This window comes from Microtetraspora niveoalba, assembly GCF_001570405.1.
In the GTDB taxonomy this organism is placed as follows: Bacteria; Actinomycetota; Actinomycetes; order Streptosporangiales; family Streptosporangiaceae; genus Microtetraspora; species Microtetraspora niveoalba.
Window position 1 is genome coordinate 64,323 of the sequence record NZ_BBYM01000019.1, and the last position, 113,317, is coordinate 177,639.

The 113,317-nt window shown below is 72.4% G+C and carries 100 protein-coding genes and 1 tRNA gene (1 of these 101 running past the window's edge); 48 read left to right on the top strand and 53 right to left on the bottom strand.

Annotated elements, in window-relative coordinates; genetic code table 11:
• Both AWQ70_RS19695 and AWQ70_RS19700 read left to right on the top strand, forming a co-directional pair.
• The coding region (locus AWQ70_RS19695) for a hypothetical protein (RefSeq protein WP_169808707.1) at positions 1 to 1,011 on the top strand (1,011 nt) is incomplete at its 5' end.
• The gene (locus AWQ70_RS19700) at positions 1,008 to 3,512 is read left to right on the top strand and encodes a sensor histidine kinase (RefSeq protein WP_067178150.1); all 2,505 of its coding nucleotides are present in this window, start codon (positions 1,008 to 1,010) and stop codon (positions 3,510 to 3,512) included. The genes AWQ70_RS19695 and AWQ70_RS19700, both read left to right, overlap by 4 nt.
• Before the next feature lie 40 nt (positions 3,513 to 3,552).
• On the opposite strand, the gene AWQ70_RS19705 is transcribed toward AWQ70_RS19700, so the two are convergent.
• Positions 3,553 to 4,746, bottom strand: a complete 1,194-nt coding sequence (locus tag AWQ70_RS19705; protein ID WP_067178151.1) for a response regulator — start codon at positions 4,744 to 4,746, stop codon at positions 3,553 to 3,555.
• A 178-nt stretch (positions 4,747 to 4,924) separates the two neighbouring features.
• Between AWQ70_RS19705 and AWQ70_RS19710 the strand changes: the two genes are divergently transcribed.
• Positions 4,925 to 6,214: a S1 RNA-binding domain-containing protein gene (locus AWQ70_RS19710; RefSeq protein WP_067178152.1), complete on the top strand. Its 1,290-nt coding sequence runs from the start codon at positions 4,925 to 4,927 to the stop codon at positions 6,212 to 6,214.
• 16 nt (positions 6,215 to 6,230) lie between these two features.
• On the opposite strand, the gene AWQ70_RS19715 is transcribed toward AWQ70_RS19710, so the two are convergent.
• The 7 genes from AWQ70_RS19715 to AWQ70_RS19740 all read right to left on the bottom strand — a co-directional run bounded on the left by AWQ70_RS19715 (position 6,231) and on the right by AWQ70_RS19740 (position 13,279).
• Positions 6,231 to 7,232 (bottom strand): ABC transporter ATP-binding protein, encoded by a 1,002-nt coding sequence (locus AWQ70_RS19715; protein WP_067178153.1) that lies wholly within the window; start codon positions 7,230 to 7,232, stop codon positions 6,231 to 6,233.
• Positions 7,232 to 8,383 carry an ABC transporter ATP-binding protein gene (locus AWQ70_RS19720; protein ID WP_084517439.1) on the bottom strand — a complete coding sequence of 384 codons (1,152 nt, stop codon included), beginning with the start codon at positions 8,381 to 8,383 and terminating at the stop codon, positions 7,232 to 7,234. The genes AWQ70_RS19715 and AWQ70_RS19720 overlap by 1 nt, the downstream gene beginning before the upstream one ends.
• 7 nt (positions 8,384 to 8,390) lie before the next feature.
• On the bottom strand, positions 8,391 to 9,467 hold the full coding sequence (locus AWQ70_RS19725; RefSeq protein WP_067178154.1) for an ABC transporter permease: 1,077 nt from the start codon (positions 9,465 to 9,467) through the stop codon (positions 8,391 to 8,393).
• Positions 9,460 to 10,413, bottom strand: a complete 954-nt coding sequence (locus AWQ70_RS19730; protein WP_067178157.1) for an ABC transporter permease — start codon at positions 10,411 to 10,413, stop codon at positions 9,460 to 9,462. Before AWQ70_RS19730 ends, AWQ70_RS19725 begins: the two co-directional genes overlap by 8 nt.
• Positions 10,414 to 10,623: 210 nt before the next feature.
• Positions 10,624 to 12,252: an ABC transporter substrate-binding protein gene (locus tag AWQ70_RS19735; protein ID WP_067178158.1), complete on the bottom strand. Its 1,629-nt coding sequence runs from the start codon at positions 12,250 to 12,252 to the stop codon at positions 10,624 to 10,626.
• Positions 12,253 to 12,595: 343 nt separating this feature from the next.
• Positions 12,596 to 12,727, bottom strand: a complete 132-nt coding sequence (locus tag AWQ70_RS42035) for an SPASM domain-containing protein (protein WP_281197065.1) — start codon at positions 12,725 to 12,727, stop codon at positions 12,596 to 12,598.
• Positions 12,728 to 12,784: 57 nt separating this feature from the next.
• Complete coding sequence (locus AWQ70_RS19740) at positions 12,785 to 13,279, bottom strand: hypothetical protein (protein WP_067178159.1); 495 nt, start codon at positions 13,277 to 13,279, stop codon at positions 12,785 to 12,787.
• A gap of 321 nt (positions 13,280 to 13,600) precedes the next feature.
• Here AWQ70_RS19740 and AWQ70_RS19745 point away from each other — a divergent pair, with 321 nt between their 5' ends.
• The 4 genes from AWQ70_RS19745 (at position 13,601) to AWQ70_RS19760 (ending at position 17,724) form a co-directional block, all read left to right on the top strand.
• Entirely contained in the window at positions 13,601 to 15,244 is a 1,644-nt protein-coding gene (locus AWQ70_RS19745; protein WP_245647049.1) for an AMP-binding protein, read from the top strand.
• Between the two features lie 256 nt (positions 15,245 to 15,500).
• Complete coding sequence (locus tag AWQ70_RS19750; RefSeq protein ID WP_067178649.1) at positions 15,501 to 16,388, top strand: LLM class F420-dependent oxidoreductase; 888 nt, start codon at positions 15,501 to 15,503, stop codon at positions 16,386 to 16,388.
• The gene (locus AWQ70_RS19755; RefSeq protein WP_067178160.1) at positions 16,385 to 16,873 is read left to right on the top strand and encodes a nuclear transport factor 2 family protein; all 489 of its coding nucleotides are present in this window, start codon (positions 16,385 to 16,387) and stop codon (positions 16,871 to 16,873) included. Before AWQ70_RS19750 ends, AWQ70_RS19755 begins: the two co-directional genes overlap by 4 nt.
• Positions 16,870 to 17,724, top strand: a complete 855-nt coding sequence (locus AWQ70_RS19760; RefSeq protein ID WP_067178162.1) for an SDR family NAD(P)-dependent oxidoreductase — start codon at positions 16,870 to 16,872, stop codon at positions 17,722 to 17,724. Before AWQ70_RS19755 ends, AWQ70_RS19760 begins: the two co-directional genes overlap by 4 nt.
• 195 nt (positions 17,725 to 17,919) lie before the next feature.
• On the opposite strand, the gene AWQ70_RS19765 is transcribed toward AWQ70_RS19760, so the two are convergent.
• Positions 17,920 to 18,402, bottom strand: a complete 483-nt coding sequence (locus AWQ70_RS19765; RefSeq protein ID WP_067178650.1) for a metallophosphoesterase family protein — start codon at positions 18,400 to 18,402, stop codon at positions 17,920 to 17,922.
• Between the two features lie 827 nt (positions 18,403 to 19,229).
• Here AWQ70_RS19765 and AWQ70_RS19770 point away from each other — a divergent pair.
• The 6 genes from AWQ70_RS19770 (at position 19,230) to AWQ70_RS19795 (ending at position 25,142) form a co-directional block, all read left to right on the top strand.
• Positions 19,230 to 19,703 carry a hypothetical protein gene (locus AWQ70_RS19770; protein ID WP_067178164.1) on the top strand — a complete coding sequence of 158 codons (474 nt, stop codon included), beginning with the start codon at positions 19,230 to 19,232 and terminating at the stop codon, positions 19,701 to 19,703.
• A 260-nt stretch (positions 19,704 to 19,963) separates the two neighbouring features.
• Positions 19,964 to 22,234 (top strand): protein translocase subunit SecD, encoded by a 2,271-nt coding sequence (gene secD / locus AWQ70_RS19775; RefSeq protein WP_067178165.1) that lies wholly within the window; start codon positions 19,964 to 19,966, stop codon positions 22,232 to 22,234.
• Between the two features lie 163 nt (positions 22,235 to 22,397).
• Positions 22,398 to 23,360 (top strand): helix-turn-helix domain-containing protein, encoded by a 963-nt coding sequence (locus tag AWQ70_RS19780; protein WP_067178651.1) that lies wholly within the window; start codon positions 22,398 to 22,400, stop codon positions 23,358 to 23,360.
• A gap of 95 nt (positions 23,361 to 23,455) precedes the next feature.
• Entirely contained in the window at positions 23,456 to 23,797 is a 342-nt protein-coding gene (locus AWQ70_RS19785; RefSeq protein WP_067178169.1) for a hypothetical protein, read from the top strand.
• A gap of 136 nt (positions 23,798 to 23,933) precedes the next feature.
• Entirely contained in the window at positions 23,934 to 24,344 is a 411-nt protein-coding gene (locus tag AWQ70_RS19790) for a VOC family protein (protein ID WP_067178170.1), read from the top strand.
• 291 nt (positions 24,345 to 24,635) lie between these two features.
• Positions 24,636 to 25,142 (top strand): HAD domain-containing protein, encoded by a 507-nt coding sequence (locus tag AWQ70_RS19795; protein ID WP_067178173.1) that lies wholly within the window; start codon positions 24,636 to 24,638, stop codon positions 25,140 to 25,142.
• Between the two features lie 82 nt (positions 25,143 to 25,224).
• Here the strand turns inward: AWQ70_RS19795 and AWQ70_RS19800 are convergent, their stop codons facing one another.
• Both AWQ70_RS19800 and AWQ70_RS19805 read right to left on the bottom strand, forming a co-directional pair.
• Positions 25,225 to 26,001, bottom strand: coding sequence for a maleylpyruvate isomerase family mycothiol-dependent enzyme (locus AWQ70_RS19800; RefSeq protein ID WP_067178175.1), 777 nt, complete (start codon positions 25,999 to 26,001; stop codon positions 25,225 to 25,227).
• A gap of 51 nt (positions 26,002 to 26,052) precedes the next feature.
• Positions 26,053 to 26,934 (bottom strand): 1-aminocyclopropane-1-carboxylate deaminase/D-cysteine desulfhydrase, encoded by an 882-nt coding sequence (locus AWQ70_RS19805; RefSeq protein ID WP_067178176.1) that lies wholly within the window; start codon positions 26,932 to 26,934, stop codon positions 26,053 to 26,055.
• Positions 26,935 to 27,006: 72 nt separating this feature from the next.
• Here AWQ70_RS19805 and galK point away from each other — a divergent pair, with 72 nt between their 5' ends.
• Positions 27,007 to 28,128 carry a galactokinase gene (galK, locus tag AWQ70_RS19810; protein ID WP_067178178.1) on the top strand — a complete coding sequence of 374 codons (1,122 nt, stop codon included), beginning with the start codon at positions 27,007 to 27,009 and terminating at the stop codon, positions 28,126 to 28,128.
• Between the two features lie 70 nt (positions 28,129 to 28,198).
• Here galK and AWQ70_RS19815 read toward each other — a convergent pair whose 3' ends face one another.
• Both AWQ70_RS19815 and AWQ70_RS19820 read right to left on the bottom strand, forming a co-directional pair.
• Positions 28,199 to 29,104, bottom strand: coding sequence for an enoyl-CoA hydratase-related protein (locus AWQ70_RS19815; RefSeq protein ID WP_067178179.1), 906 nt, complete (start codon positions 29,102 to 29,104; stop codon positions 28,199 to 28,201).
• Positions 29,105 to 29,233: 129 nt separating this feature from the next.
• A tRNA-Asn gene (locus tag AWQ70_RS19820) sits at positions 29,234 to 29,309 on the bottom strand.
• 152 nt (positions 29,310 to 29,461) lie between these two features.
• Here AWQ70_RS19820 and AWQ70_RS40195 point away from each other — a divergent pair.
• Positions 29,462 to 29,776, top strand: coding sequence for a hypothetical protein (locus tag AWQ70_RS40195; RefSeq protein ID WP_067178180.1), 315 nt, complete (start codon positions 29,462 to 29,464; stop codon positions 29,774 to 29,776).
• A 52-nt stretch (positions 29,777 to 29,828) separates the two neighbouring features.
• On the opposite strand, the gene AWQ70_RS19830 is transcribed toward AWQ70_RS40195, so the two are convergent.
• The 4 genes from AWQ70_RS19830 to dnaG all read right to left on the bottom strand — a co-directional run bounded on the left by AWQ70_RS19830 (position 29,829) and on the right by dnaG (position 35,364).
• Entirely contained in the window at positions 29,829 to 30,368 is a 540-nt protein-coding gene (locus AWQ70_RS19830; protein WP_245647050.1) for a hypothetical protein, read from the bottom strand.
• A 41-nt stretch (positions 30,369 to 30,409) separates the two neighbouring features.
• A complete protein-coding gene (locus tag AWQ70_RS19835) occupies positions 30,410 to 31,654 on the bottom strand; it encodes an MGH1-like glycoside hydrolase domain-containing protein (RefSeq protein WP_067178181.1) in 1,245 nt (414 codons plus the stop codon).
• A 334-nt stretch (positions 31,655 to 31,988) separates the two neighbouring features.
• The gene (gene rpoD / locus AWQ70_RS19840) at positions 31,989 to 33,092 is read right to left on the bottom strand and encodes an RNA polymerase sigma factor RpoD (RefSeq protein ID WP_245647051.1); all 1,104 of its coding nucleotides are present in this window, start codon (positions 33,090 to 33,092) and stop codon (positions 31,989 to 31,991) included.
• A gap of 178 nt (positions 33,093 to 33,270) precedes the next feature.
• On the bottom strand, positions 33,271 to 35,364 hold the full coding sequence (gene dnaG, locus AWQ70_RS41320; RefSeq protein ID WP_067178184.1) for a DNA primase: 2,094 nt from the start codon (positions 35,362 to 35,364) through the stop codon (positions 33,271 to 33,273).
• A gap of 139 nt (positions 35,365 to 35,503) precedes the next feature.
• Here dnaG and AWQ70_RS19850 point away from each other — a divergent pair, with 139 nt between their 5' ends.
• Positions 35,504 to 36,409, top strand: coding sequence for a M23 family metallopeptidase (locus AWQ70_RS19850; RefSeq protein ID WP_067178653.1), 906 nt, complete (start codon positions 35,504 to 35,506; stop codon positions 36,407 to 36,409).
• Here AWQ70_RS19850 and AWQ70_RS19855 read toward each other — a convergent pair.
• From AWQ70_RS19855 to AWQ70_RS19905, 11 genes are all read right to left on the bottom strand, one after another.
• Positions 36,406 to 37,638, bottom strand: a complete 1,233-nt coding sequence (locus AWQ70_RS19855) for an NAD(P)/FAD-dependent oxidoreductase (protein WP_067178186.1) — start codon at positions 37,636 to 37,638, stop codon at positions 36,406 to 36,408. The two genes, AWQ70_RS19850 and AWQ70_RS19855, sit on opposite strands and share 4 nt — an antisense overlap.
• Positions 37,639 to 37,767: 129 nt before the next feature.
• Entirely contained in the window at positions 37,768 to 39,042 is a 1,275-nt protein-coding gene (locus AWQ70_RS19860; protein WP_067178188.1) for a deoxyguanosinetriphosphate triphosphohydrolase, read from the bottom strand.
• A gap of 81 nt (positions 39,043 to 39,123) precedes the next feature.
• Positions 39,124 to 40,293, bottom strand: a complete 1,170-nt coding sequence (gene hutI, locus AWQ70_RS19865; RefSeq protein WP_067178190.1) for an imidazolonepropionase — start codon at positions 40,291 to 40,293, stop codon at positions 39,124 to 39,126.
• On the bottom strand, positions 40,290 to 41,624 hold the full coding sequence (locus AWQ70_RS19870) for a formimidoylglutamate deiminase (RefSeq protein WP_067178191.1): 1,335 nt from the start codon (positions 41,622 to 41,624) through the stop codon (positions 40,290 to 40,292). Before AWQ70_RS19870 ends, hutI begins: the two co-directional genes overlap by 4 nt.
• A complete protein-coding gene (locus AWQ70_RS19875) occupies positions 41,621 to 42,856 on the bottom strand; it encodes an allantoate amidohydrolase (RefSeq protein WP_067178193.1) in 1,236 nt (411 codons plus the stop codon). Before AWQ70_RS19875 ends, AWQ70_RS19870 begins: the two co-directional genes overlap by 4 nt.
• 4 nt (positions 42,857 to 42,860) lie before the next feature.
• Positions 42,861 to 44,516 carry a urocanate hydratase gene (hutU, locus tag AWQ70_RS19880; RefSeq protein ID WP_067178195.1) on the bottom strand — a complete coding sequence of 552 codons (1,656 nt, stop codon included), beginning with the start codon at positions 44,514 to 44,516 and terminating at the stop codon, positions 42,861 to 42,863.
• Positions 44,517 to 44,563: 47 nt separating this feature from the next.
• Positions 44,564 to 46,012 (bottom strand): UbiD family decarboxylase, encoded by a 1,449-nt coding sequence (locus AWQ70_RS19885; protein ID WP_067178196.1) that lies wholly within the window; start codon positions 46,010 to 46,012, stop codon positions 44,564 to 44,566.
• Positions 46,009 to 47,550, bottom strand: coding sequence for a histidine ammonia-lyase (gene hutH, locus AWQ70_RS19890; RefSeq protein WP_067178198.1), 1,542 nt, complete (start codon positions 47,548 to 47,550; stop codon positions 46,009 to 46,011). The genes AWQ70_RS19885 and hutH overlap by 4 nt, the downstream gene beginning before the upstream one ends.
• A gap of 27 nt (positions 47,551 to 47,577) precedes the next feature.
• Positions 47,578 to 48,234, bottom strand: coding sequence for a UbiX family flavin prenyltransferase (locus AWQ70_RS19895; protein ID WP_067178199.1), 657 nt, complete (start codon positions 48,232 to 48,234; stop codon positions 47,578 to 47,580).
• The gene (locus AWQ70_RS19900; protein WP_067178201.1) at positions 48,231 to 49,739 is read right to left on the bottom strand and encodes an aldehyde dehydrogenase family protein; all 1,509 of its coding nucleotides are present in this window, start codon (positions 49,737 to 49,739) and stop codon (positions 48,231 to 48,233) included. Before AWQ70_RS19900 ends, AWQ70_RS19895 begins: the two co-directional genes overlap by 4 nt.
• 25 nt (positions 49,740 to 49,764) lie before the next feature.
• Positions 49,765 to 51,099, bottom strand: coding sequence for an NAD(P)/FAD-dependent oxidoreductase (locus AWQ70_RS19905; protein ID WP_067178203.1), 1,335 nt, complete (start codon positions 51,097 to 51,099; stop codon positions 49,765 to 49,767).
• Positions 51,100 to 51,408: 309 nt separating this feature from the next.
• Between AWQ70_RS19905 and AWQ70_RS19910 the strand changes: the two genes are divergently transcribed.
• The 3 genes from AWQ70_RS19910 to AWQ70_RS19920 are packed head-to-tail and all read left to right on the top strand — an operon-like array spanning position 51,409 to position 54,149.
• Complete coding sequence (locus tag AWQ70_RS19910; RefSeq protein ID WP_067178205.1) at positions 51,409 to 52,374, top strand: ABC transporter substrate-binding protein; 966 nt, start codon at positions 51,409 to 51,411, stop codon at positions 52,372 to 52,374.
• Positions 52,375 to 52,408: 34 nt separating this feature from the next.
• Positions 52,409 to 53,332 carry an amino acid ABC transporter permease gene (locus AWQ70_RS19915; protein WP_084517445.1) on the top strand — a complete coding sequence of 308 codons (924 nt, stop codon included), beginning with the start codon at positions 52,409 to 52,411 and terminating at the stop codon, positions 53,330 to 53,332.
• Between the two features lie 52 nt (positions 53,333 to 53,384).
• On the top strand, positions 53,385 to 54,149 hold the full coding sequence (locus tag AWQ70_RS19920) for an amino acid ABC transporter ATP-binding protein (protein WP_305071776.1): 765 nt from the start codon (positions 53,385 to 53,387) through the stop codon (positions 54,147 to 54,149).
• 132 nt (positions 54,150 to 54,281) lie between these two features.
• Here AWQ70_RS19920 and AWQ70_RS19925 read toward each other — a convergent pair whose 3' ends face one another.
• Positions 54,282 to 54,965: an IclR family transcriptional regulator gene (locus AWQ70_RS19925; RefSeq protein WP_067178209.1), complete on the bottom strand. Its 684-nt coding sequence runs from the start codon at positions 54,963 to 54,965 to the stop codon at positions 54,282 to 54,284.
• A 665-nt stretch (positions 54,966 to 55,630) separates the two neighbouring features.
• Here AWQ70_RS19925 and AWQ70_RS19930 point away from each other — a divergent pair.
• Entirely contained in the window at positions 55,631 to 57,466 is a 1,836-nt protein-coding gene (locus tag AWQ70_RS19930) for a S8 family peptidase (RefSeq protein WP_067178211.1), read from the top strand.
• A 134-nt stretch (positions 57,467 to 57,600) separates the two neighbouring features.
• Here the strand turns inward: AWQ70_RS19930 and ppdK are convergent, their stop codons facing one another.
• Positions 57,601 to 60,237, bottom strand: coding sequence for a pyruvate, phosphate dikinase (ppdK, locus tag AWQ70_RS19935; protein ID WP_067178213.1), 2,637 nt, complete (start codon positions 60,235 to 60,237; stop codon positions 57,601 to 57,603).
• Positions 60,238 to 60,619: 382 nt separating this feature from the next.
• On the opposite strand from ppdK, the gene AWQ70_RS19940 reads away from it, so the two are divergent.
• Positions 60,620 to 62,119 carry an alpha/beta hydrolase gene (locus tag AWQ70_RS19940; RefSeq protein ID WP_067178215.1) on the top strand — a complete coding sequence of 500 codons (1,500 nt, stop codon included), beginning with the start codon at positions 60,620 to 60,622 and terminating at the stop codon, positions 62,117 to 62,119.
• A 99-nt stretch (positions 62,120 to 62,218) separates the two neighbouring features.
• On the opposite strand, the gene AWQ70_RS19945 is transcribed toward AWQ70_RS19940, so the two are convergent.
• On the bottom strand, positions 62,219 to 63,604 hold the full coding sequence (locus AWQ70_RS19945; RefSeq protein WP_174552403.1) for a glycine--tRNA ligase: 1,386 nt from the start codon (positions 63,602 to 63,604) through the stop codon (positions 62,219 to 62,221).
• Between the two features lie 148 nt (positions 63,605 to 63,752).
• Positions 63,753 to 64,055: an antibiotic biosynthesis monooxygenase family protein gene (locus tag AWQ70_RS19950; RefSeq protein WP_067178656.1), complete on the bottom strand. Its 303-nt coding sequence runs from the start codon at positions 64,053 to 64,055 to the stop codon at positions 63,753 to 63,755.
• A gap of 71 nt (positions 64,056 to 64,126) precedes the next feature.
• On the opposite strand from AWQ70_RS19950, the gene AWQ70_RS19955 reads away from it, so the two are divergent.
• The 6 genes from AWQ70_RS19955 to AWQ70_RS19980 all read left to right on the top strand — a co-directional run bounded on the left by AWQ70_RS19955 (position 64,127) and on the right by AWQ70_RS19980 (position 68,324).
• Positions 64,127 to 64,600: a DUF6703 family protein gene (locus AWQ70_RS19955; RefSeq protein ID WP_245647052.1), complete on the top strand. Its 474-nt coding sequence runs from the start codon at positions 64,127 to 64,129 to the stop codon at positions 64,598 to 64,600.
• Positions 64,601 to 64,706: 106 nt separating this feature from the next.
• Positions 64,707 to 65,651, top strand: coding sequence for a metal ABC transporter substrate-binding protein (locus AWQ70_RS19960; RefSeq protein ID WP_067178219.1), 945 nt, complete (start codon positions 64,707 to 64,709; stop codon positions 65,649 to 65,651).
• 25 nt (positions 65,652 to 65,676) lie between these two features.
• On the top strand, positions 65,677 to 66,477 hold the full coding sequence (locus AWQ70_RS19965) for a metal ABC transporter ATP-binding protein (RefSeq protein ID WP_067178657.1): 801 nt from the start codon (positions 65,677 to 65,679) through the stop codon (positions 66,475 to 66,477).
• Positions 66,474 to 67,307 (top strand): metal ABC transporter permease, encoded by an 834-nt coding sequence (locus AWQ70_RS19970; protein ID WP_067178221.1) that lies wholly within the window; start codon positions 66,474 to 66,476, stop codon positions 67,305 to 67,307. The genes AWQ70_RS19965 and AWQ70_RS19970 overlap by 4 nt, the downstream gene beginning before the upstream one ends.
• Entirely contained in the window at positions 67,304 to 67,693 is a 390-nt protein-coding gene (locus AWQ70_RS19975; protein ID WP_067178223.1) for a Fur family transcriptional regulator, read from the top strand. Before AWQ70_RS19970 ends, AWQ70_RS19975 begins: the two co-directional genes overlap by 4 nt.
• 82 nt (positions 67,694 to 67,775) lie before the next feature.
• Positions 67,776 to 68,324: a CGNR zinc finger domain-containing protein gene (locus tag AWQ70_RS19980; protein ID WP_218004602.1), complete on the top strand. Its 549-nt coding sequence runs from the start codon at positions 67,776 to 67,778 to the stop codon at positions 68,322 to 68,324.
• Positions 68,325 to 68,370: 46 nt separating this feature from the next.
• Here the strand turns inward: AWQ70_RS19980 and AWQ70_RS19985 are convergent, their stop codons facing one another.
• The 3 genes from AWQ70_RS19985 to recO form a co-directional block, all read right to left on the bottom strand.
• A complete protein-coding gene (locus AWQ70_RS19985; protein WP_084517450.1) occupies positions 68,371 to 69,444 on the bottom strand; it encodes a glycoside hydrolase family 18 protein in 1,074 nt (357 codons plus the stop codon).
• A 335-nt stretch (positions 69,445 to 69,779) separates the two neighbouring features.
• A complete protein-coding gene (locus AWQ70_RS19990) occupies positions 69,780 to 70,556 on the bottom strand; it encodes an isoprenyl transferase (RefSeq protein ID WP_067178660.1) in 777 nt (258 codons plus the stop codon).
• Positions 70,557 to 70,587: 31 nt separating this feature from the next.
• A complete protein-coding gene (recO, locus tag AWQ70_RS19995) occupies positions 70,588 to 71,436 on the bottom strand; it encodes a DNA repair protein RecO (protein ID WP_084517452.1) in 849 nt (282 codons plus the stop codon).
• A 232-nt stretch (positions 71,437 to 71,668) separates the two neighbouring features.
• Between recO and AWQ70_RS42040 the strand changes: the two genes are divergently transcribed.
• Both AWQ70_RS42040 and AWQ70_RS42045 read left to right on the top strand, forming a co-directional pair.
• The gene (locus AWQ70_RS42040) at positions 71,669 to 73,258 is read left to right on the top strand and encodes a CDP-alcohol phosphatidyltransferase family protein (protein WP_067178226.1); all 1,590 of its coding nucleotides are present in this window, start codon (positions 71,669 to 71,671) and stop codon (positions 73,256 to 73,258) included.
• Positions 73,255 to 73,968 (top strand): DUF5941 domain-containing protein, encoded by a 714-nt coding sequence (locus AWQ70_RS42045; protein WP_067178228.1) that lies wholly within the window; start codon positions 73,255 to 73,257, stop codon positions 73,966 to 73,968. Before AWQ70_RS42040 ends, AWQ70_RS42045 begins: the two co-directional genes overlap by 4 nt.
• An 84-nt stretch (positions 73,969 to 74,052) precedes the next feature.
• On the opposite strand, the gene AWQ70_RS20010 is transcribed toward AWQ70_RS42045, so the two are convergent.
• Entirely contained in the window at positions 74,053 to 74,538 is a 486-nt protein-coding gene (locus AWQ70_RS20010; protein WP_067178230.1) for an ATP-binding protein, read from the bottom strand.
• A 282-nt stretch (positions 74,539 to 74,820) separates the two neighbouring features.
• Between AWQ70_RS20010 and AWQ70_RS20015 the strand changes: the two genes are divergently transcribed.
• The gene (locus AWQ70_RS20015; RefSeq protein ID WP_373282353.1) at positions 74,821 to 75,714 is read left to right on the top strand and encodes a Sco1979 family transcriptional regulator; all 894 of its coding nucleotides are present in this window, start codon (positions 74,821 to 74,823) and stop codon (positions 75,712 to 75,714) included.
• A 14-nt stretch (positions 75,715 to 75,728) separates the two neighbouring features.
• Here the strand turns inward: AWQ70_RS20015 and AWQ70_RS20020 are convergent, their stop codons facing one another.
• Positions 75,729 to 76,640: a LysR substrate-binding domain-containing protein gene (locus tag AWQ70_RS20020; protein ID WP_067178234.1), complete on the bottom strand. Its 912-nt coding sequence runs from the start codon at positions 76,638 to 76,640 to the stop codon at positions 75,729 to 75,731.
• A 346-nt stretch (positions 76,641 to 76,986) separates the two neighbouring features.
• Between AWQ70_RS20020 and AWQ70_RS20025 the strand changes: the two genes are divergently transcribed.
• The 3 genes from AWQ70_RS20025 (at position 76,987) to rocD (ending at position 79,647) form a co-directional block, all read left to right on the top strand.
• Complete coding sequence (locus AWQ70_RS20025) at positions 76,987 to 77,427, top strand: Lrp/AsnC family transcriptional regulator (RefSeq protein WP_067178236.1); 441 nt, start codon at positions 76,987 to 76,989, stop codon at positions 77,425 to 77,427.
• Between the two features lie 160 nt (positions 77,428 to 77,587).
• Positions 77,588 to 78,439 (top strand): dimethylargininase, encoded by an 852-nt coding sequence (ddaH, locus tag AWQ70_RS20030; RefSeq protein WP_067178238.1) that lies wholly within the window; start codon positions 77,588 to 77,590, stop codon positions 78,437 to 78,439.
• Positions 78,436 to 79,647, top strand: coding sequence for an ornithine--oxo-acid transaminase (rocD, locus tag AWQ70_RS20035; protein ID WP_067178240.1), 1,212 nt, complete (start codon positions 78,436 to 78,438; stop codon positions 79,645 to 79,647). Before ddaH ends, rocD begins: the two co-directional genes overlap by 4 nt.
• Before the next feature lie 56 nt (positions 79,648 to 79,703).
• Here the strand turns inward: rocD and AWQ70_RS39920 are convergent, their stop codons facing one another.
• On the bottom strand, positions 79,704 to 81,401 hold the full coding sequence (locus AWQ70_RS39920; protein WP_084517456.1) for an alkaline phosphatase D family protein: 1,698 nt from the start codon (positions 81,399 to 81,401) through the stop codon (positions 79,704 to 79,706).
• Positions 81,402 to 81,522: 121 nt separating this feature from the next.
• Positions 81,523 to 82,023 (bottom strand): MarR family winged helix-turn-helix transcriptional regulator, encoded by a 501-nt coding sequence (locus AWQ70_RS41330; protein WP_245647053.1) that lies wholly within the window; start codon positions 82,021 to 82,023, stop codon positions 81,523 to 81,525.
• Between the two features lie 286 nt (positions 82,024 to 82,309).
• Between AWQ70_RS41330 and AWQ70_RS20050 the strand changes: the two genes are divergently transcribed.
• From AWQ70_RS20050 to AWQ70_RS20060, 3 genes are all read left to right on the top strand, one after another.
• Entirely contained in the window at positions 82,310 to 83,413 is a 1,104-nt protein-coding gene (locus tag AWQ70_RS20050) for a substrate-binding domain-containing protein (protein ID WP_245647054.1), read from the top strand.
• Between the two features lie 176 nt (positions 83,414 to 83,589).
• Positions 83,590 to 85,017, top strand: a complete 1,428-nt coding sequence (locus AWQ70_RS20055; protein WP_067178242.1) for an APC family permease — start codon at positions 83,590 to 83,592, stop codon at positions 85,015 to 85,017.
• Positions 85,014 to 86,024 carry an acetamidase/formamidase family protein gene (locus tag AWQ70_RS20060; protein WP_067178244.1) on the top strand — a complete coding sequence of 337 codons (1,011 nt, stop codon included), beginning with the start codon at positions 85,014 to 85,016 and terminating at the stop codon, positions 86,022 to 86,024. The genes AWQ70_RS20055 and AWQ70_RS20060 overlap by 4 nt, the downstream gene beginning before the upstream one ends.
• 81 nt (positions 86,025 to 86,105) lie before the next feature.
• Here the strand turns inward: AWQ70_RS20060 and AWQ70_RS20065 are convergent, their stop codons facing one another.
• Together AWQ70_RS20065 and AWQ70_RS20070 are read right to left on the bottom strand one after the other, a co-directional pair.
• Positions 86,106 to 87,026, bottom strand: coding sequence for a Gfo/Idh/MocA family protein (locus tag AWQ70_RS20065; RefSeq protein ID WP_067178245.1), 921 nt, complete (start codon positions 87,024 to 87,026; stop codon positions 86,106 to 86,108).
• Between the two features lie 45 nt (positions 87,027 to 87,071).
• Positions 87,072 to 87,419, bottom strand: coding sequence for a YrdB family protein (locus tag AWQ70_RS20070; protein WP_067178664.1), 348 nt, complete (start codon positions 87,417 to 87,419; stop codon positions 87,072 to 87,074).
• Positions 87,420 to 87,531: 112 nt separating this feature from the next.
• On the opposite strand from AWQ70_RS20070, the gene AWQ70_RS20075 reads away from it, so the two are divergent.
• A complete protein-coding gene (locus AWQ70_RS20075) occupies positions 87,532 to 88,230 on the top strand; it encodes a TetR/AcrR family transcriptional regulator (protein ID WP_067178247.1) in 699 nt (232 codons plus the stop codon).
• A gap of 247 nt (positions 88,231 to 88,477) precedes the next feature.
• Here the strand turns inward: AWQ70_RS20075 and leuA are convergent, their stop codons facing one another.
• Positions 88,478 to 90,202 carry a 2-isopropylmalate synthase gene (leuA, locus tag AWQ70_RS20080; protein WP_067178665.1) on the bottom strand — a complete coding sequence of 575 codons (1,725 nt, stop codon included), beginning with the start codon at positions 90,200 to 90,202 and terminating at the stop codon, positions 88,478 to 88,480.
• Positions 90,203 to 90,471: 269 nt separating this feature from the next.
• Here leuA and AWQ70_RS20085 point away from each other — a divergent pair, with 269 nt between their 5' ends.
• The 6 genes from AWQ70_RS20085 (at position 90,472) to AWQ70_RS20110 (ending at position 98,642) form a co-directional block, all read left to right on the top strand.
• A complete protein-coding gene (locus AWQ70_RS20085; RefSeq protein WP_067178249.1) occupies positions 90,472 to 90,717 on the top strand; it encodes a DUF2630 family protein in 246 nt (81 codons plus the stop codon).
• A gap of 143 nt (positions 90,718 to 90,860) precedes the next feature.
• On the top strand, positions 90,861 to 91,844 hold the full coding sequence (locus AWQ70_RS20090; protein ID WP_084517462.1) for a GNAT family N-acetyltransferase: 984 nt from the start codon (positions 90,861 to 90,863) through the stop codon (positions 91,842 to 91,844).
• Positions 91,845 to 91,887: 43 nt separating this feature from the next.
• On the top strand, positions 91,888 to 94,122 hold the full coding sequence (locus tag AWQ70_RS20095) for a glycoside hydrolase family 6 protein (RefSeq protein WP_157530198.1): 2,235 nt from the start codon (positions 91,888 to 91,890) through the stop codon (positions 94,120 to 94,122).
• A gap of 31 nt (positions 94,123 to 94,153) precedes the next feature.
• On the top strand, positions 94,154 to 96,325 hold the full coding sequence (locus tag AWQ70_RS20100; RefSeq protein WP_218004603.1) for a glycoside hydrolase family 6 protein: 2,172 nt from the start codon (positions 94,154 to 94,156) through the stop codon (positions 96,323 to 96,325).
• A gap of 224 nt (positions 96,326 to 96,549) precedes the next feature.
• Positions 96,550 to 98,106, top strand: coding sequence for a DUF4132 domain-containing protein (locus AWQ70_RS20105; protein WP_157530199.1), 1,557 nt, complete (start codon positions 96,550 to 96,552; stop codon positions 98,104 to 98,106).
• A 38-nt stretch (positions 98,107 to 98,144) separates the two neighbouring features.
• On the top strand, positions 98,145 to 98,642 hold the full coding sequence (locus AWQ70_RS20110; RefSeq protein WP_157530200.1) for a hypothetical protein: 498 nt from the start codon (positions 98,145 to 98,147) through the stop codon (positions 98,640 to 98,642).
• Positions 98,643 to 98,686: 44 nt separating this feature from the next.
• Here AWQ70_RS20110 and era read toward each other — a convergent pair whose 3' ends face one another.
• Genes era through AWQ70_RS20125 form a run of 3 tightly spaced genes read right to left on the bottom strand, consistent with a single transcriptional unit; the run spans position 98,687 to position 100,582 of the window.
• On the bottom strand, positions 98,687 to 99,592 hold the full coding sequence (gene era, locus AWQ70_RS20115) for a GTPase Era (protein ID WP_067178260.1): 906 nt from the start codon (positions 99,590 to 99,592) through the stop codon (positions 98,687 to 98,689).
• A gap of 1 nt (position 99,593) precedes the next feature.
• A complete protein-coding gene (locus AWQ70_RS20120; protein WP_067178262.1) occupies positions 99,594 to 99,929 on the bottom strand; it encodes a cytidine deaminase-like protein in 336 nt (111 codons plus the stop codon).
• Positions 99,926 to 100,582 (bottom strand): hypothetical protein, encoded by a 657-nt coding sequence (locus AWQ70_RS20125; RefSeq protein WP_067178264.1) that lies wholly within the window; start codon positions 100,580 to 100,582, stop codon positions 99,926 to 99,928. The genes AWQ70_RS20120 and AWQ70_RS20125 overlap by 4 nt, the downstream gene beginning before the upstream one ends.
• Before the next feature lie 350 nt (positions 100,583 to 100,932).
• Between AWQ70_RS20125 and AWQ70_RS20130 the strand changes: the two genes are divergently transcribed.
• Entirely contained in the window at positions 100,933 to 101,352 is a 420-nt protein-coding gene (locus AWQ70_RS20130; protein ID WP_067178266.1) for a pyridoxamine 5'-phosphate oxidase family protein, read from the top strand.
• Here the strand turns inward: AWQ70_RS20130 and AWQ70_RS20135 are convergent.
• The 5 genes from AWQ70_RS20135 to AWQ70_RS20155 all read right to left on the bottom strand — a co-directional run bounded on the left by AWQ70_RS20135 (position 101,319) and on the right by AWQ70_RS20155 (position 107,933).
• Positions 101,319 to 104,615, bottom strand: coding sequence for an ATP-binding protein (locus tag AWQ70_RS20135; protein ID WP_067178268.1), 3,297 nt, complete (start codon positions 104,613 to 104,615; stop codon positions 101,319 to 101,321). The genes AWQ70_RS20130 and AWQ70_RS20135 overlap by 34 nt on opposite strands.
• A 65-nt stretch (positions 104,616 to 104,680) precedes the next feature.
• The gene (locus AWQ70_RS20140; protein ID WP_067178270.1) at positions 104,681 to 105,970 is read right to left on the bottom strand and encodes a hemolysin family protein; all 1,290 of its coding nucleotides are present in this window, start codon (positions 105,968 to 105,970) and stop codon (positions 104,681 to 104,683) included.
• A 7-nt stretch (positions 105,971 to 105,977) separates the two neighbouring features.
• A complete protein-coding gene (gene ybeY / locus AWQ70_RS20145) occupies positions 105,978 to 106,454 on the bottom strand; it encodes an rRNA maturation RNase YbeY (RefSeq protein WP_067178272.1) in 477 nt (158 codons plus the stop codon).
• 61 nt (positions 106,455 to 106,515) lie between these two features.
• A complete protein-coding gene (locus AWQ70_RS20150; protein WP_067178275.1) occupies positions 106,516 to 107,535 on the bottom strand; it encodes a PhoH family protein in 1,020 nt (339 codons plus the stop codon).
• A 53-nt stretch (positions 107,536 to 107,588) separates the two neighbouring features.
• Positions 107,589 to 107,933 carry a histidine triad nucleotide-binding protein gene (locus AWQ70_RS20155; protein ID WP_245647055.1) on the bottom strand — a complete coding sequence of 115 codons (345 nt, stop codon included), beginning with the start codon at positions 107,931 to 107,933 and terminating at the stop codon, positions 107,589 to 107,591.
• A 247-nt stretch (positions 107,934 to 108,180) separates the two neighbouring features.
• Between AWQ70_RS20155 and AWQ70_RS20160 the strand changes: the two genes are divergently transcribed.
• On the top strand, positions 108,181 to 108,660 hold the full coding sequence (locus AWQ70_RS20160) for a SigE family RNA polymerase sigma factor (protein ID WP_061257740.1): 480 nt from the start codon (positions 108,181 to 108,183) through the stop codon (positions 108,658 to 108,660).
• Positions 108,657 to 109,352: a hypothetical protein gene (locus tag AWQ70_RS20165; protein ID WP_067178277.1), complete on the top strand. Its 696-nt coding sequence runs from the start codon at positions 108,657 to 108,659 to the stop codon at positions 109,350 to 109,352. Before AWQ70_RS20160 ends, AWQ70_RS20165 begins: the two co-directional genes overlap by 4 nt.
• Before the next feature lie 18 nt (positions 109,353 to 109,370).
• On the opposite strand, the gene AWQ70_RS20170 is transcribed toward AWQ70_RS20165, so the two are convergent.
• From AWQ70_RS20170 to hrcA, 3 genes are read right to left on the bottom strand one after another with little or no spacing between them, the layout of a single operon-like run.
• On the bottom strand, positions 109,371 to 110,114 hold the full coding sequence (locus AWQ70_RS20170) for a 16S rRNA (uracil(1498)-N(3))-methyltransferase (RefSeq protein WP_067178280.1): 744 nt from the start codon (positions 110,112 to 110,114) through the stop codon (positions 109,371 to 109,373).
• 27 nt (positions 110,115 to 110,141) lie between these two features.
• Positions 110,142 to 111,275, bottom strand: a complete 1,134-nt coding sequence (gene dnaJ / locus AWQ70_RS20175; RefSeq protein ID WP_067178283.1) for a molecular chaperone DnaJ — start codon at positions 111,273 to 111,275, stop codon at positions 110,142 to 110,144.
• Complete coding sequence (gene hrcA / locus AWQ70_RS20180; RefSeq protein WP_067178285.1) at positions 111,276 to 112,289, bottom strand: heat-inducible transcriptional repressor HrcA; 1,014 nt, start codon at positions 112,287 to 112,289, stop codon at positions 111,276 to 111,278.
• A 161-nt stretch (positions 112,290 to 112,450) separates the two neighbouring features.
• Between hrcA and AWQ70_RS20185 the strand changes: the two genes are divergently transcribed.
• Positions 112,451 to 113,140: a hypothetical protein gene (locus AWQ70_RS20185; protein ID WP_067178286.1), complete on the top strand. Its 690-nt coding sequence runs from the start codon at positions 112,451 to 112,453 to the stop codon at positions 113,138 to 113,140.
• A gap of 72 nt (positions 113,141 to 113,212) precedes the next feature.
• A protein-coding gene (locus tag AWQ70_RS20190) for a DUF3097 domain-containing protein (protein WP_067178289.1) crosses the window boundary here: on the top strand, positions 113,213 to 113,317 show its beginning. Its footprint extends 711 nt past the window's final position; the window shows 105 of its 816 coding nt (coding positions 1-105); it begins with the start codon at positions 113,213 to 113,215; its stop codon lies beyond the right edge, outside the window.

Consider the following 113,317-nt stretch of genomic DNA (forward strand, 5'->3'; position numbering starts at 1 on the left):
GCCGTCGCCGCCTGCCTGAGCCGGCACACCGAAGGCGCGCCTCCCGAGACGCCGCGGCGGTGGCGCCGCCGCCTGGTCACGGATCTGTGGCGCTCCGGGGCGTTCGTGGAGGCGGCCGTACTGCGCTGCGCCGACGGGGACGAGACGTGGCGGCCGCGCCCGCCCCTCGCGGTGGCGGTCGCCGCCAGGGACACCGGACACAGCGCGGAGGCGCTGGTCAACGCGGTCCTGGACCCCGGGCTCGGCCACGACGAGCCGGCCGCCCTGCTCGCGGTCGCGGTCGCGGAGACCCTGGTCCGCGGTTCCTCCGACGGGCGCGACGCCGTGGAGCTGCTGGCCCCGTCGGTGTCGGGTCCGTGGGCGAAGCTCGGCGACCTGGCGGCGGACTATCACGCGCGGACGTTCGGCACCGAGGCCGCCGACCTGCTGAACGCCATCGCGGGCGAGCGCCGCCGGCGGCACGGGCTCGTCGCGGCGTGGGAGGCCGTGGACCTGGCGCTGGAGCAGTCCCGTCCGGTGCCGGTGGACATCGACGGCGCGAAGCGCACGCACGCCGCGCTGTTCAAGGACAGCGGGATCTTCGGCATGCTGGGCGACGCGGCGGCCCGGCGGGACGTGGCCGGGCTGCGGAACCTCGTCGCGACCTCCTTCCCCGGCGGGCACGACCCCGAGGAGCTGGTGGGCGGGCTGGTCGACGAGAAGTGGCGCGAGGTCTCACAACGTTCCGATCTGCTCATGGGCATGTACCGGGGCAAGTACCTGGGCCGGCTGGCGAAGGTCGTGTCGTCCGTCCGGCGTCTGACCGGCCTCGCCGCCGAGGAGCACCGGCTGCGCCACCGGCCCGCGCTGCTCGACGCCGCCCGCGCGCTCGCCGACGGCTTCCACGCGATGCGGGCGGACCTGGCCGCTGAGGCTGATCGGCTCGACCCCACGGCCGGGCCGGTCGTGGCCGCGGTCCTCGTGGACCTGGACCGGCTGTTCGCGGGCACCGAGCAGGAGGAGCATCAGTGATCGACGACGTGGTGCGGGACTGGCCGGGCCTGTGGCGCCATCCCGACCTGGCCGCGGCCCTGACGCGGGACGAGGACCGGCCCGACCTGGCCGGGTTGCTCCTTCGCGGCCTGGCCGACCCGCTCACCGTCGAGGAGAGCGCCGGACGCCTGATCGCGGGCGGCGAGTTCGCGACCGCGGAGGAGCTGCACCAGAGGGCGCGGCTCGCCGCGTCGGCCGCCAAGGAGATCGCCGACCGGCTGGACCGGGCCCGCGCCTCGGCGGCGGTCCGGATCGACCATGACGTCGCGGCGCTGAGGCGCAGGGCGGCGGGCGCGGGCGTCCCGCTGGAGGCGGACGTGCGCGGCCTGACCGAGGCGGCGTGGCGGCGGCTCGGGGACGCCGAGGCCATGCTCGGCGAGCTGGACGCGACCGTGCGCGCGCTGGAGGAGGAGGCGACGCGGGAGCTGCGCCGGTCCCTCGCGGCGCGAGCCGCCGGCCTCGACCAGCGGGACCGCGCGGTCCGGGCGTGGATGGAGTCGTCCGAGGCGTGCGTCCAGGCCAGGGAGTTCGAGACGGCGCGGGCGCTCATCGGCGACGGCCCCCTCCACCGTCACGCGGACACGGAGCCGCGGCTGGTGCCCCGGCTCAGGGAGGCCTGGCCGTACGACGAGGACGACCTCGAAACGATCATGTCGTGGTACTTCGACCCGGCCGCGCCGTGCCCTCCGGGGTTCGCCGTCTGGCGTCCGGCGGAGGACGACGCGGCGGCGTGGGCGCTGCTCGGCGCCCTGCGCGACGCGGCGCGGGACGTGAACCGGGACAGCGCGGGCGCGCTGCTCGGCGCCCTGCACGAGCTCCTCGGCACCGACCACCCCTGGCTGGAGCTGGACGACGCCGGACACGGGGTCATGACCAGGATCAGCCTTCCGGACAACCCGCGCCTGCCGTGCCTGTCCTTCCTCGGCAGGCGCGGGCTGGCCACCTGGGTCTCGAACCCGCGCCGCCCCCACGGCCCGCCGCCGTGCGACGACGGCCCGCTGCTGTGGATCTCCCCGTCCGTACGCGGGCACCACGTGATCGCTGACCGGGCGTCGACGCGCGGCGTCGCCATGCTCGACGCCGCCTTCCTCCTGCGGCTCGCCGCACCGCTCGACGGGCGGCGGGTGGAGCCGCCGGTGCGGCTGGTCAACCTGCTGCGCGCGGTCTGCGCCCGCCTGTCCCCCGACCAGGTCATGAACTGGCGCGAGGCGGCCCGGCACTCGCGGCGGCACCACCTCTCCTGGCTGCTCCACCTGCTCGGCGTCTCGGCGGACGGCGTGACGGTGGACGCGGTGCGCTACGAGACGGGCGGCAGCCCCGCCGTCCTGCGCGGGTTGCTGAACGAGGCGCTGCCGGAGCCCCGGCACGATCGGCCGCGCGCGATGACGCTGGACCTGGCCCTGCTCAACGAGCTGCGCGAACGCGACGCGTGGCGGACCGCCGCGGCCGCGGAACTGCTCGCCCCGCACGCCGGCGACCGCGTCGCGATGGCCCTGCTGTGGACCGCGGCCGACTTCGACGACGACGAGTTCACGCTCGGCGACCTGTGCCAGGGCCTCAGGTCGATCACCGAGGCCGAGGTGGCGGAGGTCGTCGCCGAGTCGGAGCTGCCCGGCGCCGCCGAGTCCCTCGTACGGGCGGGGCTGTTCGAGAGGGCGCCGGGCGGGCGCCTCCGGCTCCCGCAGAACGGGATCCGCAGGCTGCTCGCCGAGAGGCGGCCCGGCCACGTGCCGCGCGATCAGGCGGTGCTCGCCGCGAGGGACGTCTACGAGGACTACCGTGACACCGCCGCGCGCCGCATCGCCGGTGTCGGGGACCGGATCGTCCGCATGATCGGGCACAAGATGAACGGCAGGCGCGCGGTGCTCAGGAGCGCGCTGGAAGACGGCCGCGCCGAGCAGGCGCTGAGCGTGGTCGACTCGCTGCCGTCCATCCACGAGCTGTACGCCAGGGCGACGGCCCCGGAGCGGCCGTGCCGGCTGACCGAGATCCTGAGGAACCCGCTGAGCGTGGCACAGGGCGACAGCGAGGGCATGCTCCGGTGCGAGCTCACCGGCGGTGACGGGATGTTCGTCCACGCGAACCCCTGGCTGCTCGGCGAGTGCTTCTTCAACCTGTTCGACAACGCCCGGCTGGCCGTACGGGAGACGGGGCGCGAGTTCGGCACGATCAGGGTGACGGTCGCCGTCCGGGCGGACGCCCCGGACCTGTGCGTGATCGATGTCGAGGACTCCGGCGTCGGGCTCTCAGCGGAGGACCAGGAGCGGCTGGCGCGCGGGGACCGGTTCAGCACCCACGGCGGCAGCGGAGTCGGGTTCCGCACCGCCCGGTCGTGGTTCCGCGCCTTCCGCGGGCGGCTGGAGATCGCGGGCAGGTCCGCCGCCCTGGGCGGCGCCCACCTGCGGGTGACGCTTCCGCTGACCGCTCCCCCGTCCGCTCCCCCGTCCGCCGCCTCGGCCGCTCCCCCGTCCGGGACGTGACCCGCCCGGCGTCCCGGGCGCGGCGGCGCGGCGGCCGGGCTCAGGGGTGCATCCGCCACTCGTGCCGGAACCGTCTCACGAGGCGCTCGGCGACGTCGAAGGCGCCGTAGCGGACCTCGTGGTCGGCCTCCTGGTACTTCGCCCCCGCCCCGGCCAGCCGCCCGGCCCCGACACTGCCGTCCGGCAGGCTCTCCCGGCGCCTGCGGACCTCCCGCCACGCCGACGCCAGGAAGACCTCCAGGCGCTTGCGCCGTGCGGTCTCGTCCTCGTCCGTCAGCAGCCTGGCGGCCTCGCGAACGCCCTCGTGCCAGGCCGGGTTGGTCTTGGGCACGATGTCGACCAGGCGGTACTCCTCCATCGTGGCCTGCTGGCGACGGTGGCTGACGTCGGTCGCGTTCGCGGTGACCAGCGCGGCCGGGACGTCGGTGAAGTCGCGCAGGTGCGCGGCGATGACGTACCCCCTCCGGTCGTTCAGGGTGCCGGTCAGGTGGAGGTCGATCAGCGCGCCGTCGAACGTGTGCAGCCGGGGGTCGTCGATCATCCGCTCCCACTGCTCCAGCACGTCCTCCCCGGTGAGCAGGGTGCAGTCGTAGTACGGCCTGAGCAACCTGTGGATGTCCCGGCCGACCTCCACGTCGTCGTCCACGATCAACAGGCGCTTGCGGCCTCCCGGCCTGATCCGGTCGACGATCGGGTCGTGCGGGAAGCAGGCCGTGAAGGCGCCCAGCCGGTCGAGGGCCGCGCGCGCGGCCGGGTCCATCGCGAGGACGTGCCGGACGAGGGTGTCCCGCGCCTCGATGAGGGGGCGCCACCAGTGCGCGGCGACGCCGGGGTGGATCTCGCGCGGATCCGCCCGCCACAGGCCCATCAGTTCGTCGATCCGCCCGGGCCCCGTGTCCCGGAGCCCTTGCACGCCCTCCACGAACCGGATCGCGTCCACCCGGCAGCGGGCGGGATCGAGCCGGTAGCAGAGCCGGCCGCCGCTTCTCAGCGACTCGACCGGCACCCCGAACTTCGTCTTGAGATCGCTGGCGTGCTTCTCGACCGTCTGCTCCTTGATGCCCTTGCCCTGTTTGAGGCTCTCCCAGAGGTCGCGGCGGGGAACGGGGCGGCCCGCGAGGGCGAGGAGGAGCAGGACGGCGGCGGGCCGGCCGGCGAGCGCGACCACCTCTCCGCCGACGCGAACGTTGATCTCACCGAGTACGGCGATTTCGACCGATGGGACCTGATCCACATTCCCACAGTAAAACAGGCCGGGAATATCCGCTGAAATGGCGGTGAAATCGACCGGGAGCCCCGAGCTGCGATTCATCCCGCTTTCAGGACACGTCCGCTGCTATTTCAGCCCGCCGGAGCCACCATCTGCGTATGGGCCTGTCAGGAGGCCGCAACCAGGAAAGAGGGCAAAGCACATGAACGAGAAGGGGCTCACGAGGGACCGGGAAATGGTCCAGGGGAACGTCTTCGTCGCCATGCCGTACGGCGTGAAGGCGTGCCACGGGGATCCGGCCTTCAACTTCGACGACTTCTACCGCGACGTCTACAGCGAGATCATCACCGAGATCGGCCTGACGCCGGTCCGGGCGGACTCGATCTACGGCGCGGGCACGGTCGACGAGAGCATCTGGCGCGGCATGCAGGAGGCCGAGATCGTCCTCGTCGACTTCTCCACCCGGTGCGCGAACGTGATGCTGGAGTACGGCCAGTGCCGGATGCTCAACAAGAAGATGGTCTACCTCACGCAGGACGAGGCCGACATCCCCAGCAACGTCCGCGGCCTGCGGTACATCCGCTACGACGACGACTGGCGCAGCATCACGAAGATGCGCACGGAGCTGCGGAACCAGCTCCTCGCGCTGCGCAGGGAGCCGAACGTCGAGATGAAGCTGGTCCCGATGCCGACCGGCGGCACCGTGCCGGCCCCGGCCACCGTGCTCAACGTGACCGAGGACCTGGTCGTCGTGACCACCGAGGGCGGGCGGCTCGGCGTGCTCGCCGCCACGGACGTGGACTACGCGCGGATCCTCCCCGACATGCGGCGCAGGTTCTCGGTCGGCGAGCGCCTCAGCGGCGCCTTCGCCACCGACGCCGAGGGCGGCCAGCGCTACACCCTGCTGGCCGGCAGGCAGAACCCGTGGCCCGCGCTGACCAGGGACTACGCCCCCGGGCGGGTCTTCACCGGCCAGGTGTGCAACGTCGTCCCCGGGGTGGGCGCCTTCGTGCGGGTCGCGCACGGCGTGAACGGGAGGGTCCCCGCGTACTTCCTCGCCGACCTGCCGGCCGTCGGGGTCGGCACGGAGATGGAGGTCATGGTCGACCGGATCGACGCCGAGAGGCGCAACATCCTGCTCGCGCCGGTCGGGGCGGGGCGGCACCGCCCCGCGGGCAGGCCGTCCGCCTCCCCGGAGCGCCGGGACACGGTGAGCGGGCCGCGGGTCGGCGAGCGCCTGGACGGCGAGGTCACCAAGGCCGAGCCGGAGAACGGCCGCTCCGGCGGCTACGTCCTCCTGAAGGTGCCCGGCCGCGAGCGCCCGGTGATGCTCCACTGCAGCCGGATGTCCGCCGAGCTCCGCGCCGACCTCAACCGGAACGAGATCGAGATCGGCGAGCTGATCTACGTCGAGGTGGTCGGGGTCGACCCGGTCCGCGACCGCGTGACCGTCCGCGACATCCCCGAGGAGGCCGCGGCCGACGCCGCCTGATCAACCTCCGCCGTCGTCAGATTCCCGCGTTGTGGCAGGCGAGGTGGTGGCCGTCGCCGACCTCGCGCAGCAGCGGCTCCTCCTCGGCGCAGCGCGCGGTGGCCAGCGGACAGCGGGTGCGGAACCGGCACCCGCTGGGCGGGTTCAGCGGCGACGGCAGCTCGACGGTCCCGTCCCCGGCGACGCCGGGCGCGGGCCGGTCGGCGGTCCCCGCGCCGAGGTCGGCCTCGGGCACCGAGGCGAGCAGCAGCCGCGTGTACGGATGCAGGGCCGAGGCGGCGAGCCCGGCCGACGGCGTGACCTCGCACACCTTGCCGAGGTACATCACCATGATCCGGTCGCTGATGTTCTTCACCACGGCGAGGTCGTGCGCGATGAAGACCATGCTCAGGCCGTAGCGCGTCTTGGTCTCCTCCAGCAGGTTGAGGATCTGGGCCTGCACGGAGACGTCGAGGCTGGAGACGGGCTCGTCGCAGATCAGCACCCGGGGGTCGAGCATGAGCGCGCGGGCGATGCAGATCCGCTGGCACTGCCCGCCGGACAACTCGTGCGGCCGCCGGTCCCACACGACGGCCGGGTCGAGCCCGACCGACGCGATCATCGACTCGACCTGGTCCCGGCTCGGCCGGGTGCCCCAGATCGACAGGCCCTCGGCGACGAGGTCCTTGACCCTGCGGCGCGGGTTCAGCGAGGAGACCGGGTCCTGCAGGATCATCTGCATCTTCCTGCGCCGGGTGCGCAACGCCCTCGGCGGCAGTCCGGTCAGCTCGGTCCCGTCCAGCAGCACGGAGCCCGACGTGGGCGGCGGGAGCTGCATCACGGCGCGTCCGGCGCTGGACTTGCCGCACCCGGACTCGCCCAGGATGCCCAGGGTCTCGCCGTCGAGCAGGTCGAAGCTCACCCCGGAGACCGCGTGCACCGTCTGCCCGCGCCCGGCCGGGAACCGTACGACGAGGTCGTCGACGACCAGGACGCGGTCCTGGCCGGAGCGCATGTGGGCGGTGCCGGTGCCGGCCATCAGGAGCCTCCTGCGGTGACGGGACGGACGGGATGGTGGCAGGCGAAAACGCGGGCCCCCTCGCCGCCGGGCTCGGAGCCGGACACGCGCGCGGCCTCCCGGCCGTTCCCTGGGCCGTTCTCCGGTCCGCCCCCCGGGCCGGGCTCTGGGCCGAGCACCGGTGACGCCTGCCGGCAGTCCTCCCGCGCGTACCGGCAGCGCGGCGCGAAGCGGCACCCGGGCGGGGGCGCGACCATGTCCGGCGGCGCGCCGCCGATCGCCTCCAGCCGCGAGTGCGGCGGGTGGTGCAGGCGCGGGACCGACGCCAGCAGCGCCTCCGTGTACGGATGACGCGGGGCGGCGAACAGGGCGTCCGCCGCGGCGAGCTCCACGATCCGTCCGGCGTACATCACGGCGACCCGGTCGGCGCGCCCGGCGACGACCTGGAGGTTGTGGCTGACCAGGATGATCGCCATGCCGAGCTCGTCCTGGAGCCGCCCGAGCAGGTCGAGGATCTGCTTCTGCACGGTCACGTCGAGCGCGGTGGTCGGCTCGTCGGCGATGAGCAGCTTGGGGGAGTTGGCGAGCGCCATGGCGATGACCACGCGCTGCCGCATCCCGCCGGACAGCTCGTGCGGGTACTGGTCGAGCCGGCGCGCGGGCTCGGGGATGCCCACCAGGCGCAGCAGTTCCTCGGCGCGGGCGCGGGCGGCGGCCCGGGAGAGCCCGCCGTGCCCGCGCAGGCTCTCGGTCAGGTGGAGGCCGATCTTCTTGACCGGGTTGAGCGCGGTCATCGGGTCCTGGAAGACCATGCCGACGCCGGTCCCCCACAACTCGCGCCGCGCGGCGGCGGTGAGGGCGTGGACGTCGGCGCCGTCCACGAGCACCCGGCCGGAGACCGTCATGGTGGAGCCGGTGGTGTAGAGGCCCATGATCGTACGGCCGAGCACGGACTTGCCCGATCCGGACTCGCCGACGATGCCGAGGGTCTCCCCCGCGTCGAGCGTGAGGGAGACGCCGTCCACCGCCTTCATGTCCCCGCGCGGGGTGTGGATCTCGGTGCGCAGGTCGTCGACGACCAGCAGCGGGGCCCGTCCGGCGTCCGGAGCGCGGTGGCCCGAGGTGTGGTGGCCCGAGGTGTGGTGGCCCGAGGTGTGGTGGCGCTGACTCATGGCACTCCTAGAGCTTCGCCTGACGGGGATCCCACCGCTTCCTCGCCTTCTCCCCGATCAGGTTGAACGCGAAGACGGTCAGGAAGAGCGTGACGCCGGGAACGAGCACGATGTGCGGATAGTCCTGGAAGGCGTTGCCCTCGCCTTCGGCGATCATGTTCCCCCAGGACGGGTCCGGCGGCTGGATGCCGAGGCCGAGGAAGCTCAGCGACGCCTCGGCCACGATCAGCACCGACACGATGACCATGCCGTACGACGCGAGGGGCAGCAGCACGTTGGGCAGCAACTCCCGGCCCATGACCCGCCACCGCGAGGCGCCCATCGCCTTGGCCGCGAGCACGAACTCCCGCTGGGCGAAGGTCAGCGTGCTCGCCCGGGCCATCCGGATCATGCTGGGCAGGGCGAGCAGCGACAGGGCGATCGCGATGTTGCGCAGGTTCGGCTCCAGCACGGTGCCGAGCGCGATCAGCAGGATCAGCGGCGGGACGGCGAGCAGCGAGTTGGTGAACACGCCGGTGACGGTGTCGGTGAGCCGCCGGAAATATCCGGCCAGGATGCCGATCCCGCCGCCGACCACCATGCCGATGGCGACCGCGCCGATCGAGACCAGCAGCGAGGCGCGGGCGCCGTGGATGATGCGCGCCAGCAGGTCGAGCCCGAAGTTGTTGGTCCCGAGGGGGTGCTCGGAGAACAGCGAGGGCGGCGCCATCGCGGGCGCGTCGATCGTCTTCGCGATGTCGCGGTACTCGCCGAGGGGCAGGACCGGCGCCAGGATCGCGGCCAGCACCACGACGACCAGCCACGCCAGGCAGAGCCAGAACATGAGGTCGAAGGAGCCGCCGAAGACGCCCCGGCCGAGCCGCGCGAGTCCCGCGTACGCGAGGGCGAGGCCGGCGGCGAACGCCAGGAAGACCACCCAGCCGGGGGCGGGGAGCACGGCCGGCGCGAGGGCGGCCAGGGCGATGCCCGGGACGGCGAGGCCGAGCCCCGGCAGTGAGAGGTGCCGGGTCGCGGGCCGGCGCGCGTCCCCGGCGGGGCGCGGGCCGCTCCCCGCCGGGTCTGGAAGCTCAACGATGTCAGACATGCGCCCGCCTGATTCGTGGGTCGAGATAGCCGTACGACAGGTCGATCAACGCGTTGGCCAGGACGTAGATGAGCGCGACGACCAGCACGGCGCCCTGCACCATGGGGAAGTCGCCCTTGTCCGCCGACCCGATGATCAGCGTGCCCATGCCGGGAAGGGCGAACAGGTACTCCACGATGACCGTGCTGCCGATCAGCCGTCCGAGGCTGATGCCCAGCAGCGTGATCAGGGAGAAGGACGAGGGCCGCAGCGCGTCGCTGAACAGCACGCGCACCGGGGACATCCCCTTGGCCCTGGCGGCGAGGATGAAGTCCTCCTGCAGCGTGGTGATCAGGTCGCCGCGCAGGATCCGGGTGAACATCGCGGTCTCGGCCAGCGCGATCGTCAGCGCGGGCAGGAACGCGTGGTGGAGGTTGTCGCCCAGGCTCTCGCCGAGCCGCACCCACTCGGCCCTGGGGAACCAGCCGAGCTGGTTCGAGAAGACCATGATGATCAGCAGGCCGGCGAGGAAGCTCGGCACCGAGAGGATGCCGAAGGTGCCCGCGCCGACGATCCGGTCCACCCGGCCGTCGGCGTGGTAGGCCGACCACATCGCCAGCGGGATCGAGACGACGAGGGCCATGGCGAGCCCGAGGACGGCCACCTCCGCGCTGACCGGGAGGGCCGCGGCGATGCGTTCGGTCACGTCGCTGTTGGGCGGGATGAGCGAGGTGCCCAGGTCGCCGTGGAGCGCCGACCCGAGCCAGCTTCCATACCTGACCAGGAACGGGTCGTTCAGCCCCATCTCGTCGCGCAGCGCCGCGTATTCCTCGGCCGTGTGCCCCTCGCCGAGCACGGTGATCGCGGGGTCGCCGGGGGTCAGGTCCACCAGCGCGAAGGTGCCCACGCTGACGACGAACAGGACCGCCGCGATCTCGGCCAGCCGTTTCAGCACGCTCCATGCCATGCCGGCCGCACTCCTTTCCTCGTCTTTCCTCGCCGCACGCACGTCACGCACACGCGCCGCAGGCCGGGCGCGGACATGGCGCACGCGCGGGGTTCATGCCGGGAGCCGCGCCCGGCGGGACGGCCCGCGTGTCACGGGGCGGGCCTGGTCGCCGGGCGCGTCGCCTCCCTGTCAGCCGACCCGGCCGGCCGGCCGGGTGAGCCGGCCGGGTCAGCCGGCCGAGGCGATCCAGGCGTCATCGAGAAGGATCATGCTGTTCACGGTGCCCTCGACTCCGTGGACGCTCTTCTGCCAGGTGAGGAACTCGGGGGTCGGCCCGTAGACGAGGGCGGGGACGTCCTTGTTCCACTGCTCCTGGATCCGGCCCATGACCGCCCGCTGCTCGTCCTCGGTCTCGGCGACCTGGAACTCGTCGATCAGCGCGTCCATCTCGGGGCCGGTGTGCATGCCGACGCTGAGGTTGCCCTTGCTGTGCAGGGTCGCGAACATCCGCCCGTACGGTCCGGCCTCGCGCCAGCTGATGCCCCACCCGGCGACGTCGTAGTCCTTGTTCACCGACACCTTGGTGATCTGGTCGGCGACGGAGCGGACCAGGTCCAGCTCGACCTGGAAGCCGACGCTCTCCAGCATCGACTTGATCGCGAGCGCGGTGGCGCGGGCGGAGGGGTCCTGGCGGCCGAGGTAGGTGACCTTCCCGTCGAAGCCGTCGGCCTTCGCCTGCTTGAGCAGCTCCCTGGCCTTGTCCGGGTCGTACGGCAGGGACGTGGCGGCGGTGTGCCAGCGCGAGAAGCCCGGGAAGACCTCGGTGCCGGCCACGCCCGCACCGTTGTAGGCACGCTGGTAGATCACCTCGGGCTTGATCGCCTGGAACATGGCCTGGCGTACGCGGGGGTCGGCTCCCGGGCGGCCCTCGGAGGCGTTGATGACGCCGACGTTGCCCAGCGCGACCATGTTCATGTACCCGGGGAACCCGGCGGCCAGTGCCTTGTCGATGAGCTGCGGGTCGCGGAAGAAGGCGGCCTGGGCGCCCCCCGACGTGAAGCTGTCCAGCAGCGCGTTCGGGTCGGTCATGTAGATGACCCGGATCTTGTCCAGGTTCGGCCGGCCGTCCCAGTAGTCCTCGCGGGCGTTGAGCACGGTCTCCTCGTGCGCGGCGTAGCTGCCGAAGGTGAACGCCCCGGCCCCGACGGGCTTGAACGCGCCGCCCTCGTCCGACGACCTGGCGACGATCATGCCCGGCCCCGTGGTCAGCATGTACGGGAACGTGGGCCACTTCTTGGCCAGCTTGAAGACCACGGTCGAGTCGTCCGGGGTCGTGATGGAGGTGACGTTGTCCTTCCAGAGCCGCGCCTCGTCGGCGCCCTTCTCGACGTACCGGTCGAGGCTCCACTTGACGGCCTCGGCGTCGAGGGCCGTGCCGTCGCTGAACTTGACGCCGTCGCGCAGCGTGAGGGTCCAGGTCTTGTAGCCGTCGCTCGGTTCGAGCCCCTTGGCGAGCTGCGGCCGCACCTCTCCGCTCGTGGTGTCCCAGCGCATGAGCACGTCGTAGATCGCGGCCATCTCCAGGCCGCCGGTGGAGCCGGCCACGATGGTCTGCGCGGGGTCGAGCACGGCGGCCTCGGCGTAGGCGCCGAACGTCAGCGTGCCGCCCTTGACCGGCTCGCCGCCGGAGTCGTCACCGATCATTCCGACCTGGTACGTGGACGGGGTCGGCGCGGCGCTCCTGCCGGCGGCGGAGTCCTTGCCTCCTCCCGGGGACGACGCGCACGCCGCGGCCAGGGCCGCGACGACGAGGAGTCCGACGGCCGGACGCAACCGCGTCTTGGTGCGAGGCTTCATACGCTTCCTCCAATAAGCCACCCGAAAACGCACATACGGGCGGACAGGAAGCGAGAGAATCAGGACAGATCATTATTAGTTCCCTCATGTCCCACTGAGCGGGACACGGCACCCACAAGATCACATACCGGCTGGTAATCGACTTAACAGCCATCGATTCGGCCCGCAGGAAAACGACGGATTCCCCATCGCCCGAAGACGATGACCCTCGCCGAGGCTCGGCTGAACCGGGAGTTCCGGGCTGCGATTCATCCCGGTTTCAGATCGCGTCCGCCGGCATTTCACCATGGACGACGCGCGGATCCTCCCCGGCGTACGGCGCGGGTGCTCCGCCGGCGTGCTCCTACAGCAGGTTCGCGAGCTCCTCCTGGAAGGGGAAGCCGCCCGGCCGGTAGGAACACCACGGCTCCTCCGCCAGCGCGTCGCCGGTCACGGCGTAGGCGCGGGAGCGCGAGCCGCCGCAGACGGCGCACATGGCGCAGGGGACGGGCCCGCCGCGGGCTCGCCGTCCGCCCGTCGAAGGTCCGCTCGCTCATGGCCGGGGCGGGGCCAGCAGCGCGCCGGCGGTGACGAAGGCGGCTCCGGCGCCCATGAGCGCCACCCCCAGGCCGACGGCCATCGAGGTGACCTGCCAGGCCTGGTACGCGCTCATGAGCGAGGCGCGCAGCGTCTCCCCCATGAACGCGGTCTCGCGCAGGGAGGCGAGCATCTCGTCCTCGCCTCCGGCGGCGTGCAGTTGCGCGCTGACCTCCGAGTAGGTGCGCCCTCCGGTGGCGCGGAGCACGTTGCCACCGATCATGTCGGCGAACGCGCGCGCCTGCGTGCCGTTCTCCACCCGCCGGCCGGCGTGCGAGCCGAGCTCCTCGGGCAGGCCCTCGTCCGGAAATGTGATCTTCTGCCGCGTGAGCTCGTCCCGGATCTGGCCCCTGCCCCGCAGACCCCGCGCCGTCATGAGCGCCCCGCCGGTCACGGTGGCGACACCGACGGCGCCGACCAGCGTCGCCGCCGTTCCACGCAGATCTCTCACCAGTACCCTCGCTTTCAGCCAGGAGAAACGGGGCCGTCGTACGGTCCCCTTCGAGCCTTCGCCGTCCGGCGGGCGCGGACGAAGGGCCGGTCGTCCCTGATCTCACGGCTGAAAGACCCGAAAGCGAGATCTCGGGGCGCCGCCGGGCGCCCGCCCCGTCTCGCCTCGCCTCGCCTCGCCCACTGAGCGCACATCCCACTGAGCGGGACGCCGGCCACCCGAGATCACATATGGACTGGTAATCGACTAGTTCGGCTTATTCGGCCTGTTTCGGCCGTCGATTCGGCCGCACGCGCCACGACGATCCGCGAGGAGAGACCAGTGCCAGAGGACGTCAGCCGCCCCCTGCTCGCCGACGACCGCCCCGGCCGTCCGGTCACCTTCGCCGAGCTGGTCGCGGCACGCGCGGAGGACGACCGGCCCGGCCTGCGATTCGAGGACCGGAGCTGGACCTGGCGGGAGGTCGTCGCGGAGGCCCGGCTGCGCGCCGGGCTCGCCCGCGACCTGCGGCGGCCCGGCCCCTTCCACGTCGGCCTGTTCCTGGAGAACACTCCCGAGCACCTGTTCTGGCTGCTCGGCGCCGCCCTGGCCGGGGCGACCGTGATCGGGGTCAACCCGACCCGCCGCGGCCCGGAGCTGGCCGGCGACATCGACTTCACCGACTGCCAGATCCTCGTCACCGAGACCGGACGGCACGGCCTGCTCGACGGGCTCACGCTGAACTGCGGCGATCGTGTGCTGATCACCGACTCCGGCGGGTACGCGAAGACCCTCGCCGGCGTCACGCCCGCGGCCCTCGACGAGGGCGAGGTCACGCCGGAGACGTACTTCTCGCTGATCTTCACCTCGGGGACCACGTCGGCGCCCAAGGCGGTGATCTGCAGCCAGGGCAGACTCGGCCGGATCGCCCTCCAGCAGCGGCAGCGCCGGGGCCTCGGCCCGGACGACGTGTTCTACGTCGTGATGCCGATGTTCCACTCGAACGCCATCATGGCGGGCATCGCGCCCGCCGTCGCCTCGGGCGGCTGCGTGGCGCTGCGGCGCAGGTTCTCCGCGTCCGCGTTCCTGCCCGACGTCCGCAAGTACGGCGTGACCTTCTTCAACTACGTCGGCAAGCCGCTCAACTACGTCCTCGCCGTCCCCGAGAAGCCCGACGACGCGGACAACCCGCTGCGCATCGCGTTCGGCAACGAGGCCGCCGACCGCGACATCGAGGAGTTCGCCCGCCGGTTCGGCTGCACCGTCATCGACTCGTACGGGTCGAGTGAGGGCGAGGTGCGGCTGAACCGTGTTCCCGGGACCCCGGCCGGCTCGCTGGGAGTGTCGGAGGCGGGCACGATCGTCGTCGATCCGGAGACGCTGCGGGAGTGCCCGCGCGCGGAGTTCGACGAGTCCGGCGCCCTCCTCAACGCCGACCGGGCCATCGGCGAGATCGTCAACACCGTCGGCGCCGCCGCGTTCGAGGGCTACTACAAGAACCCCGAGGCCACGGCGGCGCGGATCCGGAACGGCTGGGTGTGGTCGGGCGACCTCGCCTACCGCGACGCCGAGGGTTTCTGGTACTTCGCGGGCCGCAACAGCGACTGGCTCCGCGTGGACGGGGAGAACTTCGCCGCCGCCCCCGTGGAGCGGCTGCTCGCCCGCTTCGAGGCGTTCGCCGACGTCGCCGTCTACGCCGTGCCCGACCCCGTCGTGGGCGACCAGGTGATGGCGGCGGTCGTGCTCGCGGACGGCCACGACTTCGACCCGGAACGCTTCGCCGGCTTCCTCGGCCGCCAGCCGGACCTCGGCACCAAGTGGGTGCCCCGGTACGTCCGGATCACCGGCGAGCTGCCCCGCACCGCCACCAGCAAGGTCGTCAAGCGGCCGCTGCGCGACGAGGCGTGGCACACCGCCGACCCCGTGTTCGTACGGCGGGGCGCCGCCCTGGACTACCGGCCGCTCACCTCGGAGACGGCTCCCTGATCACGCCGCGACCGACCTCCCGCCCCGGCGCGGCCGTCCTCGTGCGACGCGGCCGTCCTGGCTCGGCACGGTCAGCTCGGCACGGTCAGCTCGGCACGGTCAGCTCGGCACGGCCGTCTCAGCTGGGCATGGTCGTCCTCACGCGGCCCGGTGATCAGCCCCGGCGATCAGCCCCGGCGGCCGGCCCCTCGGGCACTGTCCCGATAGGCGGGAAAGATCCCTTCTTGTGATGATCGGAGGTTTTATGGTGAGCGACATGAAGTACGCCGTCATCGCCCCCGTGGCCGCGAACACCACCGCCGACCCCGAGTGGATCAGCGGATACGCCCAGCACGCCGAAGCCTGCGGATTCGAGTCCATCGTGGCCGTCGAGCACGCGGTAGTGATGACCGGGTACTCCAGCGTCTACCCGTACGACAGGTCCGGGAAGATGGAGCTTGCCGACGACTGCGACATCCCGGACCCGCTGGACCTGCTGGCCTTCCTGGCCGCCCGCACCAGCAGGATCGGGCTCGCCACCGGCGTCCTGGTGCTCCCCAACCACCACCCCGTCGTGCTGGCCAAGCGCCTCGCCACCATCGACGCCCTCTCCGGCGGCCGGCTGCGCCTGTGCGTGGGCATGGGCTGGATGCGCGAGGAGATCGAGGCGTGCGGCGCCCCCTTCGAGGCCCGCGGCCGGCGCGCCGACGAGCAGATCGACGTGATGCGCAAGCTCTGGGCCGGCGCCTCGCCCGAGGGCGTCGAGCACCACGGGGAGTTCTTCGACTTCCGCGGCGCGATGAGCTACCCGAAGCCGGTCCGCCCGGACGGCGTGCCGATCCACATCGGCGGGCACAGCGTGGCCGCCGCCCGGAGGGCGGGCAGGCGCGGCGACGGCCTCCAGCCCCTCGGCGTGGCCGGCGACGACCTGCGCCGCCTCGTGGGCGTCATGCGCGAGGAGGCCGAGAAGAACGGCCGTGACCCGGACGCCCTGGAACTCAGCCTCGGGCACCTGGTCGGCCGGATCACGCCGGAGCGGGCCGAGTCCCTCGCCGCGCTCGGCGCCGACCGCGTCGTGCTCGCCGCCACTCCGACCCAGGACCTCTCCCAGGCCAAGGACGAGCTGTCGGCCTGCGCCGACCGGCTCGGGCTGGTGCCCGCGTGACCCTCGGCACCGGCGACCGCGTCGAGCTCGCCGACCTGGTGTCCCGATACGCGCTGTACACCGACCGCCGCGACCTGGACGGCCTGGCACGCCTGTTCACCGAGGACGGCGTGCTCGTCCTCCCGGACGCGCCGCGCGAGCTCGGCCCGGTGCGCGCCCACACCGGGCGTGCCGAGATCCGGGGCACCATGGCGAAGCTGGCCGCCTTTCCCGTCACCTTCCACGCCCTGACCGGGCACGTCTTCGACGCCGGCCCCGATCCGCGTACGGCCACGGGAAGCGTCGCCTGCGTCGCCCACCACCTGTCGGAGCGGCCCTCCGGCGAGGTGTCCGACCTGGTGTGGCACCTGCGCTACACGGACTCCTACCTGCGGGACGACGAGGCCGGCTGGCGTTTCCGCCGCCGCGAGCTCGGGATCGAATGGATCGAGACACGGCCCGTACGCCGGTGGCGCGGCGACGCGGAGCGAGGAGGAGAACGATGACCGACGCGTCGGCACCCGCCGCCGGAGCCGGGTCCGGGGCGCACGCCCGCGTATGCGTGGTGACCGGCGGCGCGCTCGGGATCGGAGGCGCGATCAGCCGCCGCCTCGCCGCGGCCGGCGACCTCGTGGTGCTCAACGACGTCGACGCGGCGGCCGCCGAACGTACCGGGGCCGAGATCGAGGCAGCCGGCGGCCGCTGCGTCACCGTGATCGGCGACGCGGCGCACGACGAGACCGTGGAGCGGGTCGCCGTGACCGCCCTCGACGTCGGCGGAGGCCGCGTCGACGTACTGGTGAACAACGTCGGGGACTTCCGCCCGGCGTCCAAGACCTTCCTGCACAGCAAGCCCGAGCAGTGGCAGCGCCTGTACGAGCTGAACCTCCTGCACGTGTTCAAGATGACCTACGCCCTGCTTCCGGCGATGATCGAGCGGCGTTCCGGCGTGGTGGTCAACAACTCCACCGTCGAGGCGTTCCGCGGCATCCCCGGGCACGCCGTCTACTCGGCGTACAACGCGGGCGTGTCGGCGTTCACGAAGAGCCTGGCCGTCGAGGTCGGCCAGTACGGCATCCGAGTGAACGCGATCGCGCCCGACCTGGCCGACACGGAGCAGACACCGGCGGCCGCCATGCTGCGCGGGCGCGATCCGGAACTGCTGCGCACGTGGATCCCGCTCGGCCGGTTCGGCGAGCCCGACGACTACGCGGCCGTCGTGGCGTTCCTCGCCTCGGACGACGCGCGCTTCGTCACCGGCCACACCGTCCCGGTGGACGGCGGCACCCTCGCCGCCTCCGGCTGGTACGGCAGAGCCGACCGGAAAGGCTGGACGAACATGCCCAACGAACCCTGACACGGCGGCCCGTCCCCCACGAAGGCCGAACGGGACGGGGGCCTGTCCAACACGAGGACCGGCCGTGCGGGACGGACTTGGCCTGAGCGGGGGACGGGTTCGGCCGGCGCACACCCTGCCGGTCACCTGGCCTGTCACCTGGCCGATCCCCGGCGCTCACCCCCGACCGCCGCCCCACCGGCGGGGTCCTCAGGCTCACGTGACGGGCACGATCCTCGCCTCGACGAGGGAGCCGCCGTCGATCCGGAGAACGCCCAGAGTTCCGTGCGGCTGGCGGCGGCGGTCCGTCGGCGACCCCGGATTGAAGATGCGCACCCCTTGATCCGTCTCGTCGAGCGGGATGTGGGAGTGGCCGAAGACCACCAGGTGCGCCGCCGGGAACCGGCGGCGCATCCTCCCGATCCGCCCGCGCGCCGGACCGCTGTCATGGATCATCCCGGTCCGCACGCCGCCCAGATCCAGCTCCAGGGTCTCCGGAGCGACCAACTCGGGGACGTCGTTGTTGCCCTTGACGACGTGGACGGGGGCGTACGCCTCCAGTTCGCCGATCACCGAAGGCACGCACACGTCCCCGGCGTGCAGGATCACGTCGGCGTCGCGAAGCTCCTCCGCCACCCGAGGAGGGCACGCCTTCCACCGGCGCGGCGCGTGGGTGTCCGCCAGGACGACGACCTTCATCACCACCTCCGACACGACCCGGCTCGCGGCCCTTCGGCGCGACCGCCGCCGGAAGGATGCCCGCTCTCCCCCTCGACGTCCATTCCACCGCCTTTCCTCGGACACCCGCACGCCGCCGGCGCCCGTGAGGGTCCCATGATGCCCCGCTGAGCTGACCGACCCCCACCAGGTCCGCCGGCCGGTCCAGGTCGCGATCATCCCCACCCGCGTCCGGCACGCCCTCCGCGCCGGCCCGGGCGCGCGGGCGGCGCCGGCCTCACCGAGGCCGCGCACGGCGCCAGCTTCGCCGACAGCTCCCACCTGACCCGCGTCACCCGGGAGATGTTCGGCCTGCCCCCCTCCCACCTGCTCGCCGCCCTGCCCTCCACCACGCCCTGAGCGCGGCCAGGCGGCCCCCACGGCGAGGTCAGCGGGCCTGTTCACCCTCGTCTGGGACCACCTGCTCGGCACCTTCTCCTACGACCCCACCCGCCGCTTCACCTCTGAACAACTCGGCATGGCCGCCAAACCGGACTACCCCACCGCCTACCGGCCCAGCTCGCCGACCCCTTCCGGGCCTCCGGCGCCTGCCAGGCCCCGCCCCAGGCCCACCCTTCTCACGCCCTGCGGGCAGCGCAGGAGGCCGGCTCCCCCTAATTCGTGCTCGACGGCACCCTCGTGCGGGCGCGAAGCCGCGAACCCACCAGAAGATCCGAACTCCGTACAGGCCTGGGCGAGAGCACGTAGATCCACAGCCCCGGAGGGCCGCGCGGCGGCGTTGCGAATCTCGGCCGCTCCCAGACCTGGCTAGGCTGACCGGAACATCTACGCGGGGAGGAGGGGGAGCCGTGCGCCGTCGCTCGTCGCTCCTCGCCGTGCCCGCGAGATGGCTGATCTGCCTGATCTTCCCGCTCCTGGTCAGCGGCGTCCCGGCCGCGGGCGTGCTGGGCGCGCTGCCCCAGACCGCCGTCCTGGCGTCGTCCGCGCCCTCCGTTCTCGCGGCCGCGGCACCGGACGCCGCCGCCTCCGCTGTCACGGCCCCCTCCGAATGGGAGGCCGCGAGCGGCGACCACGTCCTGCCCTCCCCTCGACCGGGCGATCACGATCCGGTCTCGCACGACCTCTCCGGGCGTCCGCAGAAGGCGGTCATCGGAGCGAACCGCGCCGTCACAGGCGCGGGCCAGACGGTGGTGCTCGCCGACCGGCGCCGCCCCACGACGCCGCCCGAGCGCGGCGCGGCCGCGGCGCCGCAGGACGGCGGAGCCGATCCGCTCGCCGCGCCGGGCGTCTCGCCCGGCCGCGCGCCACCCTTCACAGACTGAGAGCGACGTCCACCCGCTCTCGATCCCGGTATGCCCTCGCGCGCCGTTGCCGCGCGAAGCTCTTCGATCGGTGAACGCCGACGCGCCGGCTCCCGCGCTCTCCGAAGCGCCGGTCTCCGTCACGCCGGCTCGTCATGCGCCGTTCACGGCCCGCCGCACGCGGCCGGCCGTACGCGGAACCCGGCAGGGCGTCTCCCGATCCCGGTATGCCTTCCCGCGCCTTCGCGGCGCGTCATCCCACTCCGTCTGTGGAGGCTCTCATGTCGCGTGCCCCTGTGGTACGCGCGCTGGCGGCGCTCGCCGTCATCGCGACATCACTCGTCCTCGCCCTCACCATGTCGCCGCGTCTCGGTCTGGACCTGCGCGGCGGCACCCAGCTCGTCTTCGAAACCAGGGACTCCCCCACGACCAAGGCCGACGCCGAGGCCACCGACCGCACGCTCGAGGTGCTCCGCCGCCGTACGGACGCGCTCGGCGTCGCCGAACCCACGCTCGCCCGTTCCGGCGAGCGCCGCATCATCGTCGAGCTGCCCGGCGTGCTCGACCCGCGCAAGGCCGCCGAGACCATCGGCACGACCGCGCAGCTCACCTTCCACCAGGTGCTCGACTATCCCGAGGAGTCGACCAAGCCGAAGAAGGACGAGCTGATCCTGCCCGACGAGGACGGCAACAAGCTGCTCCTCGGCCCGGCCGGGCTGACCGGCGAGGCGGTCAGTGACGCCAAGGCCGGGATCGATCCCGAACGCGCCAGCGGATGGTTCGTCTCGCTCGACTTCCGGGACAACCGCCCCTGGGAGAAGCTGACCGGCGACGCCGCCTGCGCGCCGTCGGGCGACCCCAAACGGCGGATCGCCATCGTCCTCGACAACGAGGTCATCTCCTCGCCCCAGGTGAACGACACCGTACGCTGCAACGTCGGCATCACCGGCGGCAAGACCGAGATCAGCGGATCCTTCACCACCGAGGAGGCGCAGAACCTCGCCATGCTGGTCAAGGGCGGAGCCCTGCCGGTGCCGGTGGAGATCGTCGAACAGCGGACGGTCGGCCCGACCCTCGGTGCCGCCGCCATCGAGGCGAGCGCCAAGGCCGCGGTCATCGGTGTGCTGCTCACGGCGATCTTCCTCACCCTCGCGTACCGGCTGGTCGGGTTCCTCGCCACGATCGCGCTGGGCTGCTACGCGCTGATCTCGTACGCGGCCCTGGTCGCCGTCGGCGCGACGCTCACCCTGCCCGGCCTCGCCGGGTTCGTGCTCGCCATCGGCATGGCCGTGGACGCCAACGTGCTGGTCTTCGAACGTGCCCGGGAGGAGTACACGGCGGCGTCGGCCAAGGGGCTGCGCCCGGCGCTGCTGAAGGGATTCCACCACGCGTGGAGTGCGATCGCCGACTCCAACATCACCACCCTGCTGGCGGCCGGGCTGCTGTTCTTCCTCGCCTCCGGCCCCGTACGCGGGTTCGGCGTGACGCTCTCCCTCGGTGTACTGGCGTCGCTCGTGTCCGCGATGCTGATCACTCGGGTGCTCGCCCAGTGGGCGGTCGGGCGGCGTGCGGTCAACTCGCGGCCCCGGCTTTCCGGGCTCGGCTCGGTGGGCGCGCTCCGGACCTGGCTGACCAGGAAGAACCCCGACCTGATGCGGCGCAGCCGGCTGTGGCTCGGCATCGGCGCCACGGTGACCGTCCTCGCGCTGACCGGGCTGTTCGTCCGCGGGCTCGACTTCGGGGTGGAGTTCACCGGCGGCCGGATCGCCGACTACTCCACGTCGGCTCCGGTGAACGTGGACACCGCCCGGCAGGCCGTGTCCGACGCCGGCTTCCCGAACGCGGTCGTCCAGCGGTCGGACGACGGCATCACCGTCAGGACCGGCCAGATCACCGGGGACGAGGCGGCGAAGATCGAGTCGGCGCTGGCGAGCGTGACCGGCGAGGTCACCAAGCTGCGTGACGAGCTGGTCGGGCCCAGCCTCGGCGACGAGCTGCGGCGCAACGCCCTCATCGCGCTCGGCGTGGCCCTCGCCGCGCAGCTCGCGTACCTGGCGTTCCGTTTCCGCTGGTCGTTCGGCACCGCCGCGGTGCTCGCGCTGGCGGTGGACGTGTCGATCGTGGTCGGCGCGTTCGCCTGGATGGGCAAGCCGATCGACGGCGTGTTCCTGGCCTCGGTGCTCACGATCATCGGATACTCCGTGAACGACAAGGTCGTGGTCTTCGACCGGGTGCGGGAGATGTGGGGTGCGTCCCCCAAGACCCCCTTCTCGCGGATCGCCGGGACCGCCGTCGTCCAGACCGTGCCGCGTACGGTGAACACCGGCCTCGGCGCGCTGTTCATCCTGGCCGCGCTCGCGCTGCTCGGCGGGGACTCGCTCACCGACTTCGCGGTGGCGTTGCTGCTCGGCGTCGTGGTGGGCACGCTCTCGTCGGCGTTCGTCGCCGCCCCGCTCGCCGTCGAGTTCGAGCGGCGCAGCTCCGCGCCTCCGCCGCAGCCGGTGAAGAAGCGCACCTCGGCCTCGCGCCAGGGGTCGGGGGCGGTGGTCTGAGCCACGAGGCCGGACGCCTCGTACGCCCGGGGATCCCGTACGGGCGTTCCCCGGGCGTACGGGAGGAACGGCCCCCGATCGGGTGATCCACCCGCGCCCGCGCCCGCTTCCGCTGGAGCGGGCGCGGCCCGATCGGCGAGACTGGGGCGGGGAGGAGGACACGATGGCTGATCCGGACACCGGCGGCGTGACGGCCGAGTTCGTGACGAAGCGTCCCGCGCCGCCGTTGCGGCGGTTCGTCACCGCGTACATCGGCTACCGCGAGGCGGGCGGCCCACCGGGCCGGCACCGGGGGCTCCCCTCGCCGTACCTCACGATGATCCTCACGCTTGACGATCCGCTGGTCGTGGCCGTGCACCCCGACCCGCACACCCCGCCGGGCACGTACGACACCCTGGTGGGCGGCCTGCACACCGCGCCGGCGGTCATCACTCACGACGGCCGCCAGTCCGGCGTCCAGCTCGCCCTCACGCCGCTGGGCGCGAGGGCGCTGCTGGGCCTGCCCGCCGGGGAGCTGGCGGACGCCGATCTCGACGGTGCGGAGGTCCTCGGCTCCGCGGCGGACGAGCTGCGCGAGCGGCTCCTGGAGGCGGCCGGATGGCCCGCGCGCTTCGGGGCGCTCGACACGGCGCTCACGTCGCTGCTCGGCTCGGCCTCCGGCACGGGACCGGCCTCGGCCGGGAGTCCGGGCGGCCGCCGCCCGCTCGGCGGAGGGCCGGGAACGCGGCGCGGCGCGGAGGCGGCCATGCCCGCGGAGGTCGCGTGGGCGTGGCGGCGGCTGCTGGACACCCGGGGCGGGGTCGGCGTGTCCGATCTGGCCCGCGAGATCGGCTGGAGCACCCGATACCTGGGACGGCGCTTCCGCGAGGAGATCGGCCTGGGCCCGAAGGAGGCGGCCCGGGTGGTGCGCTTCGACCGGGCTCGCCGCACACTGCGGCGCCTGGCCGACGAGGGCGCCGCGCCCACCCTCGCCGCCCTCGCGGCCGATTGCGGCTACTACGACCAGGCCCATCTCGCCCGCGAGTTCGGGGCGCTCGCCGGATGTCCCCCGAGCCGCTGGCTCGCCGAGGAGTCCGGGAACCTCACGGCCGGCTCCCCGCCCCCGGCCTCCGATCGACCCGCCTGACGATTGATCGACCGGGGCGGGCGCTCTAGGTTCTGAGCGTGATTTCCGTGGAGCGGGCTTCGTCGCGATCGCGCCGTTTGGCGCCGGGGATACATATGGGCTGGGCGTTCGCCGTCGCCCTCGCGTCGTGGATCCTGGGATTCTTCGCGTTGTTCCTGGTCACCGGATTGATCGAGCTCAGGGAGTGCGGGCTCGACCCATATACGGAGTACGAGAGTGGGAAATGCGCTTCGGTGAGCGCGTGGGCATCCGTGACCGCATACGGCTGGCTGGCCACGCCGCTCGTCTGGGTGGTCGTGATGGTGTTCCTGGGGCTGGCCCGGGATCGGTGGGCTCGCGCCCGACGGGTCGCCGGTTGGTGCGTTCCCGCCCTTCCGGTCTGCGTCCTGCTGGCGCAGGTCCTCGTCTACCTGCTCTACGGCCCGCTGCCCGCGTGACCGCGGCACCAGGCCCGCCGAGGCCGTGCCCGACGCCCGCTTCCCCGAACTCTCCCGACGCGGAGCCCGGCGGCGACCGGCGGAGGAGTTCCGAAACGTACAAGCCCGGGGCCGGGGGTGGCAGCAGACTGGCGGTATGACGGACAACACACCACCACCCCAGGTCTGGCCCACGCTGCGCGCCCGTGACGCGCGCGGCCTGATCCGCTTCCTCGTCGACGCGTTCGGCTTCGAGGAGACCGCCGTGTACGGCGAGGGCGAGCGGGTCGATCACGCCCAGTTGTCGTGGCCGCTCGGCGGCGGCCTCATGCTGGGCTCGGTCCGGGACACGCCGGACGACAAGTGGGCGCTGGAGCCCGGCACCTTCGGCGCGTACGTCGTCACCGACGAGCCGGACACGCTCTGCGCCCGGGCGACGGCGGCGGGCGCGCAGGTGATCCAGGAGCCGCACGACACGGACTACGGCTCGCGCGACTTCGCGGTCCGCGACCCGGAGGGCAACCTCTGGTCGTTCGGCACGTATCGCGGAGAGCCGCGCAAGGGCTGAGCCTGGAGGAACGCGGCCGTGGCGGGCCTCACCGGCCGAGGCCCGCCGCGAATCCCGGGGCCACGAATCCCGGGGCGCGAATCCCGGGGCCACGAATCCCAAGGTCCGGGGACCTCTCAGGAAACGTCCCGCGGTGTTCCGGCCCGACCGCGGGCCTGTGGCGGCTCTCGGCGCGTCTCGCGGACGCGCGTCACTTGGCCTCAATTCTCCCAGCGGTGACATATGTCCCCAGAGTGAGTCGTTTGAGTAGCGTGTACTGATCAGGCAGTACCGCCCGCTCTGGAGGAGCTCGTGACGACATCGGCCCGTCCCCTGGTGCTGCTCGACGTGGACGGGGTGCTCAACCCGTTCCACCGCCCCTCCTCCCGGTTCGCCAGGCACGAGTGCGTCGTCGACGGTCACACGTACCAGGTGCTGCTCAACGGACGGCACGGCACGGAACTGCGCGGCCTGACCGAGGACACCGGCGCGGAGCTGGTCTGGGCCACCACGTGGGAGGAGAACGCGAACGAGGAGATCGGCCCGCGTCTCGGCCTGCCCCGGCTCCCCGTGATCAAGGTGACCGCCGGGGCGCCCGCGGCGGACGGCACGCTCTTCAAGACGGGCCCGGTGGCCGAGTACGTCCGGGGCCGGCCCTTCGTGTGGTTCGACGACGAGCTCACGTCCGCCGACTGGGAGTACCTGACCGGCCACCCGGACGTCGGCGACTTCCTCCTGATCGAGGTCGATCCCCGGAGCGGGCTGTCCGGATGCGACATCGACCGCGCCCGCGACTGGCTGGCCGCTCCCCGCGCCTGAGCCACCCCACCGATCCCGAACGACGGACACGGGCGCCGGCCGCGCACCGGACGTCCGGCTCGCCCGGCGGGACGTGCGCCGCTCAGATCGCCGAGTTCTCCAGCCAGCGGGCGAGCAGCCTCTCGTCGCCGAAGACCTCGAACCGGCCGCCGTCCGGCCGCAGCCGCCCGTACACGAGGAGCAGCAGGTCGCCCGCGGTTCCCCGCACCGCGACCGTGCCCTTGCCGTGCCCGCGCGCCCATGTGAACCCGTCGGGCCCGAGCATGATCATCCACTCGCCGTCGGCGTCCGTGGCGTGCAGGTGCAGCGTCTCGCCGTCGCCGCACAGCTTCGCGGTGCGCTCCGCCGCCCAGTCGGCGTACGGGAGGTTGCCGAGGAACTCGTCCACGCCGTCGATCGCGGTCGCGGCGTCGATCGCCGGCGCACGGCCCAGCGCCAGCTCGACGTCGGCGAGGTGGACCAGCAGCTCGTGCAGCATCCGCCGGGACCAGAAGCGGGCGTGGTGGTCGCCGCCCCAGGACCAGACCGGCGTCTCGGGCGCGGTCGCACGCAGCGTGGCGAGGAGCCGTCCGGTCCCGGCCGCGAGCCACGCCGCCGGGTCGTCCCCCTCGCCCAGCCGGTCCATCGGCACGTCGCGCGACCCGACCCGCTCCGGGGCACGGGTGCGCACCAGGTGCTCCGCCCAGCGCTGGGTGATCCCGACGTGTTTCACCAGCTTGGCGATCGACCATCCCGGACAGGTGGGCACCGGCGCCGCCGGATCGGCCTCCGCCACCAAGGCGCGCAGCCGTGCCGCGCCGTCCTCGACCGCCGCGCAGTATTCCTCGTGGGTCCGGTCGCCGTGGATCAGCTCAGTCATGTCGCCGACCGTACCTCTCCCACTCCGCGAGCGGTACGGCCCTCCACCGGCTCAGCCGGTGATCACGGCGACGACGACCGTGCCGGGCGCGAGCTCCCGCGCCAGGGTGAAGATCCCGTACATCATCTTGGCGACGTAGACCAGGTCGAGCCGGAGTCCGTGCCGCGCGGCGAAACCGTCCGCGAACTCGCGGAGCTCGGGCGTGGAACGCGCGTAGCCGCCGAAATGGAAACCGCACTCGACCCGCCAGTCGCCGGTGACCCGCCCGAGCGCCTCGCGCTGGAGCCGCGCGACCTCGTCGTCCAGGAACTCGCCGCCCTTCAGCGCGGAGAAGCCGATCGCCCGCCGCCCGGGCGGGAGCCCCGCGGCGAGACCGGCGAGGGTCCCTCCGGTGCCGACCGGGCAGCAGACCAGGTCGTAGCGCCCGCCGAGCTGGGCGTCCAGCTCCGGCGCGATCTCGGCGCATCCGCGCACGGCGGCCGCGTTGCTGCCGCCCTCGGGCAGGAGCCGGAAGTCGCCGAACTCGGCGCGCAGGGCGTCGATCACCTCGGGGGTGTGCTTGCGCCGGTACGCCGACCGGTCCAGATAGGCCAGGCGCATCCCCCGCTCCACCGCGTACGCCAGGGAGGGGTTGAGGGGCAGGTGCTCCTCGCCGCGGATCACGCCGATGGTCTCGAACCCGCAGGCCGCGCCCGCCGCCGCCACGGCCCTGATGTGGTTCGAGTACGCCCCGCCGAATGTGAGCACACGACCGGGCGCGAGGTTGTACTTGAGCTTGCGCCACTTGTTGCCGGGGATCTCGGGGTGGATGAGGTCGTCGCGTTTGAGCAGCAGCCGGACCCCTCCGAGGCGCTCGTCGCGCACTTCCTCGACCGGCGAGGGGATCCGCGCCGCGATGCCCGCCGGCGTCCGCGGAACTGCCGCTGCTTCCATATGGTCAAGGCTGGCACAGGGACGGGAAGTCGCTAACCTACGTGAAGGCCGCTTGTTGAGGAGTGTTGGATTATGAGGGTTGTTGAGGCTTTCCGTGCGGCGTACGGCGACGATCCCGCGGGCGTCTGGCACGCGCCGGGCCGGGTCAACCTGATCGGCGAGCACACGGACTACAACGACGGCCTCGTTCTGCCCTTCGCCGTCCCGTGGGGTGTGACCGCCGCCGTCAGCCCCCGCCCGGACGGCGTCGTACGGCTCGCGTCGCTCCAGGCCCCCGGAGAGGAGCAGACGGTCGAGGACATCGACCGGGCGCACGGGTGGGCGCGCTACCCGGCGGGCGTGGTGTGGGCGTTGCGCGACGCGGGCCACCGGGTCGGCGGCGCGGACATCCTGGTCGACGGAGACGTTCCCAGAGGCGCCGGGCTCTCCTCCAGCGCCGCGCTCGAGGTCGCCGTCGCGATCGCCCTCGACGAGCTGCACGGCCTGTCCCTGCCGAGGATCGAGCTGGCGAAGATCGCGCAGCGGGCCGAGAACGCGTTCGTCGGCATGCCGTGCGGGATCATGGACCAGGCGGCCTCGGCGCTCGGCGAGGAAGGCCGCGCGCTGTTCCTCGACTGCCGCTCCCTGGGCAGCCGGGCCGTGCCGCTCGACCTGGCGGCGCACGGCCTGCGGCTCCTGATCATCAACACGCGGGTCCACCACGAGCTGGCCGACGGGCAGTACGCGAAGCGCCGCCAGGACTGCGAGAACGCCGCCAAGCGGCTCGGCGTGCCCGCGCTCAGGGACGTCACCGACCTCGCCGGCGCGCTCGCCCGGCTGAGCGGCGACGAGCGGCGGCGCACCCAGCACGTGGTCACCGAGAACCACCGGGTCGAGGCGCTCGTCGGCCTGCTGCGCGCGGGCGCCGTACGCGAGATCGGCGCGCTCCTGAACGCCTCGCACCTGTCCCTGCGCGACCAGTTCGAGGTGTCGTGCCCCGAGCTGGACACGGCCGTCGAGGCGGCGGTCAGGGGTCGCGCGCGGGGGGCCAGGATGACCGGAGGCGGCTTCGGCGGCTCCGCCATCGCCCTCGTCCCCGAGGAGCACCTCCCGTCCGTCCGGGACGAGGTGCTGCGGGCCTACGAGGCGCGCGGCTGGGCCGCTCCCGACCTCCTGGAGGCGACTCCCGCCGCGGGCGCCCGCCGCCTCCGCTGACGGGAGCCGCCGGATCGGCCGACCGGGCGGCTTCGCCGCCCGGTGCCCGCGAACCGCGGCCGCGAGGTGCTCACAGGGGCCGGAAGGCCGGCGGGCGGCGCTCCAGGAAGCTCGCCACGCCCTCGGCGAAGTCGGGCCGGCCGAACGACTCCCTCATCAGCCGGACCGCCCGGTCCCTCGACTCGTCGAGGGACCGCTCCCAGTCGTCCCACACCTGCCGCTTGATGGTCGCCATCGACGCGGGCGAGCTGTGCGTCGCCAGCTCCTCCGCGTACGCGAGGGCCTCGTCGAGCAGCCGCTCGCCCGGTACGGCACGGCACGCCAGACGCAGCGCGTACGCCTCGGAGCCGGTGAACGTGCGCCCGGACAGGAGCAGGTCCATGGCCGCCGCCTGCCCGGCGATCCTGGGCAGGATCCAGGCCAGTCCGTACTCGGCGATGAGGCCGCGCCGGGAGAACGCGGTGGTCCACTTGGCGTCCTCGGCGGTGAACACGAGATCGCAGACGAGGGCGTAGACCATGCCGAGCCCGGCGCAGGCGCCGTTCACCGCGGCGATGACCGGTTTGCGAAGGGTGATGGGAAAGGTGGTGGGCCGGGGGTCGAGTACGACGTCGATCCCGCCGGTCCGGTCTCCCGGGGCGCCGCCTTCGCCGGCGTGATCCTCGTCACCGTCTCGCGTACGCCGGCCCGGGGATCCAGCGGAGTGATCTTCGTCACGGCCCCCCGGCGATCCGGCCCCCTGGACCGCGGCGAGCGCCTGGAAGTCGGCCCCGGAGCAGAATCCCTTTCCCGCGCCGGTGACCACGACGACCCGGACGGACGGGTCGCGGTCGGCCTCTTCGAGGAGGTCGAAATATCGCCGTCCCAGCTCGGGGGTCCACGCGTTCAACCGCTCCGGCCGGTTGAACGTCAGGATCCGCACGGCGCCTCGGCTCTCGGACAACACCAGGTCGTGGTTCTCGGACGGCACCCGCATGTCGGCCTCCCTGTGCGCAGAACTATGTTCTACACCAGTCCGGGCGTGTCGATCGACCCCCGGAAACCCGGAAACCCCGGAAACGCGACGAGGCCGGGTGACCTCTCGGTCACCCGGCCTCGGAGCCGGTGGCTCCCGCGATAGGACTCGAACCTATAACCTGCCGGTTAACAGCCGGCTGCTCTGCCGATTGAGCTACACGGGATCGTGCTTGCCCCGCCTTCCGGCCTTTCGGCTTTCCTTGCGGCGCGGAACTAGATTAGCGCACTCCGAGGGGTTCGTGTCACATCGCTTGCGCTTGGATAGAGCGTGGCCCCCAGGGTAGGAGGCCGGAGACATTGAGTGGGGAGGTGGAAGATGCGCTACAAGGTGATGTTCGCCGCCGGACTGGCCATCGGTTACGTCCTTGGCACTCGGGCCGGGCGGGAGCGGTACGAGGAGATCAAGCGCCTGGCACAGCGGGTGTCCGACAGCCCGACGATCCAGGAGGCGGCGGGCCTGGTGGGCGCCCAGGCGGCCCGTGTCGCCGGCAAGGCCAAGGGCGTGATGGGCGACAAGTTCGGCGGGAAGGTCCCGTTCATGCGCAAGCCCGAGCAGGGGCACGAGGCCAAGCCGTGGACGGCTGAGCGGGTGCCGAGCGGAGCCGGCTGGCCCGACCCCGGGACGACCTGACCCCCGCTACCGGCCACGTGTCGCGCCGCCGGACTCCCCGGCCGTCGGCGCCTCAGACACCGAGGCTGCGGCGCACCTCTTCGAGCGCCTGCTCGGCGAGTGCGCGCAGTCCCGGGTCGCCGGGATCGAGACCGGGATCGAAGACGAACTCCCACCGCGGCTGTTCGGTCCCGGGAACGCGCCGCGCGACCAGCCGTACGCCTCCGCGCGCGTCGAGCGCGACGTGCCTGCTGGCCACGATCGTCGAGGTGACCCGCTCACGGATCGTCTCCGGCAGCAGGCCGGGCTCGGGAAGCGCCGCCTTGTGGGTCTCGCCGTCCGTCATCACGACGGTGAGGCCGTCCTCGTCCCACGTCGCCTTGTCCACCAGATGCCAGGGCAGCCTGCGCCCGCCGGGCAGGTGCAGGGCCAGCGTGGTCGCCACCGCGTACCCCCCGGCCTCCCCCGCGTCCGCGTCGGCCGTACGCGCGTGGCTCAGCAGTCGCTCGCCCGGTTCGAGCGCCAGGGCCGTACGGACCTCGGAGGGCAGACGACCGCCGAAGAGGGCCCCGGTGAGACCGGAGAACGCGCGGGAGAACGAGGATCCAGCCAAGGGGCACCGCCAGGGAACACGACGATCGGTACAGCCGCAGGCTATCTCCCGAGCAGATCGAGGGTGAGCGCGGCCGACCAGGAGAAGTCGCGGCACCCGTGCCCGGTCCCGTCGAAGGGGTCGAAGCACTCCCGGAACCCGCCCTGCCGGACCAGCCGCAACGTGCTCGCGACGAGCAGCTCGCTCAGCCGGTCCAGCCCGTGTACGGCCGCCGCCCGGGCGAGCAGCCAGTTCGTGCTGATCCACGAGGGGCCGCGCCAGTACTGGCCGCGTTCGAACTCCGGGGCCCTGATGTCGCAGCTCGGGACGGGATATCCGGCCGCCCCCATGAACCTGGTCGACTCCAGGAGCGCGGTGAGCGTCTCGACGACGTGCCGGGGCAGCCCCGGGTCGAGCAGGGGACCGAAACCCCCGATGGTGCAGACCGGGACGAGCCGCCCGGCGCGGACGTCCCGGGCGTAGAAGGCGCCGTCCCACAGCCGGTCGAGCAGCGCCGCCCTGATCCGCGCGGCGGCCTCCTGGAAGGGCGCGGGGTCGGCGCCGACGGCCTCGGACGCGAGGCGCGCCATGGCGTCGCATGAGAGCAGCCAGACGCCGTTGAAGAGCGGGTCCTCGACCGCGAACGGGTGCTCGTCCCGGTAGTAGGACGCCGCGTACCCGTGCTCGCGGCAACGCACCGCGAGCCGGAAGTACCGGTCGTGGTAGCCGTCCCCGCGCCTGTCCGCCTCCGGGTCCGCGAGCGGCGCGTCCCAGGCGGGGCTGTCGTCCATGCCGGACTCCCAGGGGTGGACGATCGCGGCCAGCCCGGCGCCTCCGGCGTCCCTGGTCTCCAGATAGGCGTGCTGGGCGACGAGGGACGGCCAGGCCCGCCGTACGAACCGGGTGGCGAGATCGCGGTCGGCGGCGTGCCTCCAGACCCACCAGGCGGCGTACGCGTGCAGGGGCGGCTGGGTGAGGCCGGAGGTGGGCGTGCCGCGCGGGGCCTCCGGCACGTCCTCCGAGCGCCACATGGACGGCCCGGGGAAGTACCCGTTCGGGTGGTGGAACACGATGTGCGGGACCATCCCGGTACGCCACTGGCCGGAGAGCAGCGACAGCAGTTCCTGCCCGGCCCGCGCCGTGTCGTGCCGGGCGAGCCCGATCGCCACGAACGCCGAGTCCAGGCTCCACTGGTGGGGATAGATGCCGGGGGCGGGCACGGTGGAGACGCCGGTCCAGTTCGCGTCGAGGACCGCGAGGGCGGCCCGCCCGAGCGCGGCGTCGTCGACAGCGGGACGCCCGTCCATCGGTCCAGATTAATCCCACAAAGGCCAGAAATCACCGAATATGCCGGCCCAGATCTGCCCAACCGACCCGGCTGTCACCTGAGCCGTGAGCAAAGCGTACGCATCGGAACCGGTCACCGCCGTCGACCGCGCGAACCCGGCGCACCGCGCGGCGAGATCACCGGCGTGGACCAGGGCGTGCGCGGCCGCGGCGAGGGAAACGCTCGCCGCCCCGGGACACCGGGCCGTCGGCCCCGCCTTCCCACTGGAAGCGCGCAGGGCCCCGGCGAGCCGGGACCCTGCGCGGAGTGTGTACGGACACCTGCCGGAGGCCGGGACGGCCCGTATGGCGGAGCTACTCGAGGTAGTCGCGGAGCATCTGGGCCCGGGTCGGGTGGCGCAGCTTGGCCAGCGTCTTGGACTCGATCTGCCGGATGCGCTCGCGGGTCACTCCGAACTCGCGGCCGACCTCCTCCAGCGTGCGGGGGTGGCCGTCCGACAGCCCGAACCTGAGCTGGATGATCCGCTGCTCGCGCTCGGACAGGGTGGCGAGAATGTCGTCGAGCTGGTCCTGCAACATGATGAACGCGGCGGCCTCGATCGGCACCACCGCGTCCGCGTCCTCGATGAAGTCTCCGAGGTCGGAGTCCTCCTCGCCGATGGGCGACTGGAGCGACACCGGCTCCTGCGCGATCCGCTGGATCTCCACCACGCGGTCGATGGGCAGGTCCAACTCGGCGGCGATCTCCTCGGGGGCCGGCTCGCGGCCGAGGTCCTGGTGGAGCTGGCGCTGCACCCGGACGAGTTTGTTGATCGTCTCGACCATGTGGACGGGAATTCTGATCGTCCGGGCCTGGTCCGCGATCGCTCTGGTGATCGCCTGACGAATCCACCACGTGGCATAGGTCGAGAACTTGTATCCCTTGGTGTAATCGAATTTCTCGACCGCGCGGATCAGTCCGAGATTTCCCTCCTGGATAAGATCGAGAAAGAGCATTCCCCGGCCGACATAACGCTTGGCGATCGAGACCACGAGCCGCAGATTCGCCTCGATCAGCCGCTGCTTGGCGCGCACGCCCTCCCACACCAGGTCCTCGAGCTCACGGCGGCCCAGCGGGACGGCCTGGCCGCACAGCTTGTCCTCCGCGAACAGGCCGGCCTCGATCGCCTTGGCGAGCTCCACCTCCTCCTCGGCGGTCAGCAATGGAACACGGCCGATCTCCCGCAGGTAGATGCGGACGAGATCGCTGGTCGGAGCCCGCCGGCCGGCGTCGTCGTCGTCCGGTCTGCTCGGCTCGTCGTCACCCTGGGGCTCGAGGACCTCGACCCCGTTCTCCGCGAGCATCCGCACGACACGCTCAAGCGCGTCGGACGGAAGCTCGGACCTGTCGAGCGCGGCGGCCACGTCGTCCACCGTGACGCTGCCGCGTTCCCTTCCCTTCGCGACGAGGTCCGCCACCTGGTCTACCGATGGCGGCCCACTTGGTAGCACCGATGCACCCACGCATCACAGTCTGCGGCATGAACACAACAAAGCGGCAGGCCTATTTTTGTCACCCAAGGTAAGGCAGAAGTCAATACCCGATCGCAATCAAAATAGGCGTTTGCCGGTTGTCAGGAACGGAAAGGAAAGTAATTCATGCCCCGGCGGCGCGCTCGCGCAACACCCGCCGCTGCTGTTCCAGCGCCACCAGCTCGCCGAAGAGGCGGTTGTACTCCTGCTGCTCCTCCACGGGGTTGAGCCGCTGGAGCCGTGCCTTGATCTGCGTGACCGACCGGCCCACCGCCGTCTCCAGCAGCCGGGCGAGCACCGCCGCGGCGTACCGCTCCTCGCCGCCCGCCTCGACGCGCGGCTCCTCGACGGCGAACCGGGTGAGCGCCGGGCGCAGCTCGTCGCCCGCCGCCCCGAGCAGGCGTTCGACCCACTCCTGGCCGCCCGGGCCGCCCGAGGCGGTGCCGCCCACCGCCACGATCACCCCGTACAGCGCGGCGTGCTCGGGCCGGATGAACGCCTCACCGCCGAGGGCGTCGAACTCGGGGCCGAGCAGGGCGGGCCGCTGGACGGCGAGCTTCAGGGCCTCCGCCTCCAGCATGGCGACCGGATCGGCCTGCTCGCGCCCCTGGCCGGGCCCGCCGTGCTGCCGCTCGGGACCGGGTGCGCCGTACTGCCGGCCCTGGTCCGGCCCGCCGTACCCACGGCCCTGCTGCCTGCCGTACGGGCCGCCCCGGCCTGGAGGGAACCCCTGCCGGTCGTGCCCGGACTGCCCGCGCTGACCGGACTGACCGTACTGACCGGACTGCCCGCGCTGCCCGGGGTGGCCGGGGTGGCCGTGTTGTCCGGACTGCCCGTGCTGCCCCGGCTGGCCGCCCTGACCGCCCTGTCCGCCCTGGCCGATGGCCTGCTGGACACGCTGGATCACGAACCCCTCGTCCATGAAGCCCAGCCACCGGTCCAGGTCCACGACGTACGTCTTGCGCAGCCCGGGGTCCTTGATCGAGGCCACCACGGGGGCGACCGCGTCGAGGGCGCCGAGCCGTCCCTCGTTGGTGGTCAGGTCGAAGCGGGAGATCACGCTCCGGATGGCGAAGGCGAACAGCGGCTCCCGGCTCGCGATGAGGTCGCGGACGGCGGCGTCCCCCTGCTTCACCCGCAGGTCGCACGGGTCGAGCCCGTCGGGCTGGACGGCGACGAACGTCTGGGTGACGAACTTCTGCTCGTCCTGGAACGCCCGGAGGGCGGCCTTCTGCCCGGCGGAGTCGCCGTCGAACGTGAAGATCACCTCGCCGCGGAACTCGGCCTGGTCGAGCAGCAGCCGCCGCAGGACCTTGATGTGCTCCTCGCCGAAGGACGTGCCGCAGGTCGCCACCGCCGTGGGCACCCCGGCCAGGTGGCAGGCCATGACATCCGTGTAGCCCTCGACGATGACCGCCTGGGAGCGGCGCGCGATCTCCCGCTTGGCCAGGTCCACGCCGTACAGCACGGAGCTCTTGTGGTAGATCGGGCTCTCGGGGGTGTTGAGGTACTTCGGGCCGTCGTCGGAGTCGAGCAGCTTGCGGGCGCCGAAGCCGATGACGTCGCCCGTGATGTCCCTGATCGGCCAGACCAGCCGGCCCCTGAACCGGTCGATCGGCCCCCGGCGGCCCTCCCTGGACAGCCCGCCCTTGATCAGCTCCTGGGAGGTGAACCCCCGGGCCATCAGGTGCCGGGACAGCGCCTCCCACCCGGCCGGGGCGTACCCGACGCCGAACCGCTCGGCGTCCACCCGCTCGAAGCCGCGCTCGGACAGGAACCGCCGGCCGGGCGCCGCGTCGGGCGTGGCGAGCTGCTCCGCGTAGAACTCGGCGGCGGCGCGGTGCGCCTCGATCAGCCTGACCCGCTCGCCCTGCTCGCGCCCGGGGACGTAGCCGCCCTGCTCGTACCGGAGCTGGATCCCGGCGCGCTGCGCGAGACGCTCGACGGCCTCGGAGAACGAGAGGTTCTCGATCTTCCGGACGAACGTGATGACGTCGCCGCCCTCGGCGCAGCCGAAGCAGTAGTAGTAGCCCCGGGCCGGCGTCACGTTGAACGACGGGGACTTCTCGTCATGGAAGGGGCACAACCCCTTCAGGTTGCCGCCGCCGGCGTTCCGGAGCTGGATGTGCTCCCCCACCACGTCGGCGATCGGCGAGCGCTCCCGCACGAGCGCGATGTCCTCGTCGCTGATCCGCCCTGCACCGCTACGCCCTGCCACGCTCGCGAGTTTAGGCCCTGGAACCGACGCCTTGGGCGGGGCCTGCCCGGGACCGAATCCAGGTAACGGGTCGTGACCGAAATCCGCGTCGGTTACAAAGGAACGGTCGGATCTCGCTAACGTCGAGCGGGTGGAGATCATGCGATCGGGCAGACTGGCCGCCGCGGCGGCCGCGGCCGTGGCCGTCGCCGGGCTGACCGCCGCGTGCGGGGCGCCGGCCGGGGTGGCCGGGGTGAGCACGCTTCCGCCGGTGCCCCGCACCGAGGAACCGCCCACCACCTCGCCGGACGGCGCCGTCGCCGCCACCTCCGGAGGGTCCGTCGTCGGTGACGGCGACCACATGCGCTCCGTCGCCCCGCCCCCCGCCCCCGATCCCGTACGGCTCCCGCCGCCCAAGGTGTCGGAGTACACCTACGCGTTCCCGGTGAAGGGGTGCCGCGTGTCGTACGCGCGGCAGCTCCTCGTGCTGCCCAAGAGCACGATCTGGGCCGGAAAGGGCTGCGCGTTCGTCTCGCCGGTGGACGGCGTGGTCCGCGAGGTCAACGTGCAGAACAGGTGGGTCCCGTCCACCGACCGGGGCCAGGACCGCGAGGGCAGGTTCGTCACGGTCCTCGGCGAGGACGGCGTGCTCTACCTGGGCGGCCATCTCGACTCGGTCGAGCCGCAGGTGCGGCCGGGCGCCAAGGTGAAGGCGGGCCAGCGGCTCGGCAGCCTCGGCAACTCCGGCAACGCCCGCGACACGGCCAGCAACCTCTACTTCGCGATCTCCTGGCCGGTCCCACAGGAGTACTGGTGGATCCGGCGCGGCATGATCGAGCCCTGGGACTACCTCGACGCCTGGTACGACGGCAACCGGACCCTCTCCCCGAAGAAGGCCGTGTTCGCGATGCGGAAGCGGGTCGGCAGGCTCCCCTCCTGCGACCGGCTGTGCACCTCGAAGCAACCGCCCGCGGCGAAGGGCGGCGGCGCCGACAAGGGCGGCAAGACGCGCACCAGTGTCAGGCAGGAGCCCGACGAGGAGGCCACCGTCGTCACGCCCGGCTAGGCGGGACCGGGCAGGAGGTCGCCGAGCGGGACACCGGGGTCGGTGAGCCGGGCCGGGTCGACGGCGGTCCCGGCCCGCCCCGCCCGTACGAGCGCCTGGATGTCGTCGGTCACGTCCCAGACGTTGACGTTCATCCCGGCGAGCACCCGGTTCTCGCGCAGCCAGAAGGCGACGAACTCCAGGCTCTCCACCGGCCCCCGGTAGACCACCCGGTCGTGGCCGGTGATGTCGCCGGAGAACTCCATCCCCAGCTCGTACTGGTCGGTGAAGAAGTACGGCACCCGGTCGTAGACGACGTCCCGGCCGAGCATGGCGCGGGCGGCCGCCGGGCCGCCGTTCAGCGCGTTGGCCCAGTGCTCGACCCGGATGGGCCGGCCGAGCAGGGGGTTCATCGCCTCGGCCACGTCGCCCGCCGCGTAGATGTCGGGGTGCGAGGTGCGCAGCGATGCGTCCACGACGATGCCGTCGGCCACCTCGAGCCCGGCGCCGCGGGCCAGCTCGACGTTCGGGGCGGCGCCGATGCCGACGACCACGTCGTCGGCGGGCAGCGAGCGGCCGTCCGAGGTGATCACGTGACGGACGTGTCCCGCGCCCTCCAGCCGGGCGACGGAGACGCCGAGCAGCACCTCCACGCCGTGCCGCCGGTGGAGCTCGGCGAAGATCTCCCCGACGGCCGGGCCGAAGGTCCGGTGCAGCGGCGTCGGCTCGGGCTCGACGATCGTCACCGCGCATCCCGCCTGGCGGGCCGCCGCCGCGGTCTCCAGCCCGATCCAGCCGCCGCCGATCACGACGACGTTCCCCTGATGGGCGAAGGCGGCGCGCAGCGCCTGGCTGTCGGCGAGCGTGCGCAGGTAGTGGACGCCCTCCAGGTCCGCGCCGTCCACCGGCAGCGGGCGCGGCGTCGCCCCGGTCGCGATCAGCAGCTTGTCGTACGGCTGCCGCTCGCCGGAGTCGAGGTGGACCGTGTGCGCCTCGGGGTCGACCGCGGTGGCGGCGACGCCCAGCAGCAGCCGCACGTCGTGCTCGGCGTACCAACCGGGCTCGTGCACGTAGACCTTCGCCACCTCGGTGCTTCCCTGGAGGTAGCCCTTGGAGAGCGGCGGCCGCTCGTAGGGGCGCTCCTGTTCGGCCCCGATCAGCACGATCTCGCCGGTGAAGCCCTCCTCACGGAGCGTCTGCGCCGCCTTCGCCCCCGCCAGGCCCGCCCCCACTATCGCGTACGTCGACATCTGCACCTCTCACTCCCGGCTTTCGCGCAGTATCCGCCCGTGTTGCGCCCGCGTCGACCGGAACGCGCCGGACGGGTACCAGGTGCCCGGGAAAGGCGGCGGGATTCCTCGCCCGGCCGCCGGGCGCCGTCAGGCGAGGCGGCGGCGCCAGGCGACCGCGGAGACGTCGGTCAGCGACGCGATCTGGTCGACGACGGCCCGCAGCCGCCCGGCGTCGTCGGCGGCGTTCTCGAAGGCGGGGCGCAGCGCGGGTTCGAGGGTCGCGGGCGCGCCCGCCCAGATCAGCGCGGCCAGCTCGGCGATCAGCTCCCGCTGCCGCGCCTGGGCGGCGTGGTGCGCCTCGCGCGACATCACGTAGTGCGCGGTGACGCCCTTGAGCAGTGCGCACTCCAGGCGGGTGGTCCGGGGGACGACGAGGTCCGCCGAGTGCCGCCCGGCCGGGGGTTCCGCCCGGTACGCGTACGCCTCGCGGGTGGCGTCCTGGGCGGACCGGCAGAAGCGGCCGATGAGCGAGCTGGTGAGGCGCTTGAGCGCGGCGAGGTCGTCGAGCCCGCCGACGAACGGCCCGGCGAAGCCGACGGGCCAGACCGGGTCGGCGACCAGCCGCGCGAACGTCTCGGCCAGCTCGGCGAGGTCGGCGTCGGGGGCGTACCACCGCCGGGTCAGGCGGCAGACCTCCAGGCGCTCCTCGGGGTCGCGCAGCGCCTCGGGGGTGACGTGGCCGCAGTGCAGCGCGTCCTCCAGGTCGTGCACGGAGTAGGCGACGTCGTCGGCCCAGTCCATGATCTGCGCCTCGAAACTGACCCGGTAGTCGGGGCTCCCCTCCCTCACCCAGGCGAAGATCGCCGCGTCCTCGGGATAGACGCAGTACGGCCCGCCGTCGCGGGCGTGGGGGACGCCGGGGACGCGGCAGGCGCCGCTCGTCCAGGGGTACTTGCAGACCGCGTCGAGGGCGGCCCTGGTGAGGTTGAGCCCGGCGCTGCGGCCGTCCTCGGTGAGGACCTTGGCCTCCAGGCGGGTGAGCAGCCGCAGGTTCTGCGCGTTGCCCTGGAAGCCGCCGCACGGGGCCGCCACCTCGTCCAGCGCGGCCTCGCCGTTGTGGCCGAACGGCGGGTGCCCGAGGTCGTGGGCGAGGCAGGCGGTCTCGACGAGGTCGGGGTCCCGGCCGAGGAGCTTGCCCATCTCCCTGCCGATCTGCGCGCATTCGAGAGAGTGGGTGAGCCGGGTCCGGTTGCTGTGCATGCTGTGGTCGGCGGGCGTGACCACCTGGGTCTTGGCGGCGAGCCGCCGGAGGGACGCGCTGTGCATGACCCGGGCGCGGTCGCGCTCGAAGGCGCCGCGTTCGGGATCGCCCGGAGGTTCGGGCACCCATCTCGCCTGATCATGCTCGTCGTAGCGGATCATCGGTCCTCCTTCCCCGACGTGTCGGGGAAGGAGGACAGTACCCTTTCGGACCTCATCTCACGACAAACACCCGCGAAACTCTCAATGACCGGCGGTCCAGTCGAGGGCCCGGGCGATCGGGACCCCGGGCCGGTAGGCGAGGTGCACGTGGCCGGGTGCGTCCAGGACCGTGAGGTCGGCCCGCCGGCCGGGGGCGAGGACGCCGACGTCGTCGCGGCGCAACGCCCGCGCGCCGCCCGCGGTCGCCGCCCACAGGGCCTCGGCCGGGGTCATCCGCATCTCGCGCACCGCGAGGGCGACGACCAGGGGCATCGACGAGGTGAAGCACGAGCCGGGATTGCAGTCGGTCGCGAGCGCGACCGTCACCCCGGCGTCGAGCAGCCGCCGCGCGTCGGGGTAGGGCGAGCGCGTCGAGAACTCCACGCCGGGCAGCAGCGTCGCCACCGTGCCGCCCCCGGCCAGGGCGTCCACGTCACCGCCGGTGAGATGCGTGCAGTGGTCGACGCTCGCCGCGCCCATCTCGACGGCGAGCGCCACGCCCGGCCCGGCGGAGAGCTGGTTGCCGTGCACGCGCAGCCCGAGACCCGCCGCCCGCCCGGCCGCCAGCACCTCGCGGGCCTCGTCCCCGTCGAAGGCGTGCCCGCCGGCGGGCTCGCAGAAGACGTCGATCCAGCGGGCGTGCGGGGCGCAGGCGGCGAGCATCTCCCCCGTCACGAGCCGTACGTACGCGTCGCGGTCGGCCCCCGGGGGCACGACGTGCGCGCCGAGGAAGGTCGTCTCACAGGTGACCTCGCGCGCCAGCCGCAGCGCGCGCTCCTCGTCCGCGACGGTCAGGCCGTAACCGCTCTTGATCTCGACGGTGGTGGTCCCCTGGGCGCGCATCTCGGCGATCCGGGCGCGCAGCAGCGTGCGCAGGTCGTCCTCGTCCGCCGCGCGGGTGGCGGCGACCGTGGTGGCGATCCCGCCCCCGTCGTACGGCACGCCCTCCATGCGGGCGGCGAACTCGGCGGCGCGGTCCCCGGCGAAGACGAGGTGGGCGTGGGAGTCGACGAAGCCGGGGATCACCGCCCGGCCCCCGAGGTCCCGCCGGCGGTCGGCCGGGGGCGCCTCGGCGGCGGGGCCGATCCAGGCGACGTGTGCTCCGTCCACGACCACCGCGGCGTCGTGGAGCACGCCAAGGGGCGAGCCGTCCCCGGTGGACGGGTCGTTGGTGACGAGCTCGGCGATTCCGGTGAGCAGCGTCGTGGTCACGCGTCCTCCCACAGCGGGTCGATCGCCGCGGCCAGCAGGGCGGCCACGTCGCCGAGGACGTGCCGTCCGCCGGTGACGACCGTGCGGCCGTCCACGACGACGGTGTCGATGTCGGCGGCGGTGGCGGCGAGGAGCACCTGCTCCGGCGCGACGCCCGCCGTGCGCGGGGTGTCGAGGCGGACCGCGACGAGGTCGGCGCGGGCGCCCGGCTCCAGCCGCCCGGCGTCCGGCCAGCCGAGGCTGCCGTGCGCGGTGGCCGCGGCCAGCAGCTCCCGTGGCTGGAAGCGTCCCCGCCGCAGGCTGCGCAGCCGCTCGTGCGTCTCCAGGGCGCGCGCCTCTTCGAGCAGGTCGATGACCGCGTGCTGGTCGGAGCCAAGGGAAAGCGGCGCTCCCGCGTCCCACAGGGCGCGGGCCGGGCCGATCCCGTCCGCGAGGTCCCGCTCGGTCGTCGGGCAGAAGCACGCCGTCGTCCGCGTGCGGCCGAGGACGGCGACGTCCTGTTCGGTCAGGTGCGTGGCGTGTACGACGCTGGTCGCCGGTCCCAGCACGCCCTCCTCCTCCAGCAGGCGGGTTGGGGTGACGCCGTAGAAGGCCGCGCACGCCTCGTTCTCCGCCGGCTGCTCCGACAGGTGGACGTGCAGCGGCCGTCCCGCCGCCGCGGCCGCCACCGTCGCGAGCGCCGCGCGCGGCACCGCGCGCACCGAGTGCGCCGCCACCCCGGCGCGCATGCCCTCGGAGGGCCGGAGCTCCGCCACCCGCGCGGCCCAGCGCTCCGCGTCGCCGTCGCCGTACCGGAGCTGGGCGCCGTCGAGGGGCGCGTGGCCCGAGCCGGTGAGGCCGCCCGCGAGATAGCAGGTGTCCAGGAGGGTCAGCCGGATCCCCGCGTCGTCGGCCGCCTGCCGCAGCGCCTCGGCCATCGCGTTCGGATCGTCGTACGGCGTGCCGTCCGGCGTGTGGTGCAGGTAGTGGAACTCCCCGACGCAGGTCACCCCGGCGAGCGCCATCTCGGCGTACGTCGCCCGGGCGAGGGCGAGGTAGCGGTCGGGGTCGAGCCTCCGGGCCACGGCGTACATGCGCTCGCGCCACGTCCAGAAGGTGCCGCCGCCGTCGTGGGTGCGGCCGCGCAGAGCGCGGTGGAACGCGTGGCTGTGCGCGTCGGCGAGGCCGGGGAGCACGACGCCGGGCAGCCGGACGGCCGCGCCGGGCTCGGTGCCGGGCGTGACGGAGGTGAGGCGGCCGTCCTCGGCGGTGAAGGTCACGTCCCTGGCCGGACCGCCGGGCAGCAGGGCGTGGGCGGCGTGCCACCGCGCCGGACCGGCGGCGCGGCTCATCGGGTCTCTCCCGAGAGCGCGGCCTGCCGGACCACCCCGGCGTGGCCGGCGAGGTCCGCGATCGCCAGGGCGAGCGCGTCCACGCCGGCGTGGCAGTCGGCCCGCTCGGCGTGCTCGGCCGGGGAGTGCGAGACGCCGGTGGGGTTGCGCACGAACAGCATCGCCGCGGGGATCCCGGCGGCGGCGAGGATCCCGGCGTCGTGGCCCGCGCCGGTGCCGAGCACGGGCGCGTCCCCCAGCAGGGCCGCGAGGCGGTCGCGCAGCGGCGCGGAGAAGGCCGTCTCCGCGGTGAAGGACTCCTCGACCGCGACCGTCCCTCCCCGGACGGCGACCGCCTCGGCCACGGCCCGCACGTCCGGCTCGTGCGGCCCGCGCGCGTCCAGCCAGGCCCGTACGGCCGACGGGACGGCGTTGACGCCGTTCGGCTCGACCAGCACCTTGCCGACGGTGGCCACGCAGCCGCGGGCCGCCGCCGCCTCCCTGGCGGCGGTGATGACGGCCGCGAGCGCGAGCATCGGGTCGCGCCGGTCCTCCAACCGGGTGGTGCCCGCGTGGTTCGCCTCTCCCATCAGGTCCAGGCGCCACCGGCCGTGCGGCCAGATGGACGAGCCGACGGCGACCGGGCGGCCGACGTCGGCGAGGGCGCGCCCCTGCTCGACGTGCAGTTCCACGAACGCGCCGATCCGCCGCAGCGCCTCGGGGTCGGGGCCGAGGTGCGCCGGGTCGTGGCCCGCCCGCGCCATGGCCTCGGCGAGGCTCGTCCCGCCGGCGTCGCGCAGGCCACGGGCGCGGTCCGCGCCCAGTGCGCCCGTGATGATCCGCGAGCCGCCGCAGGCCACCCCGAACCGGGCGCCCTCCTCGTCCGCGAAGTTCACCACGCCGACCGGCCGGGACGGGACGAACCCCCGGGCACGCAGCGCGTCGAGCGCGGCGAAGGCAGAGACGACGCCCAGCGGCCCGTCGTACGCGCCGCCGTCCGGCACCGAGTCGAGGTGCGAGCCCATGACGACGCCGGGCCGTCCGGCCGACGCGGCGGCGTCGGGGTCGCCCCACCAGGCCCACTGGTTGCCGGCGCGGTCGAGGGTGAGGGAGAGGCCGCGCGCCGCCGCCTCTCCGGCGAACCACTCGCGCAGCGTCGCGTCCTCACGGGTCCAGGCGAAGCGCCGGTAGCCGCCGGAGCGGGGGTCCCGCCCGACCGGCTCGATCGCCGCCCACAGCGCGTCGAAGGTCATCGGGTCAGCTCTCCCGCATCGGGATCCGCACGCCGCGCTCGGCGGCGACCCGGTCGGCGAGGTCGTAGCCCGCGTCGACGTGCCGGACGACGCCCATGCCCGGGTCGTTGGTCAGCACACGCTCGATCTTGGCGCGGGCCAGGTCGGTGCCGTCGGCGACGGTGACCTGCCCGGCGTGGATCGAGCGGCCGATGCCGACGCCGCCGCCGTGGTGGATCGACACCCAGCTCGCGCCGGACGCGGTGTTGACCAGGGCGTTGAGCAGCGGCCAGTCCGCGATCGCGTCGGAGCCGTCCGCCATCGCCTCGGTCTCCCGGTACGGCGAGGCCACGCTGCCGCAGTCGAGGTGGTCGCGGCCGATGACGACGGGGGCCGACAGCTCGCCGGAGGCGACCATCTCGTTGAACCGCTCGCCCGCCCGGTCGCGCTCGCCGTACCCGAGCCAGCAGATGCGGGCCGGCAGGCCCTGGAAGGCGACCCGCTCGCCGGCCGCGTCGATCCACCGGTGGAGGTGCTCGTTCTCGGGGAAGAGCTCCTTCACCGCCCGGTCGGTGGCGTGGATGTCGCGGGGGTCGCCGGAGAGCGCGGCCCACCGGAACGGGCCCTTGCCCTCGCAGAACAGCGGCCGGATGTAGGCGGGCACGAACCCCGGGAAGTCGAAGGCGCGGGCGTACCCGCCGAGGCGGGCCTCGTCGCGGATGGAGTTGCCGTAGTCGAAGACCTCGGCGCCCGCGTCCATGAATCCGACCATCGCCTCGACGTGCCGGGCCATGGACGCCCGAGCCTGCTCGGTGAACTCCTCCGGCGCGGCCGCGGCGCGCTCGCGCCACTCCGCCACGTCCACTCCCTCCGGCAGGTACGAGAGGGGGTCGTGCGCGCTCGTCTGGTCGGTGACCACGTCCACCTCGACGCCGCGGCGGAGCAGTTCGGGCAGCACGGTCGCGCAGTTACCGGCGAGGCCGACCGACAGCGCGCGCCGCTCCTTGCGCGCCGCGAGGCAGCGGGCGACGGCGTCGTCGAGGGAGTCGGCGACCTCGTCGAGGTAGCGGTGCTCGACCCGGCGGTGCAGCCGTCCGGCGTCCACGTCCACGACGAGGCAGACGCCTCCGTTGAGGGTCACCGCCAGCGGCTGGGCGCCGCCCATCCCGCCGCACCCGCCGGTGACGGTGAGCGTGCCCGCCAGGGTGCCGCCGAACCTCTTGGCGGCGACCGCGGCGAACGTCTCGTACGTCCCCTGGAGGATGCCCTGGGTGCCGATGTAGATCCACGATCCGGCGGTCATCTGGCCGTACATGGTCAGCCCGAGCTGCTCCAGCCTGCGGAACTCCGGCCAGGTGGCCCAGTCGCCGACGAGGTTGGAGTTCGCGATCAGGACGCGGGGCGCCCACTCGTGGGTGCGCATCACGGCGACCGGCCTGCCGGACTGCACCAGCATCGTCTCGTCGTCCTTGAGCGTGGTCAGCGTGCGGACCATCGCGTCGTAGGACCGCCAGTCGCGGGCGGCGCGGCCGGTGCCTCCGTAGACGACCAGGTCGTCGGGACGCTCGGCCACCTCCGGGTCGAGGTTGTTCATCAGCATCCGCAGCGGGGCCTCGGTCTGCCAGGACCCTGCGGTGAGCGTGGTGCCGCGCGGAGCGCGGACGGGACGGGCGCCTTCCATGGCGGTGTTCCTTTCCTAGCTGGGGAGCTCGGTCGCGGCTCCCGCCGTCACTCCGCGGCGGCGGTCGTCACCCGGGCGAAGGAGCGGATCCCGGCCAGCGTCGCGGGGTCCACGTACTCGGCCAGGTCGACGGCGTCGAAGCCGGGCGGCGGGAGGTCGGCGCGCTCGGGGAAGGCCGCGCGCACCGGCCGGGTGGCGTCGAAGCCGAGCTTCGCGGTGACGACGTCGGGCCGGTCGGCGGAGCCGATCCGGGTGGCGCTGGGGTCCATCTTGATCCCCTTCGCGTGGTCGAGCCGGATGAGATCCCGGTCGGCCTGGAAGCGCACGTTGAGCGCCCACAGGACCTCGCGGTCGTCGAAGACGTCCACGTCGGGGTCGACGGCGATGACGTGCTTGAGGAAGTGGTCGCGGGCGAAGGCGGCGAGGATCGCCTGCCGTCCGTCGGCCTCGTGCCGCTTCTCCAGCGCGATGTACGCGCTGAGCGACCCGCCGTGGAAGGGGATGCGCACCGCGCTCACGGTCGGGACCGAGGCCCGGACCGCCTCCAGCAGCCGCGCCTCCCTGCCGGGGAACAGCCACAGGCAGCGGTGTTCGGCGTGGGTGGGGTGCAGGTCGTTGAAGATCGCGTCCGCGCGCCGGGTGACCGCCGTGATGGTGCAGCGGGGTGCCCGGGCCGCTCCGTAGTAGTAGGTGAACTCGCCGAACGGGCCCTCGCCCACGAGGTCGCGCGTGTGGATGACGCCTTCGAGGACGATCTCCGCGTACGCGGGCACCTCCAGGTCCACGCCGACGCCGGGGACGACGTCGAGCGGGCGGCCGAGCAGCGCTCCGGTCACCTCGTGGGAGTCCACGTCGGTGCCGTGCTTGAGCTGGGAGGCGATGGCGTACGCCGGGTGGTGGCCGATGACGATCGCGATGGGCAGGTCACGGCCCGCCTCGGCCGCGGCGTGGATCGCCCGGCCCAGGTCGTGGTCGGGCGCGGCGTTGACGGTGATGTGGTTCCGGTCGAGCACCATCATCCGGTACATGCCGGTGTTGAGCTTCCCCGTCGCCGCGTCGCGCACGAGGGTGACGCCGGAGGTGATGTAGCGGCCCGCGTCGTCCCGCGAGTGGACGCCGAAGGGCAGCGCGGACAGGTCCACCTCCTCCCCCCGCTCCACCACCTCGTGGACCGGCGCCCGGTCGGCGCGCCGTACCGGGAGGGGGTGGCGCACGCGGTCGAGGACGTGGGCGACGGCCGCGCCGGCGTCCACGCCGAGGGCGAGCGCGATGCGCCGCCGCGTGCCGTAGAGGCCGGCGACCACCGGCATCGGGCTGCCCTTCACGCGTTCGAAGCGGACGGCGGGGGCGCCGTGCGGCTCCAGCGCCTTGACGACGGCGGACAGCTCGTACGCCGGATCGACCTCGCCGGAGACGGTGACGAGCGCGTCCGGGTCGGCGGCGGCCAGGTCGCGCAGGAAGCTCCGCAGGTCCGCCGGGGCGGTCGCGGCGCTCACCGGCCCTCCTCCGTCTCGGCGTACCGGACGTCGCCGTGCGGGAGGAAGGCCCCGCCGAGGACCAGGCTCTGCACCGCCTCCATCTCGGGGGCCAGCACGCGGTCCGCGTCGAGATAGGGCGCCTCGGCGCGCACGAGGTCGTAGACGGGCCGGGTCCCGGGCGCGGTCCGGCCCTCGGCCCGCAGGTCCACCCCCTGGGCGGCGCACAGGAGCTCGACGGCGACCACGTACGCCGCGTTGACCGCCATCCGGTGGACGCGGCGGGAGGCGTGCGTCGCCATGCTGACGTGGTCCTCCTGCCCGGCGGAGGTCGGGATGCTGTCCACGCTGTTCGGCGCGGCCAGCGCCCGGTTCTCGGCGACGAGCGCCGCGGAGGTCACCTGGGCGAGCTGGTACCCGCAGTTGAGCCCGGCGTCCTTGACGAGGAACGGCGGCAGCCCGCTCATGCCCGTGTCGTTGAGCATCGCGGTACGGCGCTCGGAGAGGGAGCCGACCTCGCACAGCGCGAGCGCGATGATGTCGGCGGCGTAGGCGACCGGCTGGCCGTGGAAGTTCCCGCCCGACAGGATCTCGGCCTCGTCGGGGAAGATCAGCGGGTTGTCCGAGACCGAGTTGGCCTCGCGGAGCAGGATGTCCGCGGCGAACTGCAGGAGATCGAACGCGGCGCCCATCACCTGGGGCTGGCAGCGCATGCAGTACGGATCCTGGAGGCGGCGGCCGGGGAACTCCTCGGCGAGGATGGGGCTGTCCTCGACCAGCCGGCTGAGCGCGGCGGCCACCCGGATCTGGCCGTGCTGGCGCCGGATCCGCTGGATGCGCGGGTCGAGCGCGGCGGGGCGGCCGGCGACGGCCTCCAGGCTCAGCGCCCCGGCGGCGACTCCGGCGTTGAACACGGCCTCGGCGGCGAAGAGGGCGCGCAGCGCGAGGGCGGTGGACGCCTGGGTCCCGTTGATCAGGGCCACGCCCTCCTTGGGGCCGAGCACGAGGGGGCTCACCCCGGCGATCTCCAGCCCGCTGAGGGCGTCCGTCTCCTCGCCGCGCACGCGGACCCGGCCCTGGCCGGTGAGCACGGCGGCCATGTGCGACAGCGGGGCGAGGTCGCCGGAGGCGCCCACCGAGCCCTGGGACGGCACGACGGGCAGCACGTCGGCGTTCAGCAGGGCCTGGAGCGCCAGCACCACGTCCCTCCGCACGCCGGAGTGGCCCTGCACGAGGCAGGCGAGCTTCACCAGCAGCATCGCCCGCACGACGTCGTCGGGCAGCGGCTCGCCGACGCCGGTCATGTGCGACACGATCAGCCGCCGCTGCAGCTCCAGCAGGTCGTCCGGCGAGATCCTGCGGTCGGCCAGCTTGCCGAAGCCGGTGTTCACGCCGTAGATGGTGTCGCCGCGGGCGATGGCGGCGTCGATCACCTCGCGGCCGCGGTCCACCCGCGCCAGCACCTCGTCCGCCAGCCGGACCTGGACGGGCCCCTCGAACGGCCGGCGGAGCATGTCGAGGTCGACTCCCCGCGCCGAGATGTGCAAGGTCGTGCTCATGGTGAGTCCTTTCGTCAGTACGGCGTGTCAGTACGGCGGGGCCGGGGTCGGCACGGCGGCCTCGGCGCGGGCTCCGGAACCTGATTCGGCGGCCCGGTCAGGTGGGGCGCCCTCCCAGCGGTGGACCAGCCCGGACTCGATGCCGAAGAGGTCGAGGACGCGGCCGACGGTCTCGTCGACGATGTCGTCCAAGGTGGACGGCATCGTGTAGAAGCTCGGCGTCGGCAGCGCGATGATGCCGCCCATCTCGGTGACCGTCGCCATGTTGCGGATGTGGGTGAGCGTCAGCGGGGTCTCCCGCAGCAGGAGGACCAGGCGGCGGCGCTCCTTCAGCGCCACGTCGGCGGCGCGGGTGAGCAGCGTGGTGGTGACGCCGGTGGCGATCTCGGCGAGCGTGCGCACCGAGCACGGCGCGATGAGCATCCCCATGTTCTGGAAGGAGCCGCTGGACACCGGCGCGGCCACGTTGTTGATCGCGTGCGCGTGGTCGGCCAGCCCGCGCACCTCGCGCACGGTCATCGGGGTCTCCATGGCGATGGTCAGCGCCGCCGCCTTGGACACGACCAGGTGGGTCTCCACGTTCTGCCGGGCCAGCACCTGGAGCGCGCGGATGCCGTAGACGGCCCCGCTCGCCCCGGACATCCCGACGACCAGCCTGCGGGGCGGCCCGTCCTGCGCGCTCATCGCCGTCCCTCCCCCGCGACGGCGGAGGGGCGGGGGACGCGCACGTTGACGGCCTTGGTCTCGTAGTAGCTCAGCAGCTCGTCGAGGCACTCCTCCCGGCCGACGCCGCTGTTCTTCACCCCGCCGAAGGGCGCGCCCAGGAAGTGGCGATTGGCGTCGTTGACCCAGACGTAGCCCGCCTCGACGTCGTGCGCGGCGCGCAGGGCGAGGTCGATGTCGCGGCACCACACCGCCGCGCTCAGCCCCAGATCGACGTCGTTGGCGAGCCGGACCATCTCGTCGTAGTCGGACCACTCCATCGCGGCGACCACCGGGCCGAAGATCTCCTCGGTGGCGATGCGCATCCGCGGGGTCACCCCGGCGAAGAGGGTCGGCTCCAGGTAGTAGCCCCCCTCCGGCACGCCGTCCGGCACGCCGCCGCCGGTGACCAGCGCGGCCCCCTCCTCGTGACCGGAGGCGACGTACGCGCGGACCCGCGCCAGGTGCTCCCTGGAGACGAGCGGGCCCATGTCGGCGGACTCGTCGTACGCGACCCCGACCCGGATCCGCCGCAGCCGCTCCGCGAGCCGGGCCACGAACGCGTCGTGGATCGACGCGTGCAGCAGCAGCCGGGACGTGGACTGGCACGACTGCCCCTGGCTGATCGTGAGGCTCATCCCGGCCACGGCGGCGTCCACGGCCGCGTCGAGATCGACGTCGGGGAAGACGACCATGGCGTTCTTGCCGCCGAGCTCGGTGGTGAGGTGCTTGATCCGGCCGCGCGCGCCGAGGCGGGACTGGATCGCGAGCGCGGACGGCAGGCTGCCGGTGAAGGCGATCCGCTTGACCGCCGGGTGCGTCACCAGCGCGTCACCGGCGCCGGCCCCGCCCGCCACGATGTTGACCACACCCGGCGGGAGGACCCCCTCCAGGATCCGGCCGAGCGCCAGCGTGGCGAGCGGGGTCTGCGGCGCCGCCTTGACGACCACGGTGTTCCCGGCCAGCAGCGGGAAGATCATGCCCCCGAGCGCGAACAGCGTCGGGTGGTTGAAGGCGATGATCTTCCCGACCACTCCGTAGGGCGTGCGCAGCGTGTACGACAGCGCGTCGTCGGCCGGCGTGGTGGCCCGGCCGGCCAGCGCGAAGGCGTACGACGGCCACCGCTTGAGGTAGCGCAGCGCGAGCGCGACGTCCCTGCGGGTGGAGGGCAGCGGGTTCCCGCTGTCGGCGGAGTCGAGGAGCGCGAGCGCCTCCCCGTGCTCGCGCAGCCGGGCCGCCACGCCTTCGAGCGCGTCGGCGCGCGCCTCCAGACCGGCGGCCGACCAGGCGGGCTGGGCCAGGCGCGCCGCCTCGACGGCGGCGTCCACCTCGGCCGCGGACGCCACGGGCGCCTCGGCGAGGACCTCCCCCGTCGAGGGGTCGTACGAGGGCGCGGCGTCGGCCGAGGCGGCCCATTCCCCCGCCACGAACGATCTGGGCCGCGCGTCGGGCCAGAAGCGGGTGAGCGCCTCCGCGGCACCGGACATGCCGGGCTCCTTCCTGGGGGTCGTGTCAGCCGTTGACCGTGGTCACGAGGCCGCGGTCGGGGCTGCGCAGACGTGAGTAGGCGGACAGGTGGATCTCGCGGCCGGTGTGCGTCCCGGTGACGGCCAGCGGCTCCGCGTCGACGTCGCGGCCGGACTCGACCGCGTCGATGAGCGTCGCCATCAACTCGCCCACGAGCGGCGCGGTCTTGAACTGGTTTCCGCTGGTCCCGATGGCGACGTAGAAGCCGTCCAGGTCCGTGCGGTCGTAGATCGGCGCCCAGTCGTCGGTGATGTCGTACAGGCCGGCCACCCCGGAGGGGCGCGAGGGGATGCGCAGGGTGGGCAGGCGCTGGGCGAGCCGCAGCACGTGCCGGTCCCAGACGTCCAGGCTGACGGCGGGGTCGTGGGCGTCGGGGTCGGCGACCTCGACGGTCGGGTCGCACGCGGCGCCGTTGCCCCCGACGAGGATCCCGTTGCCCCGCTCGGGCCGGAAGTTGATGCCGAGGTCGCCGTCGACCACGTGCAGCCCCCGGGCCAGGTAGTCGATCTCGGGAGGCGCGGTGACCTGGTGGAGCTCCTGCCGGATCGCCCGGGTGCGGACCCGCATGCCCTCCTCGACTCCGGCCATCCGGTTGAGCCGGGAGGAGTGGGGGCCGGCCGCGTTGACGACGACCGGGCAGTCGACACGCGTCCCGTCGGCCAGGGTCACCCCGAGCACGCGGCCGCCCGCGCGGCGGATCTCGACGACCGTGGCCCGAAGGGCGCATTCGGCGCCTTCGAGGCGCGCCGCGGCCATGAGGTTCTGCGCGGCCAGCGCGGGGTCGCCGACGAATCCGGACGACGGCGTGTACAGAGCCCCGGGGATGACGCCCTCCGGCTCCCGTCCGAAATCCTCGTCGTCCGGCAGGCGCGGCGGCCCGAAGGCGTGCAGGTCGAAGTAGGGCAGGTGCTCGGCGAGGCGCTCGGCGTCCCAGCGCTCGTGCGGCTCGCCGAGACCGGCCAGCGTCTCCTCCGCGCGGGCGCCGTACCCGGAGCCGTCGTCGAAGATGATCGAGCCGCACCGATGGAACTCGGCGAGCCGCTCTTCCGGCGGCAGCCGCACGAAGTCGGCCCACCCCTCCCAGTACGGCAGCGCCTCGGCGGCGAGGACGACCGCGTCCCGCGACGTGGCGTGGACCCGCAGGATCCCGGCCGAGGCGCTGGTCGATCCGTGGCCGGGCATGCCCTCGCGATCGACGTTGAGCGTCCGCCAGCCGGCGCGCGTGAGCGCGAGGGCGACGGACGCGCCGATGACGCCGGCGCCGACGATCACCGCGTCGTACGTCCGCCGCGGCGAGATCGCGTCGTTTGCCAGGACCATGCGGGCTCCTCGTGATCGTGCCGTCCCGTCCGGATGAGGAAACGGCGACAACCTTCCGTCAGGCAGCAGAGTATGCCACCAGACGGTAGTCACTCCGCAAGAGATCCCGGCCCGGAGAATCACGACATACGAGCAATGAGGCGAGGTAGAGCCGTCGCGACAGCACATAACTGCTGAACATCACGGCAACCGCTGCACAGTTGTTAGTTCCGCTATGGGGTAGACACCCCCTCGGCGTGGTGGCAGTATCACGCCCCAAGTGGTGCGTCGCGCCACCTCGTGCCTGCACCCCTCACCACGAGGAGAACCATGACCGTGCGACTCAAACCCCTTCGGCCCCGTACCGCCGCGCTCATGGCGGCGAGCCTGGTCTCCGCGGTCGCGCTGGCCGGCTGCGGATCGGGCGGCGACCCGGCCGCCGACGACGTCACGTCCCCCGCCGCGGGCGGCCCGGCCGCGAGCGCCGCCGGGAACGAGATCCCGGCCCAGGAGCAGGACCCCGCCGTCGCCGCGCTGGTGCCCAAGGAGTTCCGGGACAAGGGCACCGTGACGATCGCCAGCGACGCCAGCTACCCCCCGATGGAGTTCATGGCCGCGGACGGCCAGACGGTCGTCGGCCTCGACCCCGACCTGGGCAAGGCCCTCGGCGAGGTGATGGGCCTCAAGGTCTCGATCGTCAACTCGCAGTTCGACGCCATCATCCCCGGCCTCAGCGCGGGCAAGTTCGACATCGGGATGTCCGGCTTCAACGACACCGAGGAACGGCGCAAGATCCTCGACTTCGTCGACTACTACAAGGGCGGGTCATCGTTCTTCGGGAAGTCCGGCGGCGCCGTGGTCAAGACACTGGACGACCTGTGCGGGCACCGCGTCGCCGTCCAGAAGGGCACCGTCCAGCAGGACGACGTGACCGCGCAGGAAGCGAAGTGCAAGAGCGCCGGCCAGAAGAGCATCGAGCTGCAGGTCTATCCCGACCAGGCGGCGGCGAACCTGGCCCTGGTCAGCGGCCGGGCCGACGTCAGCATCGCCGACACGCCCATCGCGGCCTACCAGGTCGCCCAGTCGGGCGGCCAGTTCGCGCTGACCGGCGACGAGTACGGCGTGGTGATGCACGGCATCGCGGCGCCCAAGGGCAGCGGCCTGGTCAAGCCGCTCACGGCCGCTCTCGACGCGCTCATGAAGAACGGCGCCTACCAGAAGATCCTCGACAAGTGGGGCATCGGACACACCAAGCTCGACGCGCCTCTGGTCAACGGCGTCGAGCCCCAGCAGTGATCGGCGGGGGCCCTCCATGCGGCAGGTACAGCACATGACCCAGGTCACAGACACCCCGTCCGTCGAGTCGATGCCGACCGTACGCCGCCGGCGGCCGGGCCGCTGGGTCGCCGCCGCGGTCGTCTGCGTGCTGCTCGCGATGCTGGTCAACACGTTCGTCACGAACGAGCGGTTCCAGTGGGACGTCGTCTTCGACTGGTTCACCTCGGACCGGATCCTCGCCGGGCTCGGCCGCACCATCCAGCTCACCGTGATCTCGATGCTGATCGGCATCGTGCTGGGGCTGGCGCTGGCCGTCATGCGGCTGTCGGGCAACCCGCTGCTCTCCGGAGTCGCCTGGGCCTACATCTGGCTGTTCCGCGGGACGCCGGTCTTCGTGCAGCTCCTGTTCTGGGGGTTCATCTCCGCCCTGTATCCCCGGCTGTCCCTCGGCGTGCCGTTCGGCCCCGAGTTCACCAGCTTCTCCGCCAACGCGCTGATCAGCCCGTTCGTGGCCGCGATCCTGGGTCTCGGGCTGAACGAGGCCGCGTACATGGCGGAGATCGCCAGGGCGGGCATCCTGTCGGTCGACCGTGGCCAGGGCGAGGCGGCGCAGGCGCTCGGCATGACCCGCGGCCTGGCCCTCAGGAGGATCGTGCTGCCGCAGGCCATGCGCGTCATCGTCCCGCCCACCGGCAACCAGGCCATCGGCATGCTCAAGACCACGTCGCTGGTGGCGGTCCTGGCCTACCCGGAGCTGCTCTACTCCGCGCAGCTCATCTACTCCGCCAACTACCAGACCATTCCCCTGCTGATCACCGCGTCGCTGTGGTACCTGCTGATCACGTCGGTGCTCAGCGTCGGCCAGTTCTTCGTGGAACGGCACTTCGCCCGAGGAGCCGTCATGTCCGCGGGCACCCCCGGCCGACGGGGACCCCTGCGCCGGTTGGCCGCCCGGCTGCCCGGACGCCGCCCCTGACCGCCGGTCCCCCGGCGACGCCCTCTCCCTGGAACACAGGAAGGACCCGTTGATGGCCCAGCCGATGGTCAAGGCCGTGCAGGTGCACAAGTCGTTCGGCCGAGTGAAAGTCCTGAGCGGCATCGACCTCGAGGTCGCCCCGCGCGAGGTGCTCTGCGTCGTGGGGCCGTCAGGATCAGGAAAATCCACCTTCCTGCGATGCATCAATCATCTGGAGAAGATTGACGCCGGACAACTGTTCGTGGACGGCGAACTCGTCGGCTACGCGCGCCGCGGCGGCAAAATGCACGAACTCGGGGAACGCGCGGTCGCGGAACAGCGGAAGAACATCGGAATGGTCTTCCAGCGTTTCAATCTCTTTCCGCATATGACCGCTCTGGAGAATGTCATGGAAGCGCCGGTCCGGGTACGGAGGGAGACCCGGGCGACGGCGCGCGAGCGCGCCGTGAAGCTCCTCGACCAGGTCGGGCTGGCCGACCGGCGGGACATGTACCCCGCCCAGCTCTCCGGAGGCCAGCAGCAGCGCGTCGCGATCGCGCGGGCGCTGGCGATGAAGCCCAAGCTGATGCTCTTCGACGAGCCGACCTCCGCGCTCGACCCCGAACTCGTCGGCGAGGTGCTCGACGTCATGCGCTCGCTCGCCGCGGACGGCATGACCATGGTCGTCGTGACCCACGAGATGGGCTTCGCCCGCGAGGTCGGCGACGCCGTGGCCTTCATGGACGGCGGTGTCGTCGTGGAGTCGGGCCACCCGCGCGACGTGCTGGTCAACCCGCGGCACGCGCGGACGGCGGCGTTCCTCTCCAAGGTGCTCTGACCACCCCGTCGCGCACCGGAGTGGTGCCGCCGGTCGAGGCGATCCGGCCCCGCTCGCTCATCGTTCGCGCCGCGGTGCCGGCGTGGCGCCGCCGTCTGGCGGGCCTCGCCGGCCGGTGGGTGAAACCGCAGGTCAGCGGATGAATCCGGGGAAGCCGAGCTCGGCGGACAGCGCCTGGGCGTGCTCGGCGACCGCCTTGGCGTAGGACACCAGGTCCTCCTCGCCGATCCGGAACGACGGCCCGATGATGCTCAGGGCAGCCACGACGCCGCCGGTCGAGTCGTAGACCGGGGCGGCGGCCGCCGCGGCCTCCGGCTCGACCGCGGTACGCCGGGACACGGCGTACCCTCCCTCGGACAGCCGCCCGTTCAGCGCCGCGCCCACGGCCGTGCCGACCGTGGGGATGGCCCGGCCCGCCCAGGTGGCGTGCCGGATCGCGCGGGGGCTCTCGACCTGCCGCAGGTAGAGCGCGTGACTGTCCCCCTCGGCGACGGCGAGATAGGCCGTCTCCCCGGTGAAGTCGGCCAGGTCGCGCAGGTGCGGCTCGGCGATCTTGTAGACCGGCAGGTGCCCGAGCGCGATGGCGCCCGCCTGGAGCATCCGGGGACCGGGATGGTAGAGCCCGGACGAGTCCCGCCAGGCGAAGCCGGACAGCTCCAGCGCCTTGAGCAGGCGGGCGGTCGTGCTCAGGGCGAGCTCCGCCTCGCGTGCGGCGGCGGTGAGAGTGAGCCCGCTGGACGAGGTGGCGACGATGTGCGCCAACCGGAGCGCGCGTTCCACCGTGCGTATCGCGGTCGGCTCGGAACTTTCGGACATGCGCCCCCGTCTCCGCGAGAGATTCGTGGCCTGACACCGGTGCGCGTTTCCGAGTCGCAATTCCGATCTGCGACCTGCGCCACACCCGATCGCGGACTAAACCCGCGATTATTGAATCGTACCGCAGAATATCATCGGTAAGCGTCATTCTCTCTCGATCCGGTCGTCCGCATAACGCGCACCCGGACCTCGATTTCATCCCCGCCTTCGGCCGGCCACGCTTAGTTCGCAAAAGAACCGCCTCTCGAAGCCGAACAGGCACGGCCCGTACGCGGTCGCACCCGCCGCGGGCGTGCCACGGCGTCCGCGCCACCCCTCCGCCACATCGGCGAACCCGCCGCTGTCAACCACCCGGTGAACCCGCGCTTCCGCCCCGCCCGAACGGCGCCGCGGAGCCGGCCCCGCCCCGCCTCGTCGCCGTTCCCGCAGTTCACCGCGACCCCGGGGATCGCGAGGCCGCGCACGGGAGCCCCGGCTCCGACCGGAAGGGAGCAGGGCGCGCGACGTGGATCCACACTGTCCGGAAGGTGACATCACCCTGGATTCCCGACTCTCAATGTCGCCATATTCCGCCCTATCGCGACTTTCGAAAGCTTGCCGAAGGCCAAGCTTGAGGTAACTCTGAGTAATCAATCAGTAACCCTCTAGCGCTGGAGGCCTCCAGGATGAGAACCGTCCCCCTGCTCCTGCGGCTGACCGCCGTGGGAGCGGCGTCGGCCACGCTGCTCGCCGGAACCTGTACCGGTGCCGCGGCTGTCGCGGCCCGGCCACCGGCCCCCTCTGACACGATCCGCGGCACCGACGCCCCCAACGGCATCCCCGGCCAGTACATCGTGGTGCTGAAGAACACCGGCGCCAACCGGCGGCGCGGCGCGAAGGTCGTCGCGACCGACCTCGCCTCCCGGCACCGCGGCGAGATCCGCCACGTGTTCAACAAGGTCATGATGGGCTTCGCCATCAAGATGACCCAGGCGGACGCCGAGCGGCTGGCCGCCGACGGCTCCGTCGACTACGTCGAACAGGACCAGCGGGTCACGGCCAACGACACCCAGCGCAACCCCACCTGGGGCCTGGACCGCATCGACCAGCAGGCGCTCCCCCTCAGCTCCAGCTACACCTACCCGACCACCGCGTCCGGCGTCACCGCGTACGTCATCGACACCGGCATCCTGACCACGCACAGTGACTTCGGCGGCCGAGCGAGGAGCGGGTACGACTTCGTCGACAACGACACCGACGCGACCGACTGCCACGGCCACGGCACCCACGTCGCCGGCACCATCGGCGGCACGGCGTACGGCGTGGCCAAGGGTGTGAAGCTCGTCGGCGTCCGCGTGCTCGACTGCTCGGGCAACGGCGCCGTCTCCGGCGTGATCGCGGGCGTCGACTGGGTCACGGCCAACGCGGTCAAGCCGGCGGTGGCCAACATGAGCCTCGGCGGCGGCACGAGCAGCGCCCTCGACAGCGCGGTGGCCCGCTCCATCGCGTCCGGCGTCACCTACGGCGTCGCCGCCGGCAACGACGGCACGGATGCCTGCTCCTCCTCACCGGCCCGGGTCCCGGAGGCCGTCACCGTGGGAGCGACGGCGAGCAACGACGGACGGCCGTCGTGGTCCAACTACGGGAGCTGCCTGGACGTCTTCGCGCCCGGCGACTCCATCACCTCCGACTGGTACACGGGCCCCTCGGCGACGAACACGATCAGCGGCACGTCGATGGCCACCCCGCACGTCGTCGGCACGGCGGCGCTGATCCTCGGCCTCACCCCCGGCGCGACTCCCGCGCAGGTGGCCACGGCGATCGTCTCCCAGGCGACCTCGGGCAAGGTGACCAACCCGGGGGCCGGCTCGCCGAACCGGCTGCTCTACACCGGCGGGCTCGGCGGCGCCACTCCGAGCCCGTCGCCCTCGGCGACCCCGACCCCGACGCCCACGCCCACGCCCACCCCGCCGCCGGGCGGCGCCACGGTCTTCTCCGACGACTTCGAGACGCTCACCGGCTGGATGACCAACCCCGGTCTCACCGACACCGCCACCTTCGGCACGTGGATGCGGGCCCGCCCGGAGGCCACCAGCGCGAACGGCGTCGCCACCCAGCTCGGCACCCCGGCCAGCGGACGCTACGACCTGGTCACCGGGCCGTTCGCCGGGGCCGAGGCGGGCTCCTGGGACATCGACAACGGGGTGACCACGATCCAGTCGCCGCCCATCAGGCTGCCCGCGTCCGGGAAGCTCACCCTGTCCCTGAACTGGTACCTCGCGCACCTCGACAACGCGTCGAGCGCGGACTACTTCCGGGTGCGCGTGGTCGGCTCCACCACGACCACGGTGCTGCGCCAGGCGGGCGCGCCGAAGGTCCGGGCCGCCGCCTGGGCCAAGGCCGCCGCCGACATCTCCTCCCACGCCGGTCAGACCGTACGGATCGTGATCGACGCCGCCGACGCGGCCGAGCCGAGCCTGGTCGAGGCCGCCGTCGACGACGTGCTGATCACGCGGTCGTGACGGTCCCCTCCGGCTGAAAGACGCACCGGGAGACGGTCCGTGGAGACAACGGCCGGTGCGGCTCGCGCGAGCCGCACCGGCCGTCTCCGTCTCCGTCTCCCGCGCCGGGCCGATCCGGCCGGGCACGCCTCGGATCAGCGGGTGTCGGAGCCGTCGGAGGCGAGCGCCGCGCGTCCGGCCTCCAGACGGGCCACCGCGACCCGGAACGGCGAGCACGAGACGTAGTCGAGGCCGATCTCGTGGCAGAAGTGCACCGACGCCGGGTCGCCTCCGTGTTCGCCGCAGATGCCGATCTTGAGGTCGGGGCGGGTGCGCCGCCCCTCCTCGACCGCGATCCGCATCAGCCGGCCGACGCCGTCCCTGTCGATCGACTCGAACGGCGAGACGCCGAAGATGCCGAGGTCGAGATACTTGCCGAAGAAGGCGCTCTCCACGTCGTCACGGGAGAAGGCCCACGTCATCTGGGTGAGGTCGTTGGTGCCGAAGGAGAAGAACTGCGCCGCCTCGGCGATCTGCCCGGCGGTCAGCGCCGCGCGCGGCACCTCGATCATCGTGCCGATCATGGCGTCCACGCCCGCGTCGGCGAGGATGCGCAGCGCCTCCTCGCGTACGCTCTCCAGCTCCTGCACCGCGCCCACCAGCGGGATCATGATCTCGGCCCGGGGGTTCGCGCTCTCCTTGGCCGCCTCGGCGATCGCCCGCACCTGCATCGCGAACAGACCGGGGATGACCAGGCCGAGCCGTACGCCGCGCAGGCCGAGCATGGGGTTCTGCTCGTGCAGCCGCTTGACGGCGTCGAGCAGCCTGCGGTCCTTGTCGTCGGCCGCGTCACCGGCGAGTGCCACCTTGACGGACAGTTCGGTGTAGTCGGGCAGGAACTCGTGCAGCGGCGGGTCGATGAGCCGGATGGTGACCGGCAGGCCGTCCATCGCGGCGAAGATCCCGGCGAAGTCGGCCTTCTGCAGCGGTTCGAGCGCGTCCAGGGCCGCCTGCCGCTCCTCGTCGGTGGAGGCGAGGATCAGGTCCTCGACCAGCTTGCGCCGGTCGCCGAGGAACATGTGCTCGGTACGGCACAGCCCGATGCCCTGGGCGCCGAACGCGCGGGCCCGGGCGGCGTCCTCCGGCGTGTCGGCGTTCGCCCGTACGGCGAGGCGGCGTACGGAGTCGGCGTGCCGCATGATCCGGTCCACGGCGACGACCAGCTCGTCCTCGACCGGGCCGCCCTCGAAGTACTCCATGACGGGCGAGGCCACCACCGGCACCTCGCCGAGGTAGACGGCGCCCGTGCTGCCGTCGATCGAGATCACGTCGCCCTCGGCGACGACGACCCCGCCCGGAGCGGTGAACCGGCCGGCGCGGGTGTCCACGACCAGCTCCTCCGCGCCGCACACGCAGGTCTTGCCCATGCCCCGGGCGACCACCGCGGCGTGCGAGGTCTTGCCGCCGCGCGACGTGAGCACACCCTGGGCGGCGATCATGCCGGCGAGGTCGTCGGGGTTGGTCTCCCTCCGGACGAGGATGACGGCCTCGCCCCGGCCCGCCAGCTCGACGGCCTTGGCCGAGGTGAAGACGGCCTTGCCGACGGCGGCGCCGGGAGAGGCGTTCATGCCCGTGGTCAGCCGCGTGTTGCCGTTGTCGGCGGAGAAGCGGGGGAACATGAGCTGCGCGAGCTGGCCGCCGGAGACGCGGGTGACGGCCTCGTCCATGTCGATCAGGCCCTCGTCCACGAGCTGGGTGGCGATGCAGAAGGCCGCGCCCGCGGTCCGCTTGCCGACCCGGGTCTGCAGCATCCACAACTTGCCGCGCTCGATCGTGAACTCGATGTCGCACAGGTCGCGGTAGTGGTTCTCCAGCGTGCTCATGATGTCGAGCAGCTCGCGGTAGGAGGCGGGATCGATCCGCTCCAGCTCCTGCAGCGGCACGGTGTTGCGGATGCCGGCCACCACGTCCTCGCCCTGCGCGTTCTGCAGGTAGTCGCCGTACACGCCCTGCTGGCCGGAGCCGGGGTCGCGGGTGAAGGCGACGCCGGTGCCGGAGTCCATGCCGATGTTGCCGAAGACCATGGCGACGACGTTGACGGCCGTGCCGAGGTCGGCGGGGATGCGCTCCTGCCGCCGGTAGAGGACGGCACGCGGCGCGTTCCACGACTCGAAGACGGCCCTGATCGCCAGCTCCATCTGCTCACGCGGGTCGGAGGGGAACTCGCGGCCCTTCTCCTCGCGGACGATGCCCTTGTACGTCTCGACGAGACGCTGAAGGTCGGCCGCGTCGAGGTCGGTGTCCTGGCGGTCGCCCTTCAGCTCGTCGAGCGCGGCCTCGAACAACTCGCCCTCGATGCCGAGGACGGTCTTGCCGAACATCTGGATCAGCCGGCGGTAGGAGTCCCAGGCGAAGCGCTCGTTGCCCGCCTGCTTGGCCAGCCCGAGCACCGAGGCGTCGTTGAGGCCGATGTTCAGGACGGTCTCCATCATGCCGGGCATGGAGAACTTGGCCCCCGACCGGACGCTGACGAGCAGCGGATCGGCGGCGTCGCCGAGGCGCTTGCCCATCGTCGTCTCCAGCGCCTCAAGGTGGGCGGCGATCTCGGCGGCGAGACCGCCGGGCACGTCACCCTCGGCGAGGTAGTGCCGGCAGGCCTCGGTGGTGATCGTGAAGCCCGGGGGGACCGGAAGACCGAGATTGGTCATTTCCGCAAGATTGGCGCCCTTTCCACCGAGCAGATCCTTGAGATCCTTGTTGCCCTCGGTGAAGTCATAAACAAACTTGCGCACGCGAGCTCCTTCGGCCACTTCAATTACACGGGTCCGTCCGCATTCGCACTGTACCGACCAACAACCCGACGAAACATCACCAGTCGAGAGATATCGTGTTTACCCAGGTAGAGGGGCATACGGAGGTCTAATCCACTCCATCCAAGATTAAAAACGAACGATTTTCTCGGATCATCAAAGAGTGGTATAAACCAATTCCATCCGACATTGGAGATCGTTCATCTCGCGTTAATTGGTGTAGACCATTACGCTTTCCGGCGGCGTACGGCTTTCATGGAGGACACGGCGCCGAACACGGCCGGCCGGTAACGGGAACACCGGGGCGCGGCCGCCTAGGATTGACCCAACCCTCCGAAGCCGACCTGTCGCGGAGGGTGTTCGCATGTCACCAAAGTTCTGGCATATCGCCATCTCGGGGATCGTGGCACTCGCCGCGACGGGCTGCGGCCCGGGCCGGACCGAGATATCGCCCACCCGGGTGGACGGAGTCTCCACCCTCGACCCGTCCCCGCAGTCCCTGAGCTGGGGGGCGTGCGAAGGTGTGCCCTCCTCGGCCGGCTTCCAGTGCGCGACGTTGAAGGTCCCGCTCGACTACGCGAAACCGGGCGGCGAGAGCATCGGCCTCGCCCTCGTCCGCCGCCCCGCCAGCGACAGGAACAACCGCATCGGCTCGCTGGTCTTCAACTTCGGCGGGCCCGGCGGCTCCGGCGTCTCCACCCTGCTGGACGCCGCGGGCGCCTTCTCCACGCTCAACAGGCGGTACGACCTGGTCAGCTTCGACCCGCGCGGCGTGGACCGCAGCAGCGGGATCAGGTGCCTGAACAGCGCCGAGCTGGAGCGGTACCTCGCCAGCGAGCCGAGCGCCGACACCGCGGAGGAGACCCACCTGCTCAAGGGGTTCGCCAAGGCGTGCGAACAGAACGCCGGGCACATCCTGCCGTACGTCGGCACCCTCAACGCGGCCCGCGACCTGGAGGCCATGCGCGCCGCGCTCGGCGACCGGCACCTGAACTACCTCGGCTTCTCCTACGGCACCCACCTGGGCGCCCTCTACGCGACCCTGTTCCCCAAGCAGTCGGGCCGCATGGTGCTCGACTCCGCGCTCGATCCCTCCGTCGGCATGATGGAAACGGCCCGCACCCAGATCAGGGGCTTCCAGAAGGCGTACGAGAACTACCTGGCCGCCTGCGTGAAGCAGCCGAAGGGGTGCCCGCTCGGCAAGACCACGTCGGCGGCGAACACGGCCGTGCTCAAGCTCATCGACCGGCTGGAGGCGCACCCCGCCGAGGCGGGCGGCCGCCCGGTCACCGCCACCGTGGCCAGGACCGCCGTCGCGCAGGCGCTGTACAGCCAGATGGCCTGGCCGCTGCTCACCGAGGCGCTGCACCAGGCCATCACGAAGAACGACATGAGCGGCCTGCAGGCCCTCGCCGACCAGTACGGCGGACGGCAGCCTGACGGGTCGTACTCGACGCTGCAGATGTCGCTGCCCTCCATCCTGTGCGCGGACACCACCGCCCGGCCGAGCATCGAGGAGGCCGAGAAGGTGGCCCGCGACCTCAAGCCGGATTCGCCCATCTTCGCCATCACCGCGGCCAGTTCGGGCATCTGCAGCGTGTGGCCGGTGCCCGGCGAGGCCACCAACAAGCACATCGACGCGTCCGGGGCCAACCCGATCGTGGTCGTCGGCGTGACCCACGACCCGGCCACGCCGTACCAGTGGGCGCCGGCGCTGACCGCCCAGCTCCGCAGCGCCGTGCTGCTCACGCTGAAGGGCGAGGGCCACGGAGCCTACGGGCAGAACAACCCGTGCATCGACAACGCGGTCAACTCCTACCTGCTGGAGGGGAAGGTCCCGGCCAAGGGGCTCGTCTGCTCCTGACCGGGCGCACATGGAAAAGCACCCGCCGGATGATCCGGCGGGTGCTTTTCCGTGTCCCTGCGCCGAGCCGCCCCGGGGCGGCCGGTGGCGCCTCGGGCCTCAGTCGTTGAGGTGCGTACGGAGGTAGGACTCGACCTGGTCGATGGAGATCCGCTGCTGCGCCATGGAGTCGCGCTCGCGGATGGTCACCGCGTTGTCCTCCAGGGTGTCGAAGTCCACCGTGATCGCGAACGGGGTGCCGATCTCGTCCTGGCGGCGGTAGCGGCGGCCGATCGCGCCCGCGTCGTCGAAGTCGACGTTCCAGCGGCGGCGGAGCTGGGCGGCGAGGTCGCGCGCCTTCGGCGACAGGTCGGCGTTGCGCGAGAGCGGCAGCACCGCGACCTTGACCGGGGCGAGCCGGTGGTCGAGGCGCATGACGGTCCGCTCCTCCATGACGCCCTTGGCGTTCGGGGCCTCGTCCACCGTGTACGCGTCGAGCATGAAGGTCAGCGTCGCCCGGTCCACACCGGCCGCCGGCTCGATCACGTACGGCACGAAGCGCTCGCCGGACTCCTGCTCGAAGAACGACAGGTCGGTGCCGGACGCCTTGCCGTGCGCGGTGAGGTCGAAGTCGGTGCGGTTGGCGATGCCCTCCAGCTCACCCCACTCCGAGCCGGTGAAGTTGAAGCGGTACTCGATGTCCACCGTGCGCTTGGAGTAGTGGGACAACTTCTCCTTCGGGTGCTCGTAGAGCCGGAGGTTGTCCTTGCTGATGCCGAGGTCGACGTACCAGCGCAGGCGCTCGTCGATCCAGTACTGGTGCCACTCCTCGTCGGTGCCCGGCTTGACGAAGAACTCCATCTCCATCTGCTCGAACTCGCGGGTGCGGAAGATGAAGTTGCCCGGCGTGATCTCGTTGCGGAACGACTTGCCGACCTGGCCGATGCCGAACGGGATCTTCCTGCGCGCCGACTGCTGCACGTTCAGGTAGTTGATGAAGATGCCCTGCGCGGTCTCCGGACGGAGGTAGGCCAGGCCGGACTCGTCCTCCACGGCGCCGAGGTACGTCTTCAGCAGTCCGCTGAACTGGCGGGGCTCGGTGAAGGCGCCCTTGTTGCCGCAGTTGGGGCAGGTGATGTCGGCCAGGCCGCCCGCCGGCTCCTTGCCGTGCTTCTCCTCGTACGCCTCGAGGAGGTGGTCGGCGCGGTAACGCTTGTGGCAGGACTGGCACTCGGTCAGCGGGTCGGTGAAGGTCTCGACGTGGCCGCTGGCCTGCCACACCTCGGGAGCGAGGATGACGCAGGAGTCGAGGCCGACGACGTCGTCGCGGCCCTGCACCACGGCCTTCCACCACTCGCGCTTGACGTTGTTCTTCAGCTCGACACCGAGCGGTCCGTAGTCCCAGGACGCGCGCAGACCCCCGTAGATCTCGCTCGACGGGTACACGAGCCCGCGGCGCTTGGAGAGGCTGACGATCGTTTCCATGACGTCGGTGCGACGTGCCATAGGTGAGAACTCCATCCGGCTGGGTGTCGGGTTGGGATCGTGCGCGCACGCGCTGGGCAGCGCCGGCGTCTCGCCGGCGCTCGGGCGGAGTCGCGCCCGCTACCTGCTCGATCTCATCCAAGCTTAGGGGACCCGCGGGCCCCCTCGCTCATTCCTCGCCCCCGCCCGCCGCCGGGGCGCCGTCGACCGGCTCGAACGCGCTGGGCTCGTTGATCATCAGAGTCATCAGCGGGTACATGGCCATCCGGGCGGCGCCCAGCGCCCTGCGGTAGAAACCGGCGCCCTCCCACTCGCTCACCAGGGCCCACAGGTCCGGCTCGTCCACCGACCTGCCGATCTGCCCGCGCACATAACCTGGCTGGGCGGCGAACAGGTCGAGGATGTCACGGGCCTGCGCGGCGAAGTCCTCCGTGCGCGCGGCGGGCACGGAGTAACGGATCAGGGCGAGCATGCGGCCCAGCATGCCATGGCCCCGCGGGTGACCGGGTGCGCCGATGCGCCCCACCTGACTAGGCTCGGCACGTGGCAGGTGACACAGGGCAGGACAAGGGGCCCGGCGGGCCGAGGGTTCCGGCGCATCCCCTGGCCAGGAAGCCGGCCGGCGACCCGCGCGGGCAGGGACGCGGCTCCGGACGCCCCGGCACGGGATCGGTGGCGCGCAAGGGAGGCAAACGCCCGCTCCCGCCCGGCGAGCAGTTCTTCACGCCGGGCGCGACCGGGCTGCGGCGGACGGTGGAGACCAGGAGCGCGACCGCCCTGGTGTTCCTCTTCCAGCTCCCGCGCTGGGTGGTCCCGATCGTCATGGTCGCCCTGATGCTGACCGGCGTCGTGGTGGACTCCTGGCTCGGCGGCCTGGCCGTGCTGCCCGTGCTCGCGTTCGTGTTGTGGCTCGCGTACATGTCGTGGCCGTCGCTGCGACCGGGCGCGCGCCTGCTGCGGGTCGCGCTGGTCACCTTTCTCGTGTTGCTGGCGGCCACCCGCTTCGGGCTGTTCTGACACGGGTCTGTTCGGGTTCGGGATACTGCGATCGCATCCGCACCGCTCCGTCACACTCTGCCGGTTTTGACAACGGTTTTCATTTTGCCGGATACTTGAGGGCGTGATGTCCCGTATGCGCTCCCTCACCCTCACCGGCGCCCTGCTGGCCGCCACCGCCGTCACGACCGCCGCGTGCGGTGCGGGCGGCAATGCCGCCGACGACAGCAAACCCACCGTGATGGCCGCCTTCTATCCCCTCCAGTGGATCTCGCAGCGGGTGGGCGGGCCGGACGTATCCGTCACCGGCCTCACCAAGCCGGGCACCGAGCCGCACGACCTCGAACTGACCGCGCGCCAGGTCGCCGACATCCAGGACTCCTCGCTCGTCGTCTACATCAAGGGCGTCCAGCCGGCCGTGGACGAGGCGGTCCAGGGACACGCCTCCGGCAAGGCGTTCGACGCCGCGGGAGCCGTGTCCACGCTCCCCGCGACCGCGGAGGACGAGGGACACGACGAGCACGACGGGCACGAGCACGCCGACGTCTCCTACGACCCGCACATCTGGCTCGACCCGAGCCGGTTCGCCGCCGTCGCCACCCAACTGGGCGAGCGGCTGGCCGCGGCCGACCCCGCCCACGCCGCGGCGTACCGGCAGCGCGCCGCCGACACGGCCGCCGAGCTGAACAAGGTGGACGAGTCGTACCGGACCGGCCTGGCCACGTGCGGCAAGAAGGCGATCGTGACCAGCCACGCCGCCTTCGGCTACCTGGCCGACCGGTACGGCCTGGAGCAGATCTCGGTCAGCGGCATCGACCCCGACGCCGAGCCCTCCCCCACGCGCCTCGCCCAGGTGGCCGATGTCGCCAAGCGAAAGAATGTGACTACCATTTTCACCGAGGAGCTCGTCAGCCCCAAGGTGGCCGAGATCCTGGCCAAGGAGGTCGGCGCCGCCACCGCGGTACTCAACCCGCTCGAGAGCGAGCCCGACGGCGGGGACTATCTCTCCGCGGCCAAGCTGAACCTGGACGTCCTGAGGAAGGCGCTCGAATGCCCCACCACGGAAGGGTGATCCTGCGGTGAGTGCCGCGTTCACGATGGCCGGCGGCGAGGTCGCCCTCGACGGCCGGCCCATCCTGCGGGGCGTCGACCTGTCGGTCGGCGAGGGGGAGTTCCTCGTCGTCCTGGGCGCCAACGGCTCCGGCAAGTCCACGCTCGTCCGCGCCCTGCTCGGCCTGGTCCCGCTGTCCGGCGGCTCCGTCCGGCTGTACGGCACGCCGCCCGCGAAGTTCCGGGAGTGGCGGCGGATCGGCTACGTGCCGCAACGCCTGTCCATCGGCGGCGGGGTGCCCGCCACGGTCCGCGAGGTGGTGTCCTCCGGGCGCATCGCCCGGCGCGGCCGCTTCCGGCGCACCGGCGCCGCCGACCGGCGCGCCGTGGCCGACGCCCTCGACGCCGTCGGCCTCGCCGACCGGGCCGCGTACCCGGTGCACGCCCTCTCGGGGGGCCAGCAGCAGCGGGTGCTCATCGCCCGCGCGCTGGCCGGCGAGCCGGACGCGTTCGTCATGGACGAGCCCACGGCCGGGGTGGACGCGGACAGCCAGCGGCTCCTCGCGGCGACCCTCGCCGGGCTGAGGGAGCGCGGCAAGACGGTGGTCCTGGTGGCGCACGAGCTCGGCCCGCTCGAACCGCTCATCACCCGGGCGATCGTCCTCCGTGGCGGCCGCGTCGCGTACGACGGGGCGCCTCCGGCGGCCGTCGAGGCGGGGGTCGGCGCGGGCGGGCACGTCCATGCCCACGCCCACGCCCACGCCCACAGCGGCCCGCTGAACGGCTGGCCGGACGTCATCGGGTCACGATCCTCGGCCGGCGAGGCCGGCGCGGCGGGAGAGGCATGATGGGGATCTTCCAGTACGACTTCATGGTCCTCGGACTGCTCGCGGCCGTGTTCGTCGGCCTGGCCGCCCCGGTCGTCGGCACGTTCATCGTCCAGCGCCGTCTGGCGCTGCTCGGCGACGGCATCGGCCACATCGCGCTCACCGGCGTCGCGCTGGGCTTCCTGACCGGCACCGCCCCCGTGCTGACCGCCGTCGTCGTGGCCACGCTCGGGGCCGTCGCCATCGAGATGGTGCGCGCACGCGGCCGGACCAGCGGCGACGTCGCCCTGGCCCTGCTGTTCTACGGCGGGATCGCGGGCGGCGTGCTGCTCATCTACCTGTCGCCCGGGCAGAGCAACTCCACGCTGACGTCCTACCTGTTCGGCTCGATCTCCACGGTGGCCGCCCAGGACGTGTGGGTGATCGGCGGGCTGGCCGCGGCCGTGCTCGGCGTGGTCGCGATCTTCGGGCGGGAGCTGTTCGTGCTCTGCCAGGACGAGGAGGTCGCGCGCGCGAGTGGCCTCCCGGTGCGTTTCCTCAGCCTGCTGCTCGCGGTGACCGCCGCCCTCACGGTCGTCATCGCCATGCGCGTGGTGGGCCTGCTCCTCGTGAGCGCCCTGATGGTCGTCCCCGTGGCGACCAGCCAGCAGATCATGCGCAGCTTCCGGGGCACCATGGTCCTCGCCACGGCGCTCGGCGTGGTCGCCACCGTCGGCGGTCTGACCTCCGCGTTCTACATCGACGTCCCCCCGGGCTCGGCGATCGTGCTGATCGCGCTCGCCGGGTTTGTGCTCTCCCTGGCGATAGGTAGATTCGTACGGCGAAGCCGTACCTGGGAGTCGACATCATGAGCAAGAGCAGCGACGCCGTTCACGCGATCCTCCGGCAGAGCGAGGGGTTCCGGAGCGCCCAGGACATCTTCACCAAGATGCGGGCGGACGGCGCCAAGATCGGTCTGACCACCGTCTACCGGGCGCTCCAGTCGCTCTCGGACGACGGCCGGGTGGACATGCTGCGCACCGACGAGGGCGAGTCGGTCTATCGCGCCTGCGAGAGCGACGTCCACCACCACCATCTCGTGTGCCGCCGCTGCGGGCGCACCGTCGAGGTGGCCGGGCCCGACGTCGAGCGCTGGGCCGAGGCCATCGGAGCCGAGTACGGCTTCACCGAGGTCACCCACACGGTCGAGGTCTTCGGCACCTGCCCCGAGTGCGCCGCCGCCGCCGGGAGCCGCTGACCGGTTCATGACGATCCGCCGCTCGGCCGCCCCCCGGCCCGCTCCGCGGGGTACGCTGCCCCCGCCGACGTAGGGAGATGCCGTGCCGTTCAGCCATGACATGGTGTACTCGCTGGCCACCGTGGTCGATCTGATCAACACCTCGCCCGCCGCGGGCGGCGAGGAGGGCCTGCGGAGCGTCGAGGACCTGCGCGCGTTCGTGGGGCGCCGCGTGATCAGCGACGTGGAGGACCTGGACTCCCGCGACCTGTCCGAGGTGCGGGAGCTGCGCGACGCCTTCCACGAGGTCTTCACCGCGCCCGACCGGGACACCGCGGTGTCCCTGCTCAACACGCTGCTCGGCCGTACGCGCATCACGCCGAGCCTGGCCGAGCACGACGGGTTCTCGCTGCACGTCCACTACTTCGCCCCGGGGGCGTCGCTGGCCGAGCACCTGGCGGCCGACTGCGGCGTGGCGCTCGCCCACGTGCTGGTCGAGGACGAGCGCGAGCGGCTGCGCACGTGCGCCGCGCCCGACTGCTCCCACGTGTTCGTGGACGAGTCGCGCAACCGCTCGCGGGTCTACTGCGACAGCCGTACGTGCGGGAACCGGATGCACGTCGCCGCCTACCGGGCCCGCCGCCGCGCCTAGAAGGCCGCTCGGGTCCCGGAACCGGTGGCCCGGTCCCGGGATGCGGTCAGCTCTGCCGTAGGGCGGGCATCGGGATGGGGACGGCGTACGCGGTGGCGCCGCCGCCCACTCCTCCTTCGCAGGAGTTCGGAGGCGTGGTGGTCACGCCCTTGGTGGAGGGGCGTTCCGCGGCCCAGAACATGTAGCCGAGCATGCCGGGGGTGAGTCCGGCCCCCTTCGGCGCGGCCGTCTGGACGAACGATCCCGTGGACTTCTGCAGCGAGGCGTTGAAATCCGCGCATTCGGGGCGGACCTTGTTTCCTTCGGCGATGTAGAACGCGCCGGTGAACTTGGCCGGAGCCAGCGGCGGGATCGGCGGGGCGTAGGTGGGCTTGCCGTCGATGTGCTCCTGCCAGTTGGCGATGGCGTCGGAGCTGCTGGGCTGGCGGGCGGGCACCATCGCGTTGGCGTAGTCCAGGACCGGGGTGTCGGTGCGCAGCCAGTCCGCGGTGGCCTTCCTGCCGATGTCGATGAGCCAGCGGTCACCTGCGGCGAGGTCGATGGTGAGCCGGGCGGCCGGGTTCGCGCCGCTCGGATCGTACGGCAGGACGGAGCGGTAGGCGTCGATGAAGGCCTGCAGACCGACCAGGTCGGGCTTGCTGTTCTCCTCGTAGTCGATCTCGATGCCGACGCCGAGCCGCTGGGCGACCTCGGCCGCGTTGCGCCCGAACTGCGCCGCGTTCTCCGCCAGGGCGGAGTTCCACGCGGTGGTGTAGGTGATGCCGCCGATGGAGAGCATCACCCGAATGCCGCGGCCGGCGAAGTAGTTCACGATGTCGGCGGTCATGCCGCGCGGCACGCCGTCGAGCGTCTGCGCATCGGTGGTCTTGTGCAACAGCTTGACCGGGTGGACGAAGCTGAGCACCACGAGGTTGACCGACGGGCGGCCGTCGCCACGGTCGATCAGCCAGTGGTTCTTGGCGTCGAAGTCCGCCGTGCTGCGGACGTTGCCCCAGATGCAGGCGTCATCACCGCAGTGCCAGGCGCCGTAGACCTGCAACGGGGTCGCCGCGGCCTGTGCGGGGGTGGGAAGGAAGAGGGAGAGGAGGAGTAAGGAGACGAGAGCGGCCAGGCGGCGCATGCTGATACCTCCGTACGCGAGAGATCAGTGCCCCTCCTGGCAATCTTTGCCTCGTCGCGTCGTCAGGACGGCGGCTCGCCGCGCTATCGCGCCACCCGCGAAAACTCCTTACAAGCTCGGACTTTCCGCGGGTCCGGGAATGTCGGCCGTATCCGCCACGGCCTCTTCCGCTTTGCGATGCACCACCCTGGACACCGCTCCTTCCGAGCCAAACCCTGCCGATCACGGCACTGGAAAGAAGGTTAACCAATCTGCGTGGTGCCGTCCCTCGCCTGGAGGACACATCCGCGCGACCAAGGCGCCCGGCCGGCGGGAAGAACTCAGGCCGGCCGCCTCTAGGGTGAGACCTGGTTGGGGACGGCTCCGCCGTACCGCCGGTCGCGCTTGGCGTAGACCTCGCAGGCCTGCCAGAGGTCGCGGCGGTCGAAGTCGGGCCAGAGCTGGTTGAGGAAGACCATCTCGGCGTACGCGGCCTGCCAGATGAGGAAGTTGGACGTGCGCTGCTCCCCGGACGAGCGCACAAACAGGTCCACGTCCGGGATCTCGGGCTCGTCGAGATAGCGGGCGAAGAGCTTCTCCGACACCTTGTCCGGCTTGACCCGGCCGGACGCGACGTCCCGGGCGAGCTTGACCGCCGCGTCCACGATCTCGGCTCGGCCGCCGTAGTTGACGCAGAACTGCAGCGTCATCGTCCTGTTGTCCTTCGTCATCTCCTCGGCGTCGCACAGCTCGGAGATGACACTCTTCCACAGCCGGCCGGGGCGGCCGGCCCAGCGGACCCGCACGCCCATCGCGTGGAGCTGGTCGCGGCGGCGGCGGATCACGTCCCGGTTGAAGCCCATCAGGAAGCGCACCTCGTCGGGCGAGCGCTTCCAGTTCTCCGTGGAGAACGCGTACGCCGACAGGTAGGGGATGCCCAGCTCGATCGCGCCCTCGATGACGTCGAAGAGCGACGCCTCGCCCATCTTGTGGCCCTCGGTCCTGGGCAGGCCCCGGGCCTTGGCCCAGCGGCCGTTGCCGTCCATGACGATCGCGACGTGGCGCGGCACGAGGTCGCGCGGGATCGCGGGCGGCGTGGCGCCCGAGGGATGCGGAGACGGAGGACGAACCATGACCACGAGCGTATTGCGTGCGACAGGGTCCTCAGGCGCGGAAAATGTGAGAGTCCGGTGTGGATTCCGGTCCGAAGCCGCGCGTCCCGTCCCACGGTGACGCGCGTCCGGGCTCCCGTGCCGGAGTCCACGGCGGCTCGGGTCCCCGCGCCGGCTCGCGCTCGACGTGCCGCAGCGAGCGGATCCCGTGCTCGAGGTGCCACTGGAGATAGGCCGCGACCAGGCCGCTGCACTCGGTGCGGTGCCGCGGCTCCGACGCGTCCGCCATGGGCCAGTCACCGCGCAGCAGCGCGATCATCAGCGCGATGGTCTCCGCCGCGGGCACCGCCGCCCCCGGCGGGCGGCAGGCTCCGCACACGACGCCGCCCGCGACGATCGCGAACGCGCGCACGGCCTCGGCGCCGCAGCGGGCGCATTCCGACAGGGCGGGGGCGTACCCCGCGACGGCGAGCGAGCGCAGGAAGTAGGCGTCGAGCACCAGCCGGGCCTCGTGCTCGCCCTCGACGAGGGTGCGCAGCCCTCCCACCAGCAGCAGGAACTGGCGCAGGGCGGGCTCCTTCTCCCCCAGGGTCAGCCGGTCGGCGGTCTCCAGCATGGCGGTCCCGGCGGTGTAGCGGGGGTAGTCCGCGACCAGCGCCTCGCCGTACGGGCGGAGGGTCTCGACCTGGGTGATCACGTCGAGCGAGCGGCCCTCGTGGAGCTGCAGGTCGACGTGGGTGAACGGCTCCAGCCGGGCGCCGAAGCGCGACATGGTCTTGCGCACGCCCTTGGCGACGCCGCGCACCTTTCCGGTGCGCTTGGTGAGGACCGTGATGATGCGATCGGCCTCGCCCAGCTTCTGGGTGCGCAGCACGACGCCCTCGTCCCGGTACAGACTCACCAGGCCATCGTATGACCTCCCGCTGACTCCCTCCTGAGATCACAAACGGTGAAATTTCGGTAATGATGCGGACTCGGCCCGAACTGCACATCGCCACCAAGCTGGACATTTCGGAAAGGTCCCGAGAGCCTGGATGCACCGACTTGACCGAAAGGTCACTAAGCTTTGCCCCCTGGCGGAACTTCCCCGCGCCTCTTCTAAAGGCCCTGCCCCCGCTGTTTGAAAGGGTGCCATGACCCTCGTGGTCCTGCTGGGCTCATCGCCCGGCCCGATCGGTTCTCTGCCGCCGGGATCCGGCGGCCGGCCCGTCCTGCCGACGGACCTCAAGCTGACATCACTCCCCGGCGCCCCCACGGCGTACGGCAGGCTGCTCGGGCAGGTGGCCTCGCTCGGCCCGCAGCCGATCACGATCGCCCGCCCCGCCGACGCCGCCGCCTACCGCGAGCAGGGCGGCCGGGTCGTCGAGAGCGCCGGTGTCGCGGAAGACCTGTGGGCGCTCGCCGACGCGGTCGAGCACACGACCGACAACGTGCTGATCATGCCCGCGAACTCGCTCGTCCACGACGAGCTGATCTACCAGATCACCAAGGCGAAACGCGCCGCGCTCGCCCTGATCCTCCGCGAGGAGCGCGACGAGAACGCTCCGGAGCCGCCCCCGATCGAGGAGGCCGAGCCCGAGATCGGACGCGGCGTCCTGGAGGGCCTGCCGCAGCGGACGCGCGCCGGCCGCGGCCGCGTCATCTCCGTGGGCACGTCCTACCACGCGGTCACCCGGCCGAACGCGGCGCTGCTCGGGCCGATCCACCTCCACCAGCGGCACGCGGCGGTGCTCGCCGACGTCGCCCGCGAGCTGGCCGGCATGGCGCACCTGTTCGGCCCCGAGGACGACGTCACCGAGCTGCTCGTCCTCGGCCTCGTCCGGCGCGGTGTGTCGGTCGGCGTCCGCGGCCGCCGCGACCTGTTCTACCGCCGCCTCCACACGCCGCAGGACACGTTCGAGGCCGAGCGGGAGTTCGCCGGGTTCGACGAGGACCGGGCGCGCCTGAACAACGCGGTGAAGGGCGCGGACGGCTTCTTCACCACGTTCTTCGTCAGCACGTACTCCCGGTTCATCGCGCGCTGGGCGGCCCGCCGCGGGCTCACGCCGAACCAGATCACCCTGGTCTCGATCTTCTTCGGCCTGCTGTCGGCCGGAGCGTTCGCCACCGGGACGCGGGCCGGCTGGATCGCGGGCGGCGTGCTCATCTACTTCGCGTTCGTCTTCGACTGCGTCGACGGCCAGGTGGCGCGGTACGCCAGGAAGTTCGGCGTCCTGGGCGCCTGGCTGGACGCGACGTTCGACCGGTTCAAGGAGTACGCGGTCTTCGTCGGCCTGGCGGTCGGCGCCACCGTCTCCGGTCAGTTCGGCGACGGCGAGGGCGTGTGGACGCTCGCCCTGGCCGCGATCGCGCTCCAGTCCGTCAAGCACCTCCTGGACTTCTCGTTCGGCGCGGCCAACCGGCGCAAGGCCCCGGTCCCGCTCCCGACGCTGGACCTGCACGTCGCCGACGACAGCCAGTTGCGCGTCGCCCTGGAGGAGCGCCGGGCCAGCCGCAGCGGCGGCCTGCGCGGCCTGCTCAAGCTCTGGACCAAGGCCGGGAAGTTCCGTCCCGTGCACTGGGCCCGCAAGATGATCGTGTTCCCCATCGGCGAGCGCTTCGCCGCGATCGCGATCACCGCGGCCTTCTTCGACCCCCGCGTCACCTTCATCACGCTGCTGATCTGGGGCGGCGTCGCGGCCACCTACACCCTCACCGGACGCATCCTGAGGTCTCTCGCATGATCACCCAGCCACAGGTCACCCCCACTCCCGACCCGGACGAGGAGCGCCGCCGCATCCAGACGGAGCGGCTGCTCGCCTACCGCGACGACGGCCCCCTGGTCGCCGCGCTCAAGGGTCGTCTCGGCCGGGGCCTGCCGCCGGTGCCCGCGGTGCTCGTCTCGCTGCTCGCGATCATCGCGCTGGCCGCCACCGGCTCGCTGAAGGACGGCCCGATCCTGATCGTCCCGGTGCTGGTCCTGGTGGTGCTGGTCGTCCCCTCCGCCGCGCGTGACCACCTCGGGCGGCTCGACTGGCTGACGCCGCCGCTGCTGCGCGGCACCGAGTTCCTCACGATCATCCTGCTCGGCCTCGCCGCCGGCACGCCCAAGTGGCTGCTGTTCGTGCTCCTCTACGTGATCGGCTACCACACGTACGACACGGTGTACCGGACGCGGCAGAGCATCTGGCCGCCCGCCTGGATCTTCCTGGCCGGGCTCGGCTGGGAGGTGCGCCTGCTCATCCTCGGCGCGGGCGCGGCCACCGGGCAGCTCACCCCGGTCGCCGTGGTCCTCACCGCCTACCTGCTGCTGCTGTTCTCCATCGAGAGCGTGGTGAGCTGGGTCGGCCTGGACAAGGCGTCCGCGCAGGCCAACGCCGACCACGAACAGGACCTGGAGCAGTCCCCCGAGGAAGCCGCCGAGCAGGTCACCGGCGACGCCGAGCACGTCTGACCGGGATCCTCACCGTCACCGGCCCCGTACGATCACCCGATCGTGCGGGGCCTTTCCGGTTCCGGGTACGGCACGCGGCCCGGCTCAGGCGGGGTGGTCGAGCAGAGCCCAGACGATCTTTCCGCTGCCCCTGATCAGGATCCAGCCCCAGGTGAGGCTGACGGCCTCGACCAGGTGCAGGCCCCGGCCGGTCTCGGCGAAGTCGTCGCCGGGCGGCCCGGGCAGCGGGGCGGCCTCGCTGGGGTCGCGCACCGCGCAGAGCACGTGGAGGCCCTGGGAGAGCAGCCGCAACTGGATCGGGGCCTCCGGACCGGCGGCGAGCGCGTGACGCAGGGCGTTGGTCACCAGCTCCGAGACCACGAGCTGCGCGTCGTCGATCAACCCGGCCAGGCCCCACCCGCCGAGGGTGTGGGCGGTGAAGTCGCGGGCGGCGGAGGCGGAGGCGGTGTCCCCGTGGAGCGCGCAGGTCGCGAGCGGCGCGGCCGCCGGGCCGGGGCTGTCAGGACCGAACGCCGGCGTGGCCCACGAAGGTGCGGCGCCGGCTCTTCTGCCTGCCAGGTCTGCGGTCATCGGGTCCCTACGCGAGTCGGGTGTCACACGGTGCGCTGCCGCCGTCTATCGTTCCCTGAGCCTTAAGGAGGCAAGCGCGCCCGCACTCGCGAATGCGGGAACTTGGACGTGTCCTGGGTTGATTTACCGTAACCGTGACGTTGTCCGTCCGGAACCACGATTCTCTACTCGTCACTCTGACGAAATGAGACACTGGTTGGCCGCCGTAGCCGGCGGCGGCAGGAACCCTGATAGCACAACGTCGTAGGAATCCGTCCGCGTCATGGAGTCCATGTGAAATCGTTGCAGGTCGCCCACGCCGAACCCCGATTAACGGGGCGCCCGAAAGGCGGGCCCACCGTCCTGCGCATGCTGCTCGGAGCCCAGCTCCGCAAGCTCCGGCGGGAGAGGGAGATCACCCCCGAGGAGGCGGGGCACGCCATCCGGGCCTCGCACGCCAAGATCAGCCGCCTGGAGCTCGGCCGGGTCAGCTTCAAGGAGCGCGACGTCGCCGACCTGCTCACGCTGTACGGCCTGACCGACCCGGACCGGCGGGCGACGCTGCTCGACCTCGCCCGGCAGGCCAACGCCCCCGGCTGGTGGCACAAGTTCAACGACGTCCTCCCGCACTGGTTCGAGGTCTACGTGGGCCTGGAGGAGGCCGCCTCGGTCATCCGCACGTACGAGTTGCAGTTCGTGCCCGGGCTGCTGCAGAGCCCCGACTACGCGCGCGCGGTCATCCTGCTCGGCAACGCGGGCGCGCCCGAGGACGAGATCTCCCGCCGGATCGACCTGCGGATGCGCCGCCAGGAGCGGCTGACCGGCCCGGACGCGGTCCGGCTGTGGGCGGTGGTGGACGAGGCCGCGCTGCGCCGCCCCATCGGCGGTGCCGCGGTGATGCGCGGCCAGATCGAGCACCTCATCGAGGCCACCCGCAACCCGAATGTGACGGTGCAGGTCGTCCCCTTCGACCAGGGCGGGCACTCGGCGGCGGGAGGGCCGTTCACGATCCTCCGCTTCGAGGAGTCCGAGCTGCCCGACGTCGTCTATCTCGAACAGCTCACCAGCGCCCTCTACCTCGACAAGCCCGAGGAGACCGACGCGTACAAGCAGGTGATGAACACGCTGTGCGTGGAGGCGCGGCCCGCGTCCGCCACGGCCGCCTATCTTGAGGGGATCCTCGCCGACCTGGAGTGAGCCGGTCGGAGCGCTCAGGAGACGCTCGCGAAGAACGCCTCGCAGGTCTCGGTGAACGCGGTGGCGCGGGCGGTCAGCCGCACACCGCGCATCGAGGCCAGGACGATGTCGAGGAACGGGACCTCCTCGCTGATCGGCCGGGCGACGACGTATCCGCCGTCGTACGTCTGGTCGGTCGCGGCGCGCTGGTTGAGTATGGAGTAGCCGTGGCCTCCGGCGACCAGCGCCCGCACGGTCTCGTAGCTGGAGCTGCGGAACCGGACGCGCGGCTCCACGGGGTGCAGCGCGCGGAAGTAGTCCCGGCTGTGCGGCAGGTCGAGCAGGATCATCGGCTCGCCGGCCAGCTCGACGAGCGAGACCGTCTCCGCCTCCGCCATCGCGTGCCCGGACGGCAGCAGCACGTACGGCCGGACCCGGGTGAGGACCCGGACGTCGAGGTCGAGGGCGAGGTCGATCGCGTAGAGCAGGGCCACCTCGCACCGGCCGTCCACGAGCGCGCGCTGGACGGCCGAGATCTCCCCTTCGGCGAGGGTCACCCGCACCCCCGGGTGCCTGTCGGCGAACTGGCGCAGAAGTCTGGGCAGGTAGAACGGCGACAGCGTGGTGAAGCAGCCGACCGCCAGCTCGCCGGTGAGCGAGCCGGCGAGGCCCCGGGCGGACTCGGCGAGCGCCGCCGCGTGGGAGAGGAAGTCGCGCGCCTCGACCAGGAAACGTTCGCCCGCGCGGGTGAGCGAGAGCCCACGGGCGTGGTGCCGGATGAGAAGCTGGACGCCGAGCTCACGCTCCACCTGGGCGATGGCCGCCGAGATCGCCGACTGCGCCACCATCAGCTCCCGGCTGGCCGCGGTCATACTCCCCAACTCGGCCGCGGTCACGAAGTAACGAAGCTGGACGAGTGTGAAATTGACGTCCGCCACGTCACCCATTGTGACCTCCTGACCGTAGGGCGCTCGCAGAAATCACTTCAAGGCTGCGTCGCGGTTCCGGCTGGATTCTTCGCGTTTCAGGCGTTCTCGCTCTGGAGGGTCCGTACGCCGGCGGTCACGCTTGCGACGGCGAGTACCAGCCGCACCGCGGTCCCCGGGCAGGACGGGGGCCGAGGCGTACGAGCCGGCGAACAGCCCGCGGACGGCTTCGACAAGATACCGGAAAGGCGTGAGCCTGGACAGGAGGTCGGGCCACCCCGGCGCCGGCGAAATCGGGACGAGATGGAGCGCGGGCTCCACGGCGCCGATCACGGGTTCCCGCTCGGTTCGCGGTATACAGGTCCGCGTGAAGTTGGACGGATTGGATCGCGCCATCATCGGGGTCCTCGTGGAGGACGCCCGAGCAACATATGCCGAAATAGGCGCTCACGTCGGCCTGTCCGCCCCGGCGGTCAAGCGGCGGGTCGACCGGCTTCTCGCCAGCGGCGCGATCACCGGGTTCAGCGCGCGGGTCGAGCCCTCGGCCCTGGGCTGGACCACCGAGGCGTACGTGGAGCTCTTCTGCCGGGGGAAGACGTCACCGGCCGAGATCGGCGTGGCGATCGCCCGGCACCCCGAGGTGGTCTCCGCCTGCACGGTGACCGGCGAGGCCGACGCCCTGCTGCACATCCGCGCCACCGACGTGCGGGACGTGGAGCGGGTGATCGAGCGCATCGCGGCCGAGCCGTTCGTGGTCCGCACCAAGAGCGCGATCGTGCTGTCGCGGCTGATCGACGAGAAACCCTGACCCGTCGCCGCCGAGGACGCCCGGTCGATTAACGGATCGCCACAAAAACCGCGAACAACGCAACCGATCCACGGTATGGCGCAATGGCGCGGCATTGGCCGGTCATGTCCATGTTTCTAGGCTGAGGAGCAGTTCAACCGCCTTCTCCCTGGAGTTCCGCATGGCTCTTGCGACCCTGCCCGCCGTCACGAACGGCGACCGTACGGGTACGGCACGGCACTATCTGATGTGCCGCCCCGAGTTCTTCGCCGTGACCTACGCGATCAACCCGTGGATGGACCCGGACCAGGGCGCGGACGCGGCTCGGGCCGTGCGGCAGTGGGAGGAGCTGCGCGCGGCCTACGAGCGGCTGGGGCACAAGGTGAGCCTCATCGACCCCGTGGACGGGCTCCCCGACATGGTCTTCGCCGCGAACGGCGCCCTCGTGGTGGACAGCCGGGTGTACGGCGCCAAGTTCACCCACAAGGAGCGGGCCGCCGAGGGGCCGGCCTACCTGCGCTGGTTCGCCGAGCGTGGCTTCGAGACGATGGAGCCCGCGCACACGAACGAGGGCGAGGGCGACTTCCTCACGCTCGACGACGTGGTGCTCGCGGGCACCGGCTTCCGCACCGACGTGGCGGCGCACGTGGAGGCGCAGGAGTTCATCGGCCGCCCGGTCGTCACGCTGCGGCTCGTCGATCCGCGCTTCTACCACCTGGACACCGCCCTGTTCCCGCTGGACGGCCACAACGTGGCCTACTACCCGGGGGCGTTCTCCGAGGGGAGCCGCAACGTGCTGCGGCGCATGTTCCCCGACGCGGTCATCGCCACCGAGGAGGACGCGGCGGTCCTCGGGCTCAACGCGGTCAGCGACGGCGCCAACGTCGTCGTCAACGCCGAGGCGACCGGCCTCTCCCTGGAGCTGGAGCGGCTCGGCTACAACGTCGTCCCCGTCGACCTGTCGGAGCTGCGCAAGGCGGGCGGCGGTCCCAAGTGCTGCACCCTGGAGATCAGGGAGGTCACGGGAGCATGAACGCCGCCGACCTCATCGAGCTGAGCGAGCGCCGGAGCGCGCACAACTACCACCCCCTGCCCGTCGTCATCCGGTCCGCCGAGGGCGCCTGGGTGACCGACGTCGAGGGCCGCCGGTACCTCGACTGCCTGGCCGGATACTCCTCGCTCAACTTCGGCCACGGCAACCCGGCGATCCTCGCCGCGGCCCGCGAGCAGCTCGACCGGCTGACGCTGACCAGCCGGGCGTTCTTCCACGACCGGTTCGCGGAGTTCGCCGCGGGCCTCGCCGACCTGTGCGGCAAGGACATGATCCTGCCGATGAACACCGGCGCCGAGGCCGTGGAGACCGCCATCAAGGTGGCGCGCAAGTGGGGCTACGAGGTCAAGGGCGTCCCCGCGGGCCAGGCGAACATCGTCGTGATGGAGGACAACTTCCACGGCCGCACCACCACGATCGTGAGCTTCTCCACCGACCCGGACGCCCACGACGGCTTCGGGCCGTACACGCCGGGGTTCAAGCTGGTGAAGTACGGCTCCGCCGAGGCGATCGCCGAAGCGATCGACGAGAACACGGTGGCCGTGCTGCTCGAACCGATCCAGGGCGAGGCGGGCGTGCTCGTGCCGCCGGACGGCTACCTGCGGGCGGTACGCGACCTGTGCTCGGAGCGGGGCGTCCTGTTCATCGCGGACGAGATCCAGTCCGGGCTCGGCCGCACCGGCGACACCTTCGCGTGCGACCACGAGGGCGTCGTCCCCGACATCTACATCCTGGGCAAGGCGCTCGGCGGCGGCGTGGTCCCGGTCTCGGCCGTGGCCGCGAACGCCGACGTCCTCGGCGTCATCCGGCCCGGTCAGCACGGCTCGACGTTCGGCGGCAACCCGCTCGCCTGCGCGGTCGGCGACGCGGTGATCGGGCTGCTGCGCACCGGGGAGTTCCAGGCCAGGGCGCGCGAGCTGGGCGGCCACCTGCACGAACGGCTGCGCGAGCTGGTCGGCGCGGGCGTGGTCGCCGTACGCGGGCGCGGCCTGTGGGCGGGCGTGGACATCGACCCCTCGCTCGGCACCGGCCGCGAGGTGAGCGAGGCCCTGCTGCGCCGCGGCGTGCTCGTCAAGGACACGCACGGCTCGACGATCCGCCTCGCCCCGCCGATCGTGGTCTCCCGCGAGGACCTCGACTGGGCGGTCGACCAGCTCTCCGACGCCCTCCGGGAGCTCAGGGCGGCCTGAGCCGGTCCGACCCCGCCGGTCCCCGGCGCCGCCGTCGAGGCGCCGGGCTCGCACGCTCAGGGCAGCCGGACCGACCCGAGCTCGGCCTCGTCGGTCCGCCAGGTGACGGTGGCGGCGTCCGGGGTGAGGTCCACGGTCGCCAGCGCGTTGTCGAACCACGGCCCGGCCGCCAGCCGCCACCGGATCGGCGGCCGGGGCAGCCGGGCCGCCAGCGCCGCCAGGCGTCCGAGCGCGCCCGCCCCGGGCACGCAGGCGGCGACGTTCGCCAGCCGCAGCGTACGGCTGAGCGGGTTGCGGATCGGCGAGCAGACGACCTGGTGGATCCGGGAACGCCCGCCGCCTCGCGGCGGGCGCGCCGAGGCGAGGTAGGAGTAGTGGACGTCGCCCGAGAGCAGGAGCACGGTGGCGGGCGCACGCCCGCGGCGGCCCCCGGCGACGTCGGCGAGCAGCCGGGCCAGGTGCTCGAACGAGGCGCGGAACGCCGCCCAGTGCTCCAGGTCGAGGAACCGGCGCAGGCGCTCGCCCCACCGGGCGGCCCGCCGCCCCCACGCCCCGTCGCAGACGGCCTCGTTCCAGCTCTCCGCATGGTGGATGGCCGGAGGCAGCAGCACCGGCAGTGAGGAGCCGACGATCAGGTGGTCGACGCCGCCGGTCGCCGCCTCCTCGAGCCACGCGCGCTCGGCGTCGTTCACGATCCGGCGCGCGCCGGGGGTGAGGACGCGGCCGCACCTGCTGTCCAGCATGATCAACCGGCTGGATCCGATGTCGCGGCGGTAGCTCCAACGGGTGGAGCCGGGGTCGGCGTCCGCCCGCTCCGCGAACGCGTCGAGCACCGCCCCGCCGTCCACTCCGCTCGGCGCGCCGGTGAACTCGGTCCTGCCGCCGCCCTCGCCGTCCTCGACACCGGGCGCGGCGCCATGGCCCCTCTCCCCCGTGGCCCCGCCGTTCTCCCCGAGGCCGGTGTGGGCCCTGAGCGCGGCGAACACGGGGTCGGAGGCGCGCTCGCCCGCCGTCAGGTTGCCGAGGTGCTGGTAGAGGTAGTAGGCGCCCAGCCCCGACACGACGCGCCGCCGCCACCAGGGCACCCCGGCCATCTCCTCGCGCCACGCGGCGGACGTGTTCCAGTCGTCCCTGATGTCGTGGTCGTCGAACATCATCAGGGTCGGCACGCTCGCCATCAGCCACCGCACGGCCGGGTCCGACCACGCCCGTCGGTAGAGCTCGGCGTACTCGTCGAAGTCCACGACCTCCTCAGGCCCGCCGCTCCGCCGCCCGGCGATGAACTCCTTCATGTCCGGCGACGGCTCGTCGGCGTACACCTGGTCGCCGAGGAGGATCAGCAGGTCCGGCGGCTCTCCCGACTCCATCAGCCGCCGGCCGTACGCGCGCAGGACGTCCACGCCGTGCGTACGCGCATGCGGCTCGTCGTGCGGGACGGCGGTCCGGCAGGTGCCGAAGAGCAGGCGCCGCAGCCGGGTGAGCGGCCGGATCGCGGTGGCGGGCCCGCCCGGCGCCGGCCACACCGCCGCGCCGTCCAGCTCCACCGTGTACGGCACGCCGCCGGGCGGCGGGACCTCCGGCAGGGCGACGTCGAGGACCGCGTAGTGATGCCCGTGGACGGTGAAGGTGCGCTCCGTCACCGTGGCGTCGCCCGCCCGCACGGTGACCGCGCAGGGCTCGCTCGTCTCCACCCATACGGTCGCGCTCGCCGCGTCCACGTGACGGAGCAGCGGACCGATCACCAGTTGCGCCACGTCTACAGATCTACGTCAGGCGCCGCTCCCTCGCGCGTCCGGACCGGAGCAGGCGGCGGGAGGAATGGGACAAGGCCCCCGGGTCCCACAGCTCGGGGTCCCCGGGGTCCTCTGGACCCGCTCAGCCGTCGATGGAGCACACCAGGTCCTCCAGCTCGCGCATGAGCCGCTCGGTGCGGGCCGCACCGTACGCCGCGAGGATGGCCCGGCGGTGCTCGCCGATGCCCGCTTCCAGGCGGCCGAGCAGGTCGCGCCCCCGGTCGGCGAGGAAGGCCGCCACCTTGCGCCGGTCGAGGGGGTCGTGCCCGCGGTAGACGAGGGCGCGTTCCACCAGCCGGTCGACCGCCTTCGTGAGGGTGGGGTGCGGCATCAGCGCCGCCTCGGCGAGGTCGCCCATGGAGTGGCCGCGCCCGTCGGCGAGCGCCTGGAGGATGCGCCACTGCTCGACGGTGACCTCCTCGGCCGCCAGCGCCGCCGACAGGCCGCGGTTGACCGCGCGTTCGGCCCGGCTCAGCAGGTACGCGAGCGATGACCCGAGGCCCGAGGGCGACGACTGCTCGCCCGCGCCCTCGCCCGTCGCTTCGCCCGTCGCTTCGCGCGTCCCTTCGCATGTCCCTTCCACGGACCGCCCGACCGGCTCCCCGACCGGCCCCGCCCGGCGCTCTCCGGTGGATCCCGCGGCCGTCACGACGCCACCGGCCCGTCCGCGGGGTGGCGCCGTACCGTCATCGTGGCCACCGCCGTCCCTTTCCCGCGCTCCGCTGTGCTTTCCAGTGCCTTCCCGCCTTCCTGCGCGCCCTCGTGCGGGCTTTCCCGATGTGATTCTTCGTGATTTTCGGTGCTGTCCCGATTTTCGAGTGGTTTCCGGCGGTTTCCTTCGCGGGTGGGGATGGACGATACTCTCCCCCGTGATCGATCCCGCCGCGATGGTCATCGATCCCCTGGAAGCGCACCTCCTCAGGGCCGACACGCTGCGCGTGTGCCTGGTGGTGCCCGTCTCCGGCGTGCTCGGCCTCGTCGGACCGTGCGCGATCAACTGCGCGGTCCTGGCCGCGGCGGAGGTGAACGGCGCGGGCGGGCTGCTCGGCAGGCCGGTAGAGCTGGTCCTGGTGGACGGCGGCCGGAGTCCGGCCGAGGTCGGCGCGGAGGTCGCCGGCCTGGTGCGGGCGGGAGCCGTACAGGCGGTCGTCGGCACCCACGCGAGCGACGTGCGCGTCGGGATCGAGCGCGCGCTGCGGGGGGCGGCCCCGTTCGTCTACACGCCCCCGTACGAGGGCGGCGCGCGTTCCCCGGGGGTCTACTTCCTCGGCGAGCAGGCGTCCTCGCAGGTCGCCCCGGGGATCGACTGGCTGATCGCCCACCGGAGGGCGAGGCGCTGGTTCCTGCTGGGCAACGACTACATCTGGCCGTACCTGGTCCACGCGTCCGCGCGGGTGCACCTGACGTCCCGCTCCGCGCGCATCGTCGGCGAGCGGTTCCTCCCCGCCGGCACCCGCGACATGGAGCGGGTGATCGAGGAACTGGCCGCCGTACGGCCCGACGCCGTGCTGCTCAACCTGATCGGCAGCGATCTGATCGAGTTCAACCGGGCGTTCGCGGCGAGCGGGCTGCACTGCGCCCGCCTGTGCGGCGCGCTGGAGGAGCACGGCCTGCTGGCCATCGGGGGCGACTCCAGCGGCGAGCTGTACACCGCGATGGGCTATTTCGGGGGCATCGCCACCGACGACAACCTCTGGCTCCACGAGCGCTACACGCGACGGTTCGGCCCGGACGCGCCGCTGCTCAACGGGCACGGGCACGGATGTTACGAAGGGGTGCTCATGCTCGCGGCCCTCGCCGCCCGCGCGGGCTCCCTGGCGGTGCCGGCGGTCGAGGCGGTCGCCGACGGGACCACGGTCATCACCGGCCGCGGCCCGCTCACGCTGCGGGACCGGCACGTGTTGCAGCGCGTCTACCTGGGACGCGCCGACGGCCTGGACTTCGATCTCGTGACCTCCTCCCCCACACCGTGAGTCCGCCGACGCCCACCGGACCGTCCGGCGCGCCTGGGGGCGCCCGCCGAGGCGGGGCAGGCCCGTCTGACCGCCGCCGTGACGAGGCCGGCGCCGAAATTTTCAAACGAAATCTTTTCCTTTTCAAGGAATAGTCCTATCGTACGCTCTGCCCCCAGCGTTCGAAGGAGTTCTCGATGTCGTCCCCCTCCACGACGCCGTCCTCACCGACGTCACCGCAAGGCGCCGCGACCGGCGTCGAGCGTTTCGGATACCAGCAGGAGCTGCAGCGCTCGCTGAGCTTCACCGACCTGCTCATCTACGGCCTGATCTTCATGGTGCCCATCGCGCCGTTCGGCATCTTCGGATCCGTTTTCGAAGGCTCGGGCGGCATGGTCGCGCTGGCCTACGTCATCGGCATGGTGGCGATGGCCTTCACCGCCCTCTCGTACGCCCAGATGTCGAAGGCGTTCCCGATGGCCGGCTCCGTCTACACCTACGCGGGCCGCGGGATCGGCGCCCCGGTCGGCTTCCTCGCCGGATGGGTGATCCTGCTCGACTACGTGCTCGTGCCCGCGCTGCTCTACCTCGTGGCCGGCGCGGCCATGACGTCGTTCGTGCCCGCGGTGCCCGTCTGGGCCTGGATGATCATGTTCATCGTCCTCAACACGGCGGTGAACTACTTCGGCATCCAGATGACCGCGCGCATGAACAAGATCATGCTGGTCGCCGAGCTGATCGTGCTGGCGATCTTCCTGGTCATCGGCGTCGTCGCCCTGGCCCAGGGCAAGGGTCACGGCGACGTGTTCAGCCCGATCTTCGACTCCTCGACGTTCTCCTGGCCGCTGGTGTTCGGCGCCGTCTCGGTCGCGGTGCTGTCCTTCCTCGGCTTCGACGGCATCTCGATGCTCGCCGAGGAGAGCCGGGAGGACGCGCGCAAGCTCGGCCGCTCCATGGTCGGCGCGCTCATGCTCGCGGGCGCCCTGTTCATCGCCCAGACCTGGGTCGCCGCGCTGCTCGCCCCGAACCGCGAGGAGCTGCTCGCCCAGGGCTCCACGATGGACTCGGCGTTCTACGACGTCGCCGAGTACGCCGGCGGCCACTGGCTGAGCGTGCTGACCGCCGTCGCCACCGCGATCGCCTGGGGTTTCGCGAACTCGCTGGTCGCCCAGGCCGCCACCTCGCGCCTGCTGTTCGCCATGGCCCGTGACCGGCAGCTCCCCCGCTTCCTGAGCAAGATCCACCCCAAGCACAAGGTGCCGGTCAACGCCACGTTCCTCACCGCCGCCGTCTCGCTCGTCCTCGGCCTCTACCTGTCCAACCAGGAGGACGGCATCGGGCTGCTCAGCTCGCTGATCAACTTCGGCGCGATGACCGCGTTCCTCGCGCTGCACGTCTCCGTCGTCGTCCACTACGTCGTACGGCACCGCAGCCGGGACTGGTGGCGGCACCTGATCGCCCCGGCCATCGGCTTCCTGATCCTGCTGTACGTTGTGATCAACGCCAAGGTCGCGGCGCAGGCGGTCGGCCTGACCTGGCTGGCGATCGGCGTGCTGATCCTTCTCGGCTCCATCATGATGGGCCGGCGCCCCTCCCTTCCCGACGAGACGGAGGTCTCCGAGTGAACGTCGTCTCCTACCGCCCCTCGGCGGAGGACCTGGCCTACACCTTCGGCGGGCGGCCCGCCGTGGCCCGCGTCGCCCCCGGCACGGTCCTCGAACTCTTCACCGAGGACTGCTTCGGCGGCCGGGTGCGCGGGCCGGAGGACCTTCCGTCGAGGGTGTGCGAGTTCCCCTTCCTCAACCCCGTCACCGGCCCCTTCCACGTGGAGGGCGCCGAGCCGGGTGACACGCTCGCCCTGCACTTCGTCTCCATCGAGCCCGCCCGCGACTGGGCCGTGTCCACGACGTTCCCCCACTTCGGGGCGCTCACCGGCACCCACACCACCGCGATGCTCCAGCCTCCCCTCGAGGAGGTCGTCTGGATGTACGAGGTGGACGCGGAGAAGCGGACCGTCCGCTACCGCGCCCGGCGCGGCGACTTCACGGTGGAGATGCCGCTCGACCCGATGCACGGCACCGTGGGCGTCGCGCCCGCCGCGTCCGAGGCGCGGATGACGATCACCCCGGACGCGCACGGCGGCAACATGGACACGCCCGAGCTGCGGGCCGGCGTCACCGTCTACCTCGGGGTGAACGTGGAGGGCGGCCTGTTCTCCATCGGCGACGGGCACTGCCGCCAGGGCCACGGCGAGGTCTGCGGCACCGCCGTGGAGGCCGCGATGAACACGGTCGTCGCGGTCGAGCTCGTCAAGGGCGTCGCCACGCCGTGGCCGCGCCTCGAGGACGACGACCACCTGATGTCCACGGGTTCGGCGCGGCCCCTCGAGGACGCCTACCGCATCAGCCAGCACGACCTGGTCACCTGGTCGGCCGCGCTCACCGGGCTCGACGAGCTCGACGCGTACCAACTGGTCAGCCAGGGCGGCGAGGCCCCCGTGGGCAACGTGTGCGACACCAACTACACGATGGTCGCCAAGCTGCCGAAGGCGTACCTCGGCCGTCCCGAGATCTACGAGTCGGCGCACGCGCGCCTGCGGACCCTCGGCGAGCAGTACCTCTCCTCCCGCTGACCGCCGAGTCGCTCCGGCCGGTCCCGTTCCCCTGTCGGGCCGGGACCGGCCGCGGGCTCCCGGCGGACGCGACCGGCCCGGTCAGCCCGCCGCCTCCAGGGGGCGTACGGCGTCGGCGAGCGCGGCCGACACGACGTCTTCGCACATCGCGTGGGTGACGAGCGCGTCGTCGGCGTGGAGCACCCGGCCCGCGCGGACCGCGTCCAGGAACGCGTGGCAGATCTGCTCGATGCCGCGCTGCCGGGCGACCGGCGTCCACGGCGGCCTCCGGGACAGCGTCTCGCCCCCGGCGTGGTCGACCACGTCGCCGAGATCGACCACCCGCCGCTTGCGCCCGTCGCCCATGACCTCGCAGGTCTCCTCCGCCGCGCCGCCGAGCCTGTTCATGATCCCGATGGCGGTGAATCCGTCGCCGCCCAGTTCGAGGACGACGTGTTCGAGCAGCCCGCCCCGCACGCGGGTGCGCACCCGGACGTCCGTGACCTCGCCCGGCGCGAGGAACCGCAGCGTGTCGACCACGTGGATGAAGTCGTCGAAGACCACCGAGCGCGGGTCCGCCGCCGCCCCCACCCGGTTCTTCTCCAGGATCACCAGGTCTCTCGGCAGGTCGCGCAGGGCCGCGTAGCCGGGCGCGTACCTGCGGTTGAATCCCACCATCAGTGACCTGTCCCGCGCCCGCGCGAGCCGTACGAGCCGCTCGGAGTCGGCGAGGTTGTCGGTGAGCGGCTTGTCCACGTAGACGTGTACGCCGGCCTCCAGCAGCGCCTCGACGATCGGCCCGTGCGCGGCCGTCGCCGCGTGGACGAACGCGGCCTCGATGCCCGCCCCGAGCAGCGCCTCGACGGTGGTGTACCGGCGATCGACGCGGTAGGCCGCCCCGAGCCTGGCCAGGGTGTCCTCGTTGCGCGTGCACAGGTGGGGCACGATCCCCGGCGTCGACGCGAGCACCGGCAGATACGCCTTCTCGGCGATGTCCCCGAGCCCGATGATCCCGATCTTCACGCACGGATCCTATGCGCCGCATCGAGGAGGCCGGCGGCCGCACGCTCAGACCTGGTGCCAGACCAAGCGCAGAACGGCGTTCACGACGTAGAGGGCGGCGAAGACGGCACCGCCCGTCACGAGCCCGGACGCGACCAGGGCCGCCGCGCCGCCGCCGAACCAGGCGATCTCGAACGCCGCCCTGGCCGGGCCGTGCAGCTTGAACCTCGCGCCGTTCGCCGCCGCGAAGAGCCCCCAGAGAGTGGCGAACACCGCGGGTGCGCCGAGCCCGGCGAGGATCCTGACCGCGAGGGGAGCGCCGAGGGTGAACCCCCAGTACCCCACCGAGACCAGCACGCCGAGTTCGAGGAAGAACATCAGGGCGAGGTTGGTCCCCTTGGCGGCGGTGAGCATCGGCACTCCTTCGATTGTCGCTCTCGTTCGAGAGCAATGCTCTCTTATGAGAGCGAGTGTCGTCAAGAGCAGTGCTCTCGATTGCCGCCCCCGCTCTGGTAGCCTCCGGGACATGAACGCCAGCCGTACCGCACGTGAACGAGTCAGAGCCGAGCTGACCAGGGAGATCACCGACATCGCGCGCCGCCATCTCGCCGTGGACGGCGCGGCGGGCCTCTCCCTGCGGGCCGTGGCCCGGGAGATGGGCATGGTCTCCTCGGCGATCTACCGCTACTTCCCGAGCCGCGACGACCTGCTCACCGCCCTGATCATCGACGGGTACAACGCGCTCGGCGAGGCGGTCGAGAAGGCCGACGCGACCGTCCCCCGGGACGACTTCACCGGCCGCTGGCTGGCGGTCTGCCGGGCCGTACGCGAGTGGGCCGTCGCCCGCCCGCACGAGTACGCCCTGCTGTACGGTTCGCCGGTGCCGGGCTACCGCGCGCCCGAGGACACCATCGCCCCGGGCGCCCGGGGCGTCGCCGTGTTCGGCCGGATCGTCGCGGAAGCCGTCGCGGCCGAGCGCCTGGCCCCGCCCGCCGTCCTGCCCGAGCCGCCGCCGGCCATCGCCCCCGACGCCGAGGTCGTGCGCACGCTCATCCCGGGCGCGTCCGACGACGTGATCAGCCGGGCCGTCACCGCCTGGACCGGCCTGTTCGGCATGGTGAGCTTCGAGGTGTTCGGCCAGTTCACCAACACGATCGACCACCGGGCCGAGTTCTTCGAGCACGCCATGACGTGCCTCGCCCGCGTGCTCGGCCTCCCCGCCTGACCGCGTCCCGGCACGAATCTCCTGGCCGAGACAGCGGAGGGATCCCGGTCACGGCGGAGCTGGAAGTGATCTTCCAGCGTGCCGCGGCCGCACGCAACGGAAAGGGGCGGCGGCCGTGGATCTACACGGACGCCGCCCCTGTTCAGGTGGTCGTCGCGGCCTCATGGGCGACGCGACCGGTCGTCTCTCGGCGGTGCGGGGCAGGTGGGGCAGGTCGTGCCCCGCCCTGCCCGTGGTCTACGGACGGTCAGCGGCCGGCGCGGTTGACGGCGGAGATGATCGCCTTCAGGGACGCGGTGGTGGTGTTGGCGTCGATGCCCACCCCCCACAGGGTGCGGGAGCCGCCCTCACCGCCGACCTCGCACTCGACGTACGACGCGGCCTTGGCGTCGGTGCCCGCGCTCATGGCGTGCTCGGTGTAGTCGAGCACCCGGACCTCGACGCCGATGCCGCGCAGGGCGTCGCAGAAGGCGGAGATCGGGCCGTTGCCGACACCCTCGATCTCGCGGATCTGGCCGTCCACGCGGACGTCCGCGTTGATCATGTCCTTGTCGTCGACGCTGGAGGAGCCGCGGTGCGCCAGCAGGCCGAGCCGGCCCCACGGCTTGGCCGGGTTCGGCAGGTACTCGTCGGTGAACGCCTCCCAGATGGCGGCCGGGGTGACCTCCCCGCCCTCGGCGTCGGTCTGCGCCTGGATCACGCGGGAGAACTCGATCTGCAGGCGGCGCGGCAGGTCGAGCTGGTGGTCGGCCTTCATGATGTAGGCGACGCCGCCCTTGCCGGACTGGCTGTTCACCCGGATGACCGCCTCGTAGCTGCGGCCGATGTCCTTCGGGTCGATCGGCAGGTACGGCACGGCCCACGCGAAGTCGTCCACCGGGACGCCGGCGGCGGCCGCGTCGCGCTCCAGGTGCTCCAGGCCCTTCTTGATGGCGTCCTGGTGCGAGCCGGAGAAGGCGGTGTACACCAGCTCGCCGCCCCACGGGTGGCGGGGGTGGACGGGCAGCTGGTTGCAGTACTCGACGACGCGCCGGATCTCGTCCATGTCCGAGACGTCGACCTGCGGGTCGACGCCCTGCGAGAACAGGTTCATGGCCAGCGTGACCAGGCAGACGTTGCCGGTGCGCTCGCCGTTCCCGAACAGGCATCCCTCGATGCGGTCGGCCCCGGCCATGTAGCCCAGCTCGGCGGCGGCGACGGCGGTGCCGCGGTCGTTGTGGGGGTGCAGCGACAACACGATCGAGTCGCGGTAGGCCAGGTTGCGGTTCATCCACTCGATCTGGTCGGCGTAGACGTTCGGCGTGGCCATCTCGACCGTGGCGGGCAGGTTGACGATCACCTTGCGGTCGGGGGTGGGCCGCCAGACGTCGTTGACGGCGTTGCAGACCTCGACGGCGTACTCCAGCTCGGTGCCGGTGAAGGACTCCGGGGAGTACTGGAAGAAGATCTCGGTGCCGTCCATCTCGGCGGCCATCTTCTTGCACAGCTTGGCGCCCTCGACGGCGATGGCCGTGATGCCGTCCCTGTCCTGGCCGAAGACGACCCGCCGCTGCAGCGTCGAGGTCGAGTTGTACAGGTGGACGATGGCCTGCTTGGCGCCGCGCAGCGACTCGAAGGTGCGCTCGATCAGCTCGGGCCTGGCCTGGGTGAGGACCTGGATGACGACGTCGTCGGGGATGCGGTCTTCCTCGATGATCTGCCGGACGAAGTCGTAGTCGGTCTGGGAGGCGGCGGGGAAGCCGACCTCGATCTCCTTGTAGCCCATGCGTACCAGCAGCTCGAACATCTTGAGCTTGCGGTGGGCGTCCATGGGGTCGATCAGCGCCTGGTTGCCGTCGCGCAGGTCGACGGCGCACCATTGCGGCGCCCGGTCGATGACCTTGTCGGGCCAGGTGCGGTCCGCCAGCCGGATCGGCTCGAACGGCGTGTAGCGGTGGAACGGCATGGGGCTGGGCTGCTGTTGCGGGTACATCATGCTCCTCGATGGACGCGCCGGCACGAGCATGGGAAGACGGTCATCCCGTTCGGGAAGAAGGGGCTCGCCACCGGTAAAAGACCTGGGGCGGCCGACGCGCACGGCAGTCTCCGCGGCGAGGGAGCCGGCCTCTTACAGGCCCTCGCCGCGGCGGATAAGAAGAAGCCCGCGCAGCACGCCTTGCAGATTAGCAGACGGCGTCGACCGCTCCGGACCGCCCGGGGCGGGGACACATATCCGGTTCGCCGGTGGAAAGGGGGTCGGGCATGAAGGACGACGAGATCCTCGGCCGCATCGGCGAGCTCATCGACGAGGAGCACATCCTGCGCGGGAGGCTGGCGGCGGGCGAGCTCACCACCGACGAGGAACACGAGCGGATCAGGACGCTGGAGCAGTCCCTCGACCAGTGCTGGGACCTGCTCAGACGGCGCCGGGCCAGCAGGGACGCCGGAGAGGACCCCGACTTCGCCGCGCCGCGGCCGGTGAACGAGATCGAGGACTACGAGCAGTGATCCGCCGCCGCGCAGCCCGTACGCGGCGCGCGGCGGCCGGAGCGAGCGGGGCGGCCGGAGCCGGCGGGGCGGCCGGGAGCGCGGAGGACGGCGGCCCGGATAATCGCTCGCGCCCCGATCGGGGGTGGGGTTTCCTGGTGGACATGGACTTCGAGCGCCTCCGCCTCTCCGAGCCCGGCGACCGGCTCACCGGTCTGTACGCGATCCACCAGGCACTGGACGAGCGGGGCGCCCCGACCTCGCTGCGGCACTTCTCGGCCTCGCTGGAGAGCGGCTGGTCGGGCGAGCGCGGGGAGAGCTGGGTCGTCAGGGTGGACGGCGAGATCGCCGGCGGCTGCACGCTGCACTACCCGGACGAGGACAACACCCACCTGGCGAAGCTGATCACGCTGGGCGTCCACCCCGACCGGCGACGCCGGGGGCTGGGCGGGGCGCTGCTCGACCACGCGATCGGCCGCGCCCGCGGCGAGGGCCGCAGCCTGCTCATCTGCGAGACCCCGACCGACGGCCCGGGCGCCGCCTTCGCCCGGGCCCGGGGGTTCGCCCCGGCCACCGCGGAGGCGCGCCGGGTCCTCGACCTGCGCACGGTGGACTGGGCGTCCTTCGAGCTCATGCGGGCGGACGCGGCGCGGCACGCCCGGGGATACACCCTCCAGCGGTGGGCCGGGCCGGCCGACGAGGAACTGCTCGACGACCTGGCCCTGCTGACCACGTCCATGAACGACGAGCCGCTCGGCGATCTGGAGATGCGGGCCCACCGCTGGACCGCCGAACGGATCCGGGCCTCCGACCTGGCCGTGGCGAACGCCGGGCTCACGGTCTACACGATGATCGCCCGGCACGCCGCGAGCGGCGAGCCGGCCGGTTTCACCCGGATCCTGGTGGACGCGGAGGACGCGCGCGGCTGGGCGCGACAGGTCGACACCGGGGTGCTGCGGGCGCACCGCGGCCACCGGCTCGGGACGGTGCTCAAGCTGGCGAACGCCGCCTGGCTGCACGCCTGCGAGCCGGACATCGAACGCGTCATCACCTGGAACGCCGACTACAACGCGTACATGCTGCGGATCAACGAGCTGATGGGGTTCCGGCTGCTGGACCAGTGGAACGCATGGCAGCTCCGCATCTGATCCGGTGGATGCTCCCGGTGCCGCTGGTTATGATCCCGCAGTGGTGTCAAACGGTGGAAACCACGATGAATCCCCGATAGGTGACGACCTGCGCGAGGGGGATCCACGTCAGGTCGGGCCCTTCGCGCTCCTGCGCAGGCTGGGGCAGGGCGGCATGGGCGCGGTCTACCTCGGCCGCGCCCCCGACGGACGACAGGTCGCCGTCAAACTCATCCACCCGCAATGGGCCGCGGACCCCGGATTCCGCCGCCGGTTCACCCGCGAGATCACCGCGGCCCAGCGCGTCGCCCGCTTCTGCACCGCCCCCGTCCTCGCCGCCGACGTCGAGGGCGACACCGCCTACCTCGTCACCGAGTACGTCCCCGGCCCCACACTCCAGAACGCCGTACGCGCGGGAGGGCCCCTCAGCGGATCCCATCTCGAAAGCGTGGCCGTAAGCGTCGCGGTCGCGTTGCAGGCCATCCACGCGGCCGGGATCGTCCACCGTGATCTCAAACCGGCCAACGTCATCCTGTCGCCGCTCGGGCCCAAGGTCATCGACTTCGGCATCGCCCAGCTCGCCGAACCCGGAGCCCACACCAGCGCCGCCATCGTCGGCACCCCCGCCTACATGCCACCCGAACAGGCCAGAGGCGAACGCGTCACCCCCGCCTCCGACATCTTCGCCTGGGGAGCACTCGTCGCCTACGCCGCCTCAGGCCACGCCCCCTTCGGCGACGGAACCCCACCCAGCGTCATCTACCGGATCGTCCACCACGAACCCGACCTCACCGCACTCGAACCCCACCTGCGCACCATCGTCGCCCACACGCTCGCCAAAGAACCCACCCACCGCCCCACCGCGCAACAACTCCTCGACACCCTCACCAAGGGAGCCCACCCCGTTACGGCGGGGATGCCGGACACCGGCAGAGCCGGGCGTACGGGCGACCTCGACGGCACCGGCGCGACCGCCGAGACCGGCGGTACGGCGGGCACGGTCGTCGCGCGGCGCAGGACCGGGCTCCTCGCCGGGGCGGCGGCCGCCACCCTGGCGCTCGTGACGGCGGGGGTCGTCGTCGCCCTGCGGATCGGCGCGACCGGCGGAGACGACGGATCGCACGGGCGGACGGCCGCCTCCCCGGCGGCGTCCGCGTCGTCCGCGGCGGCCACCTCGGGCGCCTCACCCGGCGCCGCGCAGGACGGAACGAACGACGGGGCGAAGGACGGCTCCGGAGGCGGCGCGAAGAACGGCAACCCGCTGACCGGCTCCGCCGTACGGTTCTATGTCAGCCCGGACGGCGCGGCGGCCCGCCAGGCGTCCACCTGGCAGGCGGCCGGACGGGACGGCGACGCCGCCCTCATGCGGGCGGTGGCCCGGGTCCCGCAGGCGGTCTGGCTGGAGGCGCGCATGTCGGACGCCGACGCCGCGCGGATCGTGAACGCGACGCTCGACGTCGCCGGGAAGCAAGGATCGGTCCCCGTGTTCGTCACGGACCGCATCCCGCTGCGCGACTGCTACCCCAACGGCGCGCCCGACTCGCGGGCGTACTCCTCGTGGATCGACGCGATCGCCACCGCGATCGGCGACCGCCCGGCGGTGGTCGTCCTGGAGCCGAACAGCCTGAGCAAGGTCCCGGGCACCCAGGGTTGCGCGCTCGGGGGACGCGGCGGCGAGCAGGCCCGTTACGACCAGCTCTCCGGCGCGGTCGGGCGGCTCGGCGCGCTCCCGCGGACCGCCGTCTACCTCGACGGCGGGCAGCGGTACTGGCCGTCGATCGAGAACGCCGCGAACCGCCTGATCAAGGCGGGGCTGGACCGGGCCGACGGATTCTTCCTCAACGCCTCCGGCTTCCAGCCGACCGAGACCATCGAGGCGTACGGCGTCAAGCTGGCCAAGTGCGTCCATCTCACGAAGACGCGCGGCCCGAGCCGCTGCCTCGACGCCGAGGTCGACGTGGTCCCCGACGAAACGCCGGGGCTGCCCCACTTCGTCGTCGACACCGGACGGAACGGCAAGGGCGAGTGGCGTCCGCCCGACGGGAAGTACAAGAAGGCCCAGGAGTGGTGCAACCCTCCCGGACGGGGGCTCGGCCCGCGCCCCACGACGGACACCGCGAGCGGCCTCACCGACGCCTACCTGTGGCTACGCGACCCCACCAAGTCGAACGGCACCTGCACGCGCGGCACCTCGGGGCCGGAGGACCCCGCCTACCGGGTGGTCGCCCCGCCCGGCGGCGAGTTCTGGCCGGACCTCGCCCTCCAGCGGGCCAAGAACGCCGTCCCGCCCCTTTCGTGAGGACACCCCGACGAGCCGACAGATGGGAACCATGACGAGCGACGACGCGGGCGAGCCGCTGCGCGACGGCGATCCCCGGGAGGCGGGCGGGTACACGCTCCTGCGCAGGCTGGGGCAGGGCGGCATGGGCGCGGTCTACCTCGGCCGCGCCCCCGACGGACGACAGGTCGCCGTCAAACTCATCCACCCGCAGTGGGCCGCCGACCCCGGATTCCGCCGCCGGTTCACCCGCGAGATCACCGCCGCCCAGCGCGTCGCCCGCTTCTGCACCGCCCCCGTCCTCGCCGCCGACGTCGAGGGCGACACCGCCTACCTCGTCACCGAGTACGTCCCCGGCCCCACCCTCCAGCAGGCCGTACGCGCCGGGGGACCGCTGACCGGGGCCAGCCTGGAGGCGGTCGCGGTCAACGTGGCGGTGGCACTGCGGGCGATCCACGACGCGGGCGTGGTGCATCGGGACCTGAAGCCCGCCAACGTCATCCTGTCGCCGGTCGGGCCCAAGGTCATCGACTTCGGCATCGCCCAGCTCGCCGAACCCGGAGCCCACACCAGCGCCGCCATCGTCGGCACCCCCGCCTACATGCCCCCCGAACAGGCCAGAGGCGAACGCGTCACCCCCGCCTCCGACATCTTCGCCTGGGGAGCACTCGTCGCCTACGCCGCCTCAGGCCACCCCCCCTTCGGCGACGGAACCCCACCCAGCGTCATCTACCGGATCGTCCACCACGAACCCGACCTCACCGCACTCGAACCCCACCTGCGCACCATCGTCGCCCACACCCTCGCCAAAGAACCCACCCACCGCCCCACCGCGCGACAACTCCTCGACACCCTCACCAGGGGAACTCACTCCGGCTCCCTCCCGGGCGGCCCGGATGTCCGTACGGGCGAGGAGACGGGCGCGGGCGGCGCCGAGGGCGGAACGGCGCTCAGCCGCCGGCGCCGCGGAAGCGTGGTCGCGGGGACGGTCGTCGCCGCGCTCGTCACGGCGGGCGTGGTCATCGCCACGCGGGCGCCGGGGGCGCACGACGGGCAGGACGATACGGCGCGGTCCACCGCAGCGCCATCCACAACGGGGCCATCCACCACCGGGCGGACCGCGCCTGCGGGGGATCCGTCGCCGGGCTCGGGAACGGGGCCGAAACCGGGCGGGCATCCGCTGTCCGGAACCGGCGTCCGGTTCTACGCGAGCCCCGACGGCGACGCCGCCCGCCAGGCGTCCATCTGGAAGGCCGCCGGACGGGACCACGACGCCGCCCTCATGCGGGCGCTCGCGCGGGTCCCGCAGGCGGTCTGGCTGGACCGTCTCACCCCGGCCGAAGCCGCCGCCTCCGTCAGCTCGATCATGGGCACGGCGTCGCGGCAGGGCGCGGTGCCGGTCCTGGTCACCGACCGCATCCCGCTGCGCATCTGCGGCGGCGGCGAGGACAGCGGCGCGGCGAGCTCGGCCGACTACCTCGCCTGGATCGACGCGATCGCCGCCGCGATCGGCGACCACCCGGCCGTGGTCGTCCTGGAACCCAACAGCCTCACCGTGCCGCCCGGGTCGCGGGGATGCGCCCGGGAAGGCGCCGAGCAGACGGAGGCCAGGTTCCGCGACCTGGCCGCGGCCGCCGACCGCCTCGGGAAGCTGCCGCGCACGGCCGTCTATCTCGACGGCGGCGTGGAGGGCTGGCCCGACCTCCGCACCACCGCCGCGCGGCTGATCAGGGCGGGCGTCGGCAGGACCGCGGGCTTCTACCTCAACGTGTACGACCACCAGCGCACGGAGCGTCTCGTCGCGTACGGGACGAGGCTCTCCCGATGCGTCCGCGTCATCACGTCGAACGCGAACGGGACCTGCGCCGACGCCGAGCTCGACGCGGTCCCCGCGGACGGCCCCGGGCTCACCCACTTCGTGATCGACACGGCCAGGAACGGCAGGGGTGTGTGGCGGCCGCCGGCCGGTGAGTACGCGGAGCCGCAGGAGTGGTGCAACCCTCCGGGGCGCGGCGTGGGGGTCCGCCCCACCACCGGCACCGCGAGCGAACTGGCCGACGCCTACCTGTGGATCCGCCCGCCCGGCGTCTCCAGCGGTGTCTGCGCCCGTGGCGGCCGCGGCCCCGAGGACCCGTTGTACGGGACCGTCGCCCCGCGCTTCGGCGCGTGGTGGGCCCGGATGGCCCTCGAACGCGCGAAGAACGCCGTCCCGCCCCTGTCGTGAGGACAGGTGAACCCGATGGGGGCGCTCGCCCGGGTCCGGCGGGCGGTCCCGGCCGGACCGTCTCACCCCGGCCGACGCCGCCCTGTCGCCAGCTCGATCATGGGCGCTGAGGGCGCGGGCCCGTCGCCCGCGCTGAGCGTGGGCCGTAGGCGCCGGACACGGTTCTGTCACTCGCGGCTGCTAAGAATCTTGACATCACTCCCGACGACCAAGGGATGGCCTCCGTGTCCCTCTCGCCCGTCGCGCTGGCCGTGCGCGCGCTCATGACCGACCCGGCCGCGGACGCCCCGCTCCACTGGCCGGACACGTCCCAGTTGACCGCGTCCGACGTGGGCACGCTCCTGCCGTACGCGTACCGGACGGTCAGGAGCGGCGGCCCGGCGATGTCGGCGAGGTTCCTGGTGGAGGACGCCGTCAGGAAAGGCCGGGCGTCGTTCACGCCGGAGGCGTGCGCCGACCTGTTCCAGGCCCTGGTGGACGGGCTGGAGGCGCGGCGATGGTCCGACCTGCCGCTGGCCGTGGCGTCGCTGCCGCGCTGTCCCGACGGCCCGCCGCTCGCCGACCTCGCCGGCCCCGCGCACACGCTGGTGCGCTTCCACCTGAGCGCGCGCCGCGTCGAGGACAGGTACGCGCTGCTGACCGTCGCCGGGCTCGCCGGGCTGGACGACGAGGTGGCCGAGCTGCTCAAGGACGGTCTCGGGCCGATCGCCACGGGAGAGGTCGATCTGATGCTCGGCTGGACGCCGGAGCGTCGGGCCCTGCTGGCGGAGGTCGTCCGGGAGAGGTCCTACGGCTGCCCTCCCCAGTTGCCCGACGTATGGGAGCGGCTGGCCGCGATCCCGGAGTACGTCGCCTTCGCCCGTTCCGCGCTGGACGCCGCCGAGGCGCGGCTCGCCGCGATCCACGCGGGCGAGATCCCCTACCGCGCCGACCGCGCCTTCGACGACGGGGAGAAGGCCGTGCTCGGCCGGGCCGTACGGCTGGCGCTGTGGCAGGACGAACCGTGGCTCCCCGACCTGCTCGACCGGCTGCTGCGCCGCGCGGTCGTCGCGCCCACCACGGCGAAGACGCTGCCCTCCCGGGGTCTGCTGTTCGAGATCGCCCGCGCGGCCGAGGAGCTCCCGACCCCGGAGGTGATCGACGCGCTGCGGGCCGCGGGGAGGATGACGCGGCACGCGGGGGTGCCCAAGCAGCTAGACCGCATGCTCAAGCGGATCGAACACGCGCTGGCCGACCGGGTCGAGACGGCCTTCCGGATGCCGGACCTCGGGTTCGGGCCCGGCGGGCGGCTCCGCCTGCCCGTGGGCGGGCACGAGGCCGTGATCTGTGTCGACGACGACGACGTCGAGCTGACCTGGTGGCAGGGTGGGAAGCGGCTCAAGGGGGCGCCCGCGACGGTGCGGCGGGACCACGCGGACGAGGTCAAGCACGTGCGCGAGCTGACCGCGCGGACCCGCCGGCACGTCGCCACGCTGATCCGCGCGCTGGAGACGGGCCGTACGGACGGCACCGCCCACCCCTACGCGGCCTGGCGCGAGCGGCTGGCGGACCATCCGATCGCCGGGACCGTCGTACGGCGCCTGATCTGGGAGGTCGAGGTCTCCCCCGGACGGTGGATCACCACGCTGGGCGCCGCCGACGTCGCCGGGGCAGCGCCCGACGCCCCGGTGCGGCTGTGGCATCCGGCCCGCGCCTCCGCCGACGAGGTGCGCGCCTGGCGCGAACGGATCACCGATGAACGGATCAGACAGCCGTTCGAGCAGGCGTTCCACGAGGTCTGACCGTTCACCTCGCCGCATCCGCGCCGTAGCCTGTGATCGTGGGCCACCTCACCCCGTCCTCGCAGGGGGTTCCCGCCGGGAGCGGCGGGGGCGCGCTCCTCTCCACGGCCGTGGTCGTCGCCGGCCTGGCGCTCGCCGTCACCGCCGTCCTCCCCTGGGCGGGGCTGACGGCGGAGTTCGGCCTGACGGGCACCGAGCTGACCCAGGCGATCCGCGGCATCGACAAGGGACCGGGCTGGTTCGTCCTCGGCGCCGGCCTCGCGGCGACGCTGCTGGGCGTTCTGGGGGTGACCCGGAGCCGGCTGTTCACCGGGTTCGCGATCCTGCCCGGCGCCGTCGCCGCGCTCGCGCTGGCCATGTTCCTGACCGACCCGCAGGACTGGGGCCGGCGGCTGAGCTTCCGCGTCCCCGGCCTGGTGGACGTGCATCCCACCGTCGAGTACGGCTGGTTCGCCGCCCTGATCGCCTCCATCGTGGTGGCGGCCCTGTCCGCCGCCACCCTCCTCCGCGCGCGTCCCGGACCCGGCCGCCGCTGACGGCACGTGGAGCGGATGCCGCACAACCGAGAGCCGCGGACGGCTCAGTCGTAGAAGCCGAGGCGGCGGAGCTGCTTGGGATCGCGCTGCCACTCCTTGGCGACCTTGATCCGCAGGTCGAGGTAGACGTGGGTGCCGAGCAGCGCCTCGATCTGCTTGCGGGCCCGGGTGCCGACGTCCTTGAGCCGGGCGCCTCCGGGGCCGATCACGATCGCCTTCTGCGACGGCCGCTCGACGTACATGAAGGCGTAGATGTCGAGGAGGTCGTCGCGGCCCTCGCGCGGGGCCATCTCCTCCACCACGACCGCGATCGAGTGCGGCAGCTCGTCGCGGACCCCCTCCAGCGCGGCCTCGCGGATCAGCTCGGCGACGAGGACCTGCTCGGGCTCGTCGGTCAGCTCGCCCCCGGCGTACAGGGGCGGCGACTCGGGCAGCCGCGCGGTCAGCAGGTCGGCGAGCACGTCGAGCTGCTCCCCGCTCTCCGCCGAGACGGGCACGATCTCCTCGAAGTTCGCCAGGGACGAGACCGCGAGGAGCTGTTCCGCGATCTGCTCGCGGGTGGCCAGGTCGCACTTGGTCACGACGGCGACCAGCGGCGTCTTCTTGATCGCCGAGATCTTCTCGGCGATGAACCTGTCGCCCTTGCCGATCGGCTCGTTCGCCGGCACGCAGAAGCCGATCACGTCGACCTCGGTCAGCGTCGACAACACGAGGCTGTCGAGCCGCTCGCCGAGCAGGGTGCGCGGGCGGTGCAGGCCCGGGGTGTCCACGATGACGAGCTGGGAGCCGGGCCGGTGCACGATCCCGCGGATGGCCCGGCGCGTGGTCTGCGGTTTGGACGAGGTGATGGCGACCTTCGTGCCGACCAGCGCGTTCATCAGCGTGGACTTGCCCACGTTCGGCCGCCCGACGAAGCAGGCGAAACCGGCGCGGAATTCGGGAGTGCTCACGTCAGACGTACCGGCCCTTCACGGCGCCGTCGGGGCCGGCCAGGAAGATGGGGGCCTTGCCGAGATCGGCGACCACGGCGACGTCCCGCTCGTCCGGCTCGTCCGCCTCGCTGACCAGCGCCACCGCCTCCAGGGAGGCCGCCCCGCTGGAGACCGCCATCGCCACCGCGACCTGGGTCGCGGACAGCTCCAGCGAGGGCAGGGCGACGTTCGTCGCCGCGTAGGTGCGGCCGGTCTCGTCCCGTACGGCGGCGCCCTCGGCGGAGCCGTTGCGCGCCCGGGCCGACCGGGCCAGCGTTATGATCTTGAGGTCTTCGGAGTCCAGTGTCTCAGTCACAGGTCAAGGGTACTGACCCTTCCGGCGAGCACCCTGGCGAGTTCCGCGGTGCCCGCAGCGTCCGGGGCCGCGACGCCCTGATGGACGAGGGTGATCACCGCGTTCCCCTCCCGTGCCACCACCAGGTGCATCTCGTACGGATATCCGCCGACCCGTCCCCTGAACCGCCGTGCCTCGGCGCCGTCGCCGACGTCCGGTATCGCCAGACGCGACGCGCGCAGCCGGTCGCCCTTCCCCGCGCCTCCGGCGGCGGCGACGTGGCAGCCCCGCATGGCCCGCTCCAGCCGGTCGAGCCCGCCGCCCGCGGCGTCGTCCCCGTACACGGCGAGCCCGACGGCCGCCGTCTCGCCCAGACTGTCCCCTTCGTACGCGGTGGCGGTGCCGGCGACGAGGCCGCGCCCGGGCGGCCTGCCGGCCGCCGCGTCGAACAGGGCGCGGCAGTCGCCGTCCTTGGCGCGGAACGGCGGGCGCCACCGCTCACGCTGCCGGTCGGAGAAGCCCTGTGGCATGCCCTCGATCCCGCCGAGCAGGACCTTCAACCGCCCGGCGTCCACCGCGGCGCGCCGTCCCGGGTCGCCGCCGGCGCCGCATCCCGCGAGCGCGGCCACGAGACAGGCGGCGGCCGCGCAGACAGCACCGCCGATGATCCGCATTCCGGTATCCCCCGTTCTCCGGCGGGTCCGGAAGATCCCCGCCGACGGCTTTCTTCCCCCTCAGCAAAAGCCGCAATCCCCCACAGTGACCAACATGGGCCTCTCACCCGATGAAGTCGGGCGAGAGGCCCCATGGGTCTCCCCCGTGATCGCCCCCCCGTAAGGAAGGCGGGCCGGTGCGCCGCGAACCCCTCCCGGCGCGCCGGTATTCCCCCTCGGGACACCCAACCCCCGGGCGTCCTGAGACGATCCTCACGGATGCCACTTGTAGTCCACTTGCGGACGGCTTGCCCCATGCCCGGCGGCACCGCACCTAGGGGCTTCCAACTGGCCGGATGCACCCTTGACAGGTGATCAACGAACTGGAGCGGCGGCTGGCCGGCGCCCCTGAGCGAGGGACCCTCATGCACCTCGCCACCCTGCGCGCCGACGGCTCCCCCGCGCTCTGCAACGTCCGATGCCATGCCACCTTCGCCCCCGACCGCCTCTATTTCGTCGCCCATCGGGACCGGAGGTACGCCCGCGACCTGCGGACCGACATCCGGGTGGCCGGCTCGATCCTGACCCCCGACCGCGCGGGGTCGTCCGCGGCCGAGTCACTGACCTTCACGGGCACCGCGCGCGAGCTGCCCGAGGACGCCCAGATCCCCGGCCATCCCGTACGGCTGTCGCCCGGCGAGCGGGTCTACCGGCTGGACGTCTCCGAGTGGACGCTGTTCGACCCGGACCGGCTCGATCACGAACCGCGGGTGATCCCCGCCAGTCCTTGACGGGCGGCCTCGGCCCACACCGTCGCGCCCGCCGCCGTGGCGCGGCGGAGTGCCGCGCCGTACCGCTCGGCGGCCTCGTCGGGACGGCCGAGGAAGGCCGCGAGATCCCCCAGCACCTGGGCGACCGGCCACAGCGGGACGAGGCCGGTGCCGTTGGTGACCACGTCCTCCGGGTACGGGGCCAGCGCCTCGTACGTCGCCTCCACCCTGTCGCGGTCGGCGATGGCGACCCCGAGCAGGCCGCGGACCGCGACGAAGAGCCGCGAGTAGTAGTCGGGCCGGATCGGCTGGGGCTCGCCCGCCACCTTCCGCGCCTCGTCCACCCGCCCGGCCCGGGCCAGCACGAGCGCGTACGGCTCGACGGCGACGTCCCAGTGCCCGGCGATCAGCTCGGCCTCGGCGAGCAGGTGGCCGAGATCGCCGCGGAGCAGGCCGAGGCAGTACCTCCCCATGTACGACAGGCCGATCTCGAACCGCCACGCGCCGACGGTCGCGTGGGCCCGCGCCCCCTCCCGGTAGAGCCGTTCGGCCGCCTCGTGGTCGCCCACGATCGCGTGCCGGAACGCGCGGTAGAAGGTGACGAGCGATCCCGGCAGCAGCAGGTCGTACTGCTCGGCGAGCCGTTCCGCGTGCGCGGCGTGCTCGTCCGCGCTCCGGAAGTCGAGGCCGCCGATGGCGTGCTGCATGAGGATCAGGCGGGCCACGACCTCGGCGACGGCCATGCCGTTCTCCTGGGCCAGCTTGAGCAGTTCGGGGCCGATCAGGCCGCGTTCGGCCCGGCCGTCCTCGCGGAAGGTGTGGAAGTGCCGCGCGTTGAGCGCCCGGGCCAGCGCGTGGGCGTCGCCGAGCCGCCGGGCCATCGCCACCGCCCGCCGCGCCGCCTCGGCCCCGCGCGCGCTCAGCTCCCCTTCGAGCTCGAACGCCAGGGAGGTGAGCAGCGCGCACCTGGCCGCGCCGTCCCCGGGCGGGAGCAGCGACAGCGTCTCCTCGACGGCCCTGACCACCTCCCGCGACACCGTGCCGTAGTCCCTGGTGCTCCACAGGGTGGGCGTGTCGAAGGCGCCGATGACCCGGGCGGTGAGCACGGGGTCGCCCTTCGGCAGCGCCAGGCCGATCGCGCGTTCGCGCATCTCCCTGGCCGCCACGAGCCGGTTGCCGTACGCCAGGGCCTGGACCCGCCGCATGATCAGCTCCAGGTCGTCCCCGTCGCCGAGGTCGAGCGCCTGCTGCCAGAGGGCCGCGGCCTCGACGTAGGCGAACCGCCGCTCCGCCTGCTCCGCGGCGAGGGCGCTGTAGCGGGCCCCTTTGACCCGTTCCCCTCCCGCCGCGAAGTGGTGGGCCAGCGCGCCGATGCCGTCGGGGCGGAGCCGTTCGAGCACCTCGGCGACCCGGGCGTGCGTGCGGGAGCGTCGTAGTCGCGACATGTCCTCATAGAGGGTGTCCCGGACGAGGGCGTGCGCGAACCGCAGCCCGCCGCCCTCGGGCTCGACGAGCAGGCCGGCCATCAGCGCCGCCTCGACGGCGTCGACCACGCCGTCCTCGCCGCCTCCGTTCACCTCGGCGAGCACGTCCACGTCGACGTCCCCGCCGATCACCGCGGCCTCGCGCAGCACGGTCTGGGCGGGTACGGGAAGCCGGGCCAGCCGGCGTCGCAGCACGTCGCGCACCCCGGCGGGGACGACGGAGAGTGCGGCGGCCTCCCCCTCGGAGGCGATCAGCCGGGCGGTCTCGCGCAGGAAGAACGGGTTGCCTCCGGTGCGTTCGGCGACCGCGTCCGAGGTCTCGTCCGTGATGTCCGCGCCGGATACCACGGTGAGCAGCTCCGCGGCGGCGTCCCGGTCGAGCCCGGGCAGCACGATCCGCAGGGGCTCGTGCCGGGCCAGCGCGGCCGACGTCTCGGCCAGCCGTTCGGCCTCCTCCTGCCGGAGCGTGCCGACGATCAGCGCGGGCGCGTCCCGCAGGTCCGCGGCCAGGTGGACGAGGATGGCCAGCGTCTCCGCGTCCGCGCGGTGCAGGTCGTCGAGGACCAGCAGCAGGGGCGCCTCCCGCACCACCTCCAGCAGGTACGACGCGAGCGACATGCGGAGCCGGAACCGCTCGGCGGTCATGTCCGCGTCCTCCGGCGCGCGCCCGCCCCCGTCGTCCGGCTCGTCGAGCAGCCGCCGGATCTGCGCGGCGAGCGCGGCACTGGGCGGGACCTCCGCGGTCAACGTCCTGAGGATCTCCGCCCAGGCCCATCCGGCGGGGGCGCCCTCGGTCTCGGGCGCCCTGCCGACGGCGACCCGCCAGCCCGCACGCGACCGTTCGTTCGCGAGCGCCCGCGCGAGCGCCGACTTGCCCATGCCCGCCTCGCCGCCGATCAGGGCGACCCCTCCACTGCGCCCGAGCAGCAGGCCGAGCTCCCGCTCCCGCCCGAACAGCCGGTCCGCGTCCGGAGTGGGCGGCTCGGGTGTCACCGTGAGGCTCCGGACGCCGTCGATCACGCCGCCGTCCGCCGGGCCGGGGTCGAGCGAGATGGAATGGGCGAGGATGTCGCTCTCCAGCCGCCGCAGCGCCGGCCCCGGGTCCACGCCCAACTCCTCGGCGAGCCGTTCGCGGGCCTGCCGCAGCACGGCGAGCGCGTCTCCCTGCCTGCCCTGGCGGTAGAGCGCGACGGCCAGCAGCCGCCAGCCCTCCTCGCGCAACGGGTGTCCGGCGACGTGCGCCTGAAGGTCGGCGACGGCCGCCCCGGACGCGCCGAGCGCGATCGCCGCCGCCGCCCGCTGCTCGACCGCCATCGCGTGCATCTCGTCCAGCCGCATGATCTCGGTGACGGCCCACTCCGCCGCCCCGAACTCCGCGTACGCCGGACCGTTCCACAGGCGGAGCGCCTCCTCGGTCTGCCGCAGCGCCGCCCGCGCGTCGCCCCCGGCCAGCAGTTCGGCCCCCCGGCGTACGAGTTCCTCGAACCGCCAGGCGTCGACCTCGCCCTCGCGGATCGCGTACCCGGGAGGGACGGTGACCAGCACCCGGGCCGGGGTCCGGGCGGTGCGCCGGGGTTCGAGCACCCGGCGCAGGTTCGAGACGTAGGCCTGTACCGAGGCCAACGCGCTCGGAGGGGGCTGTTCACGCCACAGATCGTCGATGATGCGCTCGACCGGGACGACGTGTCCCCGAGCGACCAGCAGCCGTGCGAGCACGGATCGCTGCCGCGGGCCCCCCAGCTCCGCGACCCCCCTGTCCCCTATGGCGTCGAACGTACCAAGAACCCGAAATGTCGCCACGGTGGGACGCTACAGATCATCCCGTCCCGGGCGGCAGGCTCCGGAGTCCCTCCGGAGCCGGGACATCAGTCCCGTTCCACCCGGGCGCTCACGGGATCCTCCTCGACCGGCTCGACCCGGCGCACCACCACGGTGCTGATCCGGTTGCGGCGGCCCGCGAGGTTCTCCGCGGTCAGCCGCAGCCCGTCCACGGTGGCCTCGGAGCCGGCGATGGGCACCCGGCCGAGCGCGTGCGCGAGCAGCCCGCCCACGGTGTCCACGTCGTCGACCTCGATCTCGACGTCGAACAGCTCGCCCAGCTCGTCGACCGGCAACCGCGCCGTCACCCGGACCGACCCGTCCTCCAGCCACTCGACCGGCGGGATCTCCTGGTCGTACTCGTCGGTGATCTCACCGACGATCTCCTCGATCACGTCCTCGATCGTGACCAGGCCGGCGGTGCCGCCGTACTCGTCGATCACGATGGCCAGGTGGATCTGCCGCGCCTGCATCTCGCGCAGCAGGTCGTCGATCGGCTTGCTGTCCGGCACGAAGGTCGCGGGCCGCATCAGCTCCTGGACCCGGGCGGTGCCGTCGCCGGTCTCCTGCATCCGGCGGACGATGTCCTTCATGTACGCGATGCCGACGACGTCGTCCTCGTTCTCGCCGGTCACCGGGATGCGCGAGAAGCCGCTGCGCAGGGCCAGCGACAGCGCCTGGCTCAGCGTCTTGTGCCGCTCGATGATGACCATGTCCGTACGCGGGACCATGACCTCGCGGACCAGCGTGTCGCCCAGCTCGAACACCGAGTGGATCATCTCGCGCTCGTCCGGCTCGATCACCCGGCGCTCCTCGGCGAGATCGACCAGGTCGCGCAACTCGGCCTCGGAGGTGAACGGCCCCTCGCGGAAGCCCTTGCCCGGCGTCAGCGCGTTGCCCAGCAGGATCAGCAGCTTGGGCAGCGGGCCGAAGATCCGGGTCAGGCCGTAGACGACGGGCGCGCTCGCCAGCGCCACCCGGTCGGCGTGCTGCCGGCCGAGCGTACGCGGCGAGACGCCGACGATGACGTAGCTGACCAGGACCATCACGACCGCCGCCGAGGCGTATGCCTGCCCCGTGTCACCGAACCAGTCGATGAACAGCAGCGTCGCGATCACCGTCGCGACCAGCTCGCAGATCAGCCGCAGCAGGAGCAGCAGGTTGAGGTAGCGGGGAGGGTCCTTGACGATCGCCTGCAGGCGCGGCGCGCCGCGCCTGCCCTCCTTGACGAACTCCTCGGCCCGTACGCGGGAGATGCGCGACAGCGCCGTCTCGGCGCTCGCCAGGAGGCCGCCGACCACGATCAGGACGACGGCCGAGAACAACCAGCCGTTCATCGGTCGCTCACCGCTTTCCGCGTGACTCCCGCCACGACTCGAGCAGCTCGCCCTGGAGCCCGAACATCTCGGCGTGCTCCTCGGGCTCGGCGTGATCGTAGCCGAGCAGGTGCAGGATCCCGTGGGTGCAGAGCAGCTCCAGCTCGTCCTGCGTGCCGTGCCCGGCCTCGACCGCCTGCCGGGCGGCCACCTGCGGGCAGAGCACCACGTCGCCGAGAAGCGCCGGGTCGGGCGACGCGTCCTCGTCCCGGCCGCCGCCCGGGCCCGGGCGCAGCTCGTCCATCGGGAAGGCGAGCACGTCCGTGGGGCCGGGCTCGCCCATCCACTGCTCGTGCAGCTCGGCCATCGCCGGCTCGTCCACGATCAGGATGGACAGCTCGGCGAGGGGATTGATCCCCATCCGCCCCAGGACGTGACCGGCCAGCTCCGCGAACACCGCCTCGTCGACCTCGACGCCCGACTCGTTGGCGACCTCGACGCTCACCGGTTCTCCTCGCTCCGCGGCCCGGCCAGGGGGCGCGGGCCGCGCCGTTCCGTTCTCTCGTTCACCGTCTCCCCCGGGGACGCTTGTCGATCGTCCTCGGCTCCGACGCCATCGCCGCGTCGTACTTGCCGTACGCGTCGACGATGTCGCTCACCAGCCGGTGGCGGACGACGTCGGCGCTGGTCAGCCGGCTGAAGTGGATGTCGTCGATGCCGTGGAGGATGTTCTGCACGACCTTGAGGCCGCTGTCCTGTCCGCCCGGGAGGTCGATCTGGGTCACGTCGCCCGTGACGACGATCTTGGAGTTGAACCCCAGCCGGGTCAGGAACATCTTCATCTGCTCCGGCGACGTGTTCTGCGCCTCGTCGAGGATGATGAACGCGTCGTTCAGCGTGCGCCCGCGCATGTACGCCAGGGGCGCGACCTCGATCGTGCCCGCCGCCATCAGCCGCGGGATCGAGTCGGGATCGAGCATGTCGTGCAGCGCGTCGTACAGCGGCCGCAGATACGGGTCGATCTTCTCGTAGAGGGTGCCCGGCAGGAAGCCCAGCCGCTCTCCCGCCTCGACCGCGGGCCGGGTCAGGATGATGCGGTTGACGTGCTTGTTCTGCAGGGCCTTCACGGCCTTGGCCATGGCGAGATACGTCTTGCCCGTGCCGGCGGGGCCGATGCCGAACACGATCGTGTGCTTGTCGATCGCGTCGACGTACCGCTTCTGGTTGACCGTCTTGGGGCGGATGGTGCGGCCGCGCGCGGAGAGGATGTCCAGGGACAACACCTCGGCGGGCCGGTCGCTGGTCATCCGCAGCATCGCGATGCTGCGCTCGACGGAGTCGGTGGTCAGCTCCGCGCCCGAGCCGAGGAGCTCCACCAGCTCCTCGAAGAGCCGCACGACGATGCCGCTCTCCTCGGGAGAGCCGGTGATGGTGATCTCGTTGCCGCGCACGTGGACGTCGGCGCGGAAGGCCTTCTCGATGACCCGCAGCAGCTCGTCCTGCGAGCCGAGCAGGCCGATCATCGCCTGTCCTTCGGGGATGAGGACCTTGGCCTGCGTCTTGTTGGTGCTCTGTGACTCGGACATGGGCGGCCGTTACGGCCTGCTCGCCTCCCTAATTCCTACGGTCATGCTATCCGCTACCCCGGAGGCCACGTCAGCCCGCGACCGCCCAGCACGTGCGCGTGGACGTGGAGCACGGTCTGGCCGGCTCCCTCGCCGGTATTGAAAACGACGCGGTATCCCGTGTCGGAGACGCCCTCCTGAAGGGCCACGTCATGGCATGCTTTGAGCACGTCGTCGGCGAGGCCGTCGTCCGCCCGGGCGAGCGCCGCGGCGTTCTCGTGATGAGACTTGGGGACGACCAGGACGTGTGTGGGCGCCTGTGGATTGATGTCGCGGAACGCCAGCGCCCGCTCGGTCTCCAGGACGATGTCGGCGGGAATCTCCCTGGCCACGATCTTGCAGAACAGGCAGTCGGTCACGATCGAGAAGCGTAGCCGTTGCCAATCGGTGATTGCGTTGAAAGATCCCCCGGATAGTGTGAATGTGCGACACTGCACCGACCAAAACACCCCTAGTGTCGGGCGAGGACACAACTGGGTCATGCCCCCTAATGATTCGCAAGAGCGTAAACCCCCCGGGGATGACGAGCGTCCAACTGACGTGACCACCGAGACCCTCGTGGCCGACAGGTCGTTGGGGGCGGTGCCCGTCGGATGGGACGCCGACATGGCCGTGACCGCGCTCTACAGCGCGCACTATCGGTCACTTGTGCGTCTCGCCGTGTTGCTGGTCCGTGACGTGGCCAGCGCCGAGGAAGTCGTGCAGGACGCTTTCGTCGCCATCCATGGGGCTTGGAGGCGCCTGCGGGACACCGACAAGGCACTCGCCTACCTGCGCCAATCGGTCGTCAACCGATCGCGCTCCGTGTTGCGTCATCGCGCCGTCGTGGAGAAGTACGCTCCGAAGGGGCTCCCGGACGCGCCGAGCGCCGAGAACGGCGCCATCGGCGAGCTGGAGCGTTCCGCGGTCATCGAGGCTCTGCGCCACCTGCCGACCCGGCAGCGCGAGGCACTCGTCCTGCGCTACTACGGCGACCTGTCCGAGGCCGAGATCGCGCACGCGATGGGCATCAGCAAGGGCGCGGTGAAGAGTCACACGGCCCGCGGCATGGCCGCCCTACGGATGGCACTGGAGCAGTTCTCATGACCTTCCCCACCGACGACGAGTACGGCGAGTTCCTGCGCCGTGCCATGCGGGCGGAGGCGGACTCGGTCGTGCCTTCGCCCGAAGGGCTCGACATCATCCGGCACCGCATCGAGGAGAAGAACGCCCGCGGCCTGCGCGGCCTGTTCTGGTGGCGTGTCGGCGCCTCCGTGGCCGGGGCGGCGCTGGTGGCGGGCACCGTCGTGATGCTCGTCCCCGACCTGCGCACCCAGGTGATCCACAGCACGGTCTCCAACACGGGCGACGACTCCCGGCTCCCCCCGGACACCTCGTCGGTGAACCGCCCTCCGAACACGCACACCGGTCCGCCCGCCGTCACCGGCCCGCCGTCCCGGGGCGAGGCGTCGTCGGTGGAGACGCCGCGCAGCAGCCCGACCGTCGCCCAGCCGTCGCCGTCGCCCTCTCCGAGCGACCCGTGCGCGACGCCGGAGACGCCGGCCCAGGTCGTCGAGCCGAGCGCCTCGGGCTCTCCCGCGTGCCCGACCACGACGACGCCGACGCCGCCGGTCGGCCCGTCCTCCGGTCCCACTCCGAGCCGTACGCCGACCGGGTGCTCGCGCGGTCAGTGCGAGACGCCGACGCCCCACCCGTCGACCACGCCGACGCCGGCGGCCAGCCCGTCGGCCAGCGACGTGGTCACTCCTGATCCCCCGGCCGAGTCGCCCTCGCCGTAGCGGCCGGGGCGCGGCCGGTCACCAGCGGCCGCAGCGCGACAGCAGCACGGCCGCCGCGGCCACACCCGCCGTCGAGGTGCGCAGCACCGTCGGCCCCAGCAGGGCGGGTACGGCTCCCGCCGCCCGGAACGCGGCGATCTCCTCGTCCGTGATGCCGCCCTCGGGCCCCACGACCACGACGACGTCTCCGTCGCCGGGCAGGGGGATGCCGCTCAGCGGCCGGGCGGCCTCCTCGTGGAGCACGACCCCGAGCGCGGCTCCGGCGAGCAGCTCGGCGGCCCGGGCGGTGGTCACCTGCTCGGTCACCTCGGGGAGGTGGAAGCGGCGGGCCTGCTTGCCCGCCTCGCGAGCGGTGCTCCGCCAGCGAGCGAGCGCCTTGCCGGCCCGGTCGCCCTTCCACTGTGTGACGCAGCGGGACGCCGCCCACGGGACGATCACGTCCACGCCGGCCTCGGTCATCATCTCGACCGCGAGCTCTCCCCTGTCGCCCTTGGGCAGCCCCTGGACCACGATCAGGCGCGGGCGGGCCGCCTCCACGTCGTACCGCCGGAGCACCTCGGCGGTGAGCGTGTCCTTGGCGACGTCGCGGACCACGCACTCGGCGACCCGGCCGGCGCCGTCCGTCAGGTCGAGCCGCTCTCCGGGGCGGAGCCTGCGGACGGCGGCGGCGTGCCGGCCCTCGGGGCCGTCGAGCAGGATGCGGTCGCCCTGACCGCCGGACGACGCGCCGGACAGGTCGGCGAGGAACACGGGAACGCTCATGACGTCACCAGTCGCGCGGGCACGGCGTCAGCGGCCGTTGAACGCGTCTCTCAGGCGCGAGAAGAACCCCTGCTGCCCGGGGGAGAACTTCCCGGGCGGCCGCTCCTCGCCGCGCAGCTTGGCCAGCTCGCGCAGGAGCTCCTCCTGCTGCGCGTCGAGCTTGGCGGGCGTCTCGACGTTCACGTGGATGAGCAGGTCGCCCCTGCCGGTCTCGTTGAGCCGCTGGACGCCCCTGCCGTACAGAGGGATGACCTGGCCGGCCTGGGTGGCGGGGCGCACGTCGATCTCCTCCGCGCCGTCCAGGGTCTCGATCGTGAGGATGGTGCCCAGCGCCGCCGCGGTCATCGGGATCTGGACCGTGCAGTGCAGGTCGTCGCCGCGCCGCTCGAAGATCGGGTGCGGACGCTCGGCGATCTCCAGGAAGAGGTCTCCGGGCGGGCCACCGCCGGGGCCGACCTCGCCCTCGCCGGCGAGCTGGATGTGCGTGCCGTCCTCGACGCCCGCCGGGATGCGGACCTTGATCGTACGGCGGGTGCGGACCCGGCCCTCGCCCGAGCACTCCAGACAGGGGTTGCGGATGACGCTGCCGTAGCCGCCGCACTGGGGGCACGGCCGCGAGGTCATCACCTGGCCGAGGAACGAGCGGGTGACCTGCGAGACCTCTCCCCGGCCGTGGCACATGTCGCAGGTGTCGGGGTGGGTGCCCGCGGCGGCGCCGGAGCCCTGGCACACGTCGCACAACACCGCGGTGTCGACCACGATCTCGCGGGTGGTGCCGAACGCGGTCTCCGCCAGGTCGAGCTCGACCCGGATCGTCGCGTTGCGGCCGCGCCTGGCCCGGGAACGCGGCCCGCGGGCGCCTCCGGCGCTGCCGAAGAAGGCGTCCATGATGTCGCTGAACGGGAACCCGGCGCCGAACCCGCCGGCCCCGGCACCCGCTCCGGAGCTGAACGGATCGGCTCCGAGGTCGTACATCTGGCGCTTGTTGGTGTCGGACAGGACCTCGTAGGCCTGTGTGATGTCCTTGAACCGCTCCTGCGTCTCCGGGTCAGGATTGACGTCCGGGTGCAGCTCACGGGCAAGGCGGCGATAGGCCTTCTTGATCTCTTCCTGGCTGGCGTCCCGCCGGACCCCGAGGGTCGCGTAATAGTCCTTGGCCACTTACGACCCCGCCAGGATCTGCCCGACGTAGCGCGCCACCGCGCGCACCGCACCCATCGTCACCGGATAGTCCATTCGCGTCGGGCCCAGCACTCCGAGCCGGGCCAGTTCCTTGTCGCCCGCACCGTATCCCGCGGCCACGATCGAGGTGCCGCGAAGTCCGGTGTACGGGTTCTCGGAGCCGATCCTGACGGTCAGCCCCGGCAGGTCGCCGGTCTCGCCGAGCAGCCGCATCAGCACGACCTGCTCCTCCAGCGCCTCCAGCACCGCGCGCAGGCCCACGCTGAAGTCGGCGGCCGCGAGGTTGGCGGCACCGGCGAAAACGATCTTTTCTTCGTGCCGCTCGACCAGGGTCTCCAGCAGCACCGACAGGATGGTCGCCGCCACCGGCCGATCCTCGATCGGCAGCCTGTCGGGAAGCTCCGCCACCGTCTCCGGCACGTCGGACAGGCCGCAGCCGTCCAGGCAGGAGTTCAGCACGGCGCGCAGGTGGGCGATGCGGTCGTCCGCCACCGGATCGGGCAGCTCGATCACCCGCTGCTCGACCCGGCCGGTGTTCGTGATCAGCACCAGCATGACCCGCCGCTCCGCCACCGGCACGATCTCCACGTGCCGGACCGTCGAGCGGGTCAGCGAGGGGTACTGCACGACGGCGACCTGCCGCGTGAGCTGGGCGAGCAGCCGGACGGTCCGCATGACGATCTCGTCCAGGTCCACGGCGCCGGCGAGGAAGGTCTCGATCGCCCGGCGTTCCGCCGCGGACAGGGGCTTGATGTGCGAGAGGCGGTCGACGAACAGGCGGTACCCCTTGTCCGTCGGCACCCGTCCCGCGCTGGTGTGCGGCTGGTGGATGTATCCCTGCTCCTCCAGCGCCGCCATGTCGTTGCGGATCGTGGCCGGCGAGACGCCGAGGTTGTGCTTGTCGGCGAGAGCCTTGGACCCGACCGGCTCATTGGTGGACACGTAGTCCTCGACGATGGCGCGGAGCACGGCCAGCTTGCGTTCGTCGAGCAAAGTGTCACCTCCCTGTGCATCGGGAAACACGCTATCTGGCACTCCGTGTTCCCGAGTGCCAAGTGTACGGCTACCGCCCACAGGGTGCGATAACACCAATCGGGCCGAGTAGACAAGCCGGTCGCAAACGGTTCACAAGTCGTGCTCCCTAGGGTCCGGTCATGACCGAGAACCAGAACTCCCTCCCTGGTGACGCCCGGGCCCCGTCACCGGCGTACGCCCAGGCCGGGCCGTACGCGCAGGGGCCGGGGCACGCGCAGGGCACACCGTACCCTCCGGGCGGGTACGGCATGCCGCCGTCACCGGCGCCGGGCCCGGTGCGGCCGAGGATCCTGTGGATCGTCCTCGCCTGGCTGCTCTTCGTCGTGCTGATCGTCGTGGGTGTCGCCGGGTTCGCCGGCGGGTTGACCTCGACCATCAAGGACGCCGCCGCGATCACGACGTTCACGGGCGGCGAATCCGTGAGCGTGCGGCTCGATCCGAAGGACAAGCCCGCGATCTACGCCTCGTCCGAGCAGCCGACCGACGTGAGCTGCCAGGTCGAGGGGGCGCCGGGCATGGACATCCGGCTCACCCGGCCGACCACCTCGCAGACCATCACGTTCGGCGACGTCACCTGGGAGATGGTCTTCCAGATCGGCGCCCCCACCGCGGACACGTACCAGGTCTCGTGCGAGGGCGGGGACGTCAGGTTCGGCGTCGGCAAGGAGATCCTGGGCAACGCGGGCAAGGTGATCGGCGGCGCGGTCGGGATGATCGTCCTTCCGCTCGTGGGCTTCCTGATCGCCGTCGTCGTCACGATCGTCGTGCTGGTACGGCGCTCCGGCTTCCGTAGAAGGGCGATGCGCTGACCATCGGCGGACGGCGGCGACGCCCCGGCGGACTCCGGCCCGCGGATGCCCGATTTTGCTAGCGTTCCCGGCATGTATGGGCAGGACGTGCTTTCCGGGGACTGGCGGCGGCCCGGGCGAGGGAAGATCCCCGAGGTGCCCGCCGAACGGGATCTCGTGGTGGAGGACGCCGAAGGA

What these genes read in the sequence shown, in the direction of transcription:
- AWQ70_RS19710 (WP_067178152.1), top strand. Translation starts at nt 4,925, where the DNA reads ATGAACGAGAAGGGGCTCACGAGGGACCGGGAAATGGTCCAGGGGAAC.
- AWQ70_RS19715 (WP_067178153.1), bottom strand. Translation starts at nt 7,232, where the DNA reads ATGGCCGGCACCGGCACCGCCCACATGCGCTCCGGCCAGGACCGCGTC.
- AWQ70_RS19720 (WP_084517439.1), bottom strand. Translation starts at nt 8,383, where the DNA reads ATGAGTCAGCGCCACCACACCTCGGGCCACCACACCTCGGGCCACCAC.
- AWQ70_RS19725 (WP_067178154.1), bottom strand. Translation starts at nt 9,467, where the DNA reads ATGTCTGACATCGTTGAGCTTCCAGACCCGGCGGGGAGCGGCCCGCGC.
- AWQ70_RS19730 (WP_067178157.1), bottom strand. Translation starts at nt 10,413, where the DNA reads ATGGCATGGAGCGTGCTGAAACGGCTGGCCGAGATCGCGGCGGTCCTG.
- AWQ70_RS19735 (WP_067178158.1), bottom strand. Translation starts at nt 12,252, where the DNA reads ATGAAGCCTCGCACCAAGACGCGGTTGCGTCCGGCCGTCGGACTCCTC.
- AWQ70_RS42035 (WP_281197065.1), bottom strand. Translation starts at nt 12,727, where the DNA reads ATGTGCGCCGTCTGCGGCGGCTCGCGCTCCCGCGCCTACGCCGTGACC.
- AWQ70_RS19750 (WP_067178649.1), top strand. Translation starts at nt 15,501, where the DNA reads ATGAAGTACGCCGTCATCGCCCCCGTGGCCGCGAACACCACCGCCGAC.
- AWQ70_RS19760 (WP_067178162.1), top strand. Translation starts at nt 16,870, where the DNA reads ATGACCGACGCGTCGGCACCCGCCGCCGGAGCCGGGTCCGGGGCGCAC.
- AWQ70_RS19765 (WP_067178650.1), bottom strand. Translation starts at nt 18,402, where the DNA reads ATGAAGGTCGTCGTCCTGGCGGACACCCACGCGCCGCGCCGGTGGAAG.
- secD (WP_067178165.1), top strand. Translation starts at nt 19,964, where the DNA reads ATGTCGCGTGCCCCTGTGGTACGCGCGCTGGCGGCGCTCGCCGTCATC.
- AWQ70_RS19780 (WP_067178651.1), top strand. Translation starts at nt 22,398, where the DNA reads ATGGCTGATCCGGACACCGGCGGCGTGACGGCCGAGTTCGTGACGAAG.
- AWQ70_RS19785 (WP_067178169.1), top strand. Translation starts at nt 23,456, where the DNA reads ATGGGCTGGGCGTTCGCCGTCGCCCTCGCGTCGTGGATCCTGGGATTC.
- AWQ70_RS19790 (WP_067178170.1), top strand. Translation starts at nt 23,934, where the DNA reads ATGACGGACAACACACCACCACCCCAGGTCTGGCCCACGCTGCGCGCC.
- AWQ70_RS19800 (WP_067178175.1), bottom strand. Translation starts at nt 26,001, where the DNA reads ATGACTGAGCTGATCCACGGCGACCGGACCCACGAGGAATACTGCGCG.
- AWQ70_RS19805 (WP_067178176.1), bottom strand. Translation starts at nt 26,934, where the DNA reads ATGGAAGCAGCGGCAGTTCCGCGGACGCCGGCGGGCATCGCGGCGCGG.
- galK (WP_067178178.1), top strand. Translation starts at nt 27,007, where the DNA reads ATGAGGGTTGTTGAGGCTTTCCGTGCGGCGTACGGCGACGATCCCGCG.
- AWQ70_RS19815 (WP_067178179.1), bottom strand. Translation starts at nt 29,104, where the DNA reads ATGCGGGTGCCGTCCGAGAACCACGACCTGGTGTTGTCCGAGAGCCGA.
- AWQ70_RS40195 (WP_067178180.1), top strand. Translation starts at nt 29,462, where the DNA reads ATGCGCTACAAGGTGATGTTCGCCGCCGGACTGGCCATCGGTTACGTC.
- AWQ70_RS19835 (WP_067178181.1), bottom strand. Translation starts at nt 31,654, where the DNA reads ATGGACGGGCGTCCCGCTGTCGACGACGCCGCGCTCGGGCGGGCCGCC.
- AWQ70_RS19850 (WP_067178653.1), top strand. Translation starts at nt 35,504, where the DNA reads ATGCGATCGGGCAGACTGGCCGCCGCGGCGGCCGCGGCCGTGGCCGTC.
- AWQ70_RS19855 (WP_067178186.1), bottom strand. Translation starts at nt 37,638, where the DNA reads ATGTCGACGTACGCGATAGTGGGGGCGGGCCTGGCGGGGGCGAAGGCG.
- AWQ70_RS19860 (WP_067178188.1), bottom strand. Translation starts at nt 39,042, where the DNA reads ATGATCCGCTACGACGAGCATGATCAGGCGAGATGGGTGCCCGAACCT.
- AWQ70_RS19870 (WP_067178191.1), bottom strand. Translation starts at nt 41,624, where the DNA reads ATGAGCCGCGCCGCCGGTCCGGCGCGGTGGCACGCCGCCCACGCCCTG.
- AWQ70_RS19875 (WP_067178193.1), bottom strand. Translation starts at nt 42,856, where the DNA reads ATGACCTTCGACGCGCTGTGGGCGGCGATCGAGCCGGTCGGGCGGGAC.
- hutU (WP_067178195.1), bottom strand. Translation starts at nt 44,516, where the DNA reads ATGGAAGGCGCCCGTCCCGTCCGCGCTCCGCGCGGCACCACGCTCACC.
- hutH (WP_067178198.1), bottom strand. Translation starts at nt 47,550, where the DNA reads ATGAGCACGACCTTGCACATCTCGGCGCGGGGAGTCGACCTCGACATG.
- AWQ70_RS19895 (WP_067178199.1), bottom strand. Translation starts at nt 48,234, where the DNA reads ATGAGCGCGCAGGACGGGCCGCCCCGCAGGCTGGTCGTCGGGATGTCC.
- AWQ70_RS19900 (WP_067178201.1), bottom strand. Translation starts at nt 49,739, where the DNA reads ATGTCCGGTGCCGCGGAGGCGCTCACCCGCTTCTGGCCCGACGCGCGG.
- AWQ70_RS19905 (WP_067178203.1), bottom strand. Translation starts at nt 51,099, where the DNA reads ATGGTCCTGGCAAACGACGCGATCTCGCCGCGGCGGACGTACGACGCG.
- AWQ70_RS19910 (WP_067178205.1), top strand. Translation starts at nt 51,409, where the DNA reads ATGACCGTGCGACTCAAACCCCTTCGGCCCCGTACCGCCGCGCTCATG.
- AWQ70_RS19915 (WP_084517445.1), top strand. Translation starts at nt 52,409, where the DNA reads ATGACCCAGGTCACAGACACCCCGTCCGTCGAGTCGATGCCGACCGTA.
- AWQ70_RS19920 (WP_305071776.1), top strand. Translation starts at nt 53,385, where the DNA reads ATGGCCCAGCCGATGGTCAAGGCCGTGCAGGTGCACAAGTCGTTCGGC.
- AWQ70_RS19925 (WP_067178209.1), bottom strand. Translation starts at nt 54,965, where the DNA reads ATGTCCGAAAGTTCCGAGCCGACCGCGATACGCACGGTGGAACGCGCG.
- AWQ70_RS19930 (WP_067178211.1), top strand. Translation starts at nt 55,631, where the DNA reads ATGAGAACCGTCCCCCTGCTCCTGCGGCTGACCGCCGTGGGAGCGGCG.
- AWQ70_RS19940 (WP_067178215.1), top strand. Translation starts at nt 60,620, where the DNA reads ATGTCACCAAAGTTCTGGCATATCGCCATCTCGGGGATCGTGGCACTC.
- AWQ70_RS19945 (WP_174552403.1), bottom strand. Translation starts at nt 63,604, where the DNA reads ATGGCACGTCGCACCGACGTCATGGAAACGATCGTCAGCCTCTCCAAG.
- AWQ70_RS19950 (WP_067178656.1), bottom strand. Translation starts at nt 64,055, where the DNA reads ATGCTCGCCCTGATCCGTTACTCCGTGCCCGCCGCGCGCACGGAGGAC.
- AWQ70_RS19960 (WP_067178219.1), top strand. Translation starts at nt 64,707, where the DNA reads ATGTCCCGTATGCGCTCCCTCACCCTCACCGGCGCCCTGCTGGCCGCC.
- AWQ70_RS19965 (WP_067178657.1), top strand. Translation starts at nt 65,677, where the DNA reads ATGGCCGGCGGCGAGGTCGCCCTCGACGGCCGGCCCATCCTGCGGGGC.
- AWQ70_RS19970 (WP_067178221.1), top strand. Translation starts at nt 66,474, where the DNA reads ATGATGGGGATCTTCCAGTACGACTTCATGGTCCTCGGACTGCTCGCG.
- AWQ70_RS19975 (WP_067178223.1), top strand. Translation starts at nt 67,304, where the DNA reads ATGAGCAAGAGCAGCGACGCCGTTCACGCGATCCTCCGGCAGAGCGAG.
- AWQ70_RS19985 (WP_084517450.1), bottom strand. Translation starts at nt 69,444, where the DNA reads ATGCGCCGCCTGGCCGCTCTCGTCTCCTTACTCCTCCTCTCCCTCTTC.
- AWQ70_RS19990 (WP_067178660.1), bottom strand. Translation starts at nt 70,556, where the DNA reads ATGGTTCGTCCTCCGTCTCCGCATCCCTCGGGCGCCACGCCGCCCGCG.
- AWQ70_RS42040 (WP_067178226.1), top strand. Translation starts at nt 71,669, where the DNA reads ATGACCCTCGTGGTCCTGCTGGGCTCATCGCCCGGCCCGATCGGTTCT.
- AWQ70_RS42045 (WP_067178228.1), top strand. Translation starts at nt 73,255, where the DNA reads ATGATCACCCAGCCACAGGTCACCCCCACTCCCGACCCGGACGAGGAG.
- AWQ70_RS20010 (WP_067178230.1), bottom strand. Translation starts at nt 74,538, where the DNA reads ATGACCGCAGACCTGGCAGGCAGAAGAGCCGGCGCCGCACCTTCGTGG.
- AWQ70_RS20020 (WP_067178234.1), bottom strand. Translation starts at nt 76,640, where the DNA reads ATGGGTGACGTGGCGGACGTCAATTTCACACTCGTCCAGCTTCGTTAC.
- ddaH (WP_067178238.1), top strand. Translation starts at nt 77,588, where the DNA reads ATGGCTCTTGCGACCCTGCCCGCCGTCACGAACGGCGACCGTACGGGT.
- rocD (WP_067178240.1), top strand. Translation starts at nt 78,436, where the DNA reads ATGAACGCCGCCGACCTCATCGAGCTGAGCGAGCGCCGGAGCGCGCAC.
- AWQ70_RS20055 (WP_067178242.1), top strand. Translation starts at nt 83,590, where the DNA reads ATGTCGTCCCCCTCCACGACGCCGTCCTCACCGACGTCACCGCAAGGC.
- AWQ70_RS20070 (WP_067178664.1), bottom strand. Translation starts at nt 87,419, where the DNA reads ATGCTCACCGCCGCCAAGGGGACCAACCTCGCCCTGATGTTCTTCCTC.
- AWQ70_RS20075 (WP_067178247.1), top strand. Translation starts at nt 87,532, where the DNA reads ATGAACGCCAGCCGTACCGCACGTGAACGAGTCAGAGCCGAGCTGACC.
- leuA (WP_067178665.1), bottom strand. Translation starts at nt 90,202, where the DNA reads ATGTACCCGCAACAGCAGCCCAGCCCCATGCCGTTCCACCGCTACACG.
- AWQ70_RS20085 (WP_067178249.1), top strand. Translation starts at nt 90,472, where the DNA reads ATGAAGGACGACGAGATCCTCGGCCGCATCGGCGAGCTCATCGACGAG.
- AWQ70_RS20090 (WP_084517462.1), top strand. Translation starts at nt 90,861, where the DNA reads ATGGACTTCGAGCGCCTCCGCCTCTCCGAGCCCGGCGACCGGCTCACC.
- AWQ70_RS20100 (WP_218004603.1), top strand. Translation starts at nt 94,154, where the DNA reads ATGACGAGCGACGACGCGGGCGAGCCGCTGCGCGACGGCGATCCCCGG.
- AWQ70_RS20125 (WP_067178264.1), bottom strand. Translation starts at nt 100,582, where the DNA reads ATGCGGATCATCGGCGGTGCTGTCTGCGCGGCCGCCGCCTGTCTCGTG.
- AWQ70_RS20140 (WP_067178270.1), bottom strand. Translation starts at nt 105,970, where the DNA reads ATGAACGGCTGGTTGTTCTCGGCCGTCGTCCTGATCGTGGTCGGCGGC.
- AWQ70_RS20150 (WP_067178275.1), bottom strand. Translation starts at nt 107,535, where the DNA reads ATGTCCGAGTCACAGAGCACCAACAAGACGCAGGCCAAGGTCCTCATC.
- AWQ70_RS20160 (WP_061257740.1), top strand. Translation starts at nt 108,181, where the DNA reads ATGGCCGTGACCGCGCTCTACAGCGCGCACTATCGGTCACTTGTGCGT.
- AWQ70_RS20165 (WP_067178277.1), top strand. Translation starts at nt 108,657, where the DNA reads ATGACCTTCCCCACCGACGACGAGTACGGCGAGTTCCTGCGCCGTGCC.
- AWQ70_RS20170 (WP_067178280.1), bottom strand. Translation starts at nt 110,114, where the DNA reads ATGAGCGTTCCCGTGTTCCTCGCCGACCTGTCCGGCGCGTCGTCCGGC.
- AWQ70_RS20185 (WP_067178286.1), top strand. Translation starts at nt 112,451, where the DNA reads ATGACCGAGAACCAGAACTCCCTCCCTGGTGACGCCCGGGCCCCGTCA.